This window comes from Enterobacter oligotrophicus (assembly GCF_009176645.1).
In the GTDB taxonomy this organism is placed as follows: Bacteria; Pseudomonadota; Gammaproteobacteria; order Enterobacterales; family Enterobacteriaceae; genus Enterobacter; species Enterobacter oligotrophicus.
Genome location: NZ_AP019007.1, coordinates 1,717,990 through 1,828,322 on the forward strand (window position 1 = coordinate 1,717,990; position 110,333 = coordinate 1,828,322).

At 54.8% G+C, this 110,333-nt stretch carries 115 protein-coding genes, 1 tRNA gene, 1 pseudogene and 1 riboswitch (2 of these 118 only partly in view); of the genes and pseudogenes, 50 read left to right on the forward strand and 67 right to left on the reverse strand.

The annotated features are described in order from the left end of the window. The 3 genes in view from EoCCA6_RS08160 to EoCCA6_RS08170 are tightly spaced (at most 9 nt apart) and all read left to right on the forward strand, a layout consistent with a single transcriptional unit that may run on beyond the window. A protein-coding gene (locus tag EoCCA6_RS08160) for a fimbria/pilus outer membrane usher protein (RefSeq protein ID WP_152082261.1) crosses the window boundary here: on the forward strand, positions 1-1,593 show its 3' portion. 852 nt of this gene lie to the left of the window's left edge; only the last 1,593 of its 2,445 coding nucleotides appear in the window; its start codon lies beyond the left edge, outside the window; its stop codon occupies positions 1,591-1,593. Positions 1,594-1,602: 9 nt separating this feature from the next. Continuing rightward, positions 1,603-2,364: a fimbrial biogenesis chaperone gene (locus EoCCA6_RS08165; protein WP_152084420.1), complete on the forward strand. Its 762-nt coding sequence runs from the start codon at positions 1,603-1,605 to the stop codon at positions 2,362-2,364. Continuing rightward, positions 2,348-3,409, forward strand: coding sequence for a type 1 fimbrial protein (locus EoCCA6_RS08170; RefSeq protein ID WP_152082262.1), 1,062 nt, complete (start codon positions 2,348-2,350; stop codon positions 3,407-3,409). The genes EoCCA6_RS08165 and EoCCA6_RS08170 overlap by 17 nt, the downstream gene beginning before the upstream one ends. Before the next feature lie 44 nt (positions 3,410-3,453). Here the strand turns inward: EoCCA6_RS08170 and ribB are convergent, their stop codons facing one another. Next, positions 3,454-4,107: a 3,4-dihydroxy-2-butanone-4-phosphate synthase gene (ribB, locus tag EoCCA6_RS08175; protein WP_010435670.1), complete on the reverse strand. Its 654-nt coding sequence runs from the start codon at positions 4,105-4,107 to the stop codon at positions 3,454-3,456. Positions 4,108-4,214: 107 nt separating this feature from the next. Further along, positions 4,215-4,365: riboswitch (FMN riboswitch) on the reverse strand. Positions 4,366-4,485: 120 nt separating this feature from the next. Here ribB and ubiK point away from each other — a divergent pair. Continuing rightward, positions 4,486-4,782, forward strand: a complete 297-nt coding sequence (gene ubiK, locus EoCCA6_RS08180) for a ubiquinone biosynthesis accessory factor UbiK (RefSeq protein WP_152082263.1) — start codon at positions 4,486-4,488, stop codon at positions 4,780-4,782. 79 nt (positions 4,783-4,861) lie between these two features. Here ubiK and hldE read toward each other — a convergent pair whose 3' ends face one another. Genes hldE through EoCCA6_RS08195 form a run of 3 tightly spaced genes read right to left on the reverse strand, consistent with a single transcriptional unit; the run spans position 4,862 to position 10,510 of the window. Beyond that, complete coding sequence (gene hldE / locus EoCCA6_RS08185) at positions 4,862-6,292, reverse strand: bifunctional D-glycero-beta-D-manno-heptose-7-phosphate kinase/D-glycero-beta-D-manno-heptose 1-phosphate adenylyltransferase HldE (protein ID WP_047347819.1); 1,431 nt, start codon at positions 6,290-6,292, stop codon at positions 4,862-4,864. Between the two features lie 40 nt (positions 6,293-6,332). After that, positions 6,333-9,188 (reverse strand): bifunctional [glutamate--ammonia ligase]-adenylyl-L-tyrosine phosphorylase/[glutamate--ammonia-ligase] adenylyltransferase, encoded by a 2,856-nt coding sequence (gene glnE / locus EoCCA6_RS08190; protein WP_152082264.1) that lies wholly within the window; start codon positions 9,186-9,188, stop codon positions 6,333-6,335. 20 nt (positions 9,189-9,208) lie between these two features. Further along, on the reverse strand, positions 9,209-10,510 hold the full coding sequence (locus EoCCA6_RS08195) for a CYTH domain-containing protein (protein WP_152082265.1): 1,302 nt from the start codon (positions 10,508-10,510) through the stop codon (positions 9,209-9,211). 237 nt (positions 10,511-10,747) lie between these two features. Between EoCCA6_RS08195 and EoCCA6_RS08200 the strand changes: the two genes are divergently transcribed. Both EoCCA6_RS08200 and EoCCA6_RS08205 read left to right on the forward strand, forming a co-directional pair. After that, positions 10,748-11,368, forward strand: a complete 621-nt coding sequence (locus EoCCA6_RS08200) for a TIGR04211 family SH3 domain-containing protein (protein ID WP_152082266.1) — start codon at positions 10,748-10,750, stop codon at positions 11,366-11,368. Positions 11,369-11,426: 58 nt separating this feature from the next. Continuing rightward, entirely contained in the window at positions 11,427-12,668 is a 1,242-nt protein-coding gene (locus tag EoCCA6_RS08205) for a multifunctional CCA addition/repair protein (RefSeq protein WP_152082267.1), read from the forward strand. Between the two features lie 11 nt (positions 12,669-12,679). Here EoCCA6_RS08205 and bacA read toward each other — a convergent pair whose 3' ends face one another. Both bacA and folB read right to left on the reverse strand, forming a co-directional pair. Continuing rightward, positions 12,680-13,501, reverse strand: a complete 822-nt coding sequence (gene bacA, locus EoCCA6_RS08210; protein WP_152082268.1) for an undecaprenyl-diphosphate phosphatase — start codon at positions 13,499-13,501, stop codon at positions 12,680-12,682. Between the two features lie 105 nt (positions 13,502-13,606). After that, the gene (folB, locus tag EoCCA6_RS08215; protein WP_152082269.1) at positions 13,607-13,975 is read right to left on the reverse strand and encodes a bifunctional dihydroneopterin aldolase/7,8-dihydroneopterin epimerase; all 369 of its coding nucleotides are present in this window, start codon (positions 13,973-13,975) and stop codon (positions 13,607-13,609) included. Between the two features lie 107 nt (positions 13,976-14,082). On the opposite strand from folB, the gene plsY reads away from it, so the two are divergent. The 10 genes from plsY (at position 14,083) to ureG (ending at position 21,986) form a co-directional block, all read left to right on the forward strand. Further along, positions 14,083-14,697 carry a glycerol-3-phosphate 1-O-acyltransferase PlsY gene (gene plsY / locus EoCCA6_RS08220; protein ID WP_152082270.1) on the forward strand — a complete coding sequence of 205 codons (615 nt, stop codon included), beginning with the start codon at positions 14,083-14,085 and terminating at the stop codon, positions 14,695-14,697. Positions 14,698-14,786: 89 nt separating this feature from the next. Continuing rightward, positions 14,787-16,253, forward strand: coding sequence for an MFS transporter (locus EoCCA6_RS08225; RefSeq protein WP_152082271.1), 1,467 nt, complete (start codon positions 14,787-14,789; stop codon positions 16,251-16,253). Positions 16,254-16,500: 247 nt separating this feature from the next. Next, entirely contained in the window at positions 16,501-17,328 is an 828-nt protein-coding gene (locus EoCCA6_RS08230) for an urease accessory protein UreD (protein WP_152082272.1), read from the forward strand. A 10-nt stretch (positions 17,329-17,338) separates the two neighbouring features. Continuing rightward, positions 17,339-17,641 (forward strand): urease subunit gamma, encoded by a 303-nt coding sequence (locus EoCCA6_RS08235; RefSeq protein WP_003862556.1) that lies wholly within the window; start codon positions 17,339-17,341, stop codon positions 17,639-17,641. Between the two features lie 10 nt (positions 17,642-17,651). Beyond that, positions 17,652-17,966, forward strand: a complete 315-nt coding sequence (locus EoCCA6_RS08240; RefSeq protein WP_152082273.1) for an urease subunit beta — start codon at positions 17,652-17,654, stop codon at positions 17,964-17,966. Next, complete coding sequence (gene ureC, locus EoCCA6_RS08245; protein ID WP_152082274.1) at positions 17,959-19,662, forward strand: urease subunit alpha; 1,704 nt, start codon at positions 17,959-17,961, stop codon at positions 19,660-19,662. The genes EoCCA6_RS08240 and ureC overlap by 8 nt, the downstream gene beginning before the upstream one ends. A 9-nt stretch (positions 19,663-19,671) precedes the next feature. Then, a complete protein-coding gene (ureE, locus tag EoCCA6_RS08250; protein ID WP_152082275.1) occupies positions 19,672-20,136 on the forward strand; it encodes an urease accessory protein UreE in 465 nt (154 codons plus the stop codon). Between the two features lie 9 nt (positions 20,137-20,145). Next, positions 20,146-20,685: a HupE/UreJ family protein gene (locus EoCCA6_RS08255; protein WP_152082276.1), complete on the forward strand. Its 540-nt coding sequence runs from the start codon at positions 20,146-20,148 to the stop codon at positions 20,683-20,685. Next, on the forward strand, positions 20,685-21,359 hold the full coding sequence (locus EoCCA6_RS08260) for an urease accessory protein UreF (protein ID WP_152082277.1): 675 nt from the start codon (positions 20,685-20,687) through the stop codon (positions 21,357-21,359). The genes EoCCA6_RS08255 and EoCCA6_RS08260 overlap by 1 nt, the downstream gene beginning before the upstream one ends. A gap of 9 nt (positions 21,360-21,368) precedes the next feature. Then, positions 21,369-21,986, forward strand: a complete 618-nt coding sequence (gene ureG, locus EoCCA6_RS08265) for an urease accessory protein UreG (protein WP_014071813.1) — start codon at positions 21,369-21,371, stop codon at positions 21,984-21,986. 88 nt (positions 21,987-22,074) lie between these two features. Here ureG and tsaD read toward each other — a convergent pair whose 3' ends face one another. After that, the gene (gene tsaD / locus EoCCA6_RS08270) at positions 22,075-23,088 is read right to left on the reverse strand and encodes a tRNA (adenosine(37)-N6)-threonylcarbamoyltransferase complex transferase subunit TsaD (protein WP_152082278.1); all 1,014 of its coding nucleotides are present in this window, start codon (positions 23,086-23,088) and stop codon (positions 22,075-22,077) included. A gap of 236 nt (positions 23,089-23,324) precedes the next feature. On the opposite strand from tsaD, the gene rpsU reads away from it, so the two are divergent. From rpsU to rpoD, 3 genes are all read left to right on the forward strand, one after another. Continuing rightward, entirely contained in the window at positions 23,325-23,540 is a 216-nt protein-coding gene (gene rpsU / locus EoCCA6_RS08275; protein WP_001144069.1) for a 30S ribosomal protein S21, read from the forward strand. A gap of 115 nt (positions 23,541-23,655) precedes the next feature. Beyond that, positions 23,656-25,401 carry a DNA primase gene (dnaG, locus tag EoCCA6_RS08280; protein ID WP_152082279.1) on the forward strand — a complete coding sequence of 582 codons (1,746 nt, stop codon included), beginning with the start codon at positions 23,656-23,658 and terminating at the stop codon, positions 25,399-25,401. Between the two features lie 164 nt (positions 25,402-25,565). Beyond that, a complete protein-coding gene (rpoD, locus tag EoCCA6_RS08285; RefSeq protein WP_152082280.1) occupies positions 25,566-27,410 on the forward strand; it encodes an RNA polymerase sigma factor RpoD in 1,845 nt (614 codons plus the stop codon). Positions 27,411-27,511: 101 nt separating this feature from the next. On the opposite strand, the gene mug is transcribed toward rpoD, so the two are convergent. Then, on the reverse strand, positions 27,512-28,018 hold the full coding sequence (mug, locus tag EoCCA6_RS08290) for a G/U mismatch-specific DNA glycosylase (protein ID WP_152082281.1): 507 nt from the start codon (positions 28,016-28,018) through the stop codon (positions 27,512-27,514). A gap of 125 nt (positions 28,019-28,143) precedes the next feature. Between mug and EoCCA6_RS08295 the strand changes: the two genes are divergently transcribed. Together EoCCA6_RS08295 and EoCCA6_RS08300 are read left to right on the forward strand one after the other, a co-directional pair. Next, positions 28,144-28,219 (forward strand) — tRNA-Ile (locus tag EoCCA6_RS08295). Positions 28,220-28,345: 126 nt separating this feature from the next. After that, the gene (locus EoCCA6_RS08300; protein ID WP_152082282.1) at positions 28,346-28,720 is read left to right on the forward strand and encodes a hypothetical protein; all 375 of its coding nucleotides are present in this window, start codon (positions 28,346-28,348) and stop codon (positions 28,718-28,720) included. 15 nt (positions 28,721-28,735) lie between these two features. On the opposite strand, the gene EoCCA6_RS08305 is transcribed toward EoCCA6_RS08300, so the two are convergent. From EoCCA6_RS08305 to EoCCA6_RS08420, 26 genes and pseudogenes are all read right to left on the reverse strand, one after another. Continuing rightward, entirely contained in the window at positions 28,736-28,954 is a 219-nt protein-coding gene (locus EoCCA6_RS08305) for an ogr/Delta-like zinc finger family protein (RefSeq protein ID WP_152082283.1), read from the reverse strand. 49 nt (positions 28,955-29,003) lie between these two features. After that, positions 29,004-30,104 (reverse strand): phage late control D family protein, encoded by a 1,101-nt coding sequence (locus tag EoCCA6_RS08310; protein WP_152082284.1) that lies wholly within the window; start codon positions 30,102-30,104, stop codon positions 29,004-29,006. After that, a complete protein-coding gene (locus tag EoCCA6_RS08315; RefSeq protein WP_013098780.1) occupies positions 30,101-30,586 on the reverse strand; it encodes a phage tail protein in 486 nt (161 codons plus the stop codon). Before EoCCA6_RS08315 ends, EoCCA6_RS08310 begins: the two co-directional genes overlap by 4 nt. After that, positions 30,583-33,360, reverse strand: coding sequence for a phage tail tape measure protein (locus tag EoCCA6_RS08320; protein ID WP_152082285.1), 2,778 nt, complete (start codon positions 33,358-33,360; stop codon positions 30,583-30,585). Before EoCCA6_RS08320 ends, EoCCA6_RS08315 begins: the two co-directional genes overlap by 4 nt. Further along, on the reverse strand, positions 33,353-33,472 hold the full coding sequence (locus tag EoCCA6_RS08325; protein WP_000763315.1) for a GpE family phage tail protein: 120 nt from the start codon (positions 33,470-33,472) through the stop codon (positions 33,353-33,355). Before EoCCA6_RS08325 ends, EoCCA6_RS08320 begins: the two co-directional genes overlap by 8 nt. A gap of 14 nt (positions 33,473-33,486) precedes the next feature. Beyond that, positions 33,487-33,789 carry a phage tail assembly protein gene (locus EoCCA6_RS08330; RefSeq protein WP_001528658.1) on the reverse strand — a complete coding sequence of 101 codons (303 nt, stop codon included), beginning with the start codon at positions 33,787-33,789 and terminating at the stop codon, positions 33,487-33,489. Between the two features lie 54 nt (positions 33,790-33,843). Further along, positions 33,844-34,359 (reverse strand): phage major tail tube protein, encoded by a 516-nt coding sequence (locus tag EoCCA6_RS08335; RefSeq protein WP_152082286.1) that lies wholly within the window; start codon positions 34,357-34,359, stop codon positions 33,844-33,846. A 9-nt stretch (positions 34,360-34,368) separates the two neighbouring features. Beyond that, positions 34,369-35,541 (reverse strand): phage tail sheath protein, encoded by a 1,173-nt coding sequence (locus tag EoCCA6_RS08340; protein ID WP_152082287.1) that lies wholly within the window; start codon positions 35,539-35,541, stop codon positions 34,369-34,371. Positions 35,542-35,777: 236 nt separating this feature from the next. Continuing rightward, complete coding sequence (locus tag EoCCA6_RS21545; protein ID WP_167515536.1) at positions 35,778-35,954, reverse strand: hypothetical protein; 177 nt, start codon at positions 35,952-35,954, stop codon at positions 35,778-35,780. A gap of 8 nt (positions 35,955-35,962) precedes the next feature. Then, complete coding sequence (locus EoCCA6_RS21815; RefSeq protein WP_476728957.1) at positions 35,963-36,535, reverse strand: glycine-rich domain-containing protein; 573 nt, start codon at positions 36,533-36,535, stop codon at positions 35,963-35,965. Between the two features lie 72 nt (positions 36,536-36,607). Further along, a pseudogene (locus EoCCA6_RS21765) lies at positions 36,608-37,450 on the reverse strand (phage tail protein); the annotation flags it as partial. Continuing rightward, positions 37,447-38,052, reverse strand: coding sequence for a phage tail protein I (locus EoCCA6_RS08350; RefSeq protein WP_152082289.1), 606 nt, complete (start codon positions 38,050-38,052; stop codon positions 37,447-37,449). The pseudogene EoCCA6_RS21765 and the gene EoCCA6_RS08350, both read right to left, overlap by 4 nt. After that, positions 38,045-38,953, reverse strand: a complete 909-nt coding sequence (locus EoCCA6_RS08355; protein ID WP_152082290.1) for a baseplate assembly protein — start codon at positions 38,951-38,953, stop codon at positions 38,045-38,047. The genes EoCCA6_RS08350 and EoCCA6_RS08355 overlap by 8 nt, the downstream gene beginning before the upstream one ends. Next, complete coding sequence (locus EoCCA6_RS08360; protein ID WP_023223444.1) at positions 38,940-39,299, reverse strand: GPW/gp25 family protein; 360 nt, start codon at positions 39,297-39,299, stop codon at positions 38,940-38,942. Before EoCCA6_RS08360 ends, EoCCA6_RS08355 begins: the two co-directional genes overlap by 14 nt. Next, positions 39,296-39,874 carry a phage baseplate assembly protein V gene (locus tag EoCCA6_RS08365; protein ID WP_152082291.1) on the reverse strand — a complete coding sequence of 193 codons (579 nt, stop codon included), beginning with the start codon at positions 39,872-39,874 and terminating at the stop codon, positions 39,296-39,298. Before EoCCA6_RS08365 ends, EoCCA6_RS08360 begins: the two co-directional genes overlap by 4 nt. A gap of 68 nt (positions 39,875-39,942) precedes the next feature. Further along, on the reverse strand, positions 39,943-40,389 hold the full coding sequence (locus EoCCA6_RS08370) for a phage virion morphogenesis protein (RefSeq protein WP_152082292.1): 447 nt from the start codon (positions 40,387-40,389) through the stop codon (positions 39,943-39,945). Further along, positions 40,382-40,813, reverse strand: coding sequence for a phage tail protein (locus EoCCA6_RS08375; RefSeq protein WP_152082293.1), 432 nt, complete (start codon positions 40,811-40,813; stop codon positions 40,382-40,384). Before EoCCA6_RS08375 ends, EoCCA6_RS08370 begins: the two co-directional genes overlap by 8 nt. Next, the gene (lysC, locus tag EoCCA6_RS21660) at positions 40,776-41,024 is read right to left on the reverse strand and encodes an Rz1-like lysis system protein LysC (protein ID WP_232623277.1); all 249 of its coding nucleotides are present in this window, start codon (positions 41,022-41,024) and stop codon (positions 40,776-40,778) included. The genes EoCCA6_RS08375 and lysC overlap by 38 nt, the downstream gene beginning before the upstream one ends. Continuing rightward, positions 40,909-41,337 carry an Rz-like lysis system protein LysB gene (gene lysB / locus EoCCA6_RS08385; protein WP_152082295.1) on the reverse strand — a complete coding sequence of 143 codons (429 nt, stop codon included), beginning with the start codon at positions 41,335-41,337 and terminating at the stop codon, positions 40,909-40,911. Before lysB ends, lysC begins: the two co-directional genes overlap by 116 nt. Then, entirely contained in the window at positions 41,334-41,849 is a 516-nt protein-coding gene (locus EoCCA6_RS08390) for a lysozyme (RefSeq protein WP_152082296.1), read from the reverse strand. Before EoCCA6_RS08390 ends, lysB begins: the two co-directional genes overlap by 4 nt. Further along, positions 41,830-42,045, reverse strand: a complete 216-nt coding sequence (locus tag EoCCA6_RS08395; RefSeq protein WP_014884902.1) for a hypothetical protein — start codon at positions 42,043-42,045, stop codon at positions 41,830-41,832. Before EoCCA6_RS08395 ends, EoCCA6_RS08390 begins: the two co-directional genes overlap by 20 nt. 3 nt (positions 42,046-42,048) lie before the next feature. Then, on the reverse strand, positions 42,049-42,252 hold the full coding sequence (locus EoCCA6_RS08400; RefSeq protein ID WP_152082297.1) for a tail protein X: 204 nt from the start codon (positions 42,250-42,252) through the stop codon (positions 42,049-42,051). After that, complete coding sequence (locus EoCCA6_RS08405; protein WP_045353908.1) at positions 42,252-42,716, reverse strand: head completion/stabilization protein; 465 nt, start codon at positions 42,714-42,716, stop codon at positions 42,252-42,254. Before EoCCA6_RS08405 ends, EoCCA6_RS08400 begins: the two co-directional genes overlap by 1 nt. Before the next feature lie 93 nt (positions 42,717-42,809). Then, the gene (gpM, locus tag EoCCA6_RS08410) at positions 42,810-43,460 is read right to left on the reverse strand and encodes a phage terminase small subunit (protein WP_045353910.1); all 651 of its coding nucleotides are present in this window, start codon (positions 43,458-43,460) and stop codon (positions 42,810-42,812) included. Between the two features lie 3 nt (positions 43,461-43,463). After that, positions 43,464-44,525 (reverse strand): phage major capsid protein, P2 family, encoded by a 1,062-nt coding sequence (locus EoCCA6_RS08415; protein WP_045353912.1) that lies wholly within the window; start codon positions 44,523-44,525, stop codon positions 43,464-43,466. Between the two features lie 16 nt (positions 44,526-44,541). Then, the gene (locus EoCCA6_RS08420) at positions 44,542-45,375 is read right to left on the reverse strand and encodes a GPO family capsid scaffolding protein (RefSeq protein WP_045353915.1); all 834 of its coding nucleotides are present in this window, start codon (positions 45,373-45,375) and stop codon (positions 44,542-44,544) included. Between the two features lie 142 nt (positions 45,376-45,517). Here EoCCA6_RS08420 and EoCCA6_RS08425 point away from each other — a divergent pair, with 142 nt between their 5' ends. Together EoCCA6_RS08425 and EoCCA6_RS08430 are read left to right on the forward strand one after the other, a co-directional pair. Next, positions 45,518-47,284: a terminase ATPase subunit family protein gene (locus tag EoCCA6_RS08425; protein WP_045354200.1), complete on the forward strand. Its 1,767-nt coding sequence runs from the start codon at positions 45,518-45,520 to the stop codon at positions 47,282-47,284. After that, positions 47,284-48,315: a phage portal protein gene (locus tag EoCCA6_RS08430; RefSeq protein WP_045353917.1), complete on the forward strand. Its 1,032-nt coding sequence runs from the start codon at positions 47,284-47,286 to the stop codon at positions 48,313-48,315. The genes EoCCA6_RS08425 and EoCCA6_RS08430 overlap by 1 nt, the downstream gene beginning before the upstream one ends. A 21-nt stretch (positions 48,316-48,336) precedes the next feature. On the opposite strand, the gene EoCCA6_RS08435 is transcribed toward EoCCA6_RS08430, so the two are convergent. The 4 genes from EoCCA6_RS08435 to EoCCA6_RS08450 form a co-directional block, all read right to left on the reverse strand. Then, positions 48,337-48,888, reverse strand: a complete 552-nt coding sequence (locus EoCCA6_RS08435) for a hypothetical protein (RefSeq protein WP_143757823.1) — start codon at positions 48,886-48,888, stop codon at positions 48,337-48,339. Then, a complete protein-coding gene (locus EoCCA6_RS08440; protein WP_152082298.1) occupies positions 48,827-49,489 on the reverse strand; it encodes a hypothetical protein in 663 nt (220 codons plus the stop codon). Before EoCCA6_RS08440 ends, EoCCA6_RS08435 begins: the two co-directional genes overlap by 62 nt. Continuing rightward, on the reverse strand, positions 49,482-50,234 hold the full coding sequence (locus tag EoCCA6_RS08445; RefSeq protein WP_072044650.1) for a TIGR04255 family protein: 753 nt from the start codon (positions 50,232-50,234) through the stop codon (positions 49,482-49,484). Before EoCCA6_RS08445 ends, EoCCA6_RS08440 begins: the two co-directional genes overlap by 8 nt. Before the next feature lie 348 nt (positions 50,235-50,582). Beyond that, positions 50,583-50,771: a hypothetical protein gene (locus tag EoCCA6_RS08450; protein WP_001749760.1), complete on the reverse strand. Its 189-nt coding sequence runs from the start codon at positions 50,769-50,771 to the stop codon at positions 50,583-50,585. A 137-nt stretch (positions 50,772-50,908) separates the two neighbouring features. On the opposite strand from EoCCA6_RS08450, the gene EoCCA6_RS08455 reads away from it, so the two are divergent. Beyond that, positions 50,909-51,136 (forward strand): hypothetical protein, encoded by a 228-nt coding sequence (locus EoCCA6_RS08455; protein ID WP_152082299.1) that lies wholly within the window; start codon positions 50,909-50,911, stop codon positions 51,134-51,136. Between the two features lie 19 nt (positions 51,137-51,155). Here the strand turns inward: EoCCA6_RS08455 and EoCCA6_RS08460 are convergent, their stop codons facing one another. The 9 genes from EoCCA6_RS08460 to EoCCA6_RS08500 form a co-directional block, all read right to left on the reverse strand. Continuing rightward, positions 51,156-53,507 (reverse strand): replication endonuclease, encoded by a 2,352-nt coding sequence (locus tag EoCCA6_RS08460; RefSeq protein WP_152082300.1) that lies wholly within the window; start codon positions 53,505-53,507, stop codon positions 51,156-51,158. Then, entirely contained in the window at positions 53,504-54,688 is a 1,185-nt protein-coding gene (locus EoCCA6_RS08465) for a DNA cytosine methyltransferase (RefSeq protein WP_152082301.1), read from the reverse strand. Before EoCCA6_RS08465 ends, EoCCA6_RS08460 begins: the two co-directional genes overlap by 4 nt. Continuing rightward, positions 54,685-55,539: a DNA adenine methylase gene (locus EoCCA6_RS08470; RefSeq protein WP_152082302.1), complete on the reverse strand. Its 855-nt coding sequence runs from the start codon at positions 55,537-55,539 to the stop codon at positions 54,685-54,687. The genes EoCCA6_RS08465 and EoCCA6_RS08470 overlap by 4 nt, the downstream gene beginning before the upstream one ends. Further along, positions 55,536-55,763, reverse strand: a complete 228-nt coding sequence (locus tag EoCCA6_RS08475; protein WP_152082303.1) for a TraR/DksA family transcriptional regulator — start codon at positions 55,761-55,763, stop codon at positions 55,536-55,538. Before EoCCA6_RS08475 ends, EoCCA6_RS08470 begins: the two co-directional genes overlap by 4 nt. Then, positions 55,763-55,942 carry a DUF2732 family protein gene (locus EoCCA6_RS08480; RefSeq protein WP_152082304.1) on the reverse strand — a complete coding sequence of 60 codons (180 nt, stop codon included), beginning with the start codon at positions 55,940-55,942 and terminating at the stop codon, positions 55,763-55,765. Before EoCCA6_RS08480 ends, EoCCA6_RS08475 begins: the two co-directional genes overlap by 1 nt. 120 nt (positions 55,943-56,062) lie before the next feature. After that, complete coding sequence (locus tag EoCCA6_RS08485; RefSeq protein ID WP_152082305.1) at positions 56,063-56,404, reverse strand: DUF5347 domain-containing protein; 342 nt, start codon at positions 56,402-56,404, stop codon at positions 56,063-56,065. Then, entirely contained in the window at positions 56,368-56,568 is a 201-nt protein-coding gene (locus EoCCA6_RS08490) for a phage filamentation protein Fil family protein (RefSeq protein ID WP_152082306.1), read from the reverse strand. Before EoCCA6_RS08490 ends, EoCCA6_RS08485 begins: the two co-directional genes overlap by 37 nt. Before the next feature lie 7 nt (positions 56,569-56,575). Further along, positions 56,576-57,085, reverse strand: a complete 510-nt coding sequence (locus EoCCA6_RS08495; RefSeq protein ID WP_152082307.1) for a phage regulatory CII family protein — start codon at positions 57,083-57,085, stop codon at positions 56,576-56,578. Positions 57,086-57,115: 30 nt separating this feature from the next. Then, on the reverse strand, positions 57,116-57,379 hold the full coding sequence (locus tag EoCCA6_RS08500) for a hypothetical protein (protein WP_045406986.1): 264 nt from the start codon (positions 57,377-57,379) through the stop codon (positions 57,116-57,118). A 129-nt stretch (positions 57,380-57,508) separates the two neighbouring features. Between EoCCA6_RS08500 and EoCCA6_RS08505 the strand changes: the two genes are divergently transcribed. Continuing rightward, positions 57,509-58,087 (forward strand): phage repressor protein CI, encoded by a 579-nt coding sequence (locus tag EoCCA6_RS08505; RefSeq protein WP_152082308.1) that lies wholly within the window; start codon positions 57,509-57,511, stop codon positions 58,085-58,087. Beyond that, positions 58,087-59,121 carry a phage integrase gene (locus EoCCA6_RS08510; protein ID WP_152082309.1) on the forward strand — a complete coding sequence of 345 codons (1,035 nt, stop codon included), beginning with the start codon at positions 58,087-58,089 and terminating at the stop codon, positions 59,119-59,121. Before EoCCA6_RS08505 ends, EoCCA6_RS08510 begins: the two co-directional genes overlap by 1 nt. A 609-nt stretch (positions 59,122-59,730) precedes the next feature. On the opposite strand, the gene EoCCA6_RS08515 is transcribed toward EoCCA6_RS08510, so the two are convergent. The 8 genes from EoCCA6_RS08515 to EoCCA6_RS08560 all read right to left on the reverse strand — a co-directional run bounded on the left by EoCCA6_RS08515 (position 59,731) and on the right by EoCCA6_RS08560 (position 67,212). Next, positions 59,731-60,198 carry a hypothetical protein gene (locus tag EoCCA6_RS08515; protein WP_152082310.1) on the reverse strand — a complete coding sequence of 156 codons (468 nt, stop codon included), beginning with the start codon at positions 60,196-60,198 and terminating at the stop codon, positions 59,731-59,733. Then, complete coding sequence (locus EoCCA6_RS08520) at positions 60,176-60,676, reverse strand: polymorphic toxin type 44 domain-containing protein (RefSeq protein ID WP_232623271.1); 501 nt, start codon at positions 60,674-60,676, stop codon at positions 60,176-60,178. Before EoCCA6_RS08520 ends, EoCCA6_RS08515 begins: the two co-directional genes overlap by 23 nt. 438 nt (positions 60,677-61,114) lie before the next feature. Beyond that, positions 61,115-62,287 carry a cupin domain-containing protein gene (locus EoCCA6_RS08535; protein WP_152082311.1) on the reverse strand — a complete coding sequence of 391 codons (1,173 nt, stop codon included), beginning with the start codon at positions 62,285-62,287 and terminating at the stop codon, positions 61,115-61,117. Positions 62,288-62,298: 11 nt separating this feature from the next. Further along, positions 62,299-63,090, reverse strand: a complete 792-nt coding sequence (locus EoCCA6_RS08540) for an HpcH/HpaI aldolase family protein (protein WP_152082312.1) — start codon at positions 63,088-63,090, stop codon at positions 62,299-62,301. Further along, complete coding sequence (locus EoCCA6_RS08545) at positions 63,077-63,814, reverse strand: alpha/beta fold hydrolase (RefSeq protein WP_152082313.1); 738 nt, start codon at positions 63,812-63,814, stop codon at positions 63,077-63,079. Before EoCCA6_RS08545 ends, EoCCA6_RS08540 begins: the two co-directional genes overlap by 14 nt. Beyond that, the gene (locus EoCCA6_RS08550; RefSeq protein WP_152082314.1) at positions 63,811-64,575 is read right to left on the reverse strand and encodes an SDR family NAD(P)-dependent oxidoreductase; all 765 of its coding nucleotides are present in this window, start codon (positions 64,573-64,575) and stop codon (positions 63,811-63,813) included. The genes EoCCA6_RS08545 and EoCCA6_RS08550 overlap by 4 nt, the downstream gene beginning before the upstream one ends. 2 nt (positions 64,576-64,577) lie before the next feature. Further along, positions 64,578-65,900 (reverse strand): histidinol dehydrogenase, encoded by a 1,323-nt coding sequence (gene hisD / locus EoCCA6_RS08555; protein ID WP_152082315.1) that lies wholly within the window; start codon positions 65,898-65,900, stop codon positions 64,578-64,580. A 73-nt stretch (positions 65,901-65,973) separates the two neighbouring features. Next, positions 65,974-67,212, reverse strand: coding sequence for an MFS transporter (locus tag EoCCA6_RS08560; RefSeq protein ID WP_152082316.1), 1,239 nt, complete (start codon positions 67,210-67,212; stop codon positions 65,974-65,976). A 302-nt stretch (positions 67,213-67,514) separates the two neighbouring features. Between EoCCA6_RS08560 and EoCCA6_RS08565 the strand changes: the two genes are divergently transcribed. The 6 genes from EoCCA6_RS08565 (at position 67,515) to EoCCA6_RS08590 (ending at position 74,792) form a co-directional block, all read left to right on the forward strand. After that, a complete protein-coding gene (locus EoCCA6_RS08565) occupies positions 67,515-68,585 on the forward strand; it encodes a LacI family DNA-binding transcriptional regulator (protein ID WP_152082317.1) in 1,071 nt (356 codons plus the stop codon). Beyond that, a complete protein-coding gene (locus tag EoCCA6_RS08570) occupies positions 68,582-69,556 on the forward strand; it encodes a nuclear transport factor 2 family protein (protein ID WP_152082318.1) in 975 nt (324 codons plus the stop codon). Before EoCCA6_RS08565 ends, EoCCA6_RS08570 begins: the two co-directional genes overlap by 4 nt. Before the next feature lie 115 nt (positions 69,557-69,671). Beyond that, positions 69,672-70,814, forward strand: coding sequence for a nuclear transport factor 2 family protein (locus tag EoCCA6_RS08575; RefSeq protein WP_152082319.1), 1,143 nt, complete (start codon positions 69,672-69,674; stop codon positions 70,812-70,814). Continuing rightward, a complete protein-coding gene (hisD, locus tag EoCCA6_RS08580) occupies positions 70,814-72,121 on the forward strand; it encodes a histidinol dehydrogenase (RefSeq protein WP_167515537.1) in 1,308 nt (435 codons plus the stop codon). Before EoCCA6_RS08575 ends, hisD (EoCCA6_RS08580) begins: the two co-directional genes overlap by 1 nt. 92 nt (positions 72,122-72,213) lie before the next feature. Beyond that, positions 72,214-73,509 carry an amidase gene (locus EoCCA6_RS08585; RefSeq protein ID WP_232623273.1) on the forward strand — a complete coding sequence of 432 codons (1,296 nt, stop codon included), beginning with the start codon at positions 72,214-72,216 and terminating at the stop codon, positions 73,507-73,509. Positions 73,510-73,622: 113 nt separating this feature from the next. Next, positions 73,623-74,792, forward strand: coding sequence for a coiled-coil domain-containing protein (locus EoCCA6_RS08590; RefSeq protein WP_152082321.1), 1,170 nt, complete (start codon positions 73,623-73,625; stop codon positions 74,790-74,792). On the opposite strand, the gene EoCCA6_RS08595 is transcribed toward EoCCA6_RS08590, so the two are convergent. Continuing rightward, positions 74,793-75,557, reverse strand: coding sequence for a siderophore-interacting protein (locus EoCCA6_RS08595; protein ID WP_152082322.1), 765 nt, complete (start codon positions 75,555-75,557; stop codon positions 74,793-74,795). Positions 75,558-75,703: 146 nt separating this feature from the next. Here EoCCA6_RS08595 and EoCCA6_RS08600 point away from each other — a divergent pair, with 146 nt between their 5' ends. Beyond that, positions 75,704-76,198, forward strand: a complete 495-nt coding sequence (locus EoCCA6_RS08600; protein ID WP_152082323.1) for a PadR family transcriptional regulator — start codon at positions 75,704-75,706, stop codon at positions 76,196-76,198. Here the strand turns inward: EoCCA6_RS08600 and EoCCA6_RS08605 are convergent. Continuing rightward, a complete protein-coding gene (locus EoCCA6_RS08605) occupies positions 76,195-77,754 on the reverse strand; it encodes a methyl-accepting chemotaxis protein (protein WP_152082324.1) in 1,560 nt (519 codons plus the stop codon). The genes EoCCA6_RS08600 and EoCCA6_RS08605 overlap by 4 nt on opposite strands. A gap of 333 nt (positions 77,755-78,087) precedes the next feature. Beyond that, positions 78,088-79,608 (reverse strand): methyl-accepting chemotaxis protein, encoded by a 1,521-nt coding sequence (locus EoCCA6_RS08610; protein ID WP_152082325.1) that lies wholly within the window; start codon positions 79,606-79,608, stop codon positions 78,088-78,090. 434 nt (positions 79,609-80,042) lie between these two features. On the opposite strand from EoCCA6_RS08610, the gene ygjG reads away from it, so the two are divergent. The 9 genes from ygjG to EoCCA6_RS08655 all read left to right on the forward strand — a co-directional run bounded on the left by ygjG (position 80,043) and on the right by EoCCA6_RS08655 (position 89,437). Further along, entirely contained in the window at positions 80,043-81,422 is a 1,380-nt protein-coding gene (ygjG, locus tag EoCCA6_RS08615) for a putrescine aminotransferase (RefSeq protein ID WP_167515538.1), read from the forward strand. 493 nt (positions 81,423-81,915) lie between these two features. Continuing rightward, positions 81,916-82,458 carry a fimbrial protein BcfA gene (locus EoCCA6_RS08620; RefSeq protein WP_152082327.1) on the forward strand — a complete coding sequence of 181 codons (543 nt, stop codon included), beginning with the start codon at positions 81,916-81,918 and terminating at the stop codon, positions 82,456-82,458. Between the two features lie 133 nt (positions 82,459-82,591). Continuing rightward, entirely contained in the window at positions 82,592-83,299 is a 708-nt protein-coding gene (locus tag EoCCA6_RS08625; RefSeq protein ID WP_152082328.1) for a fimbria/pilus periplasmic chaperone, read from the forward strand. Positions 83,300-83,348: 49 nt separating this feature from the next. Beyond that, positions 83,349-85,967, forward strand: coding sequence for a fimbrial biogenesis usher protein (locus EoCCA6_RS08630; protein WP_152082329.1), 2,619 nt, complete (start codon positions 83,349-83,351; stop codon positions 85,965-85,967). Continuing rightward, positions 85,968-86,984: a fimbrial protein gene (locus EoCCA6_RS08635; protein WP_152082330.1), complete on the forward strand. Its 1,017-nt coding sequence runs from the start codon at positions 85,968-85,970 to the stop codon at positions 86,982-86,984. A 9-nt stretch (positions 86,985-86,993) separates the two neighbouring features. Beyond that, on the forward strand, positions 86,994-87,536 hold the full coding sequence (locus EoCCA6_RS08640) for a fimbrial protein (protein WP_152082331.1): 543 nt from the start codon (positions 86,994-86,996) through the stop codon (positions 87,534-87,536). 9 nt (positions 87,537-87,545) lie between these two features. Then, positions 87,546-88,076 (forward strand): fimbrial protein, encoded by a 531-nt coding sequence (locus EoCCA6_RS08645; protein WP_152082332.1) that lies wholly within the window; start codon positions 87,546-87,548, stop codon positions 88,074-88,076. Next, the gene (locus EoCCA6_RS08650; protein WP_232623274.1) at positions 88,042-88,779 is read left to right on the forward strand and encodes a fimbrial biogenesis chaperone; all 738 of its coding nucleotides are present in this window, start codon (positions 88,042-88,044) and stop codon (positions 88,777-88,779) included. The genes EoCCA6_RS08645 and EoCCA6_RS08650 overlap by 35 nt, the downstream gene beginning before the upstream one ends. 31 nt (positions 88,780-88,810) lie before the next feature. Beyond that, complete coding sequence (locus EoCCA6_RS08655) at positions 88,811-89,437, forward strand: thioredoxin domain-containing protein (RefSeq protein ID WP_152082333.1); 627 nt, start codon at positions 88,811-88,813, stop codon at positions 89,435-89,437. Positions 89,438-89,493: 56 nt separating this feature from the next. Here EoCCA6_RS08655 and lsrG read toward each other — a convergent pair whose 3' ends face one another. From lsrG to lsrA, 6 genes are read right to left on the reverse strand one after another with little or no spacing between them, the layout of a single operon-like run. Further along, positions 89,494-89,787: a (4S)-4-hydroxy-5-phosphonooxypentane-2,3-dione isomerase gene (gene lsrG, locus EoCCA6_RS08660; protein WP_014071825.1), complete on the reverse strand. Its 294-nt coding sequence runs from the start codon at positions 89,785-89,787 to the stop codon at positions 89,494-89,496. Next, positions 89,784-90,671, reverse strand: coding sequence for a 3-hydroxy-5-phosphonooxypentane-2,4-dione thiolase (gene lsrF, locus EoCCA6_RS08665; protein ID WP_152082334.1), 888 nt, complete (start codon positions 90,669-90,671; stop codon positions 89,784-89,786). The genes lsrG and lsrF overlap by 4 nt, the downstream gene beginning before the upstream one ends. 11 nt (positions 90,672-90,682) lie before the next feature. Continuing rightward, entirely contained in the window at positions 90,683-91,684 is a 1,002-nt protein-coding gene (gene lsrB, locus EoCCA6_RS08670; RefSeq protein ID WP_152082335.1) for an autoinducer 2 ABC transporter substrate-binding protein LsrB, read from the reverse strand. Next, positions 91,681-92,664, reverse strand: a complete 984-nt coding sequence (lsrD, locus tag EoCCA6_RS08675) for an autoinducer 2 ABC transporter permease LsrD (protein WP_152082336.1) — start codon at positions 92,662-92,664, stop codon at positions 91,681-91,683. Before lsrD ends, lsrB begins: the two co-directional genes overlap by 4 nt. Next, the gene (lsrC, locus tag EoCCA6_RS08680) at positions 92,665-93,696 is read right to left on the reverse strand and encodes an autoinducer 2 ABC transporter permease LsrC (RefSeq protein WP_152082337.1); all 1,032 of its coding nucleotides are present in this window, start codon (positions 93,694-93,696) and stop codon (positions 92,665-92,667) included. It abuts the gene before it with no gap. Further along, complete coding sequence (gene lsrA, locus EoCCA6_RS08685) at positions 93,693-95,180, reverse strand: autoinducer 2 ABC transporter ATP-binding protein LsrA (protein WP_152084424.1); 1,488 nt, start codon at positions 95,178-95,180, stop codon at positions 93,693-93,695. Before lsrA ends, lsrC begins: the two co-directional genes overlap by 4 nt. A gap of 215 nt (positions 95,181-95,395) precedes the next feature. Here lsrA and lsrR point away from each other — a divergent pair, with 215 nt between their 5' ends. The 3 genes from lsrR (at position 95,396) to EoCCA6_RS08700 (ending at position 100,191) form a co-directional block, all read left to right on the forward strand. Then, a complete protein-coding gene (gene lsrR, locus EoCCA6_RS08690) occupies positions 95,396-96,364 on the forward strand; it encodes a transcriptional regulator LsrR (RefSeq protein WP_152082338.1) in 969 nt (322 codons plus the stop codon). 34 nt (positions 96,365-96,398) lie between these two features. Then, the gene (gene lsrK, locus EoCCA6_RS08695) at positions 96,399-97,991 is read left to right on the forward strand and encodes an autoinducer-2 kinase (protein ID WP_152082339.1); all 1,593 of its coding nucleotides are present in this window, start codon (positions 96,399-96,401) and stop codon (positions 97,989-97,991) included. 178 nt (positions 97,992-98,169) lie between these two features. Continuing rightward, positions 98,170-100,191, forward strand: a complete 2,022-nt coding sequence (locus EoCCA6_RS08700) for an NADPH-dependent 2,4-dienoyl-CoA reductase (protein ID WP_152082340.1) — start codon at positions 98,170-98,172, stop codon at positions 100,189-100,191. Between the two features lie 90 nt (positions 100,192-100,281). Here EoCCA6_RS08700 and rlmG read toward each other — a convergent pair whose 3' ends face one another. Continuing rightward, a complete protein-coding gene (rlmG, locus tag EoCCA6_RS08705) occupies positions 100,282-101,418 on the reverse strand; it encodes a 23S rRNA (guanine(1835)-N(2))-methyltransferase RlmG (RefSeq protein WP_152082341.1) in 1,137 nt (378 codons plus the stop codon). A gap of 83 nt (positions 101,419-101,501) precedes the next feature. On the opposite strand from rlmG, the gene EoCCA6_RS08710 reads away from it, so the two are divergent. The 4 genes from EoCCA6_RS08710 (at position 101,502) to sstT (ending at position 105,807) form a co-directional block, all read left to right on the forward strand. Further along, positions 101,502-102,005 (forward strand): YgjP-like metallopeptidase domain-containing protein, encoded by a 504-nt coding sequence (locus tag EoCCA6_RS08710; protein WP_152082342.1) that lies wholly within the window; start codon positions 101,502-101,504, stop codon positions 102,003-102,005. A 70-nt stretch (positions 102,006-102,075) separates the two neighbouring features. After that, positions 102,076-103,074, forward strand: a complete 999-nt coding sequence (locus tag EoCCA6_RS08715; protein ID WP_152082343.1) for a Gfo/Idh/MocA family protein — start codon at positions 102,076-102,078, stop codon at positions 103,072-103,074. Positions 103,075-103,325: 251 nt separating this feature from the next. Beyond that, the gene (locus EoCCA6_RS08720; RefSeq protein ID WP_152082344.1) at positions 103,326-104,291 is read left to right on the forward strand and encodes a TerC family protein; all 966 of its coding nucleotides are present in this window, start codon (positions 103,326-103,328) and stop codon (positions 104,289-104,291) included. 274 nt (positions 104,292-104,565) lie between these two features. After that, positions 104,566-105,807, forward strand: coding sequence for a serine/threonine transporter SstT (sstT, locus tag EoCCA6_RS08725; protein WP_152082345.1), 1,242 nt, complete (start codon positions 104,566-104,568; stop codon positions 105,805-105,807). A gap of 85 nt (positions 105,808-105,892) precedes the next feature. Here sstT and EoCCA6_RS08730 read toward each other — a convergent pair whose 3' ends face one another. Both EoCCA6_RS08730 and uxaC read right to left on the reverse strand, forming a co-directional pair. Further along, the gene (locus EoCCA6_RS08730) at positions 105,893-107,380 is read right to left on the reverse strand and encodes a UxaA family hydrolase (protein ID WP_152082346.1); all 1,488 of its coding nucleotides are present in this window, start codon (positions 107,378-107,380) and stop codon (positions 105,893-105,895) included. A 17-nt stretch (positions 107,381-107,397) separates the two neighbouring features. Beyond that, a complete protein-coding gene (gene uxaC / locus EoCCA6_RS08735; RefSeq protein ID WP_152082347.1) occupies positions 107,398-108,810 on the reverse strand; it encodes a glucuronate isomerase in 1,413 nt (470 codons plus the stop codon). A 476-nt stretch (positions 108,811-109,286) separates the two neighbouring features. Here uxaC and EoCCA6_RS08740 point away from each other — a divergent pair, with 476 nt between their 5' ends. Beyond that, a protein-coding gene (locus tag EoCCA6_RS08740; RefSeq protein WP_152082348.1) for an MFS transporter crosses the window boundary here: on the forward strand, positions 109,287-110,333 show its 5' portion. Its footprint extends 252 nt past the window's final position; only the first 1,047 of its 1,299 coding nucleotides appear in the window; its start codon is at positions 109,287-109,289; its stop codon lies beyond the right edge, outside the window.

Sequence of the window (110,333 nt, forward strand, 5' to 3'; positions counted from 1 at the left end):
CTTGCTGACCGCGTGATTTATCAAACGAAAGTTCCGCCGGGACCGTTTGTTATCCAGGATCTCAACCAGTCGGTGCAAGGGACGCTGGATGTCAAAGTTACAGAAGAGGATGGGCGGGTCAGTACGTTTCAGGTTTCCGCCGAATCCGTCCCTTTTTTGACACGTAAAGGGCAGGTTCGCTACAAAATCGCGACAGGTAAAGCGCGCAAAGACGCCTCGCATGATGTTGAGGATAATGCGTTTATGAGCGGCGAGTTTTCCTGGGGCATGCTGTCTCAAACGTCCTTGTATGGTGGAACCCTTGCCGATGGCGATCATTACCGCTCAATCGCCGCCGGGCTTGGACAAAATATGGCGTATCTGGGTGCGCTCTCGTTTGATGTCACTCAGGCCACAAGCCAGCTACCGGGTCAAAACGCTCAGACAGGTTATAGCTACCGCTTCAACTACAGCAAACGGTTCGACACCACAGGCAGCCAGCTTACGCTCGCCAGCTATCGCTACTCTGATCGGCGTTTCCTCAGCTACGCGCGCTTTCTGGATTATGACGACAACGACAACCAGACAGAAAAACAGACGCTGAGCGTCACGGCCAGTCAGTACATTTCAGCGCTCTCACTCAACCTTTATTTGAGCATGTTGCGACAAACCTGGTGGGATGATTCACCGTCAACGACGGGTAGCCTCACGGCGGGCTACAACTTCGATATCGGCCGCTGGAAGAACCTCGGTATTACGGTATCGTTGAGCAGAACGCATTATGAAGATGAAGACGAGGGCGATGACAATCAGTTCTACCTCTCTCTCAGCGTACCGCTCGACCCTGATCATCGCCTGAACTACGACCTTCGCAACAGCGACAGTCTGAGCCAGAACGTCTCCTGGTATGACACCTCTGATCGGGACAATACCTGGGGTGTCTCCGCAGGGACGGAGAACGAAAAAGCCGATGCTGGCGCGCAGTTCAGCGGCAACTATCAACATTACTCTTCGTTGGGCGATCTCAACGTGTCGGGTAGCTATAAAGCGAATGAATACAACTCGATGAGCGCGAGCTGGAATGGCTCCTTTACTGGCACGGCAAAAGGGCTTGCTCTCCATCGCCGCAGCTATGGTAATGAGCCACGCGTCATGGTGAGTACAGACGGCATTGGTCACATTCCGCTGAATGTCTCTCGGGATGAAACCAATGCGGCGGGTATTGGCGTACTTCCCTCGTTTTCCAGCTATACCCCGGCCAGCGTGCAGGTCAACATGAACAACCTGCCTGAGGGTGTTGACGTCGATAACCGGGTGATGACCTCAACATGGACAGAAGGCGCGATTGGTTACCGCCAAATTGCTACCCGAGCGGGTAGCGATATTGCTGGCATTTTGCGGACGACGTCCGGCACTCCTCCTCTCGGTGCCCTGGTTCGCCTGCAGGAAACCGGCCAGCAGATCGGCATGGTGGCCGACGACGGTCACGTCTGGCTGGGAGCGGTAGAGCCGGATCAACAATTCCTGGTAACCTGGGGAGACAACCAGCAGTGTCGCTTCTCGTTACCTTCACACCTTGAAAACAGTATGCAGCTGATGCTGCCATGTCAGTAAGAAATCATGATGAAATTAACCCCCTTGAAAACCCTGTGCCTGATGTTGCTCGGCACAGCCCTGAACGCCCACGCCGCCATTAACCTGGATCGCACGCGTATCGTTTTTCCGGAAAACGACAAGGCGAGCAGCCTGAAAGTCGACAACCAGAGCAAAGCCTTGCCATATCTGGCGCTCTCCTGGATTGAAGACGAAAACGGGCGTAAAGAGGACAACCATTTTATGGCCCTGCCACCGATCCAGCGTATTGAAGCGGGTGCTTCATCGCAGGTGAGGATTGTCAAACAAGCGGCAGCCAGCCAGTTACCGAAAGACAGGGAATCTCTGTTTTACTTTAACCTGCGCGAGGTTCCGCCCAGGAGCAGCAGTGCCGGCGATGAACACAGTGTGATGCAGGTGGCGATGCAAAGCCGCATCAAACTGTTCTGGCGTCCTAAAGCCATTACCAAAAAATCGGGCGAACAAGCCGAAATGCGCATGGAAATTACCGCCACACCAAAAGGTCTGACCGTACATAACCCAACGCCGTATTACATCACCATCGCCTGGCTCAGCAAAAACGCGAAAAACCTGCTGCCAGGCTTCGACAGCCTGATGATTGCCCCCTTTGCGACAGCATCAACATCCACAGGCGGCTACCACGGGGACTACTACAGCGTGGGTTACATTGATGATTACGGCGCACTTAAAAAAGTGTATGTAAAGTGCGCAGGAGCGGCAACGTGCCAGTTGAAGGAGCGGAAGGTAGAAAAAGATGCCAAAGCTCATTAATTATCTGTTTCTGTTGTTACTGGCGCTCTTGCCACTCAAAGAGGCGCTGGCACTTGACTGCTATCTTGGTGGTTCGGGAGGCCCCGTCGAAGAGACGAAAACAATCTCTCCTTTTGCCATTCCCAGTAATGCTCAGGTGGGTCAAAAAATTTGGGAATCAAATGACATAAAAATCCCGGTAACCTGCGACCACAACGTTACCAGCGACTTTGAAAAAGAGGATATCTATGCCTGGGTTAACCCCTATCCCGCGCCTTCAGATCCCTACTACGAGCTCGGCGTAACTTACGAAGGAATGGATTACGACGCTACAGGGCAACCTAACGGCGTGGATACGACTCAGTGCCTTGATAATAATAAAATTACGATTTATACCCCAGCACAAATTCAGCAGATGGGCTGGGAGAATCGTATCTGTTCTGGCAACGCGAACGACATTCATATATCACGCACGTTCATTGTGCGTATTCGTCTGTATGTCAAAATAAAGGCCATGCCCCCGCACGGTTACGTCAGCACGCTTGGGGACTATATCGTGGTGCAGTTTGATGGGAAAGGCGGCGTGAACCAGATGTCCGATGCGAAAAACCTCAAGTATCACATCAATGGTCTGAACAACATCACCGTGCTGGATTGCGGTGCCACCTTCAGCATCTATCCTGAAAATCAGGAGATCGACTTTGGTACGTTTAGCGCACGCGATATAGTCAACCAGGGCACACGAAAGCGTACTTTCTCGGTCAGAACGACCAAAATACAAGACGCCGAATGTTCCGATGGTTTTAAAATGGACTCATCGTTCTACACTAACGAAACGCTCAGCGATGATGACACCGCCCTGCTCATCGGCAACGGGTTAAAGCTGCGAATACTGGACGGTACCCAGCCTTACACCTACAACCAGTACAAAGAGTATGCCGATTTCACAGGCAGTACCTTGCAATACGAACAAACCTACACCGCCGAGCTGTCGCCCGTACCAGGAAAAGCCATTCAGTCCGGTCCGTTCGAAACCGTAGTGCTGTTTAAAATTAACTACCACTAGAGACAAAAAAGCCGGGTTTCCCCGGCTTTTTCACATCAGTCACTTCAACTGGCTTTGCGCTCATGCGCCTGGCGGTATTCAACCAGATCTTCAATGGTCACCACCGGCATGTTGTGCAGACGTGCAAAGGTGATGCACTCTGGCGCGCGCGCCATGGTGCCATCATCGTTGGTCAGTTCGCACAGTACGCCCGCAGGTTTGAAGCCTGCCAGCGTTACCAGGTCGATCGTCGCTTCGGTGTGGCCGCCACGGGTCAGCACGCCGCCCGCCTGCGCACGCAGTGGGAAGACGTGGCCAGGACGGTGCAGGTCTGAAGGCTTCGCACCATCAGCAATCGCGGCACGTACAGTGGTCAGGCGGTCAGCCGCAGACACACCGGTGGTCACACCATGCGCGGCTTCGATGGTCACGGTAAAACCCGTCCCAAAGGCGCTGGTGTTGTTCTCAACCATCATTGGCAGTTCGAGCTGCTTACGACGGTCTTCGGTAATACACAGGCATACGATGCCGCTGCCGTGACGGATGGTCAGCGCCATCTGCTCAACGGTCATGTTTTCGGCGGCGAAAATCATATCGCCTTCGTTTTCACGGTTTTCATCGTCAAGCACCATTACACCGCGGCCTTCGCGCAGTGCATCCAGTGCATGTTCAACACGTTGAGTTGAAGTGCCAAAAGAGGAAAGTAGCGTCTGATTCATGGTAAAAAAAACCTCATTAAAAATATGGTTACCAGAATCAGGGCAGTCTTAGGAGCGCCGTATAAGCGGCAAAAAAATAACGTGAGCGGGCCGATGCCCGACTGGATCGTTACTCTCTCCCATCCGGACTCTAACCGTCGGCCCCGGAATTACACCGGATCTGCTGACCTTTGAGTGTTAACTCAAAGCGCTCGCGGGCTTTCAGCGTTAAGCTGATTTACCGCCGGTGGGGAATTTCGCCCCGCCCTGAGAATAAGCGAGATAACTATAACGCTATTGATTACCCTGGGCAATGCATAAGCATCAAACAATTTTGTTTAACCCACAGCATGACGCGCTACAATGGACACTAATACCTTTTCATCAAGGGAAACGACAATGATTGACCCGAAAAAAATTGAACAAATCGCGCGTCAGGTTCATGAATCCATGCCGAAAGGCATTCGTGAGTTTGGCGATGACGTAGAAAAGAAAATCCGCCAGACGCTGCAGGCGCAGTTGGTTCGCCTTGATTTAGTGAGCCGTGAAGAGTTCGATGTACAGACGCAGGTTCTGCTGCGCACCCGCGAAAAGCTGGCCCTGCTGGAACAGCGTCTGACCGAGCTGGAAAACCGCAATGCGCCGGAACAAGTTAAACCGGCACCGGCCATTCCGCCGGTGGACGAGCAGGAGTAAGTGCGGCCTGATGCCCTCACCCCAGCCCTCTCCCACAGGGAGAGGGTGAAAAACGAACGGGCCAATCGGCCCGTTTTTTTTACTGACTGTCTTTCTGGATCTTCTTGATGATGTTGGTGGTTGAACACCCGTCCTCAAAATTGAGCACCATCACCTCACCGCCGTTGGCCCAGACCTCTTCGCTGCCCGCGATTTGCTCCGGTTTGTAATCGCCGCCTTTCACCAGCAGATCCGGCAGAATACCGGCAATCAGGCGCTGCGGCGTGTCTTCTTCAAACGACACCACCCAGTCCACCGCTTCCAGCGCGCCGAGCACAATCATTCGCTGCTCCAGCGGGTTCACCGGCCGCGTTTCGCCTTTAAGACGTTTCGTTGACGCATCACTGTTCACCGCCACAATCAGGCGATCGCCGAGCTTGCGCGCATTCGCCAGGTACGAAACGTGGCCCGCGTGCAGAATGTCGAACACACCGTTGGTCATCACCACTTTCTCACCGCGCTTACGCGCCGCGGCAACGGCCACTTTCAGTTCGTCTTCGCTCATGACGCCAAAACCGGTATCCGCGCGACCGCGCACGGCATTTTCCAGCTCGATTGGTGAAACGGTAGATGTCCCCAGCTTGCCGACCACCACGCCCGCTGCCGCGTTAGCGAAGTAGCACGCTTCTTCAAGGGAGTTGCCCGCCGCCAGCGTTGCCGCCAGCACGCCGATCACCGTATCACCGGCACCGGTCACGTCGTACACTTCCTGCGCCTGAGTCGGCATATGCAGCGGCGCTTTGCCCGGCTGCAGCAGTGTCATCCCCTGCTCGGAGCGGGTCACCAGCAGCGCAGAGAGTTCGAAATCAGCGATGATTTTCATGCCGCGCTCAACCAGCTCTTCTTCGGTTTTGCACTTGCCCGCCACCGCTTCAAACTCAGAAAGGTTTGGCGTCAGCAGCGTCGCGCCACGATAGCGCTCAAAATCGGTGCCTTTCGGGTCGATCAGCACCGGCACACTGGCTTTACGCGCCAGTTGGATCATCGTCTGCACGCTCGCCAGCGCGCCTTTGGCGTAGTCGGACAATACCAGCGCGCCGATATTGCCCAGCGCCTGGTTAATGCGCTCGTGCAACGGCTCAGGATCAACGCCTTCAAACCCTTCTTCAAAATCGAGGCGGATCAGTTGCTGGTTACGCGACAACACGCGCAGCTTGGTAATGGTCGGGTGTGTCGGAACAGAAACGAAGTCACACTTCACGTTCACGTCCGCCAGCGACTTGCTCAGCGCGCGCGCCGCATCGTCGATGCCGGTTAACCCGACCAGACGCGAATGCGCGCCCAGAGAGGCAATGTTCATCGCCACGTTTGCCGCGCCGCCAGGACGCTCCTCAATGGTATCGACTTTAACCACCGGAACGGGTGCTTCCGGGGAGATGCGGCTGGTCGGCCCATACCAGTAGCGATCCAGCATCACATCACCGACAACCATAACTCCAGCACGTTCAAACTCTGGCAGTGTTACTTTCATTCCTGACTCCAGAAAGATTCACAATTTGCGCGCGATAATATCACACTTGTTTTGTTACGCACGGTTCCACCAGCCACTTCTGCCAGCTTGCCGTCACCTGTGCGCGTTCACTGACAAAACAGTCCAGCGGCACGTGGCCCGGCTGCTCCTGCAGGGCGAGGTGATGCAGTTCATCGCGCAGCGTCGTGTAGGCGCGCGTTAAGGCCAGCGCTTCCTGCTCATCCATAATGTCGTTTTGCGCCAGCAGTTCCAGAATGCGCACATTATCAGACCAGCGCGTCAGCTTAGGCTTATCGTGCGCGTGGCGCAGCACCAGGTATTGGGTAATAAACTCAATATCGGTAATCCCGCCTTCATCAGCTTTGATATCAAAGCGATCGCGATGTTTATTGCCTAAATGCGCGCGCATTTTTTCCCGCATTTCTCGCACGTCGGTTTGTAACGTGCTGCCATCACGCACGGTGGTCATGACATCCTTACGAATGGCATCGAACTGCGTTTTAAGCTGCGGATCGCCATACACCACGCGGGCACGCACCAGCGCCTGGTGCTCCCACGTCCAGGCTTCATTTTTCTGATAATCAGCAAAAGATTCCGTTGAGGTCACCAGCATGCCCGCCGCGCCGGACGGACGCAGACGCGCATCCACTTCGTACAAAATACCCGACGAGGTACGGGTACTGAACAGGTGCATGATGCGCTGCGCCAGCCGCAGGTAGAACTGGCGTCCGTCGATTTCACGCTCGCCGTCGGTCATCACATCCACCGGGCAATCATGAAGGAAAATAAGATCCAGATCGGAGCTATACCCCAACTCCCAGCCACCGAGCTTGCCGTAACCCACAACCGCAAAACCGCGCCCTTCACGATCGGTAAGGTGTTTCGGCTGGCCGTAACGCGCCACCATCTGCATCCATGCCTGCTGCACCACGGCGTCGAGGATCGCTTCCGCCAGCCAGGTTAAGTGATCGCTCACTTTCATCACTGGCAGCGTACCGGCGATATCCGCCGCCGCCACGCGCAGCATCTGCGCCTGCTTAAACTGACGCAGCGCTTCAAGCTGTTGCTCTTCATCTTCTTCCGGCACGCGCAGCAGATACTGACGCAACTCGTCGCGGTAGGCATCCGTCGCCGTTGGCTGATAGAGCGTATTGGGATCAAGCAGTTCGTCCAGCAGCAGCGGGTAACGCGCCAGCTTGTTGGCTACCATCGGCGAAGCGGCGCAGAGCGTGATCAGGTGCTTGAGCGCGCCGGGGAACTCACTCAGCAGTTCAAGGTAGGTGGTTCGGGTAATGATCCCGCTCAGCAGCGGCATCATGCGCGACAGTGGCACCGGCGCATCCGCGCGCGAGCAGACATCGCTCAACAGGTGTGGCATCAGGTGATCCAGCACCTGGCGACCGCGTGGGCCAATGGCGCGTTTGTTCAGTTCAAGACGGAAATCGGCGATCAGCGCCACCACGCGGTGACGATCGTCGTCACTTAAATGCGCCAGCACCGGCGTGGTGTCATCTTCCTGAAGCGCATCCTGCCACAGCTCGCGCCAGTGTTCAGAAAGCACATCGTCCTGCGATTCGCTTTCGTCGTCGCCAATCAGATCGTTAAAGATGCGGCGCACGCCCGCCATATGGGCATCCAGCCGTTCGGTCAACGTTGACCAGTCGTCCACGCGCATCCCCCAGGCCAGACGCGCCCGGTTTAGCTCATCGCCTGGCAGAGTCTGGGTCTGCTCGTCATTAATACTTTGCAGCAGGTTTTCCAGACGACGCAGGAACAGGTAGGCGTCCCGCAGCGTTTGCGCATCGCCTTCCGGCAGCAGGTGGAGCTGCTCAATGGCGGCCAGCGTTGGCAGCAGCGAGCGGGACTGCAGCGACGGCTCGCGGCCGCCGCGGATCAGTTGAAAGACCTGGACGATAAATTCGATTTCGCGGATGCCGCCCGCGCCGAGCTTGATGTTGTCTTTCAGACCACGCCGACGGACCTCACGGGCGATCATCCCCTTCATGTTGCGCAGGGACTGAATCACGCTGAAATCGATGTAGCGGCGGAACACGAACGGGCGCAGCATCGCGCGCAGCTCGTTGGCGTAAGCATCATCGCTGTCGCCCATGATCCGCGCTTTGACCATCGCGTAACGCTCCCAGTCGCGCCCCTGCTCCTGGTAATAATCTTCCAGCGCCGCAAAGCTCAGCACCAGCGGGCCGCTGTCGCCAAACGGACGCAGACGCATGTCCACGCGGTAGACGAAACCATCCTGCGTCGGTTGATCCAGCGCTTTAATCAGACGCTGGCCGAGACGGGTAAAGAACTGCGCGTTATCCAGCTCGCGACGACCACCGCGCGTGGAGCCGTTCTCAGGCCAGGCAAAAATCAGGTCGATATCGGAGGAGAAGTTCAGCTCGCAGCCGCCCAGCTTTCCCATCCCCAGAATCAACAGCGGTTGCGGAACCCCATTTTCATTGCACGGCGTGCCCCACTCTTTACAGCAGGCGGCGTAGAGCCAGTCCCGCGCGGCGACAATCAGCGTCTGTGCCAGCTCGCTCAACTGCTGCAGCGTGCTTTCTTCACCGACCAGTTCAAGCGCCTGAGCCCAGGCGATACGTACCATCACCCGGCGACGGAACTGGCGCAAAACGCGCATCAGCGTCGCCTCATCCGTGACCTCTTCCAGCGCGGTTTGCAACCAGCCCGCATAATGCCGCCCCTCATCCGCCTGAGGCGGTGAGCTTTCAAGCTCTGCCAGCCAGTCCGGATTCGCGGTAATACTTTCCTGCACAAAATCACTGAACGTGAGCACGCTTTTCGCCTGCTCGCTGAACGATGACGCCGGTAATGACTCAGGCAGACGTTCGCAAACGGTCTGCCATTGCTGCTGTAACTGTGAAGAAAGCGGCATTATAGGGTTCCTTGCCAGTATTAACGTTTTCCGCTGTGCAGCCAGAACGGCTCCTGCGAAATGGCCTCATTACGGAAATGCTCAATCTCAATATGCTGACGGGTTTCGATGGCATGTTTCAGCCCCTGCCAGTTCTCCAGCCAGGCCTGCGCTTTGACTTCATCATACGCACCGGACAACAGCAGCATGCTGTCGATATTGCGAGCAAGACGGGGAAGCTGGTCGCTATACTGATCGCCCAGCGGATGGGCAAAGGTCGTTCTCAGCTCCGCCGCATGGCGTGAAAGATGGATGTCGGCGAAACGTTTGAAGTTATCCGCAATTTTGGTCTGCGCTTTCGCATCCAGGAACGTGCGCCAGCCGCGCGTTACCAGAAACTCGGTCAAGGCCAGTTTTGCCGTGGCGGTTTGCGGGCTGTAGATTGCCGTCTGAGCCGATACATCAGAGAGCATCAGCGTCTCGGTCTGCGTCAGCAGATCACGTAAGTGAGCGCTTGCTTTGCGAGGAACGATACCGCCGAACAGCGCCAGGGTATGGCGCACCAGGCCAATCGCCGCCAGCACGTGGGTTTTCGCATTTTTTACGTTACGCGCCCACAGCTCTTCATGGTATTGCCACTGAGAGAGCGCCAGCTCCAGCGCGGCTTCCATACCCTGCTCGATGGTGGCTTTCGGTGCAACGTGCAAGATCGTCGTCTCTTTCAGCACACGTGGCGTATTTCCAGCGGCCAGGTGATACCCGCGCGCCGCCTTGCTCAGGCTGCCCTGGCGCAAACCAGACTGATTCACCAGCTTGCGAGCCAGCTTCAGCACGTCATTTGCCTCGCCTTCCAGCAGCTCAAGCTCCAGCTCACAAATCGGCTCCTGGTATTCACCCGCTTTCACATCGCCCAGGTCGAGCGCAATTTCAATACGGCTTTTCCCTTCTGTCACCAGCCATTTCTCACGCCAGAAATCGGTGCTGAACAGCGGCTGCACCTCTGCAGACAAGGTTTCCGGCAGCTTACCCTCAGGCCAGACGTCTGCCGGGAAACGGTCCAGCTCAAGTTCTGGCTTACTGATGTCGATATTATATTCCGGACGCTGGTGCAAACCACCGACCACGCGGCCGGCGATTTTCATCGTCATCTCGTAACGCCCGCTGGCCCCCCGGATGCGCAGCCCCCTGTCGTGACGGCGCAGCCAGTTGTCTGGCGTTTCGTAATAGATGTTGAGAAGCTGTACCGGTTCATGGTGCTCGCTGGAAAGCGTGTGCAGATGCTGACGGAGTGCGTCAACGCTGTCTTTTTCGACGATAAATTTTAATTCGATTTCTTGAGCCATAGCCTTGTACTTTTGCGTGCGTCACAGACGCGTCGATGAAGGCGAACTTCCTCGCCATTTATTTGTCAGTACATAGTATTTTGCGCCAAATTGCCACGCAATGAGCAATTTGACGGGCGTAAAAGTTTAAAGCAGTGGAAACCAGGACACAGATGATTCCGATTGATGATGAATCCTTTGCGTAGAGACACTGTTGCCACTACTATCGTTCCACTTTTTATGAAAATAACGACTGATATGCTTAAATTACGCCTGATTGGACTTACTTTACTCGCTTTTAGCGCCGCAACCGCGGTCCACGCTGAAGAGAAACGTTACGTTTCTGACGAACTGAACACCTGGGTACGCAGCGGTCCCGGAGATAATTATCGCCTCGTGGGTACGGTTAATGCCGGCGAGGAAGTCACGCTGTTACAGACCAATGCAGACACCAACTATGGCCAGGTTCGCGACAGCACCGGCCGCACCTCCTGGATACCCCTGAAAGAGCTGAGCAACGTGCCCAGCCTGCGCACCCGCGTGCCGGATCTGGAAAACCAGGTCAAAACCCTGACCGACAAGCTGAACAATATTGACGGTACATGGAATCAGCGCACTGCAGAAATGCAGCAGAAAGTGGCGCAGAGCGACAGCGTGATCAGTGGTCTGAAGGACGAAAACCAGAAGCTGAAAAACGAGCTGATTGTCGCGCAGAAGAAAGTGAATGCCGCTAACCTGCAGCTTGATGACAAGCAGCGCACCATCATCATGCAGTGGTTTATGTATGGCGGCGGCGTGCTGGGCGTAGGCCTGGTGCTGGGTCTGGTGCTTCCTCACCTCATTCCAAGCCGCAAGCGTAAAGACCGCTGGATGAACTAACTCGTCTTCTCTGCCACACTTACGTATTATCCTGGAAAAGAGAAAAGGGAGTGTTGGTGTGAAGAGTTATCTGGTCGGTGGTGCGGTACGTGATGCGTTGTTAGGTCTGCCGGTCAAAGATAAGGACTGGGTTGTGGTGGGTGCCACGCCCGAAGCGATGCTTGACGCGGGCTACCAGCAGGTAGGCCGCGATTTTCCTGTGTTTCTTCACCCGAAAAGCCGTGAAGAGTACGCCCTGGCGCGCACCGAACGAAAATCCGGTTCAGGTTATACCGGCTTTACCTGCTATGCCGCGCCAGACGTGACGCTGGAGCAAGATCTCCTGCGCCGCGATCTCACCATTAACGCGCTGGCGCAAGACGAAGACGGCCAGATTATCGACGCCTACGGTGGCCAGGACGATCTGCGCAACCGTCTTTTACGTCACGTCTCGCCTGCTTTTTCTGAAGATCCGCTCCGCGTGCTGCGCGTGGCGCGTTTCGCTGCCCGTTACGCACACCTTAGCTTCCGCATTGCCGATGAGACGATGGCGCTGATGACGGCGATGACCGAAGCGGGTGAACTGGCGCACCTGACGCCAGAACGCGTCTGGAAAGAGACGGAAAACGCGCTTACCACACGCAATCCGCAGGTCTATTTCCAGGTATTGCGCGACTGCGGTGCGCTGAAGGTGCTGTTCCCGGAAGTGGATAAACTGTTTGGCGTTCCGGCTCCGGCGAAATGGCACCCGGAAATTGACACCGGTATTCATACCCTGATGACGCTGAGCATGGCCGCCATGCTCAGCCCGGACGTGGACGTGCGTTTTGCGACCCTCTGCCACGATCTCGGTAAGGGATTAACCCCGAAAGAATTCTGGCCCCGCCATCACGGGCACGGTCCGGCAGGCGTGAAGCTGGTCGAAGGGCTTTGCCAGCGTCTGCGCGTACCGAACGAGATCCGTGACCTGGCAAAACTGGTGGCGGAATTCCACGACCTGATCCATACCTTCCCGATCCTGAAACCGGCCACCATCGTGAAGCTGTTCGATAACATCGACGCCTGGCGCAAGCCTCAGCGCGTAGAGCAGATTGCGCTGACCAGCGAGGCGGACGTGCGCGGACGCACCGGATTTGAAGCCAGTGATTACCCGCAGGGACGTTTGCTGCGCGAAGCGTGGAAAGTGGCAAAAGCGGTGCCAACGAAAGACGTGGTCGACGCTGGATTTAAAGGGCCGGAGATTCGGGAAGAGCTGACGAAACGGCGGATTGATGCGGTAGCGGCGTGGAAGGAACAGCGTTGCCCTCAGCCGAAAGACTGAGGGCTGGTTGGTCAGAAGAAGACCACGTAGACGGCTGCCGCCACAATAAAGCGGTAGATCGCGAACGGAATAAACGAGATACGCTTAATCAACTGCAGGAAGGTTTTAATCGCAATCAGCGCCACGATAAAGGCGGTGACAAAGCCCACGGCGAACATCGGGATATCGCCCACGGTCAGGAAGCCAATGCTTTTGTAGAGATCCAGCGCGGTGGCCCCCATCATCATCGGCACCGCCAGCAGGAACGAAAACTCCGAGGCCGCATAACGGCTCACGCCCATCAGCATCCCGCCAGAGATTGTTGCCCCTGAGCGCGAGAAGCCCGGCCACAGAGCCAGACACTGGAAGCAGCCAATCATAAACGCCTGGCGATACGTCATATCGTCCAGACCTTCCGCACGCGGCGTTTTCGGCTTCAGCATTTCCGCAGCGATCAGCAGGAAGCCACCGACCACCAGCGCGTACATCACGTTGATTGGGTTAAACAGCGATTTGATGGTGTCATGGAAAATCAGCCCCAGCACTACCGCCGGGATCATCCCAAGCAGAATATGGATAAGCGTCAGACGGCCTTTGCTTTCCCCTTCGCGCTGCGGCAGACGACCAAAGTGAATGCCAATCAGACCAAACAGACGACGCCAGAACATCACCACGACGGCCAGAATAGAACCCAACTGAATCACCACTTCGAATGTTTTTGCCGTGTCGCCCTCAAACCCCAACAGATGGCCAACAATAATCATATGGCCCGTACTGGAAACCGGCAAAAACTCCGTCAATCCTTCGACCACACCCAGTATTGCCGCCACCAGCAGCGAGTGCATATCGCTCATCTATAAACCCCTAAAAAAATATAAAAAAACGGTGTCCACCAGGGCTACCGTGAAAGATACAGCTTTAAGACCGGTATAACAGAAAATGGTTTAGCGATTATGACGTTAAATCTTTGCTTTCAGATTTTTGCCACGCTCAATAATCACACCCACATTGGCCGCGCGCGCCACCGCCCCCGGCTTGCTCAGCTTGATGCGCACCCACGGTGAGTTGAACTTGCTCAGCAGCAGTTCAGCCACTTCTTCTGCCACACGCTCCACCAGCGCAAAACGTTGCCCTTCTACGTGGCCGATGACCGTTTCACTGATATCGGCATAGCTCAGACAGTCATTCACGTCATCGCTTTTTGCGGACTTACGGTTATCCCAGCCCATTTCGATATCGAACACCAGCTTTTGCTCGATGGTCTGTTCCCAGTCGTAAACACCGATAGTGGTGATTACCGAAAGTTGCTCTATAAATACAATATCCATCACGACCTGCCTGCTTTTTGGCTAAACCGGATACCACTTCCGGCGAATTATGCGTATTATCCACAGATGCTGAGAATACAGATACATTTTCAAAACGGAACAGCGTTATGAGTGCAATCGCGCCTGGAATGATCCTCCTTGCCTACCTTTGCGGCTCAATCTCCAGCGCCATTCTGGTCTGCCGCATCGCCGGATTGCCTGACCCACGCGAAAGTGGCTCCGGGAACCCAGGGGCGACCAATGTACTACGAATTGGCGGCAAGGGAGCAGCCGTAGCGGTTTTGATTTTTGATGTTCTGAAAGGGATGCTTCCCGTCTGGGGCGCGTATGCACTGGGCGTCACGCCATTCTGGCTGGGGCTGATTGCTATCGCGGCCTGCGTCGGTCATATCTGGCCGGTATTCTTCGGTTTTAAAGGTGGTAAAGGCGTGGCCACCGCCTTTGGTGCCATAGCGCCTATCGGCTGGGACCTCACCGGCGTGATGGCCGGGACCTGGCTGCTGACGATTCTTCTGAGTGGCTACTCGTCGCTGGGTGCGATTGTCAGCGCGCTGATCGCGCCGTTCTACGTGTGGTGGTTCAAACCCCAGTTCACTTTCCCGGTGTCGATGCTCTCCTGCCTGATCCTGCTGCGTCATCACGACAACATCCAGCGCTTGTGGCGTCGCCAGGAAACCAGGATCTGGACAAAACTCAAGCGAAAGAAGAAAGACGCTAAATAAATAGTTATGCCTTATAACCAAATGTGATTTTGGTCACCTTCTGCCTGTGGTAACTGTTAGGTACACAACACAACCACATAAAAAAGAAAATGGCAGAAATCACAGACACTACTCCCCTTTCAACGGCAGGAAATACCCCGGATGGCGACATCAAGTGGGTACGCAGCGCATCGGATGTCTCACGTCTCGTTAATGACGGTTCTCAGGGTCGGGCCAATGCCCGTATCGTGGTCGGTATCGCATTAGGCGGTATTTTCCTTGATGCATACGACCTCGGCGCGCTGGCCTTCGGCATCAAAGACATTACCCGCGAATTTAACCTGACACCGGCAGGTACCGGCATGGTGGCCTCGGCGATTACGTTTGGTGCCATTGTCGGGGCGCTGCTGGGCGGCTATCTCACCGACAAAATCGGGCGCTACCGCGTCTTTATGGCTGACATGGTGTTCTTCGTCGTAGCGGCCATCGCCTGTGCGCTGGCTCCGAATGAATATGTCCTGGCGGGCGCGCGTTTTGTGATGGGCCTCGGTGTAGGGATCGACCTTCCCGTGGCAATGGCGTTTCTGAGCGAATTCGCCAGGCTGAAAGGCCCAGGCAACAAAGCCTCAAGCGTCGCAATGTGGTGCCCCACCTGGTATGCGGCAATCAGTATCTCTTATCTGCTGGTGCTCTTCTTCTATGCCGTGCTCCCCGAAAGCCACAGCGACTGGCTCTGGCGCTTGATCCTCGGTTTCGGTGCGGTACCGGCGCTGGTGATTATCGCCATCCGTAGCCGCTACATGAGTGAGTCCCCGGTCTGGGCGGCGAATCAGGGGAACCTGAAAGAGGCAGCGTCCATCTTGCGGCAGTCATATAACATCAACGCCCACGTGCCGCAGGATGCGCTCAGCCAGCCAGCACCTGTCGTCAACAAGGCAAAATGGTCAAACTACCTGAATCTGTTCCGCGGCATCTATTTACGGCGCACGACGCTGGCTACCTTGCTGTCGGTTGTCTCCTCATTCGCCTATAACGCCGTTGCCTTTGGTCTGCCGGTGATCATCTCCAGCTTTTTTGTGCAGTCGATGCTGACCACCATTCTGATCTCGCTGGCGCTTAACCTGCTGTTTGCGTTTGTCGGTGGCCTGCTGGCGGTGCGCTATGTTCCGCGCTTCGGTGCGTGGCGGATGTCGCTTGCGGGTTATGCCTGCCAGCTTGTTGCCCTGCTCGGGCTGGCGCTCATTGGCCGCCCGGAAGGATCAACCGAAGGCGTTCTCGCCGTCGCGATGCTGGCGCTGTTCCTGTTTGGTCAGGGCTTTGGGCCGGGGGCGCACACCATGACGTTTGCCTCTCTGAGCTACCCGACCTCGCTACGCGGCGTGGGCGTCGGCTTAAACCAGACGCTGATGCGCAGCAGTTCAACGCTCTCACTGTTCCTGTTCCCGCTGCTGGTCGCCTCGCTGGATACCGCCGTGTTCTGGGTGATCGCCCTGGCACCGTTTATCGGCCTGGCGTCACTGCTGGCGATCCGCTGGGAGCCGTCCGGCTATGACGTGGATGCGGAGGATTATCGCTAGCCTTTCTTGCCGGGTGGCGCTGCGCTTACCCGGCCTACAATACACCACGATAACAATAAATTGCGTATCCCCTGTAGGCCCGTGCAAGCGTAGCGCCGCCGGGCGAAACTCACAAAATGCACATTATCAACAGTCTGAAACTGGCTCACATGAGCCGGTTTTTTTATCCATAAGCGACTCATATGACAGCCTTCATTTCCTCCAGGGCATACTGAAACGACCCCGATGATGCGCAGATGGATGCAGCATGTTAGCAGCTCAGGTCACTGATAATACGTATAAAGGCTGGCAGGCCTCGCTTGCCCTGCAGTTTTGTCACACCCCTGAGAAAACCCTCCTGCACTCTGCTCACCACGTCGGGCCTCTTACCGTCCAGCGTCCGTTTTATCCCGAAGGCGAAACCTGCCACCTCTATCTGCTGCACCCACCAGGCGGGATTGTCGGCGGCGATACGCTGGATATTTCTGTTCGGCTGGATGGCAAAAGCCACGCGCTTGTCACCATGCCCGGTGCCAGTAAGTTCTATCGCAGCAGCGGCCCGCTGGCTTGTCTGACCCAGCATTTTTACCTCGACGAAGATGCCACGCTGGAGTGGCTGCCGCAGGACACCATTATCTTTCCCGGCGCGAATGCCGCGCTGCGTTCCGTCTTTCACCTGCGCGCCTCCAGCACATTGCTGGCGTGGGAGCTTTACTGCCTCGGTCGCCCGGTGATTAACGAAACTTTCAGTCACGGCACGCTTGAGAGCCGCCTTGAAGTCTGGCTTGAGGATGAACCCTTACTGATTGAGCGCCAGCATCTCAGCGGTGGCGATCTGACGTCCGTCGCCGGGCACCCGTGGGTCGGCACGCTGTTGTTCTATCCGGCGACGGAAAACCATCTTGACACAGTGCGAGAGTGGCTCACTCCGCTGGACAAATTTTCCGGCGCTACCCTCACCGACGGCCTGCTGTCGGTGCGATTTCTCTCCCACGACAACCTGATTTGCCAGCGGGTGATGCGCGATATCTGGCAGTCGCTTCGCCCGCTTTTAACCACCAAAACCGCCTGTTCACCGCGTATCTGGCAGACATAAGAGAAACGTTATGGAACTGACCCCCAGAGAAAAAGACAAGCTGTTGCTGTTTACCGCCGCGCTGGTTGCCGAACGTCGACTCGCGCGCGGGGTAAAACTCAATTACCCGGAATCGGTCGCGTTGATCAGCGCCTTTATTATGGAAGGCGCGCGCGATGGCGAAACTGTCGCGTCGTTAATGGAGGCAGGTCGTCATGTCCTGACGCGCGATCAGGTGATGGAGGGCGTGCCGGAGATGATCCCGGATATCCAGGTAGAAGCCACCTTCCCGGACGGATCAAAGCTCGTCACCGTTCACAACCCGATCGTGTAAGGAGATTGCAATGATCCCAGGCGAATACCAGATCAAACCCGGAAACATCCCCATCAATGTCGGGCGTGAAACGCAAATCGTGATCGTCGAAAACCACGGTGACAGGCCGATCCAGGTGGGCTCGCACTACCACTTTTACGAGGTCAACCCGGCGCTGAAATTCGACAGGGAAGCCGTTAAAGGCTTCCGGCTGAATATTCCGGCGGGCACTGCCGTGCGTTTTGAACCCGGCCAGAAGCGCGAAGTGACGCTGGTTCGGGTCACCGGCGCGCAGCGCATTGTCGGCTTTCGCGGTGAGGTGATGGGCGAGGTGAAAAATGGCTGAGATTTCCCGTCAGGCGTATGCCGATATGTTCGGCCCCACTACAGGGGATAAAGTGCGGCTGGCCGACAGCGAGCTGTGGATCGAAGTGGAAAACGATCTCACGATCTACGGCGAAGAGGTTAAGTTCGGCGGCGGAAAAGTGATCCGCGACGGCATGGGCCAAGGGCAGATGACGGCTGTCGACTGCGTGGATCTGGTGCTGACCAACGCGCTGATTGTCGATCACTGGGGGATCGTGAAAGCCGATATCGGCGTGAAGAACGGGCGGATCTTCGCAGTCGGCAAAGCCGGAAACCCGGATATCCAGCCCGGCGTGACGATCCCGATTGGTGCCGCGACGGAAGTGATCGCCGCCGAAGGGAAGATCGTCACCGCGGGCGGGATCGACACCCACATTCACTGGATCTGCCCGCAGCAGGCGGAAGAGGCGCTGGTCTCCGGCGTCACCACCATGATCGGCGGCGGTACCGGGCCGGCGGCTGGCACCAACGCCACCACCTGCACGCCGGGGCCGTGGTATATCGCCCGCATGCTGCAGGCTGCGGATACATTGCCGGTGAATATCGGTCTGCTCGGCAAAGGTAATGGCTCGAACCCTGATGCCCTGCGCGAGCAAATCGCGGCGGGCGCGATCGGGCTGAAAATCCACGAAGACTGGGGCGCGACGCCAGCGGCGATCAACTGCTCGCTGGAGGTGGCCGAAGAGATGGACATTCAGGTGGCGCTGCACAGCGACACGCTGAACGAGTCCGGATTTGTCGAAGACACGCTGGCCGCCATCGGCGGGCGCACCATCCACACCTTCCACACCGAAGGGGCGGGCGGCGGCCATGCGCCGGATATCATCACCGCCTGCGCGCACCCGAATATTTTGCCCTCCTCCACCAACCCGACGCTGCCGTACACGGTGAATACCATCGACGAGCATCTCGACATGCTGATGGTGTGTCACCACCTTGACCCGGATATCGCAGAAGATGTGGCCTTCGCCGAATCGCGCATTCGCCGCGAAACTATCGCCGCTGAAGACGTGCTGCACGATATCGGCGCGTTCTCGCTCACCTCGTCAGACTCCCAGGCAATGGGCCGCGTGGGGGAAGTGATTATCCGCACCTGGCAGGTGGCGCACCGCATGAAAATCCAGCGCGGCGCGCTGCCGGAAGAGACGGGCGATAACGATAACTTCCGCGTGAAGCGCTACGTCGCCAAATACACCATCAACCCGGCGCTCACTCACGGCATCGCCCATGAAGTGGGATCGATTGAAGCGGGCAAGCTGGCGGATCTGGTGGTCTGGTCCCCGGCGTTCTTTGGCGTCAAACCCGCCACCATTGTCAAAGGCGGGATGATCGCCTGCGCGCCGATGGGGGATATCAACGCGTCCATCCCCACGCCGCAGCCGGTGCATTACCGTCCGATGTTTGGCGCGCTGGGTGCCGCGCGTCACGCCACCCGTCTGACGTTTATCTCGCAGGCGGCTGACGCGCAGGGGATACCGCAGCAGCTCAACCTGCAGAGCGCAACTGCCGTGGTGAAAGGCTGCCGGACGGTGAAAAAGGCGGACATGATCCACAACGACCTGCAGCCGAATATCACCGTTGACTCTCAAACCTACGAGGTGCGTGTTGACGGTGAACTGATTACCAGCGAACCGGCTGACGTACTGCCGATGGCGCAACGCTATTTCCTGTTTTGAGGAGTGATGATGATCTATTTAACTCAACGTCTGGACCACGCCCACCCCGTCACCGCCAGCGTGACGCTGCCGATTGATGTGCGGGTGAAAAGCCGCGCCCGCGTGGCGCTGAACGATGGACGCGAAGCGGGGCTGATGCTGCCGCGCGGTCTGCTGCTGCGCGGCGGGGATCTGCTAACCACCGACGACGGCAGCGAGGTGATTGAAGTGATCGCTGCAGCAGAGTCGGTCTCCGTGGTGCGCTGCGCCGATCCGTTCCTGCTCGCCCGCGCCTGCTATCACCTGGGCAACCGCCACGTGCCGCTGCAGATCATGCCCGGTGAACTGCGCTATCACCACGACCACGTTCTCGACGATATGCTGCGCCAGTTCGGGCTGGAAGTGGCATTCGCCAACCTGCCGTTTGAACCGGAAGCGGGCGCTTACACCAGCGATGCCCACAGCCATAGTCACTCTCACGCTCATTCACATTAAGGATTACCCATGCGTAAGTATTTACCCTTGCTCCTTCTGGCCTTTTCCCTTCCGGCGCTGGCGCATCCGGGGCACGGTGCCGACAGTTTTCAGGCTGGTTTTTTCCATCCGTTAACGGGCCTCGATCACCTGCTGATGCTGACAGGCGCAGGCGTACTTTCTGCGCTGAGCGGCCGCAAGCTGCTGCTGCCGTTTGCCACCCTCGGCATGATGCTGACAGGTGCGGTCGCAGGCAGCCTGCTCGGTGGCTTTAGCGGCATGGAGATGCTGATTATCGCCTCGCTGGCGGTCTGCGGCGTGATGATGTTTAAAACCGAAAACCGCCTGCTGCTGGCGGTGCCTGCGCTGGCGATGTTCCACGGCTGGGCGCACGGCGTGGAGATGTCCGGCCACAGCTTCTGGCTCTTCACCAGCGGGTTTATGTTCGCCAGCGCCACGGTGCTGTGCGCGAGTTTCGCCGCAGGGTTACTACTGCGCCGCCACGACGGGCTGCGTAAAACCTTCGGCGGTGGGCTGATCGTCTCTGCCCTGCTGGCGCTGATGAGCTGATGGAGCACGCCCGACAGTGGCTGCGTCTGATGCAGCTCTCCAGCAGCAGCCTGCCGATCGGATCGTTTACCTGGTCGCAGGGGCTGGAGTGGGCCGTTGAGGCGGGCTGGGTGACGAACGTCGATGCCTTCAAACGCTGGCAAACCCAGCAGATGGAGCAGAGCTTTTTCTGCGTCGATTTGCCACTTTTCCTTCGTCTTTATCAGGCCTGCAAGCAGCAGGATCTGGCGGCGGCAAAACGCTGGACGGCATACCTGCTCGCCTGCCGGGAAACGCGCGAACTGCGCGAAGAAGAACGTAATCGCGGTATGGCCTTTACCCGGCTGGTCAAAAGCTGGGAGCCGGACTGCCCCACAGCGTGGCTGCCGCTGTTTATGCAAAGCCAGCTCACGGGTATGGCCTGGCTCGGCGTGCACTGGGGCATTGGTGCGCGCGAGCTGGCGCTGAGCCTGGGCTACAGCTGGATTGAGAGCGCGGTGATGGCGGGCGTCAAGCTCGTGCCGTTTGGGCAGCAGGCCGCGCAGCAGCTGATTATCGATCTGAGCGACCATTTCGCCGCCGGGCTTGAACAGGCATTTTTGCGTGGCGACGACGCGCTGGGTGCGGCAACGCCGCTTTCCGCCATCGCCTCTGCCCGCCACGAAACACAATATTCACGGTTATTCCGTTCCTGAGGAGTCAACATGGCTGATTACAAACATCCCCTGCGCGTGGGCGTGGGCGGCCCGGTAGGGTCGGGCAAAACGGCACTGCTGGAAGCGCTCTGCAAGGCAATGCGTGACACGTATCACCTGGCAGTGGTGACCAACGATATCTATACCAAAGAGGATCAGCGCATTCTCACTGAAGCGGGCGCGCTGGAGCCGGAGCGCATCGTGGGCGTGGAGACCGGCGGCTGCCCGCACACCGCCATCCGGGAAGATGCGTCGATGAATCTGGCGGCCGTTGAAGCGTTAAGCGAGAAGTTCGGCAATCTGGATCTGATCTTCGTGGAAAGCGGCGGCGACAACCTGAGCGCCACGTTCAGCCCGGAGCTGGCGGATCTGACTATCTACGTGATCGACGTGGCTGAAGGGGAGAAGATCCCACGCAAAGGCGGGCCGGGGATCACCAAATCCGATTTTCTGGTGATCAACAAAACCGATCTCGCGCCATACGTGGGTGCCTCGCTGGAGGTGATGGAGCGCGATACTAACCGCATGCGCGGCGAGCGTCCGTGGACGTTTACCAACCTGAAAGCGGGTGACGGTCTGGCGACGATTATTGCGTTTCTGGAAGAGAAAGGGATGCTGCGGGTGTAGTGTGGTTTATTGCCGGGTGGCGGCTTCGCCTGACCGGGCCTACGGTTTTGTAGGCCCGGTAAGCGCAGCGCCACCGGGCAAAAAAAACTCACGCCTCCGGCAGCTCCGCCAGCGGCCAGCGCGGACGCACGGACACGCTCAGGTCGGACGTCGCACCCGCATTCAGGCGCACCATCCCGGCGTAGGCGATCATCGCTCCGTTATCGGTACAAAACTCCGGACGGGCGTAGAACACTTCCCCGCGACGTTTTTGCATCATCCCGGCGAGTTTCGCACGCAGCGTGCGGTTGGCGCTCACGCCGCCCGCCATCACCAGGCGTTTGAAACCGGTCTGGTCCAGCGCACGCTTGCACTTGATCATCAGCGTATCCACCACCGCGTCTTCGAACGCACGGGCGATATCAGCACGCGTCTGCTCGCTGTCGTCGTTATTACGAATCGTATTCGCCGCGAACGTTTTCAGGCCGGAGAAGCTGAAATCCAGCCCCGGACGGTCGGTCATCGGACGTGGGAAGACAAAACGCCCTTCCGTGCCCTGAGACGCCATTTTAGACAGCATCGGACCACCGGGATAATCCAGACCCAGCAGCTTGGCGGTTTTATCGAAGGCTTCACCGGCCGCGTCGTCGATCGACTCGCCCAGCAGCTCATACTTGCCAATGCCCGTTACGCTAATCAACTGGGTATGACCGCCGGAGACCAGCAGCGCCACAAACGGGAATTCAGGCGGGTTCTCTTCCAGCATCGGTGCCAGAAGGTGCCCTTCCATATGGTGGACCGGAATAGCCGGAACATCCCACGCGAACGCCAGCGAACGACCTACCGTTGCGCCGACCAGCAGCGCACCCACCAGGCCAGGGCCTGCGGTATACGCCACGGCATTAATATCGGTTGAACGCAACCCGGCCTCTTTCAGCGCCGCCTGAATCAGCGGAACCGTTTTACGCACGTGGTCACGAGAGGCCAGTTCAGGCACGACGCCGCCGTAGTCAGCGTGCAATTTCACCTGACTATACAGTTGGTTGGCCAGAAGCCCTTTTTCGTCGTCGTAAATGGCGATGCCGGTTTCATCGCAGGATGTTTCAATACCCAGTACACGCATGAGTTGTTTTACCTCGCTTCAATACCGCGCAGTGTAGGGCCAATGCGGATCGATGTAAAACTTTGTTCGCCCCAGGAAGAAGGCTCGTGTATACTCCTCACCCTTATTAAAGTCCCTTTCAAAATCGCATCGGTGCTTTACAAAGCAGCAGCATTTGCAGTAAAATTCCGCACCATTTTGAAATAAGCTGGCGTTGATGCCAGCGGCAAACCGAATTTATCAAAGGTGAGAGTTACATGCCGGTAATTAAAGTACGTGAAAACGAGCCGTTCGACGTAGCACTGCGTCGCTTCAAACGTTCATGCGAGAAAGCAGGTGTTCTGGCTGAAGTTCGTCGTCGTGAGTTTTATGAAAAACCAACGACCGAACGTAAGCGCGCTAAGGCTTCTGCTGTGAAACGTCACGCGAAGAAACTGGCTCGCGAAAACGCACGCCGTACTCGTCTGTACTAATCAATTGAGGGCCTCAGCCCTCAATTACAGACAGAGTAATAGTCGTAAGGCCGTGCTTCCGGAAGGAATGCGCGGCTTGTTTTCGTTTATGAGTAGCTAAAAATTCACGGGGCATATGGCTGGACGAATCCCACGCGTTTTCATCAATGACCTGCTGGCGAGGACCGACATCGTCGATCTCATCGATGCGCGGGTGAAGCTGAAAAAGCAGGGCAAGAACTACCATGCGTGCTGTCCGTTTCATAACGAAAAAACCCCCTCTTTCACCGTAAACGGTGAAAAGCAGTTTTACCATTGCTTCGGCTGTGGCGCACACGGGAATGCCGTCGATTTTTTGATGAACTACGACAAGCTCGAGTTCGTTGAAACCGTCGAAGAGCTGGCGGCGATGCATAACCTTGAAGTGCCGTATGAAGCAGGCAGCGGGCCAAGCCAGATAGAGCGCCACCAACGGCAAACGCTGTATCAGCTAATGGACGGCCTGAATTCGTTTTACCAACAGTCTCTTAAGCACGCTGCTGCTGAGCCTGCGCGTCAGTATCTGAACAAGCGCGGACTGAGCGATGATGTGATTGCGCGTTTCGCTATTGGTTACGCCCCGCCCGGCTGGGACAACGTGTTAAAACGTTTTGGCGGCAATAGCGAAGATCGTAAATCACTGGTTGATGCAGGCATGCTGGTCACTAACGACCAGGGACGAAGCTACGACCGCTTCCGTGAACGGGTGATGTTCCCGATCCGCGATAAGCGTGGCCGGGTGATAGGTTTTGGTGGACGTGTGCTGGGCGATGCCCTGCCGAAGTACCTCAACTCCCCGGAAACCGATATTTTCCATAAGGGCCGCCAGCTTTATGGTCTTTATGAGGCGCAGCAGGATAATGCGGAACCTCCGCGCCTTCTGGTCGTCGAAGGCTATATGGACGTCGTTGCACTGGCGCAGTACGACATTAACTACGCGGTTGCGTCGTTAGGTACGTCCACGACGGCGGATCACATCCAACTGCTGTTCCGCGTGACGAACAACGTGATTTGTTGTTACGACGGTGACCGCGCAGGACGCGACGCCGCCTGGCGAGCGCTGGAAACCGCGCTACCCTATATGACCGACGGGCGTCAGCTGCGTTTTATGTTCCTGCCCGACGGTGAAGACCCGGATACGCTGGTGCGTAAAGAGGGTAAAGCGGCGTTTGAAGCGCGGATGGAGCAGGCTCAGCCGCTCTCCACGTTTTTGTTTAACAGCCTGATGCCGCAGGTCGATTTGAGTACCCCTGACGGGCGCGCGCAGCTCAGCACGCTGGCGCTGCCGTTAATCAGCCAGGTGCCCGGCGAAACGCTGCGCATTTATCTGCGTCAGGAGTTAGGCAACAAGCTCGGCATTCTGGATGACAGCCAGCTTGAACGTTTAATGCCTAAACACGCTGAAAACGGCACGGTACGCCCCGCGCCTCAGCTAAAACGCACAACCATGCGTATACTGATAGGGTTACTGGTACAAAACCCTGAACTTGCTCCGCAAGTGCCGTCGCTGGCGGGTTTGAACCACGAAAAATTGCCCGGACTTGGCTTATTTTCAGAACTGGTCAACACTTGTCTGTCTCAGCCAGGTCTGACCACCGGACAACTTTTAGAACATTATCGCGGCACAAAAGAGGCCGCTACCCTTGAAAAACTGTCGATGTGGGACGATATAGCAGATAAGGACATTGCAGAAAAAACGTTCACCGACTCACTCAACCATATGTTTGATTCGATGCTTGAGTTGCGCCAGGAAGAGCTGATTGCTCGCGAGCGCACACATGGCTTAAGCAGCGAAGAACGCCGGGAACTCTGGATGATTAACCAGGAACTGGCGAAGAAATAAGTGAAAGACAAAAGTATTTAACGGCTTAAGTGCCGAATATCGATCGGGAAGCCCCCGGCAGCCGCACTGAGAGGCAGCGGCAAAAATATAAGTACGCCCTCGCTTTAAAGGTTGGCAAATCATCGCCGACACCAATCAAACGAATTAAGTGTGGATACCGTCTTATGGAGCAAAACCCGCAGTCACAGCTGAAACTTCTTGTCCAACGCGGTAAGGAGCAAGGCTATCTGACCTATGCCGAGGTCAATGACCATCTGCCGGAAGATATCGTCGACTCAGATCAGATCGAAGACATCATCCAAATGATCAATGACATGGGCATTCAGGTGATGGAAGAAGCACCGGATGCCGATGATCTGTTGCTGGCTGAAACCTCCAACAACACTGATGAAGATGCGGAAGAAGCTGCTGCACAGGTACTGTCCAGCGTGGAATCTGAAATCGGGCGCACCACTGACCCGGTCCGCATGTACATGCGCGAAATGGGCACCGTTGAACTGTTGACCCGCGAAGGCGAAATCGACATTGCGAAACGCATTGAAGACGGGATCAACCAGGTTCAGTGCTCTGTTGCCGAATACCCGGAAGCGATCACCTATCTGCTGGAGCAGTACGATCGCGTTGAAGCGGAAGAAGCTCGTCTGTCTGACCTGATCACCGGCTTCGTTGATCCGAACGCTGAAGAAGATATGGCACCAACCGCCACTCACGTCGGCTCTGAACTGTCTCAGGAAGAGATGGATGACGATGAAGACGAAGATGAAGAAGAAGACGACGACAGCAGCGACGACGACAACAGCATCGACCCTGAGCTGGCGCGCGAGAAGTTTGCTGAGTTGCGTACACAATACGAACTGGCCCGTGACACCATCAAGGCGAAAGGCCGCAGCCACGCAGCCTCGCAAGAAGAGATCCTGAAGCTGTCTGAGGTGTTCAAACAGTTCCGTCTGGTGCCAAAACAGTTCGACTACCTGGTTAACAGCATGCGCGTCATGATGGATCGCGTGCGTACCCAGGAACGCATCATCATGAAGCTGTGTGTTGAACAGTGCAAAATGCCGAAGAAGAATTTTATTACCCTCTTCACCGGCAACGAAACCAGCGAAACCTGGTTCAACGCCGCTATCGCGATGAACAAGCCGTGGTCTGAAAAACTGCACGACGTAAAAGAAGACGTGCATCGTGGCCTGCAGAAGTTGCAGCAGATTGAAGAAGAGACCGGCCTGACCATTGAGCAGGTGAAAGACATCAACCGTCGCATGTCCATCGGTGAAGCGAAAGCCCGCCGTGCGAAGAAAGAGATGGTTGAAGCGAACTTACGTCTGGTTATCTCTATCGCCAAGAAATACACCAACCGTGGCTTGCAGTTCCTGGATCTGATTCAGGAAGGCAACATCGGTCTGATGAAAGCGGTCGATAAGTTTGAATACCGTCGTGGTTACAAGTTCTCCACTTACGCGACATGGTGGATCCGTCAGGCGATCACCCGCTCTATCGCAGACCAGGCGCGCACCATCCGTATTCCGGTGCATATGATTGAGACGATCAACAAGCTCAACCGTATCTCTCGTCAGATGCTGCAGGAGATGGGTCGCGAGCCGACGCCAGAAGAGCTGGCTGAGCGTATGCTGATGCCGGAAGACAAAATCCGTAAAGTGCTGAAGATCGCCAAAGAGCCTATCTCCATGGAAACACCGATTGGTGATGATGAAGATTCGCATCTGGGTGATTTCATCGAGGATACCACCCTCGAGCTGCCGCTGGACTCTGCCACCACCGAGAGCCTGCGTGCCGCAACGCACGACGTCCTGGCTGGTCTGACCGCTCGTGAAGCAAAAGTGCTGCGTATGCGTTTCGGTATCGATATGAACACCGACCACACGCTGGAAGAAGTGGGTAAACAGTTCGACGTTACCCGCGAACGTATCCGTCAGATCGAAGCGAAGGCGCTGCGTAAACTGCGCCACCCAAGCCGCTCTGAAGTACTGCGTAGCTTCCTGGACGACTAATCCAGGTAAACAGCAAAAAGCTCCCAATCGGGAGCTTTTTTTTTGTTTATTCCCTCTCCCTTTGGGAGAGGGACAGGGTGAGAGCATCAGGCCGCAGAGGACTATAGCCCCCGCACTATCAGCGCTTCATCCAGTTCCCGATACGCCTCCACCAGCTTATCCAGCGTCGCTCTGTTCAGCCCGCTCGGGTTCGGCAGCACCCATACCTGCGTCACCCCAACAGAGATACTCTGCTTGCCCCACTGCACACCGCGCTGGCTGAACGCCTGCTCATAGGCCTGCTTGCCCAGGATCGCCAGCGCGGCAGGCTGGTAATCTTCAATCTTTTTGATCAGTTCCCGCCCGCCGCTGCGCAGTTCATGCAGGTTCACTTCACTCGCCTGCACTGTGGGACGTTCCACCAGCATTGTAATCCCGCAGCGCGTATCCAGCAGTTGCTGTTCCTCTTCTGGCTTTAGCAGCCTGTCGGTAAATCCCGCCTGATGGATCACCTTCCAGAAGCGATTTCCCGGATGAGCGAAGTGAAAACCGGTGTGCGCCGAAGACTTACCAGGGTTGATGCCGCAGAACACTACCCGCAGGCCAGGGGCCAGAATATCGTTGATCATGCTTACTCCCGATCTATACGTCGTTATGGAAGTATAAAGGATTGATTATGCGTTGTTTATAAAAACAGCAGGCAGGTGTGAATGGCTGGATTGCTGAGGGGAGTTACTTTATAATTCACCGCCACGGCCCCTTAGCTCAGTGGTTAGAGCAGGCGACTCATAATCGCTTGGTCGCTGGTTCAAGTCCAGCAGGGGCCACCAAATTTTAGCCTTAAAATCATATAATTAAGCCACTTCGACGAGTGGCTTTTTTGTTAGCTCATTTTTGAGTGGCGATGAAATGGCGGTGGTTTTTCACGTACTTTTACTTTTAAAGGACGATCTCTCATGAAAAAACCTTTATTAGCTCTGTTACTAATCACATCTCAGAGCGCATTCGCGGACAAAATACCCAAATCCATCGACAATCTGATAGCTGGTTATGATACCAGGACTCATGTACTGGAAGATGGTGAGCTGACCGTCAGATACAACAAGCAAGCATTAATGATAGACGCTGCAAAATCCATGTTCAGTTCGATATGCGATGACTATTTTATGAACAAGTGGAATCCAGAGACAATCAAAAAAATCACTCTATGGAATGTCACGTCCAATCAGGGTTACAAAATAAATGGCGGTGGGATTGAGTGTAAAAAAACTGGTTCCATGGACTTCAAGCAAGCTGAAGAATACAGAACCAGTTTAATCGAAAAAATGTAAACCCTATCAGTGGTTTTAAAAGTTCATATGGCCCTGCCCTCCCGTTGATGGGTGTGGTGTGGCATAATCAATTAGGTTGGGAGTAGTAATGTATCTCACAACGGTTTCATGAGTAACAAATGTAGCGCCACAGTTAATATTTTGGCACTGACAATAACGTTCTTTTGTCTGGTCCGATACCCTAAAGCTGCTTCTTGTATGCGCTGCGTGTCCACATTTAGGGCAATTCATCATAATCAGAACCTCATTTGACGTTTTATAATTCACTTTTGTGAATTTACTACTATTCGAGTTCTAAATCATCAATTTTAACCTCAAGCTCCAGACTGGTAGTAAAACCATTATCCGGGCTGACCGTATGCGTCAACGTTGTAATGGTCCATTCGGCATCGTCGATAGGCTGCTTAAAGCCGCTCATCTTTACTGGCATTTCGGTGTAGAGATCTGCCCGGCCCTCTGCGAGCTGCAGGGAGAATGACGCAACACCACGCTGCAGACGCTCCCATTGCATTTTTGCCGCACGCTCAGCATTGCTGCGATTTGCGTAAGTGCGGTTAAGAACCAGCACGTTTTCATCCGTTCCCACCAGATAATCACCCTGTTTTGCTTCCGGCTCTTTGGGTGTGGTGGTTTTCTTCCGACGGCGCTTAACTCTGGTTGTTTCTTTTTTCTTGGGTTCACGGGTATGCAACCAGCTGGCAATAACGCCGGTATAGGCACCACGATCAGCCAGGGTAAAACGATGACCGTCACCAGCCTTACGCTCAATGGTGATTACCGGCAGCGGCTTACCGCTCGCCGTTTTTCCCTGCCCCTGTCGGATAAACAACAGGTTTCCATCCTTAACGGAAGCGATCGCTCCATACTGGCGCGCCAGCTTCATTAGGAAACTGGCATCGCTTTCATTGGTCTGGTCCATGTGATCCAGCATCTTGCCCGTCAGGTCTTTACCCAACGCTATTTTGAGGTTATGCCGTGCTGCAATTTCCTTTACCACATCGCCAACAGTTGTCTGGTGCCATGACTTTTCTCGCCGGGTATTGAGGGTTTCACGAAAATCGGCGCTACGAGCACGGATAGTCAGACGATCAGGAGCACCGCTGTGCTCAATCTCATCCACAGTAAACTCCCCTTTCGGGAAAAGCGGCTGGCCTTTCCACCCCAGCGCCAGCTGAATAACAGCACCACGTCGCGGCAGAACAATCTGCCCGTCGGCATCGTCCAGCTCCAGATCAAGCTGGTCAGCCTCAAAACCACGGTTATCGGTCAGCGTTAGACTCATCAGGCGCGCATCCAGCGCGGTGGTCACGTCCTTACCTTCAATGGTGATACTGAAAGCCGGACTTCTGCTGTTCAGGTCAAAAAGATCAGAGCTAAAATTCACTGCAGCAACCCTCCAACCGTATTTTTAATATTACCTATCGCAGACGTTGCAGAGTCCTGCAGGTTACTGAGCTGATCGCTGAGACTTCCGAACATATCAGACAGCGACTCATCAACCCTTTTCAGGGTCAGCGTAAACTCAATACGGCGAGGCATTCCGCTTTCAAAAAACTCTGTTTTTGTCTGACTCAGGCTCTCGATCACAAACATGCCGTAAATGGTCCCGCTTCCCTCAATAAGAGGCCATGCTTTGCCCAGTTCTGCCATTTGCTCCAGCGCGAGCAATGACAGCCTGCCCCCGGTGACTTCCGGCAGCAGTACGCCAGATAACGTCAGCGAGTCATTATCCGGGCCAAGAAACTGCGTTGATGGTCGCCGGTTCACCCGACTGTTGGCGGCGTGTCGCCAGCTTCGCTGATACTGCAGCTCCTGATATGGCACTGTACGCAGCATGAAGACATATAACCCCAGTACCATCATCATGATTCATAACCCCCTTGATCACTGAAATTGCTGCGTGCTTTAGCCCTGGTCTTGCGCTCGCGTTCGTCAAGCTGTCGGGCAACTTCACGGGCAATATCCTGCGCACTCTGCCCTGGCTGAGCATAGATAGTGATCGGCGCGTGAGTTTCAAAGTGCATCACTGGCGGCGAGCTGGCAGATTTCGCAGGCTGGCTTTGTTTATATGCCACTGTAGGCAGACTGTAAGGATGTAGTGGAGCAGCCTCTGCAGGCGCTGCCGCTACGCCCATGACACCTGCAATGACGGAAGCCAGCGCGGCAGTGCGCCGCCTGCTGGTCACATTTGCGGGGCCGTTCACAATTTCAGGGCCGTTCTCCCCAACAATACCGAACTGACCGCGCGGAATAATCCCACCACTGTCATACATCCCGGCAAACGGAACGGCAGCAGCCGCTGCTCCACCAACCACCTGCACCTGTGCTTTGTCTTGTGTTTTATTATTTCCGGTCATCCAGTCAGGCAGATAATCGGTGACTGAGGAAATCTTGCTTTTGAGTGTCTCCCATTTGGCATTAATTCCATCGAGAATGCTGTCAATAATGGCGCTGCCCATGTCCTGAAACTTCGCAGGAAGCGCGGCAACATCAGCCAGGATCGAATTCCATTTATCACTAATAGATTGTCTGATATTGGCCCACGCTTCAGAAACGCCAGTTTTTATTGCATCCCAATTTTTAGCTATTAATCCCGGCAAGGTATAATTAAAGAACAGTGACTTAATTCCCTCCCATGCGGCGCTGGCCTTCTCTTTAATCCAATCCCATGCCGTACTTGTGGCATTACATACAGCATCCCACATTGCCTTGAATTTTGGCCCAAGCGTGTCCCAGTTCTGCCAGATATAAATAGCACCAGCGGCGATCAGCCCAATAACAGCCAGTATAGGATTGGCAAACATCAATCGGCCCAGCCATATAACTGACTTGCCAACAGAACTGATTGCTTTCCCAATAAGACCAAATGCAGATGAAAATTTTAGCCCCATCACCCCTGCGCTCATTCGCACTACTGCCATCGGCCCTAGCACGGACGCCAGGGCCAGTGAAACAACCCCAGCGGCGGTGGCAACAATGGCAAACCCAGCTGCCAGCTTAAACAGCGCAGAGGTCAATTGTGGGTGTCGTTTAACAAAACTATCCATACGCGACGCCAGTTCACCCAACCAGTCGGCCAGCTTCTTTAATGCTGGGGCAACTGTTTCACCAATACTAGCCATAGCATTGGTAAAGGAACCTGTAGCGGCTTCCCATTTATTACCAAGAGTATTCAAGGAAGCATCAACACGCTCGCGTAAAGAAGCCTGATTTTGTAGCTTTGAAGCCGTTTCACGATACCCTGAGATGCCTTTGGTAATCATAATATTTAGCACCTGCAGCGTTTCCGCATCATCCCCAAAAATACCTTTTAGAGTAGCTAACCTTTTCTCAGTATTAATCTTTTGGAGTTGAGCTAACTGCGTGTACATTTTCTCCAGCCCGCCAAACTCCCCCTTGCCATCCGTAAAATCGAACCTAACGCCAGTGCCTTTTAGTTCATCATTAGCATCCTTCACTTTTTCTGTATTCATGACGGACTGAAATACTTTTCGGTAGGCATTACCAGCTGACTCTCCAGCCATACCAGCCTGGTCAGCCATAACTAATAGAGGGGCAAATGTCTTAGCCGCGTCCAATCCCTTTTTATGAATAATATCCATCGCGCTGCTGATTTTTGAGAACCCCTGCAGCATATTTCCTGAATCTACCCCCGCGTAGAATCCTTTCTGGATTACGTCCATCAAATTCATCATGTCTTTTTCGGAGGTCTGAGTAGCATCTTGTAACTTAGCCGCAAATTCAGCTGCTGCTGTGGGAGCCATCTGTAACTGCACGCCAAGATAAGCTGCTGACTCTCCCAAGCCTCCCAGGATGACCTGCGCCGACATACCCTGACGGCGTAGCATAGTCATCATGTTCTGAAAGTCGGCTGTTGTTCCCGGCAGCTTATCGCCCAAAGCAACTGCAAGCCGGTTAATTTTTTCAAATTCAGGCGCTACCTTTCCGCCCGGTCCCATCATTGAACCGGCGAGCTGATTCGCTGCATTTTCTGATTCTGAATAGGCTTTTACTGGAGCCAACAACGTCATGCCAGTAGTTACCCCAGCCGCCATCGCCCCTGCACCATTACCTGCCAGAGAGTTCCTTAACTCACGGGTCTTTTCAGCCTTGGCTTTGATGGCGTTGAGCTTTCGCTGACGCTCGCCAACTTCACGCAGCCTGCGCTCCTGCTCAGCCAACTGTCGGTTATACCGCTCAGTTTCTCGTGCAATCCGTGCCGTCTCGCGCGCTCCGCCCCCAGCAGATAACCCCAACCGATAAAGCTCAGCCCTGGCTGCCGCCATCTGGCGAGTTTCCTGTTGCTGTTTTTGTTCAAGACGTGAAACAGCACGCCACTGAGCTTCAAGCGCCTGCGTTTGTTTTTTTGTCGGGGATTCCAAAGATGACATTTCGCGCGTCATCATTTGAGCGCGTAGCCTCGCCTGATCCAGTTCGGCACCAGTACGGCTAACACTTTGAGTTAGCTGATCGAAAGATTTAAGCTGACCTCCAGCATCACTCAGCTCTTTAATCTGATCGCGGGTTTGTCGAATAGCTGATGCCAGCTCCTTAGAGCCAGCCTGTGCATTTTTAAATGGGCGGGTTAACTTATCCACCGCCCCCAGAACTACCTGCAGTCGCAGGTTATTATCACTCATCGCTGGCCCCGCTTCGCTGAATTGCCTTATGCCGCCACTCCAGCACATCAGTCAGCGGCATAACGTCAGTGATGGACGGCGACCAGTGAAAGATGGTGGCAATGTCTGCCACCAGATCATCAACCGTCAGGTTGTCGGCAAATCGGCAAGCACCGACTTCGGCAACAAAAAAGTAACCACCTCTACAGCCATTGCTGTCAGATCGGCGGGGTCCAGCTCTGCCATTTCCTGCGCGGTCAGCGTCGGGGTGGAGATTCGCGGGATCACGGTCATCATCGCACCCACGTCCATATCCATAATGGCCTGCAGACGGGTGCCACGCAGTGCGCCGGACTGCGGCTTACGCAGCACAATTTCGGTAATTTCAGCTTTACCGCGCATGATGGGGGTATCCAGTTTTACGGTCTTTTCAGTCAACTTGTCGCTCATGTTCGTTTCCTGTTAATGAAATACTGGCGCGGCTGCCCGCGCCGTTAAGGTTAATCAGAGGCCGAGGGCATTACGGTGTTCTTCCATCAGGTCCACGCCGTCAACGATTTCAATCATGTTGACCAGATCGACCTCATAGAGCACCTCACCGTTAATGGTCAGCTTCGCGTAGCTATTGGTGCCGCTGACTTTGGTAGTGCTGCTCTCGCCGGTTTTCCACTCGCCGGAATCCACTTCTTTATGACGTCCGCGCACAACCAGCTCAACGGCCTGCACTTCGCCGGTATCGTCACGCTGAATGGAGCCGGTGAAACGCAACTGGATGCCGTCAACCGTGGCTTTGCCCATCTGCTTGAATAACAGCAGTTCGGTGCCGCCGATTGAAAATTCCGTGTCCAGTGCGCCGTCATCCAGCCCCATGTCCACGTCCACCGCGCCCGGCATACCGCCGCCGCGATACTTCTCATACTTACGGGTGAATTTCGGCAGGGTCAGGGACTCAACGATCCCCTGCCAGTTGTTCCCGTCGTTGAACAGGTTCAGGTGTTTTAACTTACGTGGTAAAGCCATGGTGTCCCCTTACGCGCTGACCTGGCTGGAGAAATCCAGCAGGTACTGATCGGTGATGCGCTGGCGCAGCATCAGGTTTTCAAGCGGCGGCACCGGCGTGTAGTCGTAGTCGATAGTGAGTTTCCCGGCTTTCAGGGAGTCTTTATCGTTCACCGACTCATCCAGCCAGCAGTCTGCGCCGATGATGTAGCCCTGCGTTTTCAGGCTGCGCAGCTTGGCGCGGATACCTTCGATAATGTCACGGGCCAGCGACGGGTTGAGCACGCCATCCACCGCCCACATGTGCGCTTCTGCGATGGTGTCAGCCAGCACCTGCGCCGTGCGGGTGTAGTTTTCAAACTGAAACAGCGGATCGTCACTGAGGCAGCGGGAACCCCAGAAGCGGAAGCCGTCTTTGCGGATAAGCGTAGTGACGTCGTTCTGGTTCAGCAGTCCCGCATCGGTTGCCGGGTCCTGCAGATCCCAGAACACATCAGCGGAAATGCCGGTGACGCCGTTCACGCCCACGTTGGACAAGGTTTTGTGCCAGCCGGTCTGCTCGTCAATTTTGGCACGCAGGCCGAGCGCACGGGCGGAGGCGTAGGCCGTCGCATCTGCATTCAGCACAGTGTCAAAGTTGATGAAGTCAGGCCAGATCAGCATCCCCTCTCGCTGGCTGAAATTGTCTCGATAGGCAATCGCTTCTTCCACCGTTTTGCAGCCGTAGGCTGACAGGTAGGCAAACCCGCGGAGACTCTGCGCCACGCTCAGCAGCTCAGTGGCAACCGCCTGCGTGTCATGTCCCGGCACGCCGAGAATGCGCGGTTTGACGCCGAGCTGCGACTGCGCCGAAAGCAGCGCTTTCATACCCGTTTTTTTACCGTCAGCAGTTACGCCGCCGATAATGTTGGAGGTGGTTTCCGCTTCGGTTTCGCCCTGCGCCACGCGCACAACGACTGTCACGGGTTTTGCCTGGTCTGCAATCGCATCCAGCGAACGGGCCAGCGTACCGGACTCGCCCGCTTTACCGCTGGCGGTCAGCACATCGGTCAGCAGAACAGGCTTATTAAGGGGAAACATGGACGCATCAGCATCATCGCCGGTGCAGACCATGCCCACGATGGCTGTGCTCACCGTGGTAATGGATCGGGTGCCCTCGTTGACTTCAACAACGCGCACCCCGTGGTGGTAATCCTGAGCCATAAGGCAGTCTCTCCGGTTTACAGGGGGTGTGCCTATGTTCTGGTTGATATGCGTGCGGCGCACGCGCAAGGCTTTGTGTGGGAAATGGCACAATGGAAGGGGTAGAAAAATCCCCGCAGGTGCGGGGACAGGATGAATTATAGGGAGGTTCTGGTTAGCTAATATCAATCCCGCAAGGAATTAACAGTTTTCAGAACATGAGATTTTAGCCGCCCTGCGTCTCCTGTAGTGCAGATTTAATATATGGTACTGGCTTCCGGCTCTGGCGGTAGCCAGTTACCTTCACTATCTCGCCAGTAACCCTCGCCAGCAATACCGGAGTTTTCAACGGGAATAACGTCGAAATCAGGAATAGTTAGCGCTGGCTCAGCAACGATAATATTAACCACCACGTCATTTTTAATTATTGCCATAACAGCCATTATGCATACTCCCAGATGATAGCAATGCCCTGTGAACCTGCCCCGCCTTTAAAAGCTGTTGCTGTAGAACGAGAGCACGCACCACCACCACCGCAGCCATATTCAAGCGCGTCATAACCATTATTCACGGTCTGGGTTTCACTTGCCTGACCGCCTGGGAAAAGCACTGATTCAGCACCGCGACCAGACACGGCATACGTAACATCAAATGCCATACCGGACCAACCCGCATGCCCGGTAGATGCGATAATATTTGCTCCATAGGCAACGCCGCCTTTGCCTTCACCACCACCAAGACCACCTCCCTGCGTCATCATTGGCGATCCGCCCTTACCTCCACCTGCAACAATGTTATTTCCGAATTTTGTGTCCCCTCCATTTCCACCCTCAGCCCCCGTAACGCCAGCCCCGCCTGCCCCTATCGTTACGAAGACATTGTTAAATCCTTCTGTCAGCATCGTTTTCAGGTATGCGCCAGCACCACCACCACCACCAAAGGCTTGTTTTCCAGATGCTGATGCCATACTTCCCCCCCCGGCACCGCCGCCACCTAACAATTCAACGATCACCATGTTTGTGCCAGGCGTTGCATTATAAGTGCCGGATGAGGTTATTTTTTTTACCCCAAGAAGGATGCCTAAATGCGTTTCTTTTATACGGAGGTATGAGAGAAGACCGGCAACGTCTTTACCGGATAATTCTGTCAGCGTCTGGTTCAGCGGCTGCTTGCCAGCCAGGGCGTTTGTCATGGTGGTAGCAAAGTTTGGATCATTACCCAGAGCTTCTGCCAGTTCGTTAAGGGTATCCAGAGCCGCCGGGGAAGAGTCGACAAGTGCGGATATTGCGGCCTGCACAAAGGCCGTGTTAGCAAGCTGCGTGGAATTATTGCCTGCCGCCGCCGTCGGTGCTTTTGGCGTGCCGGTGAATGTCGGGCTGGCTTTTGGTGCATACTGCGTATGGGGATCACTGGCGGCGGTATGCTTTGCCATCAGGTCATCCACATACACCTTAAGCTCCAGCACCTTGTCATCCACATACTTGCGAGTTGCCAGCACCACTGCCGGGTCAATTTTAAGGGTGATATTATCGGTGCTGCTGGTAATCAGCACCATGCGCACGGTCTGCGTGCGTCCGCTCCCCTCAGCCAGCTGCGGCTTGTAGCTCTCCGGGCAGTTACCCACGGCAATCAGTGCGCCGGTTTCGTCGAACAGACCAACCTCACGAATCCACCAACCGCCCTCGGTTTCGGGGATCACCTGTTCAGCAATAATCTGGCTGCTGTTCTGCGGATCGATATACAGCATATTCAATGCCGCACGGCGCTTTTCAGCAACCAGCGCTGTCTGCTGTGCGCTTGGGGTCGGCAGAACGCCACCACCGTCGCCCACCGCCATCTGGGTAATTTTCAGCGGGACACCGAGCGCGGCGGCGCTTGCCAGTTTCGCCGCGCCGATATCCGTCAGCAGGGTATAAAATTTTGCGCTCATGGATTCACTCTCATTGTGTCGATAACATGGATTGCTCCGCCCTCGTAAGCGGTGCCGCCGGAAATAATGGTTTCATTGATATACGGATAGATCGTGATTTCTTCGCCGGTATAAGTGGCAGCGCCCACAAAATACGGTCCGCTGGTCTGCAGGTTGATGGACATTCCGATCAGATGGCGGCTACACGGTTTGGCGTCACCGATCAGCCGCTCCAGCTCCAGATAGGTTTCTTCCGTAATACCCTGATCCTGCACGCCAATATCCAGGCGAAACGTGCCCGGTTGTTCTCCGGTCTGCCACCACTCAATAATGCGGATCAGGAAACCGAACGGCTCCACCACGCGCCGCACTGCGCTGGTTGTCCCCTTATGCTGATGGATATAGAAAGCATCCTGCACCACGCGGCGCTTGACGCTCTCCGTCCAGCTTTCGTCCCAGCGGTCAACGGAAAACGCCCACGCCAGATACGGCAGAAAGATGACCGGACATGTTGCCGGGTTCCATAAATCACGCAGCGACACCTGCAGATCGGAAATCCCACTGCACGTCTGCGCCAGTCGGCGCTCAAGCGGTGATGAACCAGGCGGCAACAGGCTATTCATCCGTGCCCCCGTTGGTTACGCTCCATTCCGTACAGGATGCCGCCTGCGTCTTATCCAGCACCACATCAGCCAGCGGTGACGCCAGCTCCACACGCTGGACGCCCTCTACATGCAACGCGGCATAAATGGCACTGCGACGGATATCACGGCCCAGCCGCGTCTGACTGGCGATGTACTTCTGCAGGCTGGCTTTTGCCGCCGCCATCACCGGCTCAGCTTCCGGTCCCGGATAAAGAAAAATCGTCGCATCCACGCTGTACGGGATTATTTCGGCGCTGCGCACCGTCAGGCGGTCTGCCACCGGGCGCACGTTCTCGCTGTTAAGCGCCTGCTCCACCACCGCCAGCAGATCAGCCTCTGCCGTACCGTCACCCTCACGGCTCAGTACGGTAAGCGCCACCTCCGCCGGTGCCGGGCTGGTTGCGCTGGCATCTGCCACGCGCCCGTCCGCGCTTCTGGCGTGAAATTCATAGGCTCCCGTCGGGCCAGCAACCGACAACCCCTCAAACGCAGCAGGGATGCGCTGGCGCAGCGACTCATCATCTTCCATCACTGCGTCGACCGGCGGTACTGCATCATTATCAGCAGGTACTACCGTCAGGCGTTTCACGTTGCAGTTGGCTGCCAGTTGCTCTAGATCATTTCCCATTGAATAGGCCACCATCACCGCCTGCGCAGCCTCGTTAATACGCTGGCGTAGCAGGATTTCGCGGTAGGTGCTTTCCTGCAGCAGTTTGGTGACGGGTTCAGATTCCAGCGCCAGCGTGCGCCGTACTGCGTCCTGCTCATTCGCCGGATAAAGGGCCACAAAAGCGGCTTTGCGCTCAGCCAGCAGCGTCTCAAAATCCGGCGCGTCCACTATCTGCGGCGCGGGCAATTGGGAAAGGTCAATCACTGCCATTGTCTGCTCCTGTAGTTACCGAAAGGGAAACCGGCGCGCCGTTGTTGCGCTGCCCGGTAAGCTCAACCACCATGGAGCCGTCAAAATTGCTGCTGATGGTGATGGAATCCAGCGTAAGCCGTGGCTCCCAGCGACTCAGCGCCACATAGACCGCAGACATTACCTGCAGGCGCAGTGCCGGGTTCTGCGGCTGGTCAATCAGGGCGGACAGCAGGGAACCATATTCCCGACGGGCAATCCGGCTGCCCTGCGGCGTCAGCAGAATATCCCGCACTGACTGGCGCAGATGGTCCGTATCAGTAATGGCCTTGCCGTTGCCCTGGCTCATGCCGATATACAGCGTCATACCGGACCTCCTGACGTATCGCCGCCGGACTTAACGCCGGTGTGACCGTGTTTATCCACCACGATCCCGTTAGAACTCATCGCACCGCCGCCCTGGGTGACGCCGCCATTGATCACCACATCGCTGTTAATGCGCGTGGAGTCAGCCTCCACCACAAACTCACTGGTTTTCAGGGTGATATTGTCAGCCGCCTCGATCACCATGGATTTAATGCCTTTGACGTGCCAGCGCCCGGTGGCAGGCTCGTACTCAAACCAGCCCCCGTCCGGGTATTCCGTCACACAGCCGTCCACGGAATCCGACGGCGGCGCAAACTGATTGGAGTAAATGGCAGGCAGCGCAAAGGCGGTTTCAAGGTTCCCGCCCATACTCAGCACCACCACCTGTTCATCCGGCGACGGGCACCACCAGGTGCGGCCGCCTCCGGCCCGCAGCGTCAGCCAGTTAATCCAGTTAGTTTCAAGCTCGCCAACCTTTACCCGGCACAGCCAGTTTTCCCGGTCCACTTCGGTCACGGTGCCTGTGCGGATCAGGTTGGTGATAAGGCGCATGATTTCGGTCAGTTGTGCATTCATATCGAAAGGTTGCCATCAGAGGGAAAAGGGAGGCAGCACGGGCGCTTGTGCCAGCGGTGGCACAAAGATCACCCCGCCAGCCAGCGCAGCAGGGTGTCACGGGTGATGGTTTCCACTTCATCATTCACGCCCAGCAGGCGGCGCTCTGCGTAGCGGACCTCCGGGCCTTTGCGGCTGACGCGATCTCGCAGGCCGTAATGGTGAACGCGGGCAATGCGCTGCACTTTTCCGTCAAACCGCACACTGGCGGAGTCCGCGGTGGCGGCGGTTTTCATGTATTTGGTGGTGCGAAGTTTTGCAAACATCTGGCGCTTGATGCGGCCCTTTTTGCTACGGGCCGTTACCCGGCGCGGCTCGTAGCCGCTCCCGTCCGGGTTTCGCTGCAGCCTGATATTTTGCTGTTGAGTCCGGCGCAGCTGTTGCGCCAGTTGCCGCATCATACGGCTGCGCGCGGCAGGTTCCAGATTCGCCAGCAACGCCGTCAGCCAGTCATCCACCCTCTGCAGTTCATCCACGTTTCACCGTCCACATTTCTTCGGGTTCGTCCGGCTCCGGCACTGCTTCAACGCTCGACACGCTACCGTCAGTGCTGACCAGCACGCGCTCCGTCAGTTGCAGGTTCATGCTGATATCGCATACATCGTTGCGCAGAATATCCACTTCAAAGGTGAACAGTTTTTCGCGCAAATCCGGGTTATAGATAGCATCCGGCTGGCTGGTACTGAGCCACAGCAGGACTGGAGCCATCAGCAGATTCTGGTCGCCGCTGAAATCCTCGATCACCACGTTCAGGGTGTAGCGGTATTCCCATGACATGGAGCTGGCCCCGGTTGCCACCAGTGAGCCGTTATCAACGAAAAGGTGCATCTTGTCCGGGTTGTCGCGGACATAGGCAACCGCTTTATTCAGGGCGCTGCGTAAGGACTGCGGTTTGTTCACTGTCTCGCTCCTGACACGCAATAATCGTGTCCACTTTGTCAGCACATACCGCCCAGGCGGCCTCGGTTTCATCCAGCGCCGTATTCAGATCGCCGTTATTGCGCGGCGCTGACCTTTCCAGACGGCATTGCGTCACTCTGGGACAGCCACTCACGGTAAGCTGCACCTCCGGCGAGGGCCGGACGCTCCCGCAGCCGGATAATGTCAGCAGGCAAAGGAGTGTCAGCCCAGCGGCGTAAATCCTCATTTTCACGTTTCAGTTCCTCGATCCGGTGCTGGCGGCTGCGCAGCAGTGCGGTTGTCTGTTCCGCAGCTGCATAAAGCCGCGTTTGCTCCCGGCTGTTGGTTTCGGTCAGAATGGACAGACCGATCAGCTGGCTGTTTTTCTTCGTCAGCTCCTGCGTTTTTCTTTTCAGCGCCGCGCCCTGCGTCTCGATGGTGTGGCTGGCATTGTTAAGCCGCCACGACTGCCAGCCCAGCAGCGCCAGCATCAGAACCAGGATTACCGCCAGCTCGCGCGTCATGCCCCTGCCCCTTTAAGACACCAGGCAAGCTCACGTGCGCGCCTGTTTTCCAGCCCTTTACTCCTTTGACCGTTTACATAAATCCAGCGGGGGAGCTGGTTGCACGCCTGCCACCATTGCTGGCGATTGATGTAAGAAACCATTGTTGACCGGCAGATTGCCCCCGTTCCGACATTGAAACCGATACTGATCAGGGCATCGTAAACATGCTGAGGTGGCTTAACCTGCAGGCAGGCTTCAATCCTTTTTTCCGTCAGCAACACGTTACTTATCAGCCCCTGCGCGGCCTGTCGCTCCGTTATGGTTTTGCCCGGCACCACCCCGGACGTATTGCCGATCCCGTCAGTCCAGACCCCGGCGCTGCACTGGTATGGCTGCAAACGGCATCCTTCGAAATCAGCAATCAGTTTCAGTCCCTCAACGGAGGTATGAAGCGACTGAAAGCCCGGCAGCGTGGCGGCAATCGCCAGTACCGCGCCGACCAGGCAACGCTTAACGATTGAAGGATTCATATTCCCCCCTGGATATTCTGCCGTCCCGCAGTAGCTGGTAGGCTTTCCAGCGTAAATAACAGGTCACCGCTGCAGTAATAATGCCCAGCGCAAGACCGGTAATGGTCGATACATCTTTAAGAGACAAGTCTCCGAGCCATGCCAGAAGCAGGGCAACGCAGTAAGTAATAAAGGCGCTGATTCGTTCAAGCGTCATAATTCAGTCCCATAACTGGACAGTCTGCGCAGTGGTTGACGCCATAATTTCCGGCAGTTCCACCTGCAGCCCGTGCGGTAAAAATGGGCCGTACTCAGCCAGCCCCGGATTTGCCTGCAGAACCTGCTCAGTGACACCCTGCGTGCGCCCGTAATGACGCCAGCAAAGCGCGTCCACCGTGTCATACTGATGCGCACGCACTTTCATCAGATAAGCTCCACCGTGCAGTGCGGTGCATCCTGCACCCGGCTGATGGCCCAGCGGGCATCACGCCACAGATCGCCGCTGACCTCCGCCAGTTCCTCCCCTCGCTTTACCCCGGACGCCGTGGCGTCATAATCCTGGTAACGCTCATTGAGCACGGCGCGCGCCCAGCAATACACGGCGTTGAGGTAGTGCTGGATGCGCTCGCTTTTTCCGTCCAGCATTTCCGCCGGCACGTCAGCCAGATCCCGGTAGCCCAGCATCTTCTGGCGGTTGCGGAAGTCGTACAGCTCAGCGTTAACTTCGGAAATGGCTGTCAGCGCAACCTGCCGGAGACGGGGCTGCGTCACCGTGCCGTCAGTGCGCATCACACTGCGAAATTCCGACAGGTCCACATCAGGCCAGAACGGCGTATTTTTAATAACGTCCGCCTGTTCCGGTGCCTGTTCTGGCGCAATAAACTGCATGCGGCTTTCTCCTGAAATAGTGGGCGGTGGACGGGGTTTTGATGTGGCAGTGCCTTTCGCCATCCCGTGCCGCCCGTGCGCGGGGCACGTTCGTTAGCGGCTGTCACTGCGCAATCTGCGCTCCAGCTGCTGCTTTTCTTTTTTCACGCCGCAGCGGGGATCGAGCTGCAGCGCATGGGTAAGGTGATTAAGGGCAGAGGCCGGGTTGCTATCGGTCAGTACCGCGCCGATGGCTTTGTGCAGGCGTGCCCGGGACTGGTCCGGCATATCCAGATCGGTAGTCAGGTCCAGCGTCTGCAGGAGCAGATCGGCATCAAAACCAGTTGCGGCCAGCAGCGCGCTTTGTGCGGCATCCGCCATTTCTTCCGCCAGAACGGTCTGCACGTTACGGTTGCCCAGCGGCATCACCCAGCCATGGCGCAGCGCATGACGCCCGATTTCCAGCGCACCGGCATAATCACCGGCATCGATACGCCACAGCATCACGTACATCAGCACGTCATCCTGCTGCGCACCTCCGACAGCCAGCACGCCCTCCGCCCAGACGGCATACTTCGGCAGAAGCTCCACCTTGATTGCCGCCTTTTTCACGGTGGACTGGATACCCTTAAGGCGGCGGCGGTCTTCTGCCAGCTGCAGCAGCATCAGGTCATAGCCGGCCGCATGGCGAACACTGCCGCCCTCCCGGGCGGCCTGTTCGGCCTGAATGCGCAGGCGGTGCTGCCGTGCGGGACTCAGGCTCATGCGTTACTCCCCACCTTCCGGCGCAGCTGGCGCGGTGAAGTCACCGATAGTGATGTTTTCGACCAGGGCCGCGCAGCGGTAGTCTTCAATCACGTACGCTTCGTTGACGGATTCAAAGTTCTCAATCCGGTCACGTTTCGGGTTGTCGATAACAGAACGGCGGCGGGTGTCCTCCTGCCAGTAAATGGAGAGGTTATCCAAACGGGTGATCAGCAGGGCATTGGCCGGGAAGAACGGCGCACGCACCGCCTGCAGGCCGCCCATGCGTTTCTGGCTGATAATCAGATCGGCGGCAATTTTCTCGCTGTTTTCCTGCTCTTTGTTAACCAGCGGGAAATACTTGTCAGACAGCAGCTCGCGGCCGCAGATAACAACCAGCTCGTCATCATCCTGGTAAACCACGTCGATCAGCTCGTTAACCGCATCCATCACCACGGCGTCCAGGTTGACATAGTCGCCGCCCTTGCCCACCTTCACCGCGCCTGCCGTGGTGGTGCCGTCCTGGGTGGTACTGCCCATAACGTGGTCCGGCGCGTCTTCGCGGATTTTCTGCAGCCAGCCCTTATTCACGTCCTGCAGCAGTGGGTTTTCAGCGCGGTTAGAGGTTTTGGCACGCTTCACACCGTTAAAGCCGATCATGATGCGGTCCAGCGCCTGACGCTTTATGATGGCGTTACGGATACGCACCTGGAAGTCCTGGAATTTCGCCCACAGGTCCAGCTTTGCGTAGGTCAGCACCGTGTCAAAGTTGGTCTGTTCGCATTTATATTCCACGTCCTCCATCAGCATCGGATCGGTAGGTTCGCGCTCTTTGGTGGTGGTGTCGGTGGTTCCGGCAATGGTGGAGCCAACGCCCAGGCCAAGCAGCTGGCCGGACTGCTCATCAACAGGCGAGACATTAATGAGCGTCAGGAAAGCGGCGGACTGCTGGATCTGGTCTTCCAGCGTCTGCTGCACGGACGGCTCAACGGTGAACTTGCTGGAAAGTTCTTCAACTTCCACCAGGTTCAGGCGCGCCAGCTGCTGCAGGTAGGCGTTAAAGGCAAAGCGAGTTTTCTTTTTCATCGGGTTTTATGCTCCATCAGCAATTGGTCAGGTTGCCTGCCGGTGCGTCACCGCCCGGCGCGCGCTGGCGGTAATCTTTACGGCTGTCTTCACGGCTCAGTTGCTGCTGAAGCTCGGCAAAGGCGGCCTGCTGCTCCTGCAGGGAGGATTCAAGCTCAGAAATGCGCGCGTCCTGGTCGGATAGGGATTTATCGGTGCGCTCGCTCAGGTTCTGCTGCTCGGTGGCGACCAGCTCAACGGCTTTGTGCACGTCTGAAAAACGCGCATCGTCGGTCTGCTCTTTTTTGGTAAACAGCGCGGATACGCGGGCAAAGAGGGAGGGCTTTTCGTCCTGGTTTTCTTCCAGTTCAATCAGCGTTTCTTCAGCGGCGGTAAATAGGTTTTCAGGGCTTAGCTTGCGGTTAGCCAGCGGGTTCTGTTTGGCGGTGGCACTGAAAGCCAGCATCTCGGTGCCCAGGCTCGCCGGATCGTCAGTGGCAGCCAGGCCGACAAGGTAGGCCTTGCCGGTGTCAGCAAATTTCGGGCTGACTTCCATAGAGGTGAATTGCTTTTGCCACTGCTTAATCAGACTAATCAGGTCAGGCGACGGGTTAATTTCGGCGTACAGCGCCATTTTCCCTTTTAATGGCCCTTCCGTGATTTCTTCGGCGGTTAAGCCGGTGACATGCCCATAACGCTTAAACGTGCCATCCGGCGAATAGCCTTTAATGTGCTCAAGGTTAATTTGCGCCGTATACACCGCAGGGTTGTAGCTGGCCGCCATTTGTACCAGCCATTCGCGCTGGATTTCGCGCCCGTCGGTGGTGGCACCTTCCACCCCGATGCGGAAACGCTTTGCTTTCACTGTCATGAGCCGTGCTCCGTTAGAAAAAACTTACTGGAGCCTTATGTTTGCGGTGATGGGGGAAGTGAAACAACGCGCGGCGCTTGTACGGTCAGCCACACAAACCGCAGCCGGGGAAAGCCGCCGGGCAAGGCCGTATGTTTGGGCCATGAACACGACAATGACCCCCGCAGACCTCGATCCCCGTCGGCAGGCCATGATGCTGTACTTTCAGGGATACCGCGTAGCCCGCATTGCAGAAATGCTGGGCGAGAAAGTTGCAACCGTGCACAGCTGGAAAAAGCGCGACAAGTGGGGTGAGTATGGGCCGCTGGATCAGATGCAGCTCACCACCGCCGCGCGCTACTGCCAGCTCATTATGAAGGAGCAGAAAGAAGGGAAAGACTTCAAGGAAATTGACCTGCTGGCGCGCCAGTCAGAGCGTCATGCCCGCATCGGCAAATTTAACGACGGCGGCAACGAGGCCGACCTTAACCCCAACGTGGCGAACCGCAACAAAGGCCCACGCAAGCCACCGGAAAAGAACGTATTCAGCGACGAGCAGACCGAAAAGCTGCAGGAGATTTTCCACAGCTCGATGTTCGCCTATCAGCGCCACTGGTGGGATGCGGGCAACCGTCACCGCATCCGTAACCTGCTCAAGTCCCGCCAGATTGGCGCGACCTTCTTCTTTGCCCGGGAGGCGCTGATTGACGCCATCACCACCGGGCGCAACCAGATTTTCCTTTCCGCCAGTAAGGCCCAGGCGCACGTCTTTAAGCAGTACATCATCGACTTTGCAAAAGAGGTGGATGTAGAGCTGAAAGGCGATCCGATGACGCTCAGCAACGGCGCGTGCCTGTACTTCCTCGGCACCAACGCCCGCACAGCGCAGAGCTACCACGGCAACCTGTACCTGGATGAATATTTCTGGATACCGAAATTCCAGGAACTGCGCAAGGTGGCCTCCGGTATGGCCATTCACAAGAAATGGCGGCAGACCTACTTTTCAACCCCATCCAGCCTGACCCACAGCGCCTATCCGTTCTGGTCCGGCGCGCTGTTCAATCGGGGCCGCGCCAAATCGGACAAGGTGGATATTGACCTGACCCACGGCAATCTGGCCCCGGGCCTGCTTTGCCCGGACGGTCAGTACCGCCAGATCGTCACAGTGGAGGATGCGGTGCGCGGCGGCTGTAACCTATTCGACCTGGACCAGCTGCGGATGGAGTACAGCCCTGACGAATACCAGAACCTGCTGATGTGCGAATTCATTGACGATCTGGCGTCAGTGTTCCCGCTGAGCGAGCTGCAGGCGTGCATGGTGGACAGCTGGGAAGTCTGGTCTGACTTTCAGGCGCTGGCACTGCGCCCGTTTGGCTGGCGCGAAGTCTGGATCGGCTATGACCCGGCGAAGGGTACGCAGAACGGCGACAGTGCCGGGTGCGTGGTGGTAGCACCACCCACGGTGCCGGGCGGCAAATTCCGCATTCTGGAGCGGCACCAGTGGCGGGGGATGGACTTCCGCGCCCAGGCTGACGCCATTAAAAAGCTGACCCAGCAGTATAACGTGACCTATATCGGCATCGACTCGACCGGCGTCGGCCACGGCGTCTATGAGAACGTTAAGGCGTTCTTCCCGGCGGTCCGGGAGTTTGTCTACAACCCCAACGTAAAAAACGCCCTGGTGCTTAAGGCATACGACATTATCAGCCACCGGCGCCTGGAGTTTGACGCCGGGCACACCGACATTGCGCAGTCCTTTATGGCAATCCGCCGCGCCACCACCGCCAGCGGGAACCGCCCAACCTACGAAGCCAGCCGCAGCGAAGAAGCCAGCCACGCAGACCTGGCCTGGGCAACGATGCACGCACTGTTTAACGAACCGCTGCAGGGCGAGGCCGCCAATACCAGCAACATTGTGGAGATTTTTTAATGAGTGAACACGACGCCCTGACCAGCACCGCGCCAGTGCAGGAAGCCGCGCAGCAGAAGAACACAACTCACGCCGAAGCGTTCAGCTTTGGCGATCCGATCCCGGTACTGGACCGCCGCGAACTGCTGGACTACGTGGAATGCGTGCAAATGGATAAGTGGTATGAGCCGCCCGTGAGCTTTGACGGGCTGGCCCGCACCTACCGCGCCGCCGTGCATCACAGCTCGCCGATTGCCGTTAAGCGCAACATTCTGACCAGCACGTTTATCCCACACCCGCTGCTGAGCCAGCAGGCATTCAGCCGCTTCGTGCAGGACTATCTGGTGTTTGGTAACGCCTATCTTGAGAAACGGACGAACCGGCTCGGCGGCATTCTGTCGCTGGAACCATCACTGGCGAAATACACCCGCCGCGGGATCGACCTTGACACTTACTGGTTTGTGCAATATGGCATGACCACACAGCCCTATGAGTTCACCAGAGGCAGTATCTTTCACCTGATGGAACCGGACCTGAACCAGGAGATTTACGGCCTGCCGGAATATCTGTCCGCCATCCCCTCCGCCCTGCTGAACGAGTCCGCTACGCTGTTCCGCCGGAAGTATTATATCAACGGCAGCCACGCGGGTTTTATCATGTATATGACCGACGCCGCGCAGAACCAGGAGGACGTGAACAACATCCGCCAGGCCATGAAAAGCGCCAAAGGGCCGGGCAACTTCCGCAACCTTTTTATGTACTCACCCAACGGCAAAAAGGACGGCATTCAGATCATCCCGCTGTCAGAGGTGGCGGCAAAGGATGAGTTTTTGAACATCAAGAACGTGAGCCGCGATGACATGATGGCAGCGCATCGCGTGCCGCCGCAGATGATGGGAATTATGCCGAGTAATGTTGGAGGATTTGGTGATGTGGAGAAGGCGAGTAAAGTCTTTGTCCGTAATGAACTAATGCCACTTCAAAAAAGTTTAGAGGAGATTAATAACTGGCTTGGCATCCAAGTAATTAAATTCGATGATTACAGTTTGTAGAGTACAAGGTGGCAACGCCACCTATTTATTTAAAAACGTATACTCTTGTGCAGGAGTAATCCGCGCGGAAAACACAGGCATTAGTTTGTTTCTAGCCATAATATAATATGACCTTTTTTGATCATTTTTTATACACACCAGCATCGCATGAGCATCATTACCTTCAACAGGAGCATATTTAGTTGAAAATAAAGCTACCCCATTTTCATCCAAAACACTGTTTACTTTTGGGTGTTCTACTTCTGAAAAGAATACATTTTTCCTGGTCCTATCGTCCGGACCATTCTTTTCTTGAGCTCTATTCTTCTGGATATGAACTCTTTTCAAAACAACAGTTTCGCTTGCTAAGCGTTTAATATCCAAACTTAAACCTCTATCTTTGAGATCAGAAGTTGGAATAGCGTTATTTTCCAATTGATTAAGCTCCCTATTATAATGCTCAGAGTCAAAAAGCGTTCTGATGAGCACATCATCATTTAATATATCTTTAACTTTCTGGCCCCGAACTTGATCACCACGACAAAAGCTCCAGCATTTTTGTAGAAAAGCCTTTATCGATGGAAACATCATCATATTCCTCTTCCCCATTGAGTTTATTCTTGTAGTAATAGGAGTATTCACCCTCACCAAAGAATGCCATATCGATTAAGTAGCCATCTGTATTCCAGTAAAAGTTTACCTCACCATCTGCTACAGCACGAATCTTAGGTGCCGTCAAAGAATGTTTTTCAATCACATTAATTAAAATACTTTTAGCTTCATTGATTGCCTCAGCATTGGGAGCTACTGAGTCGGTCCCTAACCAGCCATCCCGCAAAAATCTAAAACTCTCTAATATATTAATCAAGCCAGATTTTTCAAAAAGCAAAAATTGTCTATCACTTAATAACTTAGCGAACAGATTACCACTTGACAACTCCGAGAAATAGTTATCCACCTTAACATGACCAATGAAACTATTAGTCGCACTGAGTATTTCTCGAGTTATTTTACTTTCAGCTTTTTTAGGATTAAGTAAACGATCATACTCCGCAAATCCGTGAATGAGATCCATACCAACGGTTAATCCACGGACATATGTTTTGGTACCTTCCGTTAAATTAGAACTACCAAAAAAACCACCTTTACCAGACTCAAAAGATGTCGGATGTATATTTACACAAACACTAGTCATATTCCGCCCCCAATAACTCCAGCGCTTCATCCGTTAAGAATGAAAAGAAATATTCCTTAGTTATCATATGTAATTCATCAAGTCCACTTGACAATTCACTTTCAAATGAAGCCAAGTCTTTTGAAATTACATTCCTAATACAATCGACATCAATAAGGAAACCTTCCCTACTTTTGATTGAAGGGTTTGCAAATTCTGCTTTAGCACTTCCAGCCATTTGAATGACAACAACACTATCAGCATTGAATATCTCGGTCCTTGCTTGAGATGTATTAAAATCCAATCTAAAGTTACCCATTGATAAATTGACATTCAACATTTTATCAAGCGAAGAACAATTTTCAGGTTCGATAATATCTATATACTTCAATGAGAACCTTACTACTCTATTTATAAGTGAGTAATTTATAACCTTTCTGTAAACATCCATTATAGCAAATTTGAACTTATCCCATCCTTCATAAGGAACATTGTAGATTAGCTGTAAAACCTTATCACCAATGTGAACCTGAAATTTTTCAGTTTCAAGAATAACTAATGGAGCATAAATAAAATTAGGATCAGTATTTCTAATACTTTCTGGTATTTCAGAAACAGGTGTTTTGGTGATAGTAGCCCCTGGCATGTGATTAAATAGCAAGCCGGGTAAAATACTCGAAAGCGGTACAACGCTTTCAAATCTCATTTCAAATATAACACCTACTAATAGGTCTTTCCTTAACCGTGTAGGAAGTTTTCTGGTCATTGCATCCTCACCAATACATACGTTATTGAGTAAATATAACAATCCTGTGCAGTATCTCAACTACAAGTATTTGCTAATGTGTTCAGTTTAACATCTTAGGCAGAGAAAGCCACTGCGCGCGCTCGTATCCCCGCCACGCCTGCCCGCTTTATGGGTTGGTTTTCATGCACTTGCATGACATAAGCAAAAGCCCGCCAGTTCTGGCAAGCCTCAGCAAAAACGATCCTCTAACGATCATGCGTTTTCATGCAGCATAGACATGCACAACAGCACTAACGCCTCGCATCGCTCGTTGTTCAACCTTGCTAGCGTCAGAATCAAGTCCTAACGCCAGCAACGTTCCTATGCCTAACTGGGGAGATCCATGGAACGGTTGTACTCATGAGTACGGATTTTCGCCATCAACTCATCAGTCAGCTCCGAAACCCACTGGATAGCAAGCCGCTTCTCTTCATCATCGCACTCACTAGCCGCTACAAGCTTCACAAAAAAATCAATGCGCTGGAGTTTCAACGACTCCAAAAAATAGTCCTGCATCTTCCCCTCCAATCAAAACAACTGTATATAAACACAGCATATAATTAACCCTCAAATGTAAATTGTTTTTTCTATGTTTCAAACAGATGGCTCGAATGCGATGCTTTACAAGAGACGACGGAATGAGGAAAAAATCGATGCGTAAAGCATGTATTGAACTTATGGCAGGAACTAACGCGGCCTGCCTGGTTGCAGGTGAACTAGGCACTGGCCGCTGCCTTTACTTGGTTGTAGTGATGGAAGACATATTTGGTAAACCTACAACAGAACAATGGCTAAAATCCTTAAGGCTCTGCGAGGCCAAGGCGGCTGAACTGAAGTATGAAGTTGCCCGCATTCGCGGTAAGAATCTGGCTGGCTTGTAACCCTTCAATCTAAGGCGCCTTAGAACCACTGGCGCCATTTATCATCTTCCTGCAACCGCTGATTCCGATAAAACAGGCGCATCCCTGCTCCAGACGGGATACTACCGCCACGCAAAAGCAGATCAACTTCCGCATTGCTTGCATCAAACCCTCTGGAACTCAGTTCTGCCTGAAGCTGCAGGCGCTGCTGCTCCGAAATACTCTGTTTGTATGCTTTTTTCCGCTTCGGTTTTATCAGTCTTAACCTGGTTGTCAGCTCCCGGCGTTCCTTCTGGCCCATATTGTGTAGGTAATCCTGCAGTTCCTTCTCGTTCATGATTTTAATATCTGGCAGATTCCCCCCTCTCTGGTTCAAATTTTCAACAGGGGGACAGTTATTGCCACGAGTCCAAGGGGCGCAAGCGCCCTGGTCGGCTGCCGCCTCCTGAACATCAACGGCCTTACGAACCTTTTTCCACTTCACCACGTGCGTGCAAATCTTGCCCTCTGCAATCGGGGACCAGATGCCATAGATACGGATACCGTGATCGCCGTAGGTGCTCGGCTCGTCGTTAAGCTCATAAGCCGTGCGGACAAGGTGATGTTTGCAGGGAACCAGCACACCGCCCTGCTTCATGATGTAGGTGGCAAAGCAGCCCGCATCAGCTGCCGCCAGTACCGCATCCAGACGCGGGTTATCCAGTACCGGTGCTCCCGCCTTGCGTTCGCCCTGCACTCTCGCCGCCTGACCAGCCAGCAAGCGCAGCTCGCGGTATGCCTGACGCCCCGGAATACCAAAGAAACGAAATTGCTGGACACGGTGCAGTGACGCCCAGGCGCTGACATGCTCGGCGCTGTCACGCAGTGATCTGCCGGTTTCTTTGCTGATTTCTTTAGCCAGCCCGCGCCCGTCGATGTTCTTGCTGATGTATTTAGCGATATAGCTGGTCGGTGTGCCCTTGCGCGGGTTGATAAGCTCGGACTTGAAACGCGGACCCGTATTGTTGCCCAGCTCCTCGCGGTCTTCGCGGATGGCAAACTTGCGCAGCATCGCAGTGATGGAACGGCGGTCTTTTTTGCGCATAAAGCACAGAAGATGCCAGTGCACGGTGCCGTCATGGTGCGGCTCTGCCACACGGACGCCATACCAGCGAAGACCCGCCTTGTGCATTGCCTTGCGGAAAGCGGCGAACGTATCAACCAAATAGTCACTGCTCTGCCGGACGGTGGCGCTGGTCCACTTCGGATTAGGTCTGCCGTTGTTGAGGGTTGCGTGGAAGCGTGACGGGCAGGTGATGGTATAGAACACTGCGCAGTCTCCGCGCATTTCCGCTATCAGCTCCAGTCCCTTAACACAGGCCATCATTTCATTACGGCGGTGTGCCGGGTTGCTGTTGCTGGCATTCACCACGTCTTCCATGTCCAGCGTGTCACCGTCTTCGTTGACCAGCTCATGTGAGCGGAAGAACTCCAGCGATTTGCGGCGCTGCTCGCGCTTGTGGATCACGGCTTCATAGCTGACATACGGGGACGCTTTTTTGTTGACCAGGCAGACAGCACGCAGCTGTTCCTCCCGCCACTCGCAGCGCATCTGCCACAATTTGCGATACCACCAGTCCGCGCACAGCATCCGCGCCAGCGACGGTGGGATCAGTTCATAGGGCACCGGCTTGCGTCGACGCTTTTTGCGGCGTAACTGCTCAAACGCAGGCGGGATGATCTCAAGGCGCATCGCCTCTGCTGCAACCCTTTCCCATGCCTGGCGGATTTCTTCTGGTTTTACATCATCGCTGACAAACAAATCACCGCAGGCCGCATCGAGACACATGCTCATATGTGCCGCAACCAGCGTGGAAAGGCGCTTGACCTGATCCTGATTCATTTCAGGCAGTACCAGCAGCCCCTCCAGCCCGTCATGGCTCGCCATGAACCGGAAAGAGGCAGACACCTGACTGTCACGCACGCGCTCCAGCCGCTCAAGACACGGCCTGATTGTTTCGCGCAGGTAGCGGGAATAGGCTTTTGCTCTGCCCAGGCTATGGAAATATTTAATCCGCTCCAGCAGAGGCTTGCTGATATGGGACGGCATGGCGTTAACGTCAGCCAGAATGACCAGATCGGGATTAAAACGCTGCTGCTCGCGCGCCATTTTGGCACGACTAATCAGCCTGTCCTGCTCCATTTCGCACTGGACAGGATCACGGGATTCATTGAAGAAATAGCGTTCCCAGACCTCATCGCTCAGCGCCTCACGGCGCAGCTGCTTTTGCTCGTTATCCGCAGCGTAAAGAGCGATCAGGTTTGAAAGCGCAGACTCCGGCGCAACTTCCGCCGGGTCTACATACGGGTTTACCGCTTTTTTAGGTGTGTTCCATGGAAATGCGGCTTTCACAACATTTCCCCGTAGCCATCAAGAAAAGCGCCGATAAACTCTGCTGCAACTTGTGGAACTATCGCGTTACCGTAGCCGCGCAAACGTCCCACTCTGGCGGGAATCCCATCAGCCAGCGGGAATGTGCCGGATTCAACCGGCCTGAATCTCCCATCCCTGTATCCAATCCAGTCAGCATCTTTCCAGAAGCAGTTATTCTGATTGCACAAGTGAGATAGGTTGCCTGGCTTGGCAGGTCGTCCAGTTTTCCCTTTCTCTCCATTTCTTTCTGGCATCCCTGAAAGCTGCGACTCCCCTTGCTGCCATCCACTGCGCGAGGTGTCGCCCATGTCGCCAATCGTGCCGCTCCGCCCAATGTTGTCCCTCTCGCTGGATGCATTGCTGCAGCCCCCATCCCGGCAACCTGATTGTTGTCTATGGTCGTGACTGTAGGCCACGGAGCCAAACCCTGCTCCGTCGCATAATCCAGCCGGTCGAACGTCCGATCCTTCCCGTCTTTCCGAATGACGGTTTTTCCACTCCCCTTGAAATCGTTCGCAGTAGGAGTGGGCCATGCAGCCAGAATTACTACATCCTGTAGGTTCTGTTGCCTCCCCGCCTCTTTTCTTCTGATAACTTTCAGCCAGTCCGTGTAGCCGTTCACCACTCCATTCTGGGCGCAAGGGCTGGGCCATGCTGACCGCACCAAAATAAACCCTGTCACGCTTGTGCGGGGCACCGACGCTTGCCGCTGGCAATACAGCCGCCCCGCAGGCGTAATTTTCTCTTTCCAGCTCATCGAATAGATCATCGAGCCAGTGCTTTCCAATCGCTGCTGCAACTTGTTCGCCAAAGAGGATTGGAGGGTGGCACTGAGTGACAAGCCGCATGAAAGTTGGTGCGAGATGTCGCTCATCGAGCTGACCGAGTTGTTTTCCTGCTGAACTAAATGGCTGGCATGGCGGGCTTCCTGTCCAGCAAGCAAAGTTGTCTGGGACGCCTGCGAGGCGTAATGCGAATGACCATCCGCCAATTCCGGCGAAGAAATGGCATTGCGTGAACCCTTTGAGGTCTGCTGCTGTAACATCCGAAATACTCCTGTCGTCAACAATTCCAGGTGCAATTAGCCCTGCATCAATCAGATTTCGCAGCCATTGAGCCGCAAACGGATCAAACTCGTTGTAGTAGGCCAAGGTGCTCATAACTGAACCTCAGCAAAAACAGTGCGATCAGCGCTGTGGGCCATATCAACCCCAAACCAGCCTGCTGATTTTGTAGCGATGATTTCTGCTGCGGACTTACTATCACCGGCAGCCACACCCATGCTGCGCTTTGCGGTGATACGGTGACGGGTGAAATTGCGATAAAGAGAACGGGTCAGCGATGTGTCGCTGTTGGACACGATAACCGGATAACCTTCTGATGACCGGCGTTCAAGAATAGACGCCAGATGATATTGATCGTCCTCCGTAAAACCGGCAGTGTGATAAGCGGTAAACGTGCCATCGTATGGTGGATCACAATAAACAACATCACCCGTCCGCAGCAGCGCCAGTGTTTCGTCATAGCTGGCACAGATAAACGTTGCGCGTTGAGCCTTTTCTGCAAAAGCGCGTATCTCATGTTCAGGAAAATACGGATTTTTATAATTACCGTAAGGGACATTAAAATGACCGCTCAAGTTATAGCGGCACAGCCCACGATAACCATGACGATTGAGATAAAGGAAATATACTGCTTTCATGAAATCAGTAATTTCAGAGGAATGATTAAATTCATGCCTAATGTTGTAATAAGCAACTTCTCTATTCGCAATCGCAAAAATATTTTTTGCGCGTGATATGAAAACTTCACAATCAAGGGCAATTTTTTTATATAGGTTGATAAGGTCTGGATTAATATCCGCGACAAGATAATGAGGATAGTCTGTCGCCATCATTACAGCGCACGAACCCGCGAAAGGTTCAACCAGTCGCGGACCAGCAGTAAGGTGCTTAATCAGTTCCGGCATGATGGCGGTTTTATTTCCCGCCCATTTCAGGATAGTGCTCATACAACACCTCCGTTGTAGTGTTTGCCTTTCAGCTCTGCGATTTCCTGACAAGTGACGCAGCACTGCACGCCCGGAATGGCGCGGCGGCGAGCTGGCGGGATCGGAGCATCACACTCCGCACAGAGAACACGGGAAACGCCCGGCATTTTGGCGCGGGCATTGTTGATATGGCGCTCACGATCTTCCTGTTCGCGCAGCTGGGCGAGGTCCATAGAGTCAGCCATTAGTGCAGCTCCTGAGATTCGTTTTCGTAGCGGGTTGCTTCGCAGCGCAGTAGTTCAGCCGCTTCAATACCGTTTAACCCTTTGTTGGTGATGTGGGTTGCCAGCGCCTCAAGGCGGATTGAAACTGCGAGCGCGCGGCCTTTGCGCTCCTCACGTTTGGCAATATCGATCACTGCCATAAGCTGGGCTGGTCGGTTTCGGGTACAAACATTTTTGGTAATTCTTTCTGCATTGTTCTTTCTCCTGAATTTGGGCAAAAGAATGCCCGGCGGGTTTACGCCATTGATTTCTGTTGTTGATTAATTCGGCATGGTTAGCCGTTTGGGAAATAAGCTCACCACTGCACGAAAATGATTCATTGCTTTCACCAGTTCCCGCTTTTCGTCAGTAGTCAGATCACTAATATTGACGCCATGACGTTCTGCCGGAATTTTTGCCATATAAAAAATGGCTGCCAGCGCCCGCTCATTCTGTTTATTATTTACGTCGCGTGGATCTCGCATATCTTTAATAAACCTTTCAAGCTCTGGATCAATATTCAGACCAAACACCTTAGCCCTCAATTCCGCAATATGATTCAGTCCGCCCAGGCGTTCCCCAGGGCTTAACGGAACAGTCGCTGCAGTACCTTCGATAGCCATGTTTCCCCCTGCTTGATGGTTGACAGGTCAGCCAGCAATTCATCCTGTGAGCGGCACGGATGCCAGCGCTTGCCATCTTTACCTGCAATCCAGCCATGGCCGAAGTGCATTCCTGGGCTTTTCTTGACAAGCAGTGATGCAAATGACGGTTCGTTATTCAGCATAAGCACCTCAGATCAGACCGAACGAAGCGCCGAGGCCCGTCACTGTATCCACAGCGCTTGCCATCGCCGGGTTAGCCTGCAAACGCGCCTGCATCGAAACGGCGGCCAGTGCCATCAGACGAGTTACAGAGTTAATGCTGCTGATAACATCGCGGCGGCCTGCAGTGGTTTTCACATCACCAGATACAGCACCGGCAGCAACACGTCCGATTTCAGCAGTAGCGCTCATGACGTAATGCGGCAGCTTCTCTTTTGCCACTTCGTTCATCGGTACGCATGGCAGGCAGTGAATCTGAGCCAGAAAACCGTCAACCAGCGTGGAATCCTCAGTAAGATCGGTAAGCAGCCAGATTTCCGATGGATTGAGCTGATGCGGTTGCTCAGGGTTCAGCTTGTTACGCAGCGTCTGGACGTTCATTTGCGCGCGTTCTGCCAGCTTCGCCATGTTGTGACGCAGCGCGAAAGCCCGGCAGGCTTCGTCAAAGTGTGGATGTTTGGAAACGCGATAATCAAACATGATCCCCTCTTCCCTTTTCCATAAAGTGAATTACGAACCAATAACAAGTTGAAAACGTGAATGACCAAGAGCTTTACGCATTTGCTCTTCTTTCCAACGTGCGTAGTAAATACGGATGGGACCACCGGCTTTTTTACAACCTTTACGTATTGTGCGCGGTTCAATTGGCACGCAAGGATTATCACCAGTTGTCCAGCGATAAGCAGTACGCTCGGAGACACCTTCCAGCTCAGCAAACTGCTGCAGGGTAACGATGGGGGCAGGTACTTTGATGATTGCGATTTCAGAAGCCATGATGCATGATTCCCTATTTGCTGTTTTAGACAATGTTGGCCTCTCATTCCCCAATGTTTGCCAACATACACACCTCACTGATGAGCAATGTAATTAACTTTTGAGCATTGGTCAACATGGAAAACACTAATGAGCATAAACAAAAACACTTTTGAGCCTCTAACTATCCTTGACAGGATCATCTCTGTTTATGGCTTCACCCAAAAATTGCAGCTCGCAAATCACTTTGAAATGTCACCAAGTTCTCTGCAGAATCGATACACACGCGGCACTATCTCTTACGATCTAGCGGCGTTCTGCTCGCTTGAAACTGGTGCAAGTCTCAGGTGGATTCTGACCGGGGAGGGGGAACAATTCGAAACCAGCCCTTCAATCACTGATCCTAAAAAAATGGATCTTTATATTCTCAAGGATGGTGTTCTTGAAAAAAATTCCATATTGAGCATTGACCCTAATATTTTGAGTAAGCAGATATCAAAAGGGATTGCAGTTCGAGCAGAAGGAAAGTTGCATTTTGTTGATCAAGATTCCCCACATTCCGATGGCCTATGGTTGGTAGATGTTGAGGGAGCAAACAGCATTCGCGAGTTGACCATTCTTCCCGGTAGGAAACTCCACGTTGCAGGTGGGAAAGTGCCCTTTGAATGCGGTTTTGATGAGATAAAACTGATTGGTCGTGTGGTGGGTATCTACAGCGAGGTTAACTGATGGCAATCCGTAAAAACCCTGCTGGCGGCTGGACTTGCGAGCTTTATCCGAACGGGGCAAAAGGCAAACGCATCAGAAAGAAATTCGCCACCAAAGGCGAGGCGCTGGCGTTTGAACAGTACACAGTTCAAAACCCGTGGCAGGAAGAAAAGGAAGACAGACGCACGTTAAAAGACCTAATTGACTCATGGTATAGCGCTCACGGTATTACCCTGAAAGATGGTCTCAAACGCCAGTTAGCTATGCATCATGCTTTTGAGTGTATGGGCGAACCGCTCGCACGCGATTTCGATGCGCAGATGTTTTCCCGCTACCGGGAAAAGAGGCTAAAGGGTGAATATGCCCGTTCAAATAGGGTCAAAGAGGTATCGCCTCGGACACTTAATCTTGAGCTGGCCTACTTTCGCGCAGTGTTCAATGAACTTAATCGGCTTGGCGAATGGAAAGGAGAAAACCCGCTAAAAAATATGCGCCCTTTCCGCACTGAAGAAATGGAAATGGCCTGGCTAAATCAGGAACAGATCGCCGTACTGCTTGCTGAATGTCAGCGCCATGAAAATCAGGATTTGGTCAATGTGGTAAAAATTTGCCTTGCGACTGGCGCACGTTGGTCTGAAGCCGAACAATTGAAAAAAAGTCAGCTCACAAATTTCAAAATCACTTATATCAACACGAAGGGCAAAAAAAACCGCACCGTCCCTATTAGCAAGGAGCTATTTAACACCCTACCAGATGATCGAGCAGGTCGGCTCTTTAGTGATTGTTATGGCGCGTTTAGGTCTGCTCTTGAGAGAACAGGTATCGAATTACCGGCAGGGCAACTGACCCACGTTCTGCGTCACACCTTCGCCAGTCACTTTATGATGAATGGTGGTAATATTCTGGTCCTGCAACGAGTCCTCGGCCATACCGATATTAAAATGACGATGCGATATGCCCACTTTGCCCCTGACCATTTAGAAGATGCTGTTAAGCTAAACCCATTGGCGGTGAGTGGCGATAAAGTGGCGGTAGAAATGGCGGATAATGGGTAATTGGTGGCAAACAATGACAACCTATGTCAATGATAAATAATGCAAACTATTGATTTTCGGTTGTTACTGTATGAACTCATAATCGCTTGGTCGCTGGTTCAAGTCCAGCAGGGGCCACCAGATACAGCAAGGGCTGGCGCTAAACGCGCTGGCCCTTTTTTATTCGGGGATATGCCGGGGATATTCCAGAAAAGTAATTATAGTGATTTATGGTTAATTTATGACCGCCCACACCATCTCACCCCAATCTTTTATTTTCGCGGGTGTAAAAATTCGATGAAGCGGGCCGTATGGCGTTCGGTAACCTGCGGGGATTGTCTTACCACCTACCACCAGCGCTAGTGGTTCCCGGCTAACCAGCCAATCAAAACACGATAAAAACGTATATTTTCTGGGCGCTTAATTGCGAATTCGCAGATCGTATATGGTGGGGGATTCTGGCTGTAATTATTGCGGTGAAGCAAGCGCACCAAAAGCCCCTTTCCGAACCCGGAGGACAATCACAGCGCACTTTTGAACCGTGTACGGCGGCGGGTACGCCGTGAAAACTTACACGCGGCTCATCGTGTCATTGACCCGATAACAGGCATTATTTAATTAAATAATTATCTAATTATTTACACCACTCCCTCGCTTCCAACCCTCGCCACGCGCTGTTAAGTCTATAGAGGGGGCGGCGGCTATACCATCTGCATCGTAAAACAAAGAGGAGGTTGTAAAGCTGTATACAGTGCCGTGAATCGTGAAAGAGATGTTATTGCCTATGCCGTCTACTTTCGCGCGCGGCGTGTTCGCCGTGAGCGTGGGTGCGATATGTTGTTTTTCGAGAGCCACCAGCGGATCGCCGTCAATCTTGCTCGCCAGAAAATAGCGGTAAACATTTCCCGTGGTCATGTCCGGCTCTGCGTATTCAGTGATATATAACCACGTCCGGGGCGTGAGCTGGCGAATCTCATAAATCTTGTCTCGCACCGTTAAGCGCTGGATATGCTGAAAATAACAGTACCCCGCGATCATCAGAGCCATAAGAATAGTGGCGATCCAGTGCAGCGCCTTAAAAATGGTGCTGTTTAACATAGTCTATGCCTTGCCTTATCCAGAATTGGTCTATCGGATCATCACCAAATGGCGGGGCCCCCGTGAAATTACCCCATTCTGGTCTTGATGTGCCGGCTTTCCACTGAGCCGCGCCAGCAGCTATATGCAAAATCTCTGCAGGAATGCCGGCAGCGTAACCTACCGCGCCATAATGAAAATTACCGAAGTCAGCCCATATCCGTTTTTTTTGTTTGAAATCCCATGGGCCGCCGTTTCTTACTCGCTCATAAAACCACACATACGTAAGCGGGGCGGCCATGTCTTGTACTTCGTTACGCGCACGCGCGAGCCTGATATGTTCGCGCAAAATCTCCAGCCCGCGCGGCGGGTAAATCGGTATACATGCCATCGTTAATCCCTTCTGCCCGGCAAAACCAGCAACATAAGAGCAACGGCGCGGCGCGGTACTGTTTGAGATCAATCTATTAATTTTATTTGCAACATCAATAAGTAACACGTTTAAATAATACGAATCTATAACACAATTTGTATTACCTGCGATCAGGTTTTAGCCGTTAATGGGGGGTTTATTCTCATTGTTATGAGCGGATCACCTGGAAGTATTGCGATGGAAACGTCCAATATTCAGACGCGTGGAACGAGCGTGTAACAGCGTAAAAAAAAGGGGCGGTTAACAGAAGCGGTTCAACTCAACCCTTTAAACTTGATAAGTGGCAGAAAAATGGCAGCACAGCGCAGCACTATGCAATACTTTTCGACAATATACGAAATCCTACGCGCTTGAATTTACTGTAACTCATTGTTTTTAATGAAATATTGTTCGCTCTCATAATCGCCTGGTCGCTGGTTCAAGTCCAGCAGGGGCCACCAGATACAGCAAGGGCTGGCGCTAAACGCGCTGGCCCTTTTCTTTACAACCCCTAAAACCCGGTAATCACTCTTCTGTTAGCTTCTCAATTCTGGCTCCAGCGCGTCGGGCGGTAACGGGCAAAATATCCAGCTTGCAAACATAGCCATCGGGATCGAGCCCACGATTATGCGCCTTCGCCTGCTGTAAAATCGCATCATCCCAGTACACGCGTTTTCGCTGATCCCCCTGCGTGGTAAGGATAAATTCTGTCCCACCTTCTACCGCCCGGTAGCGCCGCCAGCTGTTGGCAGGAACAGAAATAACCGAACGTTCCGGCGCAATAATGCTGACCTCTTCCCCTTCCTGATTCCACGTCACCTCCAGTGATCCTTTGAACACCATAATGACCTGAATATCAGGGCAAAGATGACGCCCCACCTGATGCTCAGCCCGCAAGCGAAGCCATTCCACGGAGAAGCCGTGCGGTTGCGTGACTGGCGGTACACTGTGACGGTCCTGTGAAATGCCATAGCCAATAACCGGGGCAATTTCGCCGCCGTGACCCGGCAGAACCGCATCCAGCAAGCCCTCCGACGACCACTGGCGCTCCTCGCCCGTCACTGCTCGCTGACGCATCTCCTCAATGGAGTAATCACGCAGAGCCGCAATCTCCTCCGGGGCCAGCGGTGCCAGCAGGCCCGATTTCTCAGGCAGAGTATCACCCGCATTTACATCAATAAGCATATTATCTTTGCTCAGATACAGCCCATACTCGCTGGCCGCCTCCAGTATCGACGGATGCCAGATAATCCCACCGGTATTATTGCCACCCAGCACGGTATACACCATGCCGCAGGTATCTTCCTTGCTGACATTAGTAAAACCCCGGAATATCCACGTCGGGATGGTGAGAATAGCGGGCGCGCTGAATTCCGCCTCGTGCTCACCGTTTGCCCCCCAGCGAAAACGCCAGCATCCTTCATGAATTAAAAAGACCTCGGCGGTAAAGTGCAGGTGCAAATTATTGGTCACGCCCTTCGGCATCGCCGCTGCACCAATATTAAAACCATGCGGTTCAGGGATATTGACGACCTGTGATGAAGACTGAGTCACGCCGGGGCCAATAAATGAATAGTTCTGCTTGAGGTGTGAACCCGGCAGCTTGCAATCAATAAAAGCCAGATTGCAGGAGACCATATCTTCCGGTGCGACCAGACGGCTGCGGGCCTGCGCAGCGGTTAACGTAATTGCGTTCATTTCAGCTCCTGTTAATAACCGGACGCGCCGGTAGTAGGGATTTCAGTGCCGCGAGCAAGAGCGATCGCTTCGCGCGATGCGCGGCCCAGTTGCATAACGTCGTTAGCGGGTGTCACAAAATTGAAGCCCCCGGCGATGCGGTGCGCGGCGGCTGTGCCGGAGGTGCAGAAAATACCGGCGATTTTGTGCTTCTCCCGACAGCGGCTGACGACCCGCTCAATGGCCGCGAGCATATCCGGATGGGTGGATTCTGCGCTGGCAGTCCCCGTCAACGTCAGGGAAAGATCGTTCGGGCCAATAAAGACGCCGTCCAGCCCTTCGGTATCCAGAATCGCATCAATGTTGGCAAGCCCTTCGCGGGTTTCAATCATCGCCAGCGTAAGAATTTCGTGGTTAGCATGCAGAGGATAGTCGGAGCCACCATAGAGCAGACCCCGCGCAGGGCCGAAGGAACGATTACCATGCGGTGGATAACGACAGGCAGAAACGAAGCGTTGTGCCTGCTCTGCCGTCGATATCATCGGACAAATCACGCCGTAAGCGCCCGCGTCTAATAGCCGCATAATCTGCGCTGGCGTATCGTCAGCGACCCGCACCAGCGGTACGGCAGGCGTAGCCGAGAGAGCCTGTAACATCGCCAGTGCACTGGCGAAATCTATCATCCCGTGCTGCAAATCGACCGTGACCGCATCGTAACCCTGATGCCCCATGATTTCGGCGCTGTAGCTGGAAGGAATGGCCAGCCAACCGTTGATGACCGGGCGATGTTCCGCAATCGCCGTTTTGATTTTATTGACTCGCATTCAAAGACTCCGTAATCCATTTCCGTAACGGAACAGCGGCGTTTTCCGCCGACTCGAGGATAAAAAAATGTCCCGTTGAACTCAGGGTGATCCACGTGGCGTGGGCTGCGCTTGCGGCAGCTAACTGGTGGTGTGCAGGCGTACAGACAGGATCATGCTCGCCATTCATGATGAGCACCGGACACAAAAGAGCGCTCAGCGCCGCACGGTTATCACGACGGCCGATCGCAATTTCAGTCTGCCGGGCAAATACTGCGCTGTCCGTCTCCTGCGCCATCAAGCACAGGACGTCATGTAACTCCTGGTTGTCGAGGCTGGACGGTGCCACATACTGGTGCCAGAGGGTTGAAGAGAGCCATTTCCCGTGCCCCTGTTCGCGCGCATTCCTGACGGCAGCCCGTCGGGTAGCCGCGTTTTCAGGACGATCCGCCAGCGGATTGACCGACAGTAATGCCAGCCCCGCCAGCCGCTCAGGCGCATCAGCAACCATTTGCAGCGCGACAATAGCCCCCAGAGAGAAACCCGCCAGCAGGAAGCGCGGTGGCAGCACGTTCAGGAGCCGTCGGGAAGACTCCTGTGCCGAATCGGCACAGGACAGGGTCAGGCAAATAACCGCCGGGACGTTCAGTTGAGCAATCAATGGCTGCCATAGCCGGGCATTGCAGAGCGTGCCGCCGATTAACACCAGCGGCACATCGCTATTATCGATAAAAGAGGCATTCATGTTGCGGTCCACCCTCCGTCCACCATCAGCGCACTGCCAGTGATCATCGCCGCCGCGTCAGAGGCAAGGAACACCACCGGCCCCATGACATCTTCCACTTTCCCCAGGCGTGGCAGCTTAATGTTGCTCATCACGAAGCGGCGAAAGTCCGGGTCGCTCAGCGACTGACGCGACAGCTCGGTTTCAATAAAGGTGGGGCATAAGGTATTCACCCGAATTCCGGCCTCGCCCAGCTCAAGCGCCATCGTGCGCGTCAGCCCTTCAAGGGCAAATTTCGACGCACAATAGACGCTGCGCTGCGGCCCCCCCACGTGACCCATTTGCGATGAAAGATGAATGATGGAGCCTCCGTTGCCCGCCTCGCACATGCGCCGCGCGATCTGCTGGCTGACAAAGAAAGTCGCCCGCACGTTAAGCGCCATGACCGCATCAAAATTCGCATCGCTGACCTCCAGAAAAGGCTGGTGGCGAGCCAGTCCGGCGCTGTTAACCAGAATGTCCATGACCGGTAGCTGGCGAAGAGTCTCCTCTACCTTTTGAGATTCCGTGATGTCCAGCGCCAGCGGATGCAGCGTCAGGTGTTCGCCAGCAGCAAGCTCCACTGCGCTGGCCAGATCGTCACGATTGCGGGCGGCGATCCAGACTTCGGCTCCGGCCTGAGCCAGCGCGACCGCGCAGGCAAAGCCGAGCCCCTTCGATCCTCCGGTCACCAGCGCTCGCCTGCCAGCCAGGGAAAATGACGGTGTCTGAGGAAACCTCATGATCACACCTTCTCTCTGACCGGTGCTGGCGTGGCGTAAGGCACATCCGTGTTGCCATAGCGACGCACACGAACGTTGGCCTGCTCAGCGTGTCCGGCAAATCCTTCCAGCAGCGAAAGGCGTGAACAGTAGCTGCCAATTTCAGCCGTGGCTTCGTCGCTCAGTACCTTTTGCCAGGTGCACGTCTTCATAAATTTGCCAACCCACAGGCCGCCGGTGTAACGCGCAGCTTTCTGCGTAGGCAGCGTATGGTTAGTGCCAATCACCTTATCGCCATACGCTACGTTGGTGCGTGGGCCAAGGAACAGCGCACCGTAGTTGGTCATATTGGCGAGGAACCAGTCGTCACGTTCAGTCATCACCTGTACGTGTTCAGAGGCGATACGATCGGCCTCTTTCAGCATCTCTTCGTAGCTTTCGCAGACGATCACTTCTCCGTAATCTTCCCAGGCGCGACGGGCGATATCTGCGGTAGGTAGTTTTTCCAGCAGCCGTTCAACTTCTGCCATCGTCTCTCTGGCGAGCTTCTCTGAATTGGTCAGCAAAATGGCAGGTGTGGTTACGCCGTGTTCTGCCTGCCCGAGGAGGTCGGTGGCGCACATTTCTGCATCGACGCTCTCATCGGCAATCACCAACGTTTCAGTCGGCCCGGCAAACAGGTCAATACCAACCCGGCCAAATAGCTGGCGTTTTGCCTCCGCCACGAAAGCGTTGCCCGGCCCTACCAGCATATCTACCGGAGCCAGCGTGTCGGTGCCGAGTGCCATCGCGCCGATAGCCTGGATGCCCCCCAAAGCATAAATTTCCGTTGCCCCTGCCATCTTCTGGGCGGCAACGATCGCCGGTGCTGGCTGGCCGTTAAAGGGCGGTGCGCAGCTGATAATGCGCGAACAACCCGCGACGTTAGCCGTGATAATCGACATATGCGCTGACGCCAGCAGCGGATATTTGCCCCCCGGCACATAGCACCCGACGGCGTTAATCGGGATATTCTTGTGACCGAGAATAACGCCAGGACGCGTCTCGACTTCCAAATCCAGCAGGCAGGCTTTTTGTTTGCGGGCGAAATTAAAAACCTGCTCCTGGGCAAATTCAATATCCGCAATATCCTGACGACTTAGCTGGCGCATGCAGCTATTAATTTCGGCATCGCTCAGGCGATAATCCTGACGATCGTAGTTATCGAATTTAATCGCTAATTCGCGAATGGCTTTATTCCCGCGCGCTTCAATATCAGCAAGAATAAGTTCAACCGTTTCTCTTATTTGCCGCTGGGCTTCCTGACGTTCCTGCACAGGTTTACTGGTTTTTAGAACATAGGCCATGATGTACTCCTTTCAAAATGAGAATGAGAGATCCCCTCCCGGTGAACCAGGATGGAGTGCTTACCTGAAAAAATTACTGGTCGCGAGCGGAGGCGAGTTGCCCGTTCGCGGATAAATCAGATGAAGAATTTATCTGCCGGTTATTAACCCAACGCACGGACAGCGGCGTAATAATGACGGCAACAACGGAAAGCGCGGCAATAAACAGATAGCCGGACGCCAGATTAATATGTTGCAGCATGACGCCCATAATTACCGGACCGATAAACATGCCCAGTGAATAGATAGTCTGGAAAAGTCCCATGCGGGTGGATTGTTCATCCGAGGTCGTGTTAACCACGCTGAGAGACATAAACGCGGCAAAGGCCATGCCGAACGAGAAACCGGCCAGCGCCTGCAGGGCGTAAATCAGGTACATGTTGTCGGTAAAAGGGATGCCGAGGGTAGAAACCACCTGCAAAACGATGCCCACGACAGCCGTTTTCATCACGCCCAGACGCTTATAAAACACTGCACTGCACAGGGCGATAGCAAGCGCATAGAAGATCAGATGAATATTGCTTAACAGCGACAGGATGCCCGCTCTGGCACCGAGTTGCTCGGCGTAAATGGGAGTCAGGGTATCGCGGGTGGCAAACGGTACAAGGATAACAATGGTGGCTAAAATGCCGATCATCCATACCGAGCGGTCGCACAGTTGTTTACGCGCCCCGGCGATACACGCCTGCAGCGTGGGGGCCTGCACCGGGTCGTGGACATCGCTAATACGGGTGGTAAGAATCAGCGCCAGCAATCCGGAAACGCAGGAAAGCAAAAATGCGATATTGTTCTCAAAATAGTGAATTAATAAACCACCTACGCAGTTACCAATAAAAACGCCCACCGGGCCTGCCAGTGCCAGCAGCGCTACAGCAGCCGGAGCTTCCTTGCGGTCAAAGTAACGGATAAACAGGATGTTATACAAAACCCACGTGGCGGCGGTGACGCCATCTGCTGCTTTCGCCAGATACAGCGTGACCGCATTCGGTTCCAGCCAGGCCAAAGGCCAGGTAAAAATGGGTAGCATCAGGCTGATTTGAATAAAGATTTTCCGGCTTTTTACCACATCAGAAATAATCCCCAGGGGGAAACGGATGAGCAGCGTAGCCAGACCGCTGGCCCCCATAATGATTCCCATCACCTGTGGCTCAATGCCCTGGTCAAGCATCATAGGTGCAAGAAACGCGTCAATACTATGAATGCAAATGAAAAACAGGATACTGATGATGAAAAAAAGCCGGGCTTCAGGTCGGCGGAGTAGTGCTCGAAACATGGTTTGAACCTCTGATAATTAATGGTTTTGAACCAATCAAGAACGGCATTTACCGGCTCTTCCCTCTGTTCGTTGCTCCATTTGCCCGGTATCGTTGACGGCATAAATCACGCATGAATACGTATTCAAGAATTGAAGTTACGAAAAGGTTTCAATTTTGTAAAGTGACCTAATTAACATTGTGAGAAAATTAATTTTGCTTGTTGCATACGCATGCAAAGATGGTGTAAGTATAAAAAACACCCTCTTTCTGACGGCGTTGTTACGGCGTTGGGAAGAGTCCAGGATGAGGAACCGGGGTAATGAAACGTAAGAGTTTTGCGGCGGTCACGTCGCAGCAGGTGGCGCAACTGGCAGGCGTATCGCAGTCGGCGGTATCACGGAGCTTTACGCCTGGGGCGAGTATCTCCCCGGCAACCCGTGAAAAAGTGCTGAAAGCGGCACGGGAGCTTGGCTATCGACCAAACGCGATTGCCCGCTCTCTCAATACCGCCCGGTCGCGCATCATCGGCGTGGTGATTTCCTATTTCGATAACCAGTTCTATCCGCAGGTTCTGGAAGCGCTGGCGCAAAAACTGGACACTCTCAATTACCACCTGCTGCTGTTTGTGGGCGACAAAGATGGAAACGTGGACAGGATTTTCGATCAGATCATGCAGTACCGGGTGGACGGCATCGTGCTGGCCTCGGTTACGCTTTCGCTGGATCTCTCCGGCGAATGTCTGGCTGCGGGGATACCGGTTGTTCTGTTTAACCGCAGCCAGGAAAACGGTATGGCCTCCAGTGTTAACAGCAATAATGAAGCGGCGGCACGGCAAATCGCTGAATTCCTGATGGCGGGTGAACACCAGCGTTACGCCTATGTGGGCGGCGTGGCCGATTCGTCGGTGAACATCGCCCGTCAGCGTGGCTTTCTGGCCGCATTACAGGAACAGGGAATAAACGACGTCAGAGTGGTTAACGGTGACTATGACACCAGGCAGACCATCCGCGCGGCCTATACCCTCTTTTCAACCCCGCCAGTGCCGGATGCTATTTTTGTGGCTAACGACCACATGGCGTTAACGGTGATGGACGTCGCGCGCTACGAGTTCGGCCTGCAAATTCCTCAGGATGTGTCGGTCATTGGCTATGACGATACCGGCCCGTCAGGCTGGCCTTCTTATGCATTGACCTCTGTGTCACAGCCTGTAAAGGAGATGGTGGAAGCGGCGGTCGAACTGCTGATGAAGCAAATTGAGAGCGACACCATTGAGCCTGAGCAGATTACCGTGCCGGGTCAACTGGTGGTGCGACACTCCGCCCGACGGCCACACAGCGGCGTCATTGAAAAAGAGGGTGTATCCCTGTTTCAGCCTCAGGAGGTTAAATGAGCAGATTGCCCGGTTTCAGCCCCCAGTTTGACTCCATTCAGCAGTTTATTACCACGCTGACCCACGTTGTCTGGGAGCAGAAAGATATTGGTCAGCTGGCCGATTTTTATGCCACACCGGTGGTATTTATTACTCCGGAAAAACAGCTGACCGACCTTTCACAGTTTATGCGCCATACCCTGGAGGCGATGTACAGCTTCCCGCAGCGCAGCGTGCTGACGGAGGACATTCTCTGTACCGAAGCGCCAGGAGGTGAGTATTACACCTCTCAGCGGACAATGGCGTCGATTCGCCATCAGGGCGAGGGCTTTTTTGGTGCGCCGACGGGCAAGAGCGTCTGGGTGCGCACCTGGGCGGATCGTATTTGCGCCGATGGCGCGATACGTCAGGAGTGGTTGCTGCAGGACAGAGCCGCAATTGTTGCGCAGTTGGGGCTGGATGTGCGTGAATTTGCCCGCAGTCTGGGCAACGCCCGTGAGCAACTGGGGCTGGAAAACAGCCCGGCAGACGTACTGCACGCGCGCTGGGCGGGCGGCCCTGAAGGGGATGATGTTGAAGGCCCTATTGCAGGCGTGATTGAACGCTATCTGACCATGTGGGCGGGTGGTAACAGCGGTACTGTGCCCGGTTTGTACCATCCGGCCGCCACGTTATATGCGCCAGGCCACTGCATGGGCACCGGCGAGGCCGAAATCAGTGCTCTGCTCTCTGGATACCGTGCCTCGTTCGCCGACAGCGAAACCCAGCTTCACCATTTAATTGTGCGCAAAGATGCCAATGAGCCGGTGCGCATCTCGCTGCGCTGGTCACTTTTAACCTGGCATGACGGTTATGGAAAATTTGGCGCGCCGACGCGTAAACCTGTTTCTATTTCGGGTATTAGTCAGCTTGAATTGCGCGACGGTTTAATTATTCGTGAATATCTCGGAATAGATGAATTAGCGATATGGTCGCAAATCGTTAATCCGTAAATAATTATCATAAAATCCCTGCCGCAATAGTTATTGCGGCAAAGACTTCACTCATTTATTTGGGTGCAGGTTTCTTATTGTCTGAATAATAGTGAACATCAATGCAGGAGGTCCTATGTCTTCAACTGAAGTAACAAATAAAGCTCCAGCCGTACCCGAAAAAAATAACAGTAAAATTCAGCGTGACGAACCGGTATTACAGGTTGAACGCCGCGACTTTATTGATCTCGTTCCGGAGAAACGCCCTCGCGCGCAATCATTAAGAGGCTTCGATGAGTGTTATACGGATATTGTCGATTATATCGTGCGCTGCACCCATAAAATATGGGACGAACGTGACGTTGGTTTAATTTATACCCACTATACCCATAACTGCGTGCTGTATAACGCACTGGGCACACTGTATACCCGTGAAGAAGTGGTGCAGGACACCCTGAAACGCCTGGTAGCCTTCCCTGAGCGCCGGGGCATGGCGACGCAGGTTATCTGGAACGGCAATGACGTCGATGGTTTCTATACCTCTCACCTGGTAACGGGGACGGGGCGTCATACCCAGTTCAGCCATCTCGGCCAGCCCACGAACCGCACGTTTGTCACGCGCACCGTGGCCGACTGCATGATCCACGAGAACAAGATTTACCGCGAGTGGGTAGTGAGTGACAACATGTCCCTGATGAAACAACTGGGGCTAAACACCGATGACATCGCCTTCAACATGGCGAAAGAGCAATTTGATAAAGGCTTCCGCGTCACCGACATCGGTGAGAATGGCCGCATGCTGGGGCAGTATCCACCGGAGATAGAGTGCGACATCTCGATCGCCCATACCGATACCGAAGAGCAGTGCCTGCGCTGGATGCACGAAATTTATAACCGTCGGATGTTAGGCAAGATTAAAGAGGTCTACGCGCCCAACGTGCAGTACCACGGCCCGCTGATGAAAGAGCTTTACGGCGTAGCATCGGTGACGCACCAGACCCTGGCACTTATTGGCATGATCCCGGACGGCGCATGGCTCCCGCAGCATATCTGCTCTAACCCGTGCGATGAGGGCGGCGTGAAAGTGGCGATCCGTTGGATCATGGAAGGCCACCACCTGGGCTATGGCGAGCTGGGCAAACCCACAGGCGAGCGTCTGTTCGTTATGGGCATGTCCCATTACCACATTGTGAACGGCAAAATTGTTGATGAGTGGGTCGTTTACGATCACCTGGCGCTGCTGGCGCAGATCAAACTTGGTCAGATGGAGAATGCATAATGTCAGAGTCGATTGTTAATCAGGTTCGCTGGGTTAAACGCCCGCAGGGCCAGGATGAGAAAGCAGACCGTTCCCTGAGCGATACCGTCAGCACGATTATTGCGCGGGTGAAACAGGAAGGGGATGCGGCGCTGAGGGATTTTTCACAACGTTTCGATAAAGTCGTGCCATCGCAGTTTGAAGTGACGGCCGAAGAGATTGAACAGGCGCTGGCTGGCATGGACCCGCAGACCCGTCGCGATAGCGAATTCGCCATTTCTCAGGTGCGCCGTTTTGCTCAGGCTCAGTTCGCCACCATGCTGCCGCTGGAAGTGGAAACTCTGCCCGGCGTGCATCTTGGGCATCGCATTATTCCGGTTCAGACCGTGGGCTGCTACGTGCCGGGCGGGCGCTACCCTATCCTTTCCGCCCCGGTAATGTCGATTGTGCCTGCCACCGTTGCGGGTTGCGAACAGATTATCGCCTGCCTGCCACCGGGCGCGCATCCGGCGATGATCGCCGTCTGTCACCTGGCCGGGGCGCACCGCATCTTTAAAGTGGGCGGCGCGCAAGCCATTGCCGCCATGGCGTGGGGGACTGAAAGTATTCCGGCGGTGGATAAAATCGTCGGTCCTGGCAACGCTTATGTAAACGAGGCGAAGCGCCAGGTCTTTGGTAAAGTGGGTATTGATGCCCTTGCCGGGCCGAGTGAGATCTTCACCGTTGCTGACGATTCTGCCGATCCGCGTATTCTGGCCGCCGATCTGCTGGCGCAGGCGGAGCACGACATTCATACCCGCGTCGGGCTGGCGACCACCAGCGACGCGATCGCAACACGCACTCTCGCTGAGATCGAACGCCAGCTAGGCAACCTGCCCACCGCCGCGACAGCGGGTGAAGCCTGGCATCGTCAGGGCGAAATCGTGGTGTGCGACAACGAAGATCACCTGATCGCCTTCGCTGATTATATGGCAACCGAACATTTACAGGTTCATACCCGCGATCCGCACGCTACTGCTGCCAAGATCCGCAACTACGGTTCACTGTTTATCGGACAAAACGCCAGCGTCGTCTTTTCGGACAAATGCTGCGGAACAAACCACACGCTACCCACAATGGCGGCAGCGCGCTATACCGGCGGGTTGTGGGTTGGCGCATATGTCAAAGTATGCACCCATCAGTGGATTGACGAGCAGGGAATTCCGGCCATCGCGGAACCGGCTATTCGCCAGAGCCGTACCGAGGGAATGCAGGGGCACCGCCGTGCGGCAGAAATTCGCCTCCGCCCGCAGGATATTGATGCCATTACCGCAGGCACGCGGGATTAAGGTAACAGAGGCAGGCGGAATAGCCTGCCACACTCTTCTCTTCAGGAACTCACGCGATGCGTCTTATTCCACCCCAGGATTGTTGCGAGGAGATGGCCCGACGTCTGCAGGCCATTGATGAACACCAGCATCTAAATGCCATTCTTGGTGTCAATAGCGATGCGATGGCACAGGCTGAACGTTATCAGCAGCTTCGCCGTCAAAATAGTTTAATGGGGCCATTGCACGGCATCCCGCTGATTGTGAAGGACAACATCGCCTGTGCTTCTTTGCCGATCACACTCGGCTGCAAAGGGCTGGCATCGGTAAAAGCGGTATCTGATGCACGGGTCATCCAGCGCCTGCGGGCAGCAGGGGCGATTATTCTGGCAAGAGCAAATATGTCTGAGTTCGCCTTTGACGTTCGTTCCCGTAGCTCGCTGGGCGGCGATGTGCGCAATCCGTTACAACCTGCCGTTACGGCGGGCGGCTCAAGCGGCGGTAGCGCTGCTGCCGTCGCTGCCGGTATGGCAGACGGTGCCCTGGGTACGGATACCGGCGGTTCGATTCGTATTCCCTGCAGTTATACCGGTCTCGTCGGATTACGGCCTGCGTTTCGGCGTGAGATGCTTGAGGGCGTTGCCCCTTTATCCCTGAGTAAAGATACCGTTGGCCCGATGGTACACACCGTGCGCGATGCCGCTCTCTTACACGCAATCATGCACGGCGAGCGGCCCGTTGAGCCGGAGGCACTGCCGCTTAAAGGGAAACGGTTCGGGGTCATTACCGCTCTGGAGGGGGACGATCCGGCTCAGCTCGGCGTATGGTCTGAGGCGCTGGATCGCCTGCGGTTAGCCGGTGCGACGATGATTAATGTGCCTTTGCCGATTCTGACCGAAGTGGAATCTCAGATGTGCCTGAGTCTTTACGAATTCCATACCGGGATCAACGCCTGGCTCGCAGCCCAGCAGAACGCTCCGGCCAGCCTGCGGGAGGTGGTCACCTCTGGACAATGCTTATCTGAATTTTTACCGCTGCTGGAGCAGATGCTATCGTTTAGCCACCTGAAAACACCGCAGTGGTTTAACGGACGTCGTTTTCAGCGTCGTCTGTATCGTGAGTTGAGCGGTACAGCCGAACAGTATCGCATCGATGCTTTTCTCTACCCCACCGCCAAACGCCGCCCCGCGGACCTGAATAAAATGCCCCCTGGCTGTGCACCTGAACTCGCAGCAATAAGCGGTCTGCCAGCAATCACCTTACCGTACCGCCTGAATCATGCCGGTTTACCTGTGGGGATAGAGATATTATCGAAGACACGTAATGAGCAGTTCTTACTCTCATTAGCTCTGGGTTGTGAAAATGCGCTTGGCGAAGATGACGCTTGCCCGCCCCTTCACAAACCGTAAAAAACTAAAGAAATCCCCCATCGCGCCGATCATCATCCGTGTGTATTATTTCCTGTAGCGTCTGTAACAACTAACCTTAACTCAAATACTTAAGCGCCAAAGCGAAAGGCATCATGAGCACACCGATCAAACGGCTAGAAATCATTAAAAATGCGATTGAACTGGAAGATGACGATATCATCCAGAGCCAGCTGACACGGCTGAAAAAGGAAGCGTTTGACGATGAGCTACAGGCAATCGTCGTGGCGCTTGAGCAGAAAAACTACACCGCCGCCATTGCGGCCATCACTGCCTGGCTGCAGGGCCAGCGCGCTATCACTCAGTGGCGCGATCCGCAGGTGGCCGCCAGCAAGCTGGAGCTTAAAGCACTGGAAGAACGCCTGCGCGATCTGATTGACCGCCGCAACGCCCGCGTGCAGCAGCTTGATGAGTTCAACGATCTCTATTTCTCCCGGCTCGGGCCGCTTATGCAGCAGATCCTCGCCCTGCGTAAAACGCTGGCGGAGCTAAACCTGCGTCGCCAGCAGGCGGAGGCGCGTCGTCGTGAAGAGGATTATCGTCGCTGTCAGCGCTACATGGCGCAGGCGGTGGAGGTGCTGGCGACGCTCACCCAACGCTGGCGCGACCAACCTGCCGATTCCGTACAGGCTGCCGAGGCGCGCAAGCACCTGCAGCAGCAAAGCAACCTGATTGCCAACCTGCTGGCTGAAGCCCTGGAACTTGAGCGCGGGTTAACGCGCGAAGAGGAGCCTGCACGCCAGGCGCGCGACGAGGCCAATGAAGAGTACGAGAAATACCGCGAACAGCATCACGATGCTGAAATTCGTCTGCGCAAAGGGAAAAATCTTTCGCAGGAAGATCAGAACGAGCTAAAACGGCTCTGGCGTCAGGCAAGCAAACTGTGCCACCCGGACCTGGTCGCAGATGATCTAAAAGAAGAAGCCAACACGATGATGGTGCAGCTTAACCAGGCCAAACAGCGCGGTGACGTGAAAGCCATTCGCTCGCTGGTGGCGCGTCTGCAGCAGGGCTTTGAGCCATTGATGGCAAGCGACAGGCTGAACGATCTGGAGCGTATCCGCAAAAAGATGGCACAGGTCCGCGAGCAAATCGACACCTTAGTGAACGAGCTGGCGGAGCTGGAGAAAGAAGAGTCCTGGCTGCTGGTTTCGTCGCTCAGCAATATGGAAGCGTACTTTGCTCAGCAGGAGAAGGCGCTGAAAGAGGTTTGCGCCTCGCTCGAACATCAGGTAAGCGAAGCGCAGATGGATTCGGCTGCGTAGTTATTTAGCGTGCCAGTATGCGCTGGCACGCACCAGTTGCTGATCAATCGCGTCGGTTTCAAACTGGCGGCTCAGGTTTCTCACCACTTTCCCTTCCCCAGTCAGCCAGATGAAGTAATCTTCCGACGGCACGGTCAACGCCGCCAGGTGGTCAGCCACCTTCTGCTCGCTGTGGCCCACAATCCAGGTGATGTTGAAGTCACTCAGATGCGCCAGATAGTCCTTATAAGATTCATCACCTACGGTTACCACCGCATGGATCGCCGGGCGTACCGTCAGTTTTGCGATGCCTTCTAAACGGCGGCGCAGTGCGGGCATCCCGGACTCATCGCAGACATACAACTGCCAGGCGTAATCTTCCGGCACCACCAGCGAACCACGCGGGCCGCCGATAGTCAGCTTGTCACCGGGTTTCGCCTCAACCGCCCAGTTGCTGGCGACACCGCCGTCATGAACGAAGAAATCGAGCACCAGCTCATGGTTTACCTCATCATACAGCGGCGTATAGTCACGCGCCTGCGGGCGTACACCGTCGCCCCAGTCGATGCCATCATCGGTCACCACCGGTGGCACAAAGGCTGTGCCCGGTGCCGGGAAAAAGACTTTGGTGTGGTCGTCAAAACCGCGGGAGGTAAAACCGTCCAGCGCCTCGCCGCCCAGAACAATGCGCTGGAAGCCAGCACTTACACGCGCAACGCGGAGCACGTTTAGCTCGCGAAAGCGCAGGTCATTACGGACACGTTGCGGATAACGGGTGGATGTCATTTTTATGCCCTTCTCAGGTGAATACGATATATCGAAATCAATTTTAAATGATAATGATTGCTAATAAGCAAGAATGCAAGATTTCTTAGATTGCATCTTAATATATCTTAGATATAGTTTAGATATATCAAATTGAGGGGCATACCATGCGACATGAACACGAGGGCGGCGGACGCCGACCGCGATTTTTTGGTCACGGCGATCTGCGGCTGGTGATCCTGGATATCCTGACCCGCAACGCCAGTCACGGTTACGAACTGATCAAAGAGATTGAGAACATGACGCAGGGGAATTACACCCCAAGTCCGGGTGTTATCTACCCGACGCTCGATTTTTTGCAGGATCAGACGTTTATCACCATGACGGAAGAAGAAAGTGGCCGCAAGAAAATTGCGATCACCGTAGCAGGGCAACAGTGGCTTGATGAAAACCAGGAACAGCTTGAGAACATTCAGGTACGTATCAAAGCGCGCTGCGTCGGCTTCCAGCTACGCAAAAACCCGCAGATGAAGCGGGCGCTGGATAACTTTAAAGCCGTTTTAGACCTGAAGGTGAATCAGGGAGAACTCAGCGATGTGCAGCTTAAGCAGATCATCGGCGTGATCGACCGCGCGTCGCTGGAGATCTCCCAGCTGGATTAAGCCGGTGCGTGTTCGCTCACGCGGAAGACGCGAACCAGCTCTTTCAGGTGCATCGCCTGCTCATTCAGCGATGCCGCCGCTGCCACAGACTCCTCCACCAGCGCGGAGTTCTGTTGTGTGGTGGCGTCAATCAGGCCAATTGCGCTGTTAATTTGCGAGATACCTTCCGTCTGCTCATGGCTGGCCTGGCGGATCTCACGCAGGATCACATCCATCTCCTCGACGTTACCGACCATGCCGTTGATCAAGCCGCTGGCCTTCTCTACCAGATTCATCCCGTCCTGAGTCTGGCTGGTGGAGCTTTCAATGAGCTGGCGAATTTCACTGGCTGAGGAGGCGCTTTTCTGCGCCAGCTGGCGCACTTCCCCCGCAACAACCGCAAAACCACGGCCATGCTCACCGGCACGTGCCGCTTCTACGGCGGCATTCAGCGCCAGGATGTTAGTCTGGAAGGCAATGGCGTCGATCAGGTCGATAATGTCGGACATCCGGTTTGAGGTGTCATTAATCAGGCGCATTTTGCTGGTCACCTGCTTCATCATCTCGCCGTTGTTTTTCACCACCGCAGCCGCGTCGGCAGAAAGGTTCGTCGCTTCCCCGGTATGAGACGCGGTGTTTTTCACCGTCGCAGTGATCTGCTCCATCGACGCCGCCGTCTGCTCAACAGAACTGGCCTGCTCCTCCGTGCGTGCCGCCAGATCCTGGTTCCCCGCTACGATCTGCGCGGCCGCGCTGGAGATATTCTCCGACCCGGTCTGCACCTGCTGCACAATCTCCAGCAGACGAGTTTTCATCTCCATCAGCGCGGAGAGCAGCAGACCGGTTTCATCTTTACCGTGTGACGCAATGCTGCCGGTCAGATCCCCTTCAGCAATGGCTTCAGCGAAGGTCACTGCTTTACCCAGCGGGCGGGTTATCGAGCGCACAATGAACCAGCCAATCAGGCTGCCCACCACAACGCTAAACAGCGTGATCAGGATCAGCAGCAGGCGTTGGGTTCTGAAATCGTCGTCCACCTGCGTGCCCGCACGTTGCATCTCGCTGTTTTGAATAGCGATTAACTCCTGTACCTTCGTCTTATAGGCCTGTTGCAGGCTGAGGGTGTTGGTCATCATCTCCTGGATGGCACCCGCACGATCGTTATTCTGCACCGCCTGCAAAATACGGTAACGCGAATCCAGATACTGCTGGCGCACGCTACGAATATCCGCCAAAACCTGCTGTGATTTGGCATCGTGCAGAGCATTATTCAGGCCGTCCAGCAGCACGGTAATGTGCTCACTGATCTCTTTCATACGCTGCTGCGACCGGGCGGTGTATGTCCCCTGCTCGTCCAGCAGCATGAGCTGCTGTGTGCTAATAAATTCCTGGAAGTTGTCGATTAGCTGGTTCGCTTTTACCGTGGTCGGATAACCGCTGGTAATGATGGATTGCATACCGTTGTTCGCACGGTTCAGGCTCAGCAGGGACAAACTCGCACTCGCCACCATCAGGACAATAAAGAATCCAAACGCCAGAAATAATTTCGTGCCGATCTTTACGTCATGTAAGAACATATTTACTCCATCAATGTGATTATTTCTCAGACGATCTTCGTTATCGGTAACCCAGGCGCTAACTTTATGACTTTGATCGTTTTTTTATTTCATAACCATCATAATGGATAGGTGCAGGCTATTAATTACGCCGTATCGATCGTTACGTGACCGCCAGAACAGGCGTATGTGAAATAGCGTCAGGAAAAACAGACTTAGGCAGGAATAAATAACCAGGCGGATTTTTTTAGTTATTTAATATTAATTTAACAATAACCAACCAAAATAATTACAACAAACAAAAAAGCCGTTTACTCTTTCTGGAGCAAACGGCTTTACTGGAACTTTACTGAATCAATGGAGAACGGTTACCGCATCTTCAAGCCGCCCGGCACGATGCTTCACCATCGACGAGATTTTCGCACTCTCTTCCACCAGGTCGGCATTTTTCTGCGTGATGCTGTCCAGTTCCGCCACGGCACGGGTGAGTTCCGACAGGCCGGTCGCCTGTTCTGAAGTCGAGTGGCTGATCTGCGCGATAAGCTGAGTCACATTTTTCACCTGCTCAACGATATCGTCCATCGTGCGGCCTGCGGCATGCACCTGATCGGAGCCAGATTGTACCTTGCTGGCGCTGGCATCAATCAGTTTACGAATATCGTTAGCCGCATTCGCGCTGCGGCTGGCGAGATGACGCACCTCCCCTGCCACCACCGCAAACCCTTTGCCCTGCTCACCCGCGCGTGCCGCTTCTACGGCGGCATTCAGCGCCAGGATATTGGTCTGGAAAGCAATATCGTTAATGAGCGAGGTAATCGAGCCAATCCGCTGGGTGCTGTCGGCAATGTCATCCATCGTTTTGACTACGGTCTGCATCGCATTACCGCCTTTGGTCGCTGCGCTGCTGGCAGCCACGGAGAGCTTGTCCACTTCAGCAGCCGTCTCTGAGTTGCTTTGTACCGACGCCGCCATCTGGTTCATCGTCGCCACGGTTTGCTGCACGTTGGCGACGGTTTGGCGCGTGCGATCATTGAGATCTTCATTACCCTGCGCCAGCTTGTCACTGCCATCGCGCACGCTCACAACCTGGCTGGATACGTCATTGATCAGCCAGCGACACATCAGCCCTAACTGCCCAACCGCGCGCAGGGTCAGCCCCAGTTCGTCGCTGCGGTTCAGGTGCTGCACGCTGTTGCGCTCACCGGTGGCGACCCGCAGTGCCTGACGCGCTACGTTTTCCACCGGGCGGACAATCTGCTGTTCAAAGAGCACGGTCCCCAGCAGCATCACCACGGCTGTCGCCACCAGTGAAACCCAGCCGGCAGAGGTGGCTATCAGCGTGGCGGCCAGCGCAGCAAACAGTACCGCCATCACGCTGCGCACACGCCAGCGCAACGGCATCGCCGGTAACTTCCCGAGCCAGCCCTGACGCACCACCAGCCCTTTATGGATACGTTTTTTACAGCGCCCTTCATTCAGTGCCTTATAGAGCGGCTCCACGGCGGCAATCTCTTCGGCCGTCGCTTTCGTGCGGATCGACATATAACCTGTCGCCTGACCATTACGCACCATCGGCACCGCGTTCGCGCGCACCCAGTAGTGGTCGCCATTTTTACGCCGGTTTTTGACAATCCCGCTCCACGGCTCCCCCTTTTGCAGCGTGTACCACATATCGGCAAAGGCCGCTTTCGGCATATCCGGGTGGCGCACCAGATTGTGCGGCTGCCCCAGCAGTTCCGTGAGCGAGTACCCGCTCACCTGCACAAAGGTGTCGTTGGCGTGGGTCAGGTAACTGTGGAGGTCGGTGGTCGACATTAAGGTGGTGTCATCGTCCAGAGGGTATTCATTCCGGGTGACATAAGAAGGAGAGGACATGATGGGCATCCCTTGCAGGTTATTTGAATGTTAATTTTGTGGTTTATTGTTTTTCGGCGGTAACGAATTTATCTTTAGTTGTTAAATATGATTGAGATCGCAAATTTCAGTTAAACCGCACTTTTTGCGCGCCTTTCTAATTAATTGATTTAAAATACTTTCGCTAAGAAATTACCTGGAAAGTATGATCGGTTAACGCCCACTAAAGAAGCATCCTTCGCACCACACCAGTGCAATTGACGAACTGCGTTGCAGAACCTCTCCCCGCCTCCCTGCGCCTTCATCCCGTTTGGCTTGTATCGGCATGATTAAATTTTGCGCAACATTAATTTAACCTGGCGTTTATCCCGATTTTCGTTAAGTCATCTGAAGTGGCGTAATCCCTGCAATACTTAACTCAGTATCATGTGATACGCGATCCCAGGGAGCACATTTTGAACAGGTTACCTTCCAGCGCCTCGGCTCTTGCCTGTACCGCGCACGCACTGAATCTCATTGAAAAGCGAACGCTTGATCATGAGGAGATGAAACAACTTAACCGAGAGGTCATCGACTACTTTAAAGAGCATGTGAATCCGGGTTTTCTGGAGTATCGCAAATCTGTTACCGCCGGCGGGGATTACGGAGCCGTAGAGTGGCAAGCGGGAAGTCTTAATACGCTTGTCGACACCCAGGGACAGGAGTTTATCGATTGCCTGGGTGGTTTTGGTATCTTCAACGTGGGGCACCGTAATCCAGTAGTGGTTTCCGCCGTACAGAATCAACTTGCGAAACAACCTCTCCATAGCCAGGAACTGCTCGACCCGCTTCGCGCCATGCTCGCGAAAACGCTGGCGGCCTTAACCCCCGGCAAACTGAAATACAGCTTCTTTAGCAACAGCGGCACGGAATCGGTCGAAGCGGCGCTTAAGCTCGCCAAAGCGTACCAGTCGCCACGCGGGAAGTTCACCTTTATCGCTACCAGCGGTGCGTTCCACGGTAAATCGCTGGGCGCACTGTCAGCGACCGCCAAATCCACCTTCCGTAAACCGTTTATGCCGCTGCTGCCGGGCTTCCGCCACGTGCCGTTTGGTGACATCAACGCCATGCGCACCATGCTCAGCGAATGCCGTAAAACTGGCGATGATGTGGCAGCGGTGATCCTGGAGCCTGTCCAGGGTGAAGGTGGCGTGATCCTGCCTCCGCAGGGTTATCTGCCTGCTGTGCGTCAGCTTTGCGATGAGTTTGGTGCGCTGCTGATCTTCGACGAAGTACAGACCGGCATGGGCCGCACCGGCAAGATGTTTGCCTGCGAGCATGAGAACGTTCAGCCGGACATTCTCTGCCTGGCGAAAGCGCTCGGCGGCGGCGTGATGCCGATTGGTGCGACGGTCGCTACCGAGGAGGTATTCTCGGTGCTGTTCGACAACCCGTTCCTGCACACCACCACCTTTGGCGGTAACCCGCTGGCCTGTGCGGCTGCGCTGGCAACCATCAACGTGCTGCTGGAGCAAAACCTGCCTGCGCAGGCGGAGCAAAAAGGCGACATGCTGCTGGATGGCTTCCGTCAACTGGGACGGGAATACCCGGATCTGGTGCAGGATGCGCGCGGTAAAGGGATGCTGATGGCGATTGAGTTCGTTGATAATGAAATCGGCTATAACTTCGCGAGCGAGATGTTCCGCCAGCGGGTACTGGTGGCCGGAACGCTCAACAATTCAAAAACCATCCGTATTGAACCGCCGCTGACGCTGACCATTGAACAGTGTGAACAGGTGCTGAAAGCGGCGCGCAAAGCGCTGGCAGCGCTGCGGATAAGTGTGGAAGAAATGTGATAAAAGTCCTCCCTTTTGGGAGGGCTTTTTTACACCGCATATATGTTAAATTCCACTTTGCAATTAAAGATTCCACATTGAAATTTTATTTTCTGCGATCCCTGCGCATAATATTTTCCTGAATTTAATATTAATTATATCCCTCAGGATTCTGCTCAATAATAATCCACACATATTATTTCAGGCCCATTCTGCGCCAGAAAACCGGTAAATTCGATCAGTTAATGTGCAAATTCATTTTAAAAACTAATAAATTCTTATTTAAAATCCGTTTAAGTATTTCTAACCATAAAATATCCAGCAATAGATTGATATAATATTTTTCACCTCATAAAATATCTTTTCGAAACATCATGAGAATGTGCGAAACATACTGTGTTATATGAGCCGGTATATCAAGGACATTTAATCTAAGATATTACTTTCCTCTTAACGTTCGTAGTTTTAAATCTTGTTTCAATTTGACAGAAAACTGTTTATTAAAAGGATTTGTATGAAAAAGCATGTTTTAGCAATGGTTGTTGCTGCGGCAATGGCAAGCGGCGTAGCCGTGAATGCACAAGCTGAAAGCACAACAGTAAGCGGTGGAACCGTTAACTTCGTCGGTCAGGTTGTGAATGCCGCGTGTTCAGTCGCGGCTGACTCTGTCGACCAGACCGTTATTCTGAGCCAGGTTCGCACCGTGAAACTGACCGAAAAAGGAATGCTCGCAAATCAGAAAGAAGATTTCAACATCAAGCTGGAAGACTGCGACACTTCCGTGAGCCAGAACGCCGCCGTCATTTTCAACGCGCAGCAGGATGCAACCCAGCCGGGAGCGATGGCGAATACCGCGGGTGCGGGTTCCGCTCTGAACGTTGCTCTGCAACTGTTTGGACCTGACGGTAAAAATCTTGACCTGGGCACCACGTCCTCAGCCGTCGGTCTGATCAACGGTGAAAACATCATTCCACTGAGCGTTGACTACATCGCAACTGGCGCAGCAACGCCAGGTAACGTAGCGTCCACTGCCACCTTCCAGATGGTTTATTCCTGATCCGGATGCTGTTCCTCCTCCTTCGTACACCAGTGCGGAGGAGTCATTTTAATCCAGACATTTTTTACAGCGATTAAATACATAGGCTCTAACGGCATGTTTTATTCTATGTATTTAATTAAGTGATATATCAATGACACGAATTATACCATCAGCTTTTATAAATAAGCTGATTACAGGTTCTTTCTTATTTGCGATGACGGCGATAACCACCGCGTACGCGGGTGGTATAGGGCTTGGCGCAACGCGAATTATTTACCCGCAAGGCGATAAGCAGATCTCTTTGCCTGTGACGAATACGTCTGAAAGCAATGCTTTTCTGGTACAGTCCTGGGTTGCAAATGCGGATCAATCGAAGTCTACAGACTTTATCATTACCCCTCCGCTATTTGTGATGCATCCTAAAAAAGAGAACACCGTGCGAATTATGTACGTGGGCCCGGATTTGCCCACAGACAGGGAAAGCGTCTTTTTTTTCAACAGCAAAGCCATACCGTCAGTGGATAAAAGTAAATTGCAGGGAAATACGCTGCAGATTGCCACACAAAGCGTGATCAAGCTGTTTATTCGCCCCAAAAAGTTACCAACGCCTTCCATTGATGCGCCAAAAACCCTGCGTTGCCTGACGACGAACGGCAAGCTGACCATCAAAAACCCGTCGCCTTATTACGTATCACTTGTGCAGCTCAGAGTGGGAAGCACGACGTTAACAAATACCATGGTTGCGCCAATGAACAGCCTGGAGATTGCCGTTCCTGCGGGTAGCGGGGGTCAGGTCAATTTCCAGACGGTGAATGATTTTGGTGCTACTACCCCCGTTCAGTCATGCCCTGGAGCATAACTTTTCCGGAAAATAAAAGCATAGAGCGCGTTAAAGCAGGCTGAGAAAAATGAAGTATCGTAAGCAGAAGACAAAGCATGTCATTCATCATTTGGCTCCTCTCACATTGGCCATGCTGGGCGCGCTAACATCCATGAACGCAGGCGCGAATTATTATTTCAATCCGGCTTTCCTCTCAAGCGATCCTGCGGCAGTTGCTGATTTGTCACGTTTTAGTTCTTCCGGCCAGGCACCCGGCGTTTACCGGGTGGACGTGTGGCTGAATGACAATTTTTTAGCCACCCGCGACATAACTTTTAACGTCCGGAAAAGCGCAAAACCGTCGGATGATGATACGGGGCTGTCTCCCTGTTTGTCGCTGAAATCGCTTGATGCAATGGGGGTTAATGTTGATGCGTTGCCTGCCCTGAAGGAAGAAAACGCCAGCCATTGCGCCGATATTGCGTCCGCCATTCCTGCAGCCAGTACCCTTTTCGACTTTGAACGACAACGTCTGGATATCAGCATCCCGCAGGCTGCTCTGCGCAATAATGCGCGAGGTTACATCCCCCCTGAACAATGGGACGAAGGCATTAACGCTCTGATGCTGAATTATGACTTTACAGGCTCGCATAACCAAAACAGTGGCGATTATGGCTCGACCACGGATAACTATTTTCTCGGAATGAACAGTGGGATTAACCTGGGGCCCTGGCGGTTGCGGGATTATTCCACCTGGAACTACAGCAGCAGTGGCTCCAGTACCTATACCAACTGGGAGCACATTAAAACGTATGCTGAACGGGCGGTTATTCCCCTTAAAAGCAAGCTAACGATAGGCGAAAATTATACGACATCGGAAGTCTTTGATAGCCTGCCGTTTCGCGGCGTACAGATTAATTCTGATGACAATATGCTGCCGGATAGCATGAAGGGTTTTGCCCCGACTATTCGCGGTATCGCAAAATCCAATGCCCAGGTGACCATCAAGCAAAACGGTTACACCATTTATCAAAGCTATGTCCCGCCAGGGGCTTTTGCCATTAACGATCTTTATCCCACGTCCTCCAGCGGCGATTTAAACGTTGAGGTAAAAGAAGCTGACGGTACGATCAACAGCTATTCTGTGCCCTATTCTGCAGTCCCGGTTTTACAGCGAGAAGGCAGCGTAAAATACGCCGCGGCCGCAGCCCGCTATCGCAGCAGCAGTAGCCAGCAAGAGGACGTTAACTTTATTCAGGGAACGCTTATCTGGGGTTTACCTAAAGGATTTACCGTCTATGGCGGTACGCAACTGACGGAAAAATACGCCGCCTTTGCTTTGGGTTCAGGGGTTAACCTGGGCAACGTTGGCGCGGTGTCGGCCGATGTAACCAGTGCGCAAAGCGAACTGAGCGATGGTAGCTCACACAGCGGGCAATCAATACGTTTCTTATATGCAAAATCGTTAAATGGCATTGGAACAAATTTCCAGCTGTTAGGGTATCGCTACTCAACGTCGGGTTTTTATACGCTGGATGAAACGACCTACAAACAGATGAAAGGTTATATCGGCCAGGACGATCCCAATAACCGAACCGAAGACGATCGGCCAGTCTGGACGGATTATTACAATCTGTACTACACCAAACGCGGTAAACTCCAGGCGAATATATCCCAGCAATTTGGCAATGCCGGGTCGATTTTTCTCAACGGCAGCCAACAAACGTACTGGCATACCGATGAAAAAAACACACTTATCCAGCTAGGTTATAGCGGGATGGTGGCGGGTGTAAGTTATAACCTGACCTACAACTACAATAAAGCTCCCGGTATGAGCGGAAGCGATCGGATTTACGCCTTAACGCTCTCCTTCCCACTCAATGTATGGCTCCACCCAGGTGGAGATGTGACGAAACGTTTAAATAGCATCTATGCCACCTACGGCATGAGCACCGACAACGACGGCAGAGTGACCAATACTGCGGGCATCAACGGAACGCTGCTTGAAGATAACAACTTAAGTTATAGCGTTCAGCAGGGTTATCAGAATCAGCATACCGGTGCCAGCGGAAGCGCCAGTGCCGAGTACGACAGCGCTTACGGTAATGCGAACCTGGGATATAACTACAGCCATAACGGCGATTATCAACAGGTAAATTATGGACTGAGTGGCGGTATCGTCGCCCACCGTAATGGCATCACCTTAAGCCAGCCTTTGGGAGACACCAACGTCCTGATAGCGGCACCAGGGGCAAGCAACGTTAAAGTGGAAGATGGGCCGGGCATTCACACCGACTGGCGAGGCTATGCGGTCGTGCCCTATGCCAGCGCATACCATCGTAACCGCATGGCGCTGAACACCAACTCCCTGAGTGACGACCTGGACATCGATGAAGCCGTTACGCAAGTTATTCCAACCCAGGGCGCACTTGTACGCGCCACCTTCAAGGCCCGCTCCGGGAATCGTGCAATGATTTCATTAATTCATGATGGGCACCCTGTGCCGTTTGGTGCCATTGTCACGCGCAGTGACGAAGGTGGAGACACTATCGTGGGTGAAAATGGCGAAGCCTATCTGTCGGGACTGGGGACAACAGGCTCCCTGACGGTACAGTGGGGCGATACAAGCGATAAAAAATGTGTTGCTGCCTACACGCTAAGTGAAACAAAGCAGTCCCTCGAACGTTTAAAAGCGGAGTGCCGATAGGTGAAATTACGTATTATTCTTTTATTACTGGCTCTTGTAACGTCAGCGGAAAGTCTGGCTGCGGTTTGCCATAATTATTCAAATAGCATTACGGTTGTAAATTACGATTTGACAACGACGTTGACTAAAGAAGAAAACCAGTTGGGAAAGGCAGTTGAACTTGTAAAATCACAGGATGTGGGTGTGGAAGCCATATGTGCGAGACACCCTGATGGTGATTCTCGTACCTATCGTTCATACAAAAGTGCTTTTCCTGTTATCTTCACAGAAAATCAATGGCAATACATGAGCCTCGATCCAACCTATATCGCAGGTGCGATGCGTATTACCGATTCAGATATAGGGGATTATTATCCCCCTGCAGACTATGTTCATATGGGGAAAGACTGGAGGGTCGATCAAGAGGATATTGGCGAACCCTTCCCGGTATATGACTCCAACCTGGTGTTCAGGATAAAAATTGTCAAACCCTTTATTGGCACGGTCATTATCCCCAATAAGGTGATGTTCAATGTTTACATTACAACAGACAATACCGATCCACTGAATACTATTGTTTATCAAATAACCTACAACGGCGCTGTCACCGTACCACAAAACTGCGTCATTAATGCGGGGCAAATCATTACCGTTGACCTCGGGAAATTAAACAGTTCATCTTTCATTACCGCAGGGGAAAAACCGTATAACGCACCAGTGAAAACATTTAATGTTCCTGTTGAATGTAATGCCGATGTGATTTCACCCGCGCACCTCACGCTTCGGCTGGTCGCAACGGCAGACAGCCGCGTTAACCAGGCGCTTGCCACCGATAACAATGATGTTGGCGTCGTTGTTACGAATGATAAGGGCATGGTTATGATACCTAACGACGTTTCAAGCACGGCTGATTTTATCACCGACGATTCGGGCCATGCAGATATCACGTTAAAAACGTACCCGGTCAGTACAACAGGTAACGCCCCGGAAGAGGGTATTTTCACGGCGTTGGCTTGTTTACGTATCGATTTTGCGTAAGGGTGCTAAATGAAAAACATTTATTTTTCCGCTCTGCTCACTCTTTTTTTCTGGATGCCGCTAACGCATGCCGATGATGGCGCGTCGATAAATCTCCAGATATTCGGCACGATTATTGGTGAATCCTGTGATGTCGATGTGAACAGTAAAGAACAAACCGTCTATCTGGGTGAATTTGACAGTTCGGCGTTTCCTGCGCCAGGGACGACGTCGCCGGAAAAACCCTTCACAATTGATCTGAAGAATTGTTCGCGGGCCATCAACGGAACAAAAGTCTGGTTCAGCGGGACACCGGATATTAATAACCCCGATCTTTTATCCCTCAGCGACACGGGGAAAGGAACAGCGAGCCAAATGGCAACGGGTCTTGGTGTGGAAATTCTTAACGCTGAGCATAATCCCATTAGCATAAATAACGTGGAATCTGACACCTACCCCTTAACACAAGGCGATAATAGCTTAACGTTTAATTTACGGTATAAATCTACCCTGTCAGACGTCACGCCGGGGAATGCCACAGCCATCATGTATTTTGATTTGCTTTATCAGTAGGATGCGGAAATGAAAAAAATATCAACGATACTCTTTACCGCGCTTTCGCTGGTGGCGTTATTTTCAGAATGCATTCTGGCACACGACGGCACAATTTATATTACTGGCGTGATTCATAAAAAGACATGCAGTATTGCGCCTGACTCTCAAACTCTGACGGTCACGATGGACAACGTGCAAAGCACATATTTTACCCGGCCGGGTATGGGGGCGGATTATCACCCGTTTACCCTCAGTGTGGAAAACTGCGCAGGGACAGAAGGTTCCGTCAGTATTACCTTTGACGGCACACCAGACACGGTAAACCCCGACTTGCTGACGCTCATCGGCGGTGAAGGTTATGCAACGGGAATTGGCGTCGGTATTTATAACCAGGATAAGACGCTTATTGCCATAGGAAGCCATAGCCAGGAGACGTTGATTATTCCCAATCAGAGCGACGCGACTCTCCATTTTTACGCCCGCTATGTTGCCACTGCCAGCACCGTAACCACCGGGACGGCAAATGCCACAACGACATTTATCCTTAATTATGCGTAAACGTTCATTTGGGGCGGCGCTCCTGACGCTCTTTTTTCTGTCGCTCCCCCTGCTACAGGCGAAGGCGGGCGTGGTGATCGGCGGAACGCGTTTTGTCTATCCAGAACGAGAGAAATCGATCAGCTTTTCCGTCCGTAACCCTTCTGACGAATCTTATCTGATCTACACCAAAGTCGAGCCTGGTGGCTTATGGACGGGAGCAGATGTCCCGCACGGGCTTCAAACCACATTTGTGGCTATGCCACAGCTGTTTTCACTGCATCCTGAACGCGAGAACACGGTTCGTCTGATCTTCACGAGTGGAGACGTGCCCGCAGACCGTGAAACGCTGTTCACCTTAAACGTTGCGGCGATCCCTTCTGCTAACCATGACGTCTCCGGTGTACAAACGGCGGTACGTTCGCGCTTTAAACTTTTTTATCGTCCTGCCGGACTCGCCGGAAAACCAGATGATGCCTACCAGGCCCTACACTGGTCACGAAGCAAAAATAAGGTTGTCGTGAACAACCCGACGCCTTACTACGTCACGCTTTATCAGCTCAGCCTCGGAGGAAAGAGCATACCGGACGGCGGCGTTGTTGCCCCTTTCAGTGAGCGCTTACTTGATGGCTGTATCACCCCTGGGTTATGCGAGGTTCGCTGGCAAACGATCAATGATTTCGGCCGCATTATGCCTGTTCGCACACAGACAGTTGCGTCGTAGTCCCGTTTTCTCTCTTTTACGGAATACCATAATGGAAGTCTCAACCGCCCTTCATCGCCTTTCGCTCCTGCTGGCTGCGACCGTGACTTTCTCAGCCGCAACGCAGGCAGAGCAAGTCACACCGCAGCAGATTGATCAAACAGGAAAAGCAGCAGAAACCTATTTTGCCGCCCATCCTGAAAAGATTGGCGAAACCGTCGCGACATACCTTGCCGAACATCCTGAGTTTTTAGTGGCAGCAGGCGAAAGTCTCCGTCAGCGTCAGCAGATAGCACAGCAGCAGGCGATGGTTCAAAATGCGTTGCACCACCGTGAGCAGTTACTTAACACCGGCGAACCCGTCGTCGGGCCAGCTGACGCGAAAGTCGCCGTGGTGTCTTTTGTGGACGAACACTGTGTGAACTGCAACGTCACAGAAGAGATTCTCCACGCCAACCCGGATGTCCGTTTTATCTTTAAAAAAATGCCCACAGCGGGATCGGCAGACAACGCATTACAGGAAAATGTGGCGCTGCTGAAGCAGATTGGGTTTACGAACATGCCAGCGTTTATTGTCCTGCCTCAGGAAAAAGACCCGGTGATTCAGCGCATTAGCGTTCTTTCAGGAAACATCGCCTCCGATGCAATAATCATGGCGATCCAGAAAGCCAAAGGATAAACCCGACATTTCCGCAGCCTCCGATGACGCGCTCAAGCACGTCACCGGAGACGATCTTACTCCGGCAACAACCCGACAAAACTGCGTTTTTTGCGCGGCTCTGACATCAGCGCTTCGAGCTTATCCACGCACGCCAGGTAGTGCGGCGTTTTCTTGTGCGCCAGCACCGCCTCTTCATCTTTATACGCCTCGTATATAAAGAACCGGGTTTTCACCCGCGGGTCCTGCAACACGTCGAAGCGCAGGTTTCCCGGCTCCTGGATCGCCCCTTCATGGTTGGCGCGAAACACCTCCAGAAACTCATCCACCCGTTCCGGTTTGATGTTGATCTCCACTAACGTCACATTCATTTTGCTTCTCCCTGTTTCTCTTCCTGCCAGAACTGGAACGCATCCCGCGCGCTCATGTTCTCGTGTACCACTTTCTTCACGGCTTTCAGCATGGCGAGCGGCGCGCTGGACTGGAAGATATTTCGCCCCATATCCACGCCGGACGCGCCCTGATCGATAGCCCGCCAGCACATCTCCAGCGCCTCGTGTTCCGGCAGCTTTTTCCCCCCGGCGATAACAATCGGTACCGGGCAGCTGGCGGTCACTTTTTCGAAGCCCTCATCCACATAATAGGTTTTGACGAACTGTGCCCCCATTTCGGCGGCGATACGGCTGGCGAGCGAGAAATACCGTGCGTCGCGCGCCATCTCTTTGCCGACGCCGGTCACGGCAAGCGTGGGCATGCCGTAGCGCGCCCCCGCATCCACCAGCTTGATGATGTTGTTGATCGACTGATGCTCGAATTCGCTGCCGATGTAGACCTGTGCCGCCACCGCGCAGACGTTCAGGCGCAGCGCGTCCTCCATCGCCACCGCCACACACTCGTTGGAAAGCTCGCCCAGAATCGAATTCCCCCCGGAGGCGCGCAGCACCACCGGTTTGTTGGTCGCCGCGGGGACGGTGCTGCGCAGAATGCCGCGGGTACACATCAGCACGTCGGTTTCGCCAAACAGCGGCGCAATAGAGAGATCGATACGCTCAAGTCCGGTAGTCGGCCCCTGAAAGTAGCCGTGGTCAAAGGCCAGCATCACCGTGCGGTTGCTCTGCGGGTTGAAGATGCGCGAAAGCCTCGACTGCATGCCCCAGTCCAGCGAGCCGCAGCCTTTCAGGGTGTAGGGTGCGTTGACCTGCGGCGTACCGATGCCAAAATCCTTACCGTCTTTGATGTCGTCTAAATCAGCCATTTGTTCCCCCGTCAGAAATCGTATTTGTTGATGTTCTCTTTGGTGAACACCACGCGCTCCGGCAGCAGCACGATGCCGTTGCCTTTCGCTTCATACTGATAGCCCTGCACGCTGTTCGGCTCGACCTTCAGCGTCCCGATGTCTTTTACGTCCACGCTGTCACCGACGTTAAGATCGCCCTTTTTCAGCAAACGATCGGCGACATTGACCGCAATTTTGCCCTGTTGCACCACATCCCACAGGCCGAAGGCTTTTACCGTGCCGCGCTCGACGTAGGGGCGCATCACATTCGGCGTGCTAAACCCGACAATCGCCACCCCTTCCCGCTTCAGGTTTTCCGCTGCCTGTGCTGCCGCTGGCAGGGCATTGGCATCCGGGGCGATAATCGCATCCAGATCCGGATACGCTTTTAAGATCCCCTCGGCGGTTTGCAGAGATTTGGTGGCATCGTTATAGCCAAACTGGGTGGTGACAATCTGCCACTGGGGATGGTCTTTCTCGATTTTGGCCTTCGCCTCTTTCACCCACTGGTTCTGGTCGGTGACGGTGGGGCTGGAGTAGAAGAACGCCACTTTGGCATTCGGTTTGGTGACCTGCTTGCCTGCCATGTCCACCAGCAGGCCGCCGAGCTGTTCTGGCGTGCCCTGGTTGATGTAGATGCTGCGGCACTCCGGTTTGGTATCGGAGTCCCAGGTCAATACTTTGACGCCGCGCTGCATCGCGCGCTTCAGCGCCGGGCAGAGGCCGTCCGGCGACACGGCGGAGACGATAATGGCGTTATAGCCCTGGTTGACGAAGTTATTGATGAGCTGCACCTGCCCGGAGACGCTCGGCTCGGTCGGGCCGTCGTAGGTCACGTCCACGCCAAGATCTTTCCCCGCCTCTTTCGCGCCGTTGCCGCCGCTGGTAAAGAAGCCGACGCCCACCAGTTTCGGGATAAAGGCGATGCGGTCCGCCGCCTGCGCCGACGCGAAGCTGAGGGCCATCGCCAGGACTATCAGTTTTGTTTTCATCTTACGCTCCGGGTAAGTTTTGTGAGGAGAGATCGCACCCATTCACGGTGCAGACTCAATGAACGTCCCATCACCACCACAACCAACAGCGCCCCTGACAGCGCGCTCGACACCTGGTTGGGGATGCCGACCATCTGTAAACCCTGTTGCAGATACCCCACCAGCAGCGCCGCCAGTGCAGTACCCGTAACCGAACCTGAACCGCCATAAATATTGGCTCCGCCGAGCACGGCGGCGGTGAGTGCAGGCATTAATAAATCACGCCCCAGATCCGAGCGCGCGGAACCGAAATAAGAGACCATCACCAGCGCAGCAATCGCTGAGGCCACGCCCACCAGACCGTACAGCGCGTAGGGCATACCGTTGACCGACAGGGCCGCATAGCGCGCTGCGCGCGGGTTTTGCCCAATCAAAAACAGGTGACGACCAAAGCGCCCGCGATGGGTTATCAGCCAGAAGAAGACGGTAATCAGCGCGAACAGCACCAGCGGGATTGGCAGGCCAAGAACGGTAAGATTGGCGAACGCGGTAAAGCTGTCCGGGAAGCCGCCGATGCCCTCGTAGCCCGTCGCCCCCGCCATGCCGGAGAGCAGCAGCGCGCCGCCGCCGTACAGGTAGAGCGTGCCGAGGGTGATCACTAAAGGGCTGATGCCGGTGTAGTGGATCAACGCCGCGTTAAGCAACCCGCACAGCAGGCCCAGCAGCAGCGTCAGCGGGATGGCCACCGCCATCGGCCAGCCTGCCTGCATCATGACGCCCAACGCGATGGCGCACAGGCCGATGGTCGAGCCGAGAGAGATATCGATCCCACCGCTGATAATCACCAGAGTGAGCGGCAGCGCGACAATACCAATGCAGATAAAATCGCTGGTGCTGAACAGCAGCATGTTGATGTCGAGCATGCGCGGGTTGATGGCACCGAAGAGCAAGATCTCCAGCACCAGTAAAATGAGTAGCGCGCTTTCCCAGTTAAGTTTCATTTACGCCACCTCTTTTTTGCGTTTTGGAAACGGGGTGACGTGCTTTCCCCCTTTATTACCCGGCTGGAAGCGGCTATATTTCAGCGCCCGCTGATGGCGCGCCAGCGCCTGACGCAGACGCCCGTCGAGCACCAGCACGCCCAGCAACACCAGCCCGGCGATAAAGTCGTTCCACCAGGCCGGAAGCCTGAACAGCACCAGCACGGTGTCGATTTGCGTGAGGAAGAAAGCGCCGAGTAAGGCACCGATCAGCGTGCCGGTGCCGCCCAAAAGCGAGATGCCCCCGAGAACGCAGGCGGCGATGGCTTTCATCTCCAGCCCGCTGCCGGTCTGATTGGGGACAAAGCCAATCTGCGCGGCAAAGACAATCCCGGCGCAGGCGGCCAGCATACCGTTCAGCGTAAAGGCGATCATGCGGGTGCGGTTCACCGCCACGCCCAGTTGTCGTGCGGCGGCAAGGTTATCGCCCACGGCATAAAAATCACGCCCGAAGGCAGTGCGCGACAGCGTCCACGCGCCAATGACCGCTAAAAACAGAACTACCATCCCAAGCGGTGAAATGCCAATAGCGACGGGCTCAGAGAGAGATTTCAGGCTTGATGGCAGCCCTTCAATCCATTTTCCGCCCGTCCAGAGCAGCATCGCCCCGCGATACAGCCCCAGCGTGCCGAGCGTGGCGACAATCGCCGGAATACGTAGCCCCACAACCAGAAAGCCGTTAAATGCCCCGGCCAGTGCGCCGATCGCCAGTGCAAAAAGCATCGCTACCGGCAGGCTGTAGCCGCTGTTCAGCGCCACACCCACCGCAATCGCCGACAGCCCGACGGTGGAGCCAACGGAAACGTCGATGTTGCGGGTCAGCATCACCAGCGCCGCGCCAAGCGCCAGCAGGATCAGGATCTGCGAGCTGGCGAAGATCATCCCCAGCGTTTGCAGGCTGAAGTAAGCCGGATTCAGCGCCACGAGGACGGCAAACAGCGCCAGAATAGCGAGAAACGCGCTCAGTTCGCGGTTTTTGAGTAAGATCTTCATGATTGCCCTCCGAACGCCAGTGCCATCATCCGGTCGAGACTGACGGCGTGGCGCGGCAGCTCGCCGCTGAGCACGCCCTGGTGCATCACCAGCACGCGGTCTGCAAGCCCAGGGAACTCATCAAGGTCGCTTGAGATCATCAGCACCGCGACGTTCTGCGCCGCCACGCTTTTTATCAGCTGATAGATGTCGGCGCGCGCCGAGACGTCCACGCCGCGTGTCGGTTCATCGACGATCAGCAAAAGTGGATTCGCTTCCAGACAACGCGCCAGCAGCACCTTCTGCTGGTTACCGCCGGAGAGCGTGCGCACGGTTTGATCCGCATCGTTGAGTTTGATCCCCAGCGCCCGGTGATAGCGCTCCACCACCGCAGACTCCCGTTTGCGCTGCTGCCAGACTGACGGCTCGTTCAGCGCCACGGTGTTCCAGCGGATTGGCGCATCCAGGAACAAGCCGGAAACCTGCCGATCCTCCGGCAGATAAACCAGCCCTCTATCCAGACGCGCAGACACGGAGTCATTGCTAATCTCCTGATTTTCCAGCCAGATGCGTCCACCCCGCACCGGACGCAAACCGTAGAGCGTTTCTGCAAACTCAGTGCGCCCCGATCCCACCAGCCCGGCCAGCCCGACGATCTCCCCGGCATAAATCTCCAGGCTGAGATCGATAAACCCTTCCCCGGTGAGATCCTCCACACGCAGTACCGGAAAATCCTGCGGCTGGGTGCGGCGGTTGCCCGGCAACGCCAGCCACAGCTTTTGCGTATCGCTCAGGGATTTCTCCCGGCTGACCGGCGTCATGGCGGCAATCAGGGCGTTATCGTCGAACTGCGCGGTTTCGCCGCTCAGCACCACTGCACCGTCGCGCATCACCGAGACGTGGCTCGAAAGCATGCGGATTTCCGGCAGCTTATGCGAGATAAAGACAATGCCGACGCCGAGTTCCTGCAGAGCGCGGATCTGGCGAAACAGGCGTTCGGTCTCGCCCGGCGTGAGCGAGGCCGTGGGTTCATCGAGGATCAGAATCTTCGCGTTGCGCATTAATCCACGCAGGATCTCCACCATCTGCTGATCCGCTACCTCCAGGGTGCTGGCGGTGGCGTCGAGATTAAGCTGGCACTGCAATTGTTGAAGTTTCTCTGCCAGTCGCTCATCCAGATCGCTTTCACGCGGCAGGCGGAACAGGATGTTTTCCCGCACCGTCAGGTTGGGAAACAGCAGTGGCTCCTGCGGCACCAGGTAAATGCCGAGCTTATGTGCCTGCGCGGGGGTTAGCCGCGTAAATGGCTGCCCGACGACAGAAAGTTCACCGCTGTCCGGTGTCTCAACCCCGGCGATGATCTTCATCAGCGTCGATTTTCCCGCGCCGTTACCGCCCATCAATGCATGCACCTGCCCTGCAAGCAGCGTGAAATCAATGCCTTTTAACACCGACACGCCAGAGAACTGCTTGCAGATATCACGTGCTTCGATAAGTGGGGTCATCATCGCTCCGCTATTGAACAAATGATTTTTAGATTTAATAATGTTCAAAAGCGTAGACGGTGAACTATATTTACAACCGTGCAGGGATCACAGTTTTATCGATTAAGATCCAGATAAAGCAGAAACCCTCTAAAAGATCTGTTTTGCCGCGCGGCTCACATTTTCTGCCCGCGCCATCACGAACATATGATCTAAATTTTTATAAGAGTTCAAATATGAGCGATAAACGCACTGCGGAAGAAGGACGGTTTGCCGGGCTGGCACTGGCAGAAGAGGAGCTGGTGGCGCGCGTGGCCTGGTGCTACTACCACGACGGGCTAACCCAGAACGACATTGGCGAGCGGCTCGGCCTGCCGCGTCTGAAGATTTCGCGCCTGCTGGAAAAAGGCCGCCAGTCCGGGGTGATCCGCGTGCAGATCAACTCGCGCTACGAGGGCTGTCTGGCGCTGGAAACGGAGTTGCAACAACGTTTTGGGTTGAAACTGGTACGCGTGATGCCTGCGCTGAACACGCCGCCGATGAACGTGCGGTTAGGCATTGGCGCGGCACAGTCGCTGATGGGCGTGCTGGAACCCGGCCAGCTGTTAGCGGTGGGATTTGGTGAAACGACCATGAGCAGCCTGCAGCATTTAAGCGGTTTTATTAGCTCACAGCAGATCCGCCTGGTCACGCTCTCCGGCGGCGTCGGACCGTATATGACCGGGATCGGTCAGCTAGATGCAGCCTGCAGCGTCAGCATGATCCCCGCCCCGCTTCGCGTCTCATCTGCTGAAGTGGCCGGGATCTTAAAACGGGAAACCAGCGTGCGGGACGTGATCCTCGCCGCAACCGCCGCAGATGTTGCCGTGGTAGGTATTGGTTCGGTGAACCAGCGTCGGGACGCCACCATTTTGCGCTCCGGCTATATCAGCGAAGGTGAACAGCTGATGTACGCCCGCAAAGGCGCAGTGGGTGACATCCTCGGCTATTTCCTCAACGGCGAGGGGGAATGCGTCGAGGAGCTGGAGATCCATAAAGAATTACTCGGCGTCACGCTCGATGAACTGGCACAGCTGCCCACCATCGTTGGCGTGGCCGGCGGCGAAGAGAAAGCCGATGCGATTTATGCCGCACTGAAAGGTCGCCGTATCAATGGCCTGGTGACGGAAGAGACGACAGCCCGCGCGGTGCTGGCCCTGACGTAACGGGGATGCCCTGCGCTAACAACGAGGCAAGCTCATGAGTTACCTTTTAGCGTTAGATGCAGGGACAGGCAGCGTTCGCGCCGTAATTTTCGATTTACAGGGCAACCAGATTGCCGTCGGCCAGGCCGAGTGGAAACACCTGAGCGTGGAGAACGTGCCGGGGTCGATGGAGTTTGACCTCGACACCAACTGGCGGCTCACCTGCCAGTGCATTCAACAGGCGCTGGATCGTGCGCACCTGAGCGCCGCGGATATTCAGTCCGTTGCCTGCTGCTCGATGCGTGAAGGCATTGTGCTCTTTGACCGCAACGGCGAGGCCATCTGGGCCTGCGCCAACGTCGACGCCCGCGCCAGCCGCGAGGTGGCCGAGCTTAAAGAGATCCACGACGACCGTTTTGAATCCGAAGTGTATGAGGTCTCCGGGCAAACTCTTGCTCTGAGCGCCATGCCGCGCCTGCTGTGGCTGGCGCACCATCGCCCGGATATTTACCGTAAAGCCGCGACCATCACCATGATCAGCGACTGGCTGGCGGCGAAGCTCTCCGGCGAGCTGGCGGTTGACCCGTCGAACGCGGGCACGACGGGCATGCTGGATCTGTTCTCCCGCGACTGGCGTCCGGCGCTGCTCGACATGGCCGGGCTGCGTGCCGATATTCTCTCCCCGGTAAAAGAGACCGGCACGGTGTTGGGGGCCATAACCAAAGAAGCCGCGCAACAGAGCGGCCTGCGCGAAGGCACGCCCGTGGTGATGGGTGGGGGCGATGTGCAACTGGGTTGTCTGGGGCTGGGCGTAGTGCGCGCCGGACAAACGGCGGTGCTGGGCGGCACCTTCTGGCAGCAGGTGGTGAACCTGCCACAGGTGCGCACGGACCCAGAGATGAATATTCGCGTGAATCCGCACGTCATTCCCGGCATGGCGCAGGCGGAGTCGATCAGCTTCTTTACCGGCCTGACTATGCGCTGGTTCCGCGACGCCTTCTGCGCGGAAGAGAAATTAATTGCCGAACGCATGGGCATGGATACCTACTCCCTGCTCGAAGAGATGGCGAGCCGCGTACCGGCGGGTTCCCACGGCGTAATGCCGATCTTCTCTGACGCGATGCATTTCAAGCAGTGGTACCACGCCGCGCCGTCGTTTATTAACCTCTCCATCGATCCGGAAAAGTGCAACAAAGCCACGCTGTTCCGTGCCCTGGAAGAGAACGCGGCGATTGTCTCGGCCTGTAATCTGGCGCAGATTTCACGCTTCTCCGGCGTGGCATTTGAGAGCCTGGTTTTTGCCGGAGGGGGGTCGAAAGGGGCGTTGTGGAGCCAGATTCTAAGCGACGTCACCGGCCTGCCGGTACGCGTGCCGGAAGTGAAAGAGGCAACGGCGCTCGGCTGCGCGATTGCCGCCGGCGCGGGCGCGGGGCTGTTTGCGGATATGGCCTCGACGGGCGAGCGGCTGGTGAAATGGAGCCGCGAGTTCACGCCGAATCCGCAACACCGGGAGCTGTACGACGGCATGATGCAGAAGTGGCAGGCGGTCTATGCCGACCAGCTTGGGCTGGTGGACAGCGGCCTGACGACCTCGATGTGGCAGGCACCAGGACTGGTGCGTACCCCCTCACCCCGGCCCTCTCCCTAAGGGAGAGGGAGATTAAGTCCCCTCTCCCTGTGGGAGAGGGTTAGGGTGAGGGCATCAGGCCACACCAATATTTGAATCCCATCACATTCACTGCATTCCCCTTTTCCCTTTTACTCCCCGCTGGCTAAATTAGTAACTCATCCGACCACATAACAATAATTTTACACTGGAAGAGACTATGAGCCGCTACCCGTCGTTATTCGCCCCCCTCGATTTGGGGTTCACTACCCTTAAAAACCGCGTATTGATGGGCTCGATGCATACCGGGCTGGAAGAGCGACCGGACGGCCCGGAGCGGCTGGCGGCCTTCTACGCCGAGCGCGCGCGCCACGGCGTCGCGCTGATTGTGACCGGCGGCGTCGCCCCAGCCACCACGGGCGTGACGATGGAGGGCGGCGCGGTGCTGAACGATGCGTCACAGCTTGCGCATCACCGGATTGTGACCGACGCGGTTCACAAAGAAGGCGGCAAAATTGCCCTGCAGATCCTGCACACTGGCCGCTACAGCTATCAACCGAATCTGGTCGCGCCGTCGGCCATTCAGGCACCTATTAACCGTTTTAAGCCGCATGCCCTGAGCCACGACGAGATCCTGGCGCTGATTGACGACTTCGCCCGCTGCACCGCGCTGGCGCGTGAAGCGGGCTACGATGGCGTCGAGGTAATGGGTTCCGAAGGCTATCTGATCAACGAATTCCTCGCCGCCCGCACCAACCAGCGCGAGGATGAATGGGGCGGCGACTATGCCCGCCGCATGCGCTTCGCCGTGGAAGTCGTGCGCGCGGTACGCGAACGTGCGGGCGCGGATTTTATCATCATCTTCCGCCTTTCGATGCTCGATCTGGTGGAAGGCGGCGGCACGTTTGACGAAACCGTGCAGCTGGCACAGGCGATTGAAGCTGCAGGTGTCACCATCATCAACACCGGGATCGGCTGGCACGAAGCGCGCATCCCCACCATCGCCACGCCGGTGCCGCGCGCGGCCTTCAGTTGGGTGACGCGCAAGCTGAAAGGCAAAGTCTCTGTTCCACTGGTGACCACCAACCGCATTAACGACCCGCAGGTGGCGGAGGATGTGATATCACGCGGCGACGCCGATATGGTGTCGATGGCACGTCCGTTCCTCGCAGATGCCGAATTGCTGTCCAAAGCGCAAAGCGGGCGGGCGGATGAGATCAATACCTGCATTGGCTGTAACCAGGCCTGTTTGGATCAGATTTTCGTCGGTAAGGTTACCTCTTGTCTCGTCAACCCACGCGCCTGCCATGAAACCAAAATACCGGTCGTGCCTGCGGTTAATAAAAAACGCCTGGCCGTGGTCGGCGCGGGTCCGGCGGGGCTGGCGTTTGCGGTGAATGCCGCCGGACGCGGGCACAGCGTGACGCTGTTTGATGCCGCAGCCGAAATCGGTGGGCAGTTTAATATCGCCAAACAGATCCCCGGCAAAGAGGAGTTCTACGAAACCCTGCGCTATTACCGCCGGATGATCGAGCTGACGGGAGTCGATCTGCGGCTCAACCAGTGGGTCACGCCTGACGATCTGATCGATTTCGATGAGGTGATCCTGGCGAGCGGGATCGCGCCGCGCATCCCTGCGATCGAGGGTATCGACCATCCGAAGGTGCTGAGCTATCTGGACGTGCTGCGCGACAAAGTGCCGGTTGGGGAAAAAGTGGCGATTATCGGCTGTGGGGGCATCGGTTTTGATACCGCCATGTACTTAAGCCAGCCGGGTGAAGCCACCAGCCAGAATATTGCCGAGTTTTGCGTGGAGTGGGGAATTGATACCAGCCTCAAACAGGCTGGCGGCCTGCGCCCGGAAGGGCCGCAACTGCCAAAAAGCCCGCGCCAGATTGTGATGCTACAGCGTAAAGCCAGTAAGCCAGGTGAAGGGCTGGGCAAAACCACCGGCTGGATACATCGTGCTACCCTGCTCTCTCGCGGCGTGAAGATGATCCCGGCGGTGAGCTACCAGAAGATCGACGATGACGGGCTGCACGTGCTGATCGGCGGTGAGCCGCAGCTGCTGCGCGTGGATCATGTCATTTTATGTGCCGGGCAGGAGCCGAAACGCGATCTGGCCGATCCGCTGCGTGAAGCGGGTAAACCAGTGCATTTGATTGGCGGATGCGATGTGGCGATGGAGCTGGATGCGCGGCGGGCAATTGCGCAGGGGACGAAATTAGCGCTGGAGATCTAGAGCATTGCCGGGCGGCGCTGCGCTTGCCCGGCCTACGGGTACGAGGCCGTTGTAGGCCCGGTAAGCGCAGCGCCACCGGGCAAAAAAAACTTACCGACGACGCCCCAGCTTCACAGATTTCAGCACCACAAACTTGTTGTTCGTCGCAATGGTGACGCAGTTACCGAAAATCTTCTTCAGCTTGTGGAAGTAGTCCAGGTGACGGTTTGCCACGATGTACAGCTCGCCGTTAATTTTCAGGCAGCGTCGCGCATGGTGGAACATCTCCCAGGCGACGTTATCCGTCAGGGCGTGCTTCTGGTGGAACGGCGGGTTGCAGAACACCGCGTTGAAGCGGAAAGGCTCCACGCCCGACAGCGCGTTGTTGATCATAAACTCGCAGCGATCCAGCGCCTCAGGCATGTTGGTTTCTACGTTCAGACGGCTGGACGCCACCGCCATGGGCGACTCATCGCTGAACACCACGCTCGCTTCCGGGTTCTTCGCCAGCAGCGTCAGGCCAATCACGCCGTTGCCGCAGCCCAGATCGACAATTTCGCCTTCCAGGTTTTCCGGCAGATGTTCCATAAAGAAACGCGCGCCGATATCCAGCCCCGTGCGGGAGAAAACGTTCGCGTGGTTATGGATGGTCCAGTCGGTCCCTTCCAGCGTCCAGCTCAGCGTCTCTGGCGCATCAGCCAGTTCCGGTGCGCTAAACGTACAGTTGATCAGACGCGCCTTTTTCCACGCCAGCGTGGTGGTGGTTGGGCCGAGCACTTTCTCGATCAGTTCCAGCGTCGAGGTGTGAATATCACGCGCTTTGGCACCCGCAATGATGCGCGTTTCCGGCGTCACGACTTTACGCAGCGCACGCAGCTGTTGCTCCAGCAGCGCCATGGTTTTCGGCACTTTGATCAGTACCACGCCCGGCGCCTGCGGGTACTCCGCGGTGCTGTCGAGGAACTTCACGCTACCTTCATCGATATCGTTGTGACGCAGGTTTTCACGCGTCGCCAGCTCGCTTAAGTAAGAATCGCCGATGCTGTAGGGCGAGTGTTGCGCCAGGGCGCAGCCCAGCGCGCCAAACGCGTCATTCAGGATCAAAACCGGGCCGCGGATTTCAGTCTCATCCAACTGCTGCAGCAGATATTCATCCGCCGCTTCCCACGCCTGAAGCGGGTTAACGTCGTCCGTCTCCGGGAAACGTTTAAGGTTGAGTGAACGGAAACCGTTGTCTAAGTGGCTCATCGGCCCTCCTGAATGGTAAAATTTGGCGTATCCCTGAAAAGGGTGCGTGAGTATACCCGTTTTATTGTCATTTTGGGGCGTTGATGAACCAACTAACTTATCTCCAGGGCTACCCGGAGCATTTACTTTCTCAGGTGCGCAGCCTGATTGCCGGGGAAAAGCTGGGGGCGGTGCTGGAAAAACGTTACCCCGGCACGCATGATTTCGCGACTGATAAGGCGCTCTGGCAGTATACGCAGGATCTGAAAAACCGGTATCTCAAGAGCGCGCCGCCGATCAACAAGGTGATGTACGACAACAAGATCCACGTTTTGAAGAACGCGCTCGGCCTGCACACTGCCATCTCCCGCGTGCAGGGCGGCAAACTGAAAGCCAAAGCGGAGATCCGCGTGGCGACGGTATTTCGCACTGCGCCAGAACCGTTTTTGCGGATGATCGTAGTGCACGAACTGGCGCACCTGAAAGAGAAAGAGCACGACAAGGCGTTTTACTCTCTGTGCTGCCACATGGAGCCGCAGTACCACCAGCTGGAGTTTGATACCCGTTTGTGGCTTACGCATTTATCGTTAAAGAGTAATGCGCAGTAGCGCACGCGAATTGTCATGATGACGTGCTACAGTGGCTAAAGGTTCCCAGCAACGGAGTACGTAAACGTTTATGATACGTTTCGCAGTCATTGGCACGAACTGGATCACACGCCAGTTCGTCGACGCCGCCCACGAAACCGGCAAATATAAGCTCACCGCAGTCTATTCCCGCAGCCTTGAACAGGCGCAGAGTTTTGCAAACGACTACCCGGTCGAACACCTGTTTACCTCGCTCGACGAGATGGCGCAAAGCGACGCCATTGACGCGGTCTATATCGCCAGCCCGAACGCCCTGCACTTCCCGCAAACGAGGCTGTTCCTCAGCCATAAAAAGCATGTGATTTGCGAGAAGCCGCTGGCCTCAAATATTCAGGAAGTGGAAGCCGCCATTCAGCTTGCCCGCGAAAACCAGGTGGTGCTGTTCGAAGCGTTCAAAACCGCCAGCCTGCCGAACTTCCTGCTGTTGCAGCAGTCCCTGCCAAAAATTGGCAAAGTGCGTAAAGCCTTTATTAACTACTGCCAGTATTCCTCACGCTACCAGCGCTATCTGGACGGTGAGAACCCGAACACCTTTAACCCGACCTTCTCTAACGGCTCGATTATGGACATCGGTTTTTACTGCCTGGCCTCTGCCGTGGCGCTGTGGGGCGAGCCGCACGGCGTAACGGCCACCGCCAGCCTGCTGGAGAGCGGCGTGGATGCACACGGCGTAGTGGTGCTGGATTACGGCGATTTCAGCGTCACGCTGCAGCACTCGAAAGTGAGTGATTCCGTGCTGCCGAGCGAAATTCAGGGGGAAGCCGGGTCGCTGGTCATTGAGAAGATCTCCGAATGCCAGAAGCTGAGTTTTGTGCCGCGCGGCGGTAAAGCGCAGGAGCTGACGCAGCCTCAGCATATTAACACTATGCTCTATGAGGCAGAGGTCTTCGCCCGTCTGGTAGAAGATAACGAGGTGAATCACCCAGGCCTCGCGGTAAGCCGCACCACGGCGAAGCTGCAAACGGAGATCCGCCGTCAGACTGGCGTGGTGTTCCCTGCAGATGGCGTGGGTGCAGAAGCGGTCGCGTAAAACTGTGTAATGAAACGGCGCAGACCATTGACGAAACCGATGGTCTGACATATTTTGTTACCTGCAAAGGGGAGTAACTTCTTCGCCGGTGGATCGTCATTACGATGCGTGCAAAACCGCATCCGGTCGCCGGGCAACCTTCATGGTTGTAAGTGAGACCTTGCCGGAAGGCGAGGTCTATGCATAAAAAGCTAACGGCTATCGTCTTCTGACCATAGCCGTTTTTGTTTTTTATGTGTAAGGAAAATAGTATGCATTCTGTCGGCACTCCAATGTTGTGGGGCGGATTCGCGGTAGTCGTGCTCATCATGCTGGCGATCGACCTCTTTTTGCAGGGCCGTCGCGGCGAGCACGGCATGAGCGTCAAGCAAGCCGCCGTCTGGTCACTGGTGTGGGTATCCCTCTCACTCCTCTTCTGCGCCGCCTTCTGGTGGTATCTGGCTTCGACCGAGGGCCGCGCGGTGGCCGATCCTCAGGCTCTCGCCTTCCTCACCGGTTATCTGATTGAAAAAGCGCTGGCGGTGGATAACGTCTTCGTCTGGCTGATGCTGTTCAGCTATTTCGCTGTGCCTGCCGCCCTGCAGCGTCGCGTGCTGGTTTACGGCGTGCTGGGAGCGATTGTCCTGCGTACCATCATGATCTTCGCCGGAAGCTGGCTGATCACCCAGTTCGAATGGCTGCTGTATGTGTTCGGCGCGTTCCTGCTGTTCACCGGGGTCAAAATGGCGCTGGCGAAAGAAGATGAAACCGGTATTGGCGAGAAGCCGCTGGTGAAGTGGCTGCGTGGTCATCTGCGCATGACGGATAAAATCGAAAGCGAGCACTTCTTTGTGCGGAAGAACGGCCTGCTGTTTGCCACCCCGCTGCTGCTGGTGCTGATTCTGGTTGAACTGAGCGACGTGATTTTTGCGGTAGACAGTATCCCGGCGATCTTCGCGGTGACCACCGATCCGTTCATTGTTCTGACCTCTAACCTGTTTGCGATCCTCGGTCTGCGTGCGATGTACTTCCTGCTGGCAGGTGCGGCAGAGCGCTTCTCAATGCTGAAGTACGGCCTGTCGGTGATTCTGGTGTTTATCGGTATCAAGATGCTGATTGTCGACTTCTACCACATCCCGATCGCCATTTCGCTGGGTGTGGTATTTGGCATTCTGGCCGTGACGCTGATCATCAATACCTGGGTTAACCGCCAGCACGACAAGAAGCAGCAGGTTTAGTGCAACGTTCGGTGCGGGCTGATGCCCTCACCCCACCCCTCTCCCACAGGGAGAGGGGGAAATGCAATGTCGGCCGGGTAAGCGCAGCGCCACCCGGCATTTTCGTTAACCAATAGTTAAAAAACATGACGCAACACGTAAAATCCAGCATTTTACGCTTCCCTCCTTTCGCGCATTCCCTATACTCGACCAGGCAAACATTTACTTACATCCGGAAACAAACGTGACTTAGAGCACATCCAGGATGGAACGCAATTTCACTCAGGAATAACGTATGAGCACACAATCAAGCGGTCTGTTCGCGCGCCTGGCGCAGGGCAGCCTTGTAAAACAAATTCTGGTCGGGTTGGTATTGGGTATTCTGCTGGCGATGGTGTCAAAACCTGCCGCGGAAGCAACGGGACTGCTCGGTACGCTGTTCGTAGGCGCACTGAAAGCTGTTGCACCGGTGCTGGTACTGATGCTGGTCATGGCGTCGATTGCCAACCACCAGCACGGACAAAAAACCAACATTCGCCCTATTTTATTCCTGTATCTTCTGGGAACCTTCTCTGCTGCCTTAACGGCCGTTGTGTTTAGCTTCCTCTTCCCCTCCACGCTGCATCTGACCAGCGCGGCAGGTGATATCACACCGCCTTCCGGCATCGTAGAGGTATTACGCGGCCTGCTGATGAGCATGGTATCCAACCCGATTGATGCCCTGCTGAATGCAAACTACATTGGCATTCTGGTTTGGGCGATTGGGCTTGGCTTCGCGCTGCGTCACGGTAACGAAACGACCAAAAATCTGGTCAACGATATGTCCAACGCCGTGACCTTTATGGTGAAAATCGTGATCCGTTTTGCGCCAATCGGTATCTTCGGGCTGGTCTCTTCTACGCTCGCAACCACCGGTTTTGAGACGCTGTGGGGCTATGCACAGCTGCTGATCGTCCTGATTGGCTGTATGCTGCTGGTGGCGCTGGTGATCAACCCGCTGCTGGTATTCTGGCAGATCCGCCGCAACCCGTATCCGCTGGTGCTGATGTGCCTGCGCGAAAGCGGCGTGTATGCTTTCTTCACCCGCAGCTCTGCGGCGAACATTCCGGTTAACATGGCGCTGGCGGAGAAGCTGAATCTGGATCGCGACACCTACTCGGTGTCGATCCCACTGGGTGCCACCGTGAATATGGCGGGTGCGGCGATCACCATCACCGTGCTGACGCTGGCGGCGGTACATACGCTGGGTATTCCGGTGGATCTGCCGACAGCGCTGCTGCTGAGCGTCGTGGCGTCGCTGTGTGCCTGTGGTGCATCCGGCGTGGCGGGTGGTTCGCTGCTGCTCATTCCGCTGGCGTGTAATATGTTCGGTATCCCGAACGAGATCGCGATGCAGGTGGTAGCCGTTGGCTTTATTATCGGCGTGCTGCAGGATTCCTGTGAAACGGCACTGAACTCCTCTACCGACGTGCTGTTTACCGCAGCGGCCTGTCAGGCGGAAGACGCGCGTTTAGCGAAGAACGCCCTGCGCGGGTAAAAAAAAAGCCCGGTGGCGGCTACGCCTTACCGGGCCTACAGGATTTGGTAGGTCGGATAAGCGTTAGCGCCACCCGACATAATATTTACAGCGTCACACCACTCTTAAAGATCGCCAGCTCACGGAAGTCGTTCTTCTCGTTGCAGGTCTGCCTGCCGCTGGCGAATTCCACGATGGTATCGACGAATTCGTTCAGCAACTGCGGCATTGCTTTGCCGTGGATCAACTGACCCGCATCGAAGTCAATCCAGTGCTTTTTCTTCGCTGCCAGCTCGCTGTTGGTAGCAATTTTTACCGTTGGCACAAAACCGCCGTATGGCGTACCGCGACCGGTACTGAACAGCACCATATGGCAACCGGCACCTGCCAGCGCGCTGGTGGCAACCGCATCATTACCCGGCGCGCTCAGCAGGTTCAGACCGGGCGTTTTCAGGCGTTCACCGTAGCGCAACACGTCCACGACCTGGCTGGCTCCGGCTTTCTGAGTACAGCCGAGAGATTTCTCTTCCAGCGTGGTGATCCCCCCCGCCTTGTTCCCCGGTGATGGGTTCTCATAAATCGGCTGGTTATGCGCGATGAAATACTGTTTAAAGTCGTTCACCATGGTGACGGTCTTTTCAAACGTCTCTTCGTCGCGGCAGTGGCTCATCAGAATACGCTCTGCGCCGAACATCTCCGGCACTTCGGTCAGCACGGTAGTGCCACCGTTGGCGATCATATAATCCGAGAAGCGGCCCAGCATCGGGTTGGCGGTGATACCGGACAGACCATCTGACCCGCCGCACTCCAGACCAAACTTCAGCTCGCTCAGCTTGCCCGGCTCGCGCTTATCATGACGCATCACCTCATACAGTTGGTGCAGTTGCTCAATGCCCGCTTCCACTTCGTCGTCCTGATGCTGGCACACCATAAAGTGCACACGCTCAGGGTCGAACTCCCCCAGCGTTTCACGGAAGGCATCCACCTGGTTGTTCTCACAGCCCAGGCCAATCACCAGCACCGCGCCCGCGTTCGGGTGGCGCACCATGTTTTGCAGCATGGTGCGGGTGTTAATGTGGTCGTCACCCAGCTGTGAACAGCCGTAAGTGTGGCTGAAAAGATGCACTCCGTCGGTGCCTTCGGCATCGTTGGTCTCTTTCAGGAAGCGCGTCTGGATTTGCCGCGCGATCCCATTCACGCAACCGACGGTCGGGAGTATCCACAGTTCGTTGCGGATGCCCACGTCGCCGTTAGCGCGGCGGTAGATCTGAACATCGCGATCTGCCGCCTGCCCCTCTTCCGCCTGAAAATCAGGTTGATAGCTGTACTCGTCCAGATCGCTGAGATTGGTGCGGGTATTGTGGGAATGAATATGTTCACCCGGCGCAATATCCGCCAGCGCATGACCAATCGGCAAACCGTACTTAACGACGTTTTCCCCTTTGGCGATCGGTTTCACGGCAAATTTATGCCCGCGAGCAATCGCCTGGCGCAGCGTGACCGTCTGGTTCTCAACGGTCACAACGTCACCTTCAGTCAGGTCCGCCAGCGCGACGGCAACGTTATCCAGCGAATGGATTTTGATGTATTGCATATCAACCTCAAACGGCCTTAGTTCAGTTCAATGGCGAAGTAGTCACGCGCATTGTTAAAGCAGATGTTTTTCACCATTTCGCCCAGCAGCTGGATATCCGCCGGTGCTTCTCCTGCCTGCACCCAGCGGCCAATCATCTGGCACAGGATGCGACGGAAATATTCGTGGCGAGTGTAAGACAGGAAACTGCGGCTGTCGGTCAGCATGCCGACAAAGCGGCTTAACAGGCCGAGCTGCGCCAGCTGCGTCATCTGACGTTCCATGCCGTCTTTCTGATCGTTGAACCACCAGCCAGAACCGAACTGCATCTTGCCTGGCATCCCTTCGCCCTGGAAGTTACCGATCATGGTGCCCAGCACTTCGTTATCGCGTGGGTTCAGGCAGTAGAGAATGGTTTTTGGCAGCAGGTTCTGCTCGTTTTGTTTACTCAGCAGTTTCGACAGCTCTTCCGCCAGCGGACGGTCGTTAATGGAGTCGAAGCCCACATCCGCGCCCAGCAGCTTGAACTGGCGCTGATTGTTATTACGCAGCGCGCCAATGTGGTACTGCTGTACCCAGCCGCGACGCGCGTATTCCGCACCGAGGAACACCAGCACTGCCGTTTTGAACTGGGCCACTTCGTGTTCGTTAAGGGATTCACCTGACAGTCGACGCGCCAGGATGCTGTCCAGCTCGGCTTCGTTAGACTCAGCAAACAGCACCACGTCCAGCGCGTGGTCAGACACCTTACAGCCGTGCGCCGCAAAGTGATCCAGACGTTTGGTCAACGCAGTTTGCAGGTCGGCGAAACGACGAATGTCGGTATCAGAGACTTCGGCCAGCTTCGCCATGTAATCGTTAAAGGTTGCCTGCTCAATGTTGAACGCTTTATCCGGACGCCAGCTTGGCAGCACTTTGATGTCAAAAGCCGTGTCTTTAGCGACAACCGCGTGGTGTTCCAGCGAATCGACGGGGTCGTCGGTGGTGCCCACCATTTTCACGTTCATCTGTTTCATGATGCCGCGCGCAGAGAAGTTGTCCTGCGCCAGCAATTCATTGCACCGCTCCCAGATTTCATCAGCAGTGGCCGGGGAGAGCAGTTTACCGGTGATGCCAAACGGACGACGCAGTTCGAGGTGCGTCCAGTGGTATAACGGGTTGCCAATGGTGTGCGGAACGGTCGCGGCCCAGGCGTCAAACTTCTCGCGGTCGGTAGCGTCACCAGTACACAGGCGCTCAGCCACGCCGTTGGTGCGCATCGCGCGCCATTTGTAATGGTCACCCTTCAGCCAGATGTCATACAGGTTTTTGAAACGGTAATTTTCGGCAACCTGCTGCGGTGGCAAGTGGCAGTGGTAGTCGAAAATCGGCTGGTCTTTTGCGTAGTCGTGGTACAGGCGGCGAGCAAATTCGGTATCTAACAGAAAATCTTCGGTCATAAACGGCGTCATTATCGTCATCCTCTTAACGAGAGCGTCAGAAATCGTATGTTCAGATGCTGCAAAGTTATCACACCAATTTCCACTGACCGAAGTTTTTTTCGTGAGTTAGATCAATAATCGTCGATAAAAAAATTACCCTCAAAGGAGTAAACCCTTCTGCAAGCCCCGCCAGCACTGGCTTTGTTCTCACAACAGAATATCCCTACAAAGAATCACACATTTGTGATGTCACTCACCTTTTAAAGTTGTATGACAAGTTATCTTTTCGCCGTCGCAAACTATAAGCCGACGGAATGCATTGCCGGTGTCAGATACATCGGATTTAACGGTACGGAAACCGACTTATGCACGAGTACTTATGGCAAGGTTCGGGCCGTTCCGGGAAATTCTCCCGGTTACGCCCCTCCCGTTACAGAACAGCTCCCGGCAACGGTTGAGGTGTTGCCGTGCCCCGGCACGGAAATAACATAACGATGAGGTTTTACATGCGTAAAATTAAAGGGTTACGTTGGTACATGATCGCACTGGTGACGCTCGGCACCGTGCTGGGCTACCTGACACGTAACACCGTGGCAGCAGCGGCTCCAACGTTGATGGAAGAATTGCATATCTCAACACAGCAATACTCCTACATCATTGCGGCGTATTCCGCCGCTTACACCATAATGCAGCCTGTTGCAGGTTATGTTCTTGATATTCTGGGGACTAAAATTGGTTATGCCTTCTTCGCCGTCGCCTGGGCTGTGTTCTGTGGTGCAACTGCGCTGGCAGGCAGCTGGGGTGGCCTGGCGCTGGCACGTGGTGCGGTCGGTGCTGCAGAAGCGGCGATGATCCCTGCGGGCCTCAAAGCCAGTTCCGAGTGGTTCCCGGCGAAAGAGCGCTCTATCGCAGTGGGTTACTTCAACGTCGGCTCCTCCATCGGTGCAATGATTGCGCCACCGCTGGTGGTCTGGGCTATCGTCATGCACAGCTGGCAGATGGCGTTCATCATCTCAGGTGTACTGAGTTTTGCATGGGCGATGGCGTGGCTGATCTTCTATAAGCACCCACGTGACCAGAAAAAGCTGTCCGAAGAAGAACGTGAATACATCATCGGCGGGCAGGAAGCGCAGCACCAGACCAACAACGGCAAAAAAATGTCTGTCTGGCAGATCCTGGGCACGCGTCAGTTCTGGGGGATCGCCCTGCCGCGTTTCCTGGCTGAACCTGCATGGGGGACATTCAACGCCTGGATTCCGCTGTTCATGTTTAAAGTTTACGGCTTTAACCTGAAAGAGATTGCGATGTTCGCCTGGATGCCAATGCTGTTCGCAGACCTGGGTTGTATCGTTGGCGGCTACCTGCCACCGCTGTTCCAGCGCTGGTTTGGTGTCAACCTGATTGTCTCCCGTAAAATGGTGGTGACCATGGGTGCCCTGCTGATGATTGGCCCTGGCATGATCGGCCTGTTCACCAGCCCTTACGTGGCTATCGCCCTGCTGTGCATTGGTGGTTTCGCTCACCAGTCTCTGTCCGGTGCGCTGATTACCCTC

What these genes read in the sequence shown, in the direction of transcription:
- EoCCA6_RS08165 (WP_152084420.1), top strand. Translation starts at nt 1,603, where the DNA reads ATGAAATTAACCCCCTTGAAAACCCTGTGCCTGATGTTGCTCGGCACA.
- EoCCA6_RS08170 (WP_152082262.1), top strand. Translation starts at nt 2,348, where the DNA reads ATGCCAAAGCTCATTAATTATCTGTTTCTGTTGTTACTGGCGCTCTTG.
- ribB (WP_010435670.1), bottom strand. Translation starts at nt 4,107, where the DNA reads ATGAATCAGACGCTACTTTCCTCTTTTGGCACTTCAACTCAACGTGTT.
- ubiK (WP_152082263.1), top strand. Translation starts at nt 4,486, where the DNA reads ATGATTGACCCGAAAAAAATTGAACAAATCGCGCGTCAGGTTCATGAA.
- hldE (WP_047347819.1), bottom strand. Translation starts at nt 6,292, where the DNA reads ATGAAAGTAACACTGCCAGAGTTTGAACGTGCTGGAGTTATGGTTGTC.
- glnE (WP_152082264.1), bottom strand. Translation starts at nt 9,188, where the DNA reads ATGCCGCTTTCTTCACAGTTACAGCAGCAATGGCAGACCGTTTGCGAA.
- EoCCA6_RS08195 (WP_152082265.1), bottom strand. Translation starts at nt 10,510, where the DNA reads ATGGCTCAAGAAATCGAATTAAAATTTATCGTCGAAAAAGACAGCGTT.
- EoCCA6_RS08200 (WP_152082266.1), top strand. Translation starts at nt 10,748, where the DNA reads ATGCTTAAATTACGCCTGATTGGACTTACTTTACTCGCTTTTAGCGCC.
- bacA (WP_152082268.1), bottom strand. Translation starts at nt 13,501, where the DNA reads ATGAGCGATATGCACTCGCTGCTGGTGGCGGCAATACTGGGTGTGGTC.
- folB (WP_152082269.1), bottom strand. Translation starts at nt 13,975, where the DNA reads ATGGATATTGTATTTATAGAGCAACTTTCGGTAATCACCACTATCGGT.
- plsY (WP_152082270.1), top strand. Translation starts at nt 14,083, where the DNA reads ATGAGTGCAATCGCGCCTGGAATGATCCTCCTTGCCTACCTTTGCGGC.
- EoCCA6_RS08225 (WP_152082271.1), top strand. Translation starts at nt 14,787, where the DNA reads ATGGCAGAAATCACAGACACTACTCCCCTTTCAACGGCAGGAAATACC.
- EoCCA6_RS08230 (WP_152082272.1), top strand. Translation starts at nt 16,501, where the DNA reads ATGTTAGCAGCTCAGGTCACTGATAATACGTATAAAGGCTGGCAGGCC.
- EoCCA6_RS08235 (WP_003862556.1), top strand. Translation starts at nt 17,339, where the DNA reads ATGGAACTGACCCCCAGAGAAAAAGACAAGCTGTTGCTGTTTACCGCC.
- EoCCA6_RS08240 (WP_152082273.1), top strand. Translation starts at nt 17,652, where the DNA reads ATGATCCCAGGCGAATACCAGATCAAACCCGGAAACATCCCCATCAAT.
- ureC (WP_152082274.1), top strand. Translation starts at nt 17,959, where the DNA reads ATGGCTGAGATTTCCCGTCAGGCGTATGCCGATATGTTCGGCCCCACT.
- ureE (WP_152082275.1), top strand. Translation starts at nt 19,672, where the DNA reads ATGATCTATTTAACTCAACGTCTGGACCACGCCCACCCCGTCACCGCC.
- EoCCA6_RS08255 (WP_152082276.1), top strand. Translation starts at nt 20,146, where the DNA reads ATGCGTAAGTATTTACCCTTGCTCCTTCTGGCCTTTTCCCTTCCGGCG.
- EoCCA6_RS08260 (WP_152082277.1), top strand. Translation starts at nt 20,685, where the DNA reads ATGGAGCACGCCCGACAGTGGCTGCGTCTGATGCAGCTCTCCAGCAGC.
- ureG (WP_014071813.1), top strand. Translation starts at nt 21,369, where the DNA reads ATGGCTGATTACAAACATCCCCTGCGCGTGGGCGTGGGCGGCCCGGTA.
- tsaD (WP_152082278.1), bottom strand. Translation starts at nt 23,088, where the DNA reads ATGCGTGTACTGGGTATTGAAACATCCTGCGATGAAACCGGCATCGCC.
- rpsU (WP_001144069.1), top strand. Translation starts at nt 23,325, where the DNA reads ATGCCGGTAATTAAAGTACGTGAAAACGAGCCGTTCGACGTAGCACTG.
- dnaG (WP_152082279.1), top strand. Translation starts at nt 23,656, where the DNA reads ATGGCTGGACGAATCCCACGCGTTTTCATCAATGACCTGCTGGCGAGG.
- rpoD (WP_152082280.1), top strand. Translation starts at nt 25,566, where the DNA reads ATGGAGCAAAACCCGCAGTCACAGCTGAAACTTCTTGTCCAACGCGGT.
- mug (WP_152082281.1), bottom strand. Translation starts at nt 28,018, where the DNA reads ATGATCAACGATATTCTGGCCCCTGGCCTGCGGGTAGTGTTCTGCGGC.
- EoCCA6_RS08300 (WP_152082282.1), top strand. Translation starts at nt 28,346, where the DNA reads ATGAAAAAACCTTTATTAGCTCTGTTACTAATCACATCTCAGAGCGCA.
- EoCCA6_RS08305 (WP_152082283.1), bottom strand. Translation starts at nt 28,954, where the DNA reads ATGATGAATTGCCCTAAATGTGGACACGCAGCGCATACAAGAAGCAGC.
- EoCCA6_RS08315 (WP_013098780.1), bottom strand. Translation starts at nt 30,586, where the DNA reads ATGATGATGGTACTGGGGTTATATGTCTTCATGCTGCGTACAGTGCCA.
- EoCCA6_RS08320 (WP_152082285.1), bottom strand. Translation starts at nt 33,360, where the DNA reads ATGAGTGATAATAACCTGCGACTGCAGGTAGTTCTGGGGGCGGTGGAT.
- EoCCA6_RS08330 (WP_001528658.1), bottom strand. Translation starts at nt 33,789, where the DNA reads ATGAGCGACAAGTTGACTGAAAAGACCGTAAAACTGGATACCCCCATC.
- EoCCA6_RS08335 (WP_152082286.1), bottom strand. Translation starts at nt 34,359, where the DNA reads ATGGCTTTACCACGTAAGTTAAAACACCTGAACCTGTTCAACGACGGG.
- EoCCA6_RS08340 (WP_152082287.1), bottom strand. Translation starts at nt 35,541, where the DNA reads ATGGCTCAGGATTACCACCACGGGGTGCGCGTTGTTGAAGTCAACGAG.
- EoCCA6_RS21545 (WP_167515536.1), bottom strand. Translation starts at nt 35,954, where the DNA reads ATGGCAATAATTAAAAATGACGTGGTGGTTAATATTATCGTTGCTGAG.
- EoCCA6_RS21815 (WP_476728957.1), bottom strand. Translation starts at nt 36,535, where the DNA reads ATGGTGATCGTTGAATTGTTAGGTGGCGGCGGTGCCGGGGGGGGAAGT.
- EoCCA6_RS08350 (WP_152082289.1), bottom strand. Translation starts at nt 38,052, where the DNA reads ATGAATAGCCTGTTGCCGCCTGGTTCATCACCGCTTGAGCGCCGACTG.
- EoCCA6_RS08355 (WP_152082290.1), bottom strand. Translation starts at nt 38,953, where the DNA reads ATGGCAGTGATTGACCTTTCCCAATTGCCCGCGCCGCAGATAGTGGAC.
- EoCCA6_RS08360 (WP_023223444.1), bottom strand. Translation starts at nt 39,299, where the DNA reads ATGACGCTGTATATCGGCATGAGCCAGGGCAACGGCAAGGCCATTACT.
- EoCCA6_RS08365 (WP_152082291.1), bottom strand. Translation starts at nt 39,874, where the DNA reads ATGAATGCACAACTGACCGAAATCATGCGCCTTATCACCAACCTGATC.
- lysB (WP_152082295.1), bottom strand. Translation starts at nt 41,337, where the DNA reads ATGACGCGCGAGCTGGCGGTAATCCTGGTTCTGATGCTGGCGCTGCTG.
- EoCCA6_RS08390 (WP_152082296.1), bottom strand. Translation starts at nt 41,849, where the DNA reads ATGAATCCTTCAATCGTTAAGCGTTGCCTGGTCGGCGCGGTACTGGCG.
- EoCCA6_RS08395 (WP_014884902.1), bottom strand. Translation starts at nt 42,045, where the DNA reads ATGACGCTTGAACGAATCAGCGCCTTTATTACTTACTGCGTTGCCCTG.
- EoCCA6_RS08400 (WP_152082297.1), bottom strand. Translation starts at nt 42,252, where the DNA reads ATGAAAGTGCGTGCGCATCAGTATGACACGGTGGACGCGCTTTGCTGG.
- EoCCA6_RS08405 (WP_045353908.1), bottom strand. Translation starts at nt 42,716, where the DNA reads ATGCAGTTTATTGCGCCAGAACAGGCACCGGAACAGGCGGACGTTATT.
- gpM (WP_045353910.1), bottom strand. Translation starts at nt 43,460, where the DNA reads ATGAGCCTGAGTCCCGCACGGCAGCACCGCCTGCGCATTCAGGCCGAA.
- EoCCA6_RS08415 (WP_045353912.1), bottom strand. Translation starts at nt 44,525, where the DNA reads ATGAAAAAGAAAACTCGCTTTGCCTTTAACGCCTACCTGCAGCAGCTG.
- EoCCA6_RS08420 (WP_045353915.1), bottom strand. Translation starts at nt 45,375, where the DNA reads ATGACAGTGAAAGCAAAGCGTTTCCGCATCGGGGTGGAAGGTGCCACC.
- EoCCA6_RS08425 (WP_045354200.1), top strand. Translation starts at nt 45,518, where the DNA reads ATGAACACGACAATGACCCCCGCAGACCTCGATCCCCGTCGGCAGGCC.
- EoCCA6_RS08430 (WP_045353917.1), top strand. Translation starts at nt 47,284, where the DNA reads ATGAGTGAACACGACGCCCTGACCAGCACCGCGCCAGTGCAGGAAGCC.
- EoCCA6_RS08435 (WP_143757823.1), bottom strand. Translation starts at nt 48,888, where the DNA reads ATGATGATGTTTCCATCGATAAAGGCTTTTCTACAAAAATGCTGGAGC.
- EoCCA6_RS08440 (WP_152082298.1), bottom strand. Translation starts at nt 49,489, where the DNA reads ATGACTAGTGTTTGTGTAAATATACATCCGACATCTTTTGAGTCTGGT.
- EoCCA6_RS08445 (WP_072044650.1), bottom strand. Translation starts at nt 50,234, where the DNA reads ATGACCAGAAAACTTCCTACACGGTTAAGGAAAGACCTATTAGTAGGT.
- EoCCA6_RS08450 (WP_001749760.1), bottom strand. Translation starts at nt 50,771, where the DNA reads ATGCAGGACTATTTTTTGGAGTCGTTGAAACTCCAGCGCATTGATTTT.
- EoCCA6_RS08455 (WP_152082299.1), top strand. Translation starts at nt 50,909, where the DNA reads ATGCGTAAAGCATGTATTGAACTTATGGCAGGAACTAACGCGGCCTGC.
- EoCCA6_RS08465 (WP_152082301.1), bottom strand. Translation starts at nt 54,688, where the DNA reads ATGAGCACCTTGGCCTACTACAACGAGTTTGATCCGTTTGCGGCTCAA.
- EoCCA6_RS08470 (WP_152082302.1), bottom strand. Translation starts at nt 55,539, where the DNA reads ATGAGCACTATCCTGAAATGGGCGGGAAATAAAACCGCCATCATGCCG.
- EoCCA6_RS08475 (WP_152082303.1), bottom strand. Translation starts at nt 55,763, where the DNA reads ATGGCTGACTCTATGGACCTCGCCCAGCTGCGCGAACAGGAAGATCGT.
- EoCCA6_RS08480 (WP_152082304.1), bottom strand. Translation starts at nt 55,942, where the DNA reads ATGGCAGTGATCGATATTGCCAAACGTGAGGAGCGCAAAGGCCGCGCG.
- EoCCA6_RS08485 (WP_152082305.1), bottom strand. Translation starts at nt 56,404, where the DNA reads ATGGCTATCGAAGGTACTGCAGCGACTGTTCCGTTAAGCCCTGGGGAA.
- EoCCA6_RS08490 (WP_152082306.1), bottom strand. Translation starts at nt 56,568, where the DNA reads ATGCTGAATAACGAACCGTCATTTGCATCACTGCTTGTCAAGAAAAGC.
- EoCCA6_RS08495 (WP_152082307.1), bottom strand. Translation starts at nt 57,085, where the DNA reads ATGTTTGATTATCGCGTTTCCAAACATCCACACTTTGACGAAGCCTGC.
- EoCCA6_RS08500 (WP_045406986.1), bottom strand. Translation starts at nt 57,379, where the DNA reads ATGGCTTCTGAAATCGCAATCATCAAAGTACCTGCCCCCATCGTTACC.
- EoCCA6_RS08505 (WP_152082308.1), top strand. Translation starts at nt 57,509, where the DNA reads ATGAGCATAAACAAAAACACTTTTGAGCCTCTAACTATCCTTGACAGG.
- EoCCA6_RS08510 (WP_152082309.1), top strand. Translation starts at nt 58,087, where the DNA reads ATGGCAATCCGTAAAAACCCTGCTGGCGGCTGGACTTGCGAGCTTTAT.
- EoCCA6_RS08515 (WP_152082310.1), bottom strand. Translation starts at nt 60,198, where the DNA reads ATGTTAAACAGCACCATTTTTAAGGCGCTGCACTGGATCGCCACTATT.
- EoCCA6_RS08535 (WP_152082311.1), bottom strand. Translation starts at nt 62,287, where the DNA reads ATGAACGCAATTACGTTAACCGCTGCGCAGGCCCGCAGCCGTCTGGTC.
- EoCCA6_RS08540 (WP_152082312.1), bottom strand. Translation starts at nt 63,090, where the DNA reads ATGCGAGTCAATAAAATCAAAACGGCGATTGCGGAACATCGCCCGGTC.
- EoCCA6_RS08545 (WP_152082313.1), bottom strand. Translation starts at nt 63,814, where the DNA reads ATGAATGCCTCTTTTATCGATAATAGCGATGTGCCGCTGGTGTTAATC.
- EoCCA6_RS08550 (WP_152082314.1), bottom strand. Translation starts at nt 64,575, where the DNA reads ATGAGGTTTCCTCAGACACCGTCATTTTCCCTGGCTGGCAGGCGAGCG.
- hisD (WP_152082315.1), bottom strand. Translation starts at nt 65,900, where the DNA reads ATGGCCTATGTTCTAAAAACCAGTAAACCTGTGCAGGAACGTCAGGAA.
- EoCCA6_RS08560 (WP_152082316.1), bottom strand. Translation starts at nt 67,212, where the DNA reads ATGTTTCGAGCACTACTCCGCCGACCTGAAGCCCGGCTTTTTTTCATC.
- EoCCA6_RS08565 (WP_152082317.1), top strand. Translation starts at nt 67,515, where the DNA reads ATGAAACGTAAGAGTTTTGCGGCGGTCACGTCGCAGCAGGTGGCGCAA.
- EoCCA6_RS08570 (WP_152082318.1), top strand. Translation starts at nt 68,582, where the DNA reads ATGAGCAGATTGCCCGGTTTCAGCCCCCAGTTTGACTCCATTCAGCAG.
- EoCCA6_RS08575 (WP_152082319.1), top strand. Translation starts at nt 69,672, where the DNA reads ATGTCTTCAACTGAAGTAACAAATAAAGCTCCAGCCGTACCCGAAAAA.
- hisD (WP_167515537.1), top strand. Translation starts at nt 70,814, where the DNA reads ATGTCAGAGTCGATTGTTAATCAGGTTCGCTGGGTTAAACGCCCGCAG.
- EoCCA6_RS08585 (WP_232623273.1), top strand. Translation starts at nt 72,214, where the DNA reads ATGGCCCGACGTCTGCAGGCCATTGATGAACACCAGCATCTAAATGCC.
- EoCCA6_RS08590 (WP_152082321.1), top strand. Translation starts at nt 73,623, where the DNA reads ATGAGCACACCGATCAAACGGCTAGAAATCATTAAAAATGCGATTGAA.
- EoCCA6_RS08595 (WP_152082322.1), bottom strand. Translation starts at nt 75,557, where the DNA reads ATGACATCCACCCGTTATCCGCAACGTGTCCGTAATGACCTGCGCTTT.
- EoCCA6_RS08600 (WP_152082323.1), top strand. Translation starts at nt 75,704, where the DNA reads ATGCGACATGAACACGAGGGCGGCGGACGCCGACCGCGATTTTTTGGT.
- EoCCA6_RS08605 (WP_152082324.1), bottom strand. Translation starts at nt 77,754, where the DNA reads ATGTTCTTACATGACGTAAAGATCGGCACGAAATTATTTCTGGCGTTT.
- EoCCA6_RS08610 (WP_152082325.1), bottom strand. Translation starts at nt 79,608, where the DNA reads ATGTCCTCTCCTTCTTATGTCACCCGGAATGAATACCCTCTGGACGAT.
- EoCCA6_RS08620 (WP_152082327.1), top strand. Translation starts at nt 81,916, where the DNA reads ATGAAAAAGCATGTTTTAGCAATGGTTGTTGCTGCGGCAATGGCAAGC.
- EoCCA6_RS08625 (WP_152082328.1), top strand. Translation starts at nt 82,592, where the DNA reads ATGACACGAATTATACCATCAGCTTTTATAAATAAGCTGATTACAGGT.
- EoCCA6_RS08630 (WP_152082329.1), top strand. Translation starts at nt 83,349, where the DNA reads ATGAAGTATCGTAAGCAGAAGACAAAGCATGTCATTCATCATTTGGCT.
- EoCCA6_RS08640 (WP_152082331.1), top strand. Translation starts at nt 86,994, where the DNA reads ATGAAAAACATTTATTTTTCCGCTCTGCTCACTCTTTTTTTCTGGATG.
- EoCCA6_RS08645 (WP_152082332.1), top strand. Translation starts at nt 87,546, where the DNA reads ATGAAAAAAATATCAACGATACTCTTTACCGCGCTTTCGCTGGTGGCG.
- EoCCA6_RS08650 (WP_232623274.1), top strand. Translation starts at nt 88,042, where the DNA reads ATGCCACAACGACATTTATCCTTAATTATGCGTAAACGTTCATTTGGG.
- EoCCA6_RS08655 (WP_152082333.1), top strand. Translation starts at nt 88,811, where the DNA reads ATGGAAGTCTCAACCGCCCTTCATCGCCTTTCGCTCCTGCTGGCTGCG.
- lsrG (WP_014071825.1), bottom strand. Translation starts at nt 89,787, where the DNA reads ATGAATGTGACGTTAGTGGAGATCAACATCAAACCGGAACGGGTGGAT.
- lsrF (WP_152082334.1), bottom strand. Translation starts at nt 90,671, where the DNA reads ATGGCTGATTTAGACGACATCAAAGACGGTAAGGATTTTGGCATCGGT.
- lsrB (WP_152082335.1), bottom strand. Translation starts at nt 91,684, where the DNA reads ATGAAAACAAAACTGATAGTCCTGGCGATGGCCCTCAGCTTCGCGTCG.
- lsrD (WP_152082336.1), bottom strand. Translation starts at nt 92,664, where the DNA reads ATGAAACTTAACTGGGAAAGCGCGCTACTCATTTTACTGGTGCTGGAG.
- lsrC (WP_152082337.1), bottom strand. Translation starts at nt 93,696, where the DNA reads ATGAAGATCTTACTCAAAAACCGCGAACTGAGCGCGTTTCTCGCTATT.
- lsrA (WP_152084424.1), bottom strand. Translation starts at nt 95,180, where the DNA reads ATGACCCCACTTATCGAAGCACGTGATATCTGCAAGCAGTTCTCTGGC.
- lsrR (WP_152082338.1), top strand. Translation starts at nt 95,396, where the DNA reads ATGAGCGATAAACGCACTGCGGAAGAAGGACGGTTTGCCGGGCTGGCA.
- lsrK (WP_152082339.1), top strand. Translation starts at nt 96,399, where the DNA reads ATGAGTTACCTTTTAGCGTTAGATGCAGGGACAGGCAGCGTTCGCGCC.
- EoCCA6_RS08700 (WP_152082340.1), top strand. Translation starts at nt 98,170, where the DNA reads ATGAGCCGCTACCCGTCGTTATTCGCCCCCCTCGATTTGGGGTTCACT.
- rlmG (WP_152082341.1), bottom strand. Translation starts at nt 101,418, where the DNA reads ATGAGCCACTTAGACAACGGTTTCCGTTCACTCAACCTTAAACGTTTC.
- EoCCA6_RS08710 (WP_152082342.1), top strand. Translation starts at nt 101,502, where the DNA reads ATGAACCAACTAACTTATCTCCAGGGCTACCCGGAGCATTTACTTTCT.
- EoCCA6_RS08715 (WP_152082343.1), top strand. Translation starts at nt 102,076, where the DNA reads ATGATACGTTTCGCAGTCATTGGCACGAACTGGATCACACGCCAGTTC.
- EoCCA6_RS08720 (WP_152082344.1), top strand. Translation starts at nt 103,326, where the DNA reads ATGCATTCTGTCGGCACTCCAATGTTGTGGGGCGGATTCGCGGTAGTC.
- sstT (WP_152082345.1), top strand. Translation starts at nt 104,566, where the DNA reads ATGAGCACACAATCAAGCGGTCTGTTCGCGCGCCTGGCGCAGGGCAGC.
- EoCCA6_RS08730 (WP_152082346.1), bottom strand. Translation starts at nt 107,380, where the DNA reads ATGCAATACATCAAAATCCATTCGCTGGATAACGTTGCCGTCGCGCTG.
- uxaC (WP_152082347.1), bottom strand. Translation starts at nt 108,810, where the DNA reads ATGACGCCGTTTATGACCGAAGATTTTCTGTTAGATACCGAATTTGCT.